A 115,343-nucleotide genomic window follows, 5' to 3' on the forward strand; every position below is an offset into this window, starting at 1 on the left:
GCCTCCTTAATCGCGGCACGAATGCTGTCGTCCACACCCCACATAACTTTGGTTGGGCCAAAAATTCCATAGCGTTCTAGATAAGGAAAGACCAGATTTTCTTTGCGGCTATAGTGCTTGTCGAGATCGAGCAGCAGACTTAAATCTTCCAGTAACTTGTAGATGATTTTGGGGCTGTCGTCCTTTTGAAATTGGTCCGCGTGCAATGACAACTTGAAGTTGACCAATTGTTCGATCTCCCGATTTTCCAGCTTGAAGGTATGAACAGGATGTCCCGGTTGTTCCTCTGGTCCTGAAGGACGGTGAATATCCTCAATGGAACCCTTGAATATCGATGTATGCACGGAACAAAGACGCTGCACTTCCGATACGGGAATCCCCTCCTCGGTCATCAATGCATGCTCCATAGCTGAAATTTCCGCTACGCTTACTCCGCCAACAGCCTCTGCGAAACGCGCTTTGACTTCCTCCACGCTTTTCCCGGCATGTAATTCTTTTATAATTTCCTTTAGCGTTTGTTGGCGTTCCGTTAATTCCTGTGCTGTATGTTCACGGTTGTTAATTAACTCGCTCATGATCGTTAGCTCCTTTATTTTTGAATGGTAAAACCATGTTGCAAAAACGTGCTTTCCACGGTTTCCATAGCTACTTTTTTCATTGCAATACCTTTGGACAGTGTCATAAAACGACCTGCGGTCTGTAACATGCCAGGCTTGGCGATATCGTGAAAACCCAGCTCTACCATAATGTCCTTCACTTCGGGGTAACGGTTAACAAGGTTAAATATCGGCTCATCCCAGTGCAGTATCTTATCCATTTGGTCATCCCCTTGATTGAGAACGTTTATCATTTACAGAGTAGCATAGGTTCTGACGAGCTTTTGTGATTGTACGCACAATTTACATTCAGGTGTTGACAGTTGTAATTCATGGTTTATATACTGTGTATAAAGATATATACAGTAATAACACTGATTACTGTAATAATAACTTCGTATGAAGAGAGAACAAGGTCGTCATTACAGGCAGTGCAGAAGGGATCAGGATATGAAAATGACAATCATCAAGCAGGCATGGAAGATTAACAGGCACGATTTTCGCAACAATCCATATGTCATGCTGTGGACATTGCTGTTTATTGCGTATTTGGGATTTACCATGAGTTTTGCTGTAAGTGTGCAATGGGGTGAACTTGGAAACTTGAGTCCAGTAGCCGATTTTATCATGCTGGTGTTGATTCCGTTTCTCGGATTCATTTATAACCGCCGTGCTTTTAAATATCTTCAGGAAGATTCCTATACGCATATGCTAGCCTTTTTCCGCACCTTGCCTATACCGATGAATGCGGTGATTATGAGTCGAATTCAACAGGCGCTTTTGGCGTTTGTTGTGAACAGTGTAATATTTTTCACTCTATTGTTTACGTTGTCAGCTACGTTTCGGGTATATGCCAGTACAGGTTTCTTTGTATCGTTTGCACTTACCTGGATAGGCTACGGCATGCTGATTCAAGCCATTTATATTCATTTGGAATTTCTTAAAAGAGGAAAATCCTACTTTTGGCTATCCATTGTCATCATGCTCATTTGTGGGATAGTTACGATTATAGTTCGAGTATGTGGAGCCAATCTGGTATCGTTAACGGCATTTTATAGCAAGGAATGGCAGCTGTTGTCTCCGGTGATGTGGGGAGCGCTGCTGGCAGGAGTTCTGGGTATGTGGGTGTCCTATAAGGTGACACAGCGTAGGCTTATGAAACGGGACTTAACTTAGGGGTATGTGTACAAAGATAGATAAAAAGGGGGGAGAAGCAGGTGAATATACCAGTGCAAATTGATGAGAATAGCGCGGAACCGCTGTATGCACAAATTGAAAAGCAACTTCGTTCACTCATCGTAACCGGACAGATTGCAGCGGGAACGCTGCTTCCCTCCATTCGGGAGTTTGCAGGGACGCTCCGCTGCAGCGTCATCACCGTCCGGCGGGTCTATCAGGATTTGGAGAATGAGGGCTTGCTTCGTACCCGGCAGGGGACGGGCACCTTCGTAGCTCTGGTCGAGGACGATAAGCGCTCAGGTTACCGCCTTAAAGCAGTGACCGAGGTGTTGGAAACGGCGATTGACACAGGCATTGCTGTGCAGATGACAGAACAGGAATTGTTGGAGCTTTTCGCAGAAATGGTGAAGAGAAGGTATGAAGTCCAAGTGAAGGAGTGACGCCCGTGAAGAACGAAGTAAATCATCATGTGGAAGTTCCTATGGGGATACAGATAAAAACACCCATTATTGAGATGAGCCAAGTCTATAAAACCCGAGGTAACCGGGAAATTGGACCGATTAATCTAACCATTGAACCGGGATATGTAGTCGCTTTGGCTGGACATAACGGATCGGGCAAAAGTACATTGATTCATCTGCTGACTCAGCTTATCCACCCGGATTCCGGTGAAATCCGTTGGTTCGGTCAAGCGTATCCAGACGGCATGCCGGCAGATACACGACAATGGGTTGGGTATATGTCAGAGCAGCCAAGCCGGGAGGAAGATCGAATCACGGCAGAAGAAGCAGCGGCTTTTCGAGCCTTGTGGTATCCCGGCTGGGATGAAACACGTTTTCAGCGTCTGATGGAACGATTTCAGGTCCCTCAGCATACGAAATTATCGCGCATGTCTAAGGGAGAGCGCCGCAAGTTTGAACTGGCTGCAGCCTTGGCGCCTCATCCCCGTTTGTTGCTGCTGGATGAGCCTTCGTCAGGTTTAGACCCTTTTGCCTGGAAAATCATGCTGGAGGAACTGCGGGATTGTATGGAGAACGGCAAAACGACGGTTATTATTGCTACTCATATTATAGACGAGATCAAGCGTTTGGCGGATTATATTGTCCTGATGCATGATGGCAGGCTGCTTGGCAAGCTGGAAAAAGACCATTTGCTCGAAAATAGCAAAGAAATGTGGTTTGAAGGCACGCCAGAGGAGGCATCGGAGCTTCCGGGAGTGGTAGAGACGGAGAGCGAAGGCGCATTGCAGCGAATTGTAACGTTGGCAGCCGGAGAGACCAGCGCCATATTGGAACAAGCGGGCATTCGCCCTATCCGTGTGCGGCGTTTGGAGCTGGATGATATTTTAATACATTGGTCTGCTGGACAACTATCAGAAGATGCGGAGATATACACGCAGAAAAAAGGAGCGGAGTAATCATGAGCATGCTGCAATTGAAAGAGGTCGTGAAGCAATATGGGAACCACACGGCGGTGAACGGAATTTCGCTGAATGTGAACGGCGGGGAGATTTACGGACTACTGGGAGGCAATGGAGCAGGCAAAACCACAACGATGCGCATGGTGCTCGGCCTGATTTACCCTGATGGAGGAAGCATTCAATATGAGGGAAAGCCCTACAGCAAGGAGCTTCAGCGGACGATGGGCTATTTGCCTGAGGAGCGTGGACTATACCCCAAGGTGAAGGTGAGCGAGCAAATTAACTATTTGGGCAGGCTGCGCGGCATGTCGGCCAAGGAGGCGGACAAAAGTCTACGCTACTGGCTGGAACGCTTTGGAGTGCCGGAATACTACGACAAGCGGATTGAGGAGCTATCCAAGGGGAATCAGCAGAAAATGGGCTTTATTGCCGCTGTTGTGCATCGCCCCACGCTGCTTATTTTGGATGAGGCCTTCAGTGGGCTTGATCCGGTGAACGTTGAATTGCTTAAGGATACGGTGAAAGAGCTGCGGGACGATGGGGCTGCGATTTTATTCTCGACCCACCGCATGGAGCATGTGGAGGAACTGTGCCGCCATATTACGATCTTGCATCGCTCCAATACAGTTGTGCAGGGAAGTGTGCAGGAGATTAAGGGCCGTTACCCACGTGAAAAAGTTCGTCTCATTACTACAGGTGAAGTGAATGGACTGGAGCAGCTGCCCGGCGTGCGCCGTGCAGAGCCTATGGATCGCGGCTGGATGCTGCATATTGAGCAGCCGGATGCGGCGAAGTTGATTTTACAAACGGCGTTGGAGCAAACGGATGTAGAGCATTTTGAGATCAAGGAACCTACGCTGAACGAGATTTTCATAAGAGAGGTGGGGGATTCCCATGAATAGACTGGGTACGGTGATCGGTTTTACGTTTCGTCAGAAGGCGAGAACCAAATCTTTTATCATTACAACGCTGGTACTGGCCTTGCTCATTACGATTGGTATGAATCTGCCGTATTTAATTTCTTTGTTTAAAGGAGAGGGGGCAGGAGGTTCGGGCACAACGGCAGCCGAGCATCATCGCTTGGGACTGATTGCCGGGAGCCGGATAGAAGTGGCGAATCAGCTGGAGCAATTCACCAAGGAGCAATCCAACCCGGCAGCCATCTGGGTGCGTTATGACAGCATACAAACGCCGGCCATGCAGCAAGCCTTGAAAAACGGGGAGCTGCAAGGTTACGTGCAGTTCACGGAGCCTGCCGCCAAGGGAGATGCGTTTCCTAAAGTGGAGTACGTCTCTGTAGAAAAAGAGCCATCTCCTGCTGTAATTACATTGTTGCAGACGGGACTTCAGGAAGCTAAGGTCAAAGCCATTATGGGCGGCAATGCATTGACCGGCGATCAAATTCGTGAAATTAGCACACCTGTATTGGTGGATAGCAGGGAAGTAGACGGTCCGTCTGAGGCAGGGGGAGCCGTGGGGACAGAGAAAAAAGAGACCTCTATGATTAACTATGGTTTGGTCTATGTACTGATGATTTTATTCTTCACCTCCTCTATGATGACGGGGAATATGATTGCTGCAGAGGTGACATCGGAAAAAAGCTCACGTATCATGGAGATTCTCATCACAAGCGTCTCACCGTTGACCCAGATGTTCGGAAAAATTATCGGCATTTTCCTGGTCGGCCTGCTGCAAATTGCTGTCTTTGCAGCCGTTGTGTGCGCTAACCTTATGCTGCCGCATAATAATGTCATTCTTAGCTCAGCTGGGCTGGATCTGTCGCAACTGAATATCGCGGTATTGGGCTATGGTCTGGTATTCTACATCCTCGGCTACTTTCTGTACGCAGTATTGTTCGCTGCGGTGGGCTCTATCGTTAGCCGTACCGAGGAGTTGGGACAGGCGATCATGCCGATTACCGTGCTGTCACTGGCAGCCTTTTATATCGGTATCTTCAATATCGCCGCACCGGATACGATTTTCGTAAAGGTGGCCGGGTATATCCCATTTTTCTCGCCGACTGTCATGCTGTTGCGGATTGGTCTGGAGCGGGCGAGCCTGCTGGAAATCTGGCTGTCACTTGGTATACTGGTCGCCTCCATTTTGTTGTTCGGTTGGCTGGCCGCCAAGATCTACCGTACGGGCGTCTTAATGTATGGCAAACGTCCTTCATTCAAAGAGTTAAGAAAAGCTATGAAGGCTTACAAGATTTAAATTTTTTAATTGCGGTGTGAGTGTGTGGTGTCATAATTAGTGAGAATATTTTCATAATTAATGAGAAAACTTTTTCATAATTAATGAGAAATGTATATTTATTCATAAATATGCATTTCTCTATTGGAATTAGCTTGTATGCATCTGAGGAGGAGAACACGATCTTTAAACTGACTAGAGAACATGGGCTTACGATTGGGAAAATCAAGAACAAAGAGAATGTTACTAAATCGGCGCTTGCTTCGTTGAGAATAGGAGTTAAGTCATATTTTAAAACATATCAAGTAGCCTCGGATAAGCGCGTAGTTAAGGATATGTACATTGAAAAAGACCATCCCTTTTATGAAGACTCAATGGAACGTATTGCTTTATTCTGTGAAAATACAGATTATCAGGAAGTGTATCTGCAATGTGTATTCCATTTCCATCATTTTTTTGAGCTATTATTGAAGGATATATTAGGAAGTGTTCATCCTAAGTTAGCCTATAAGGTAAACCTAAATGGGGACAACTCATCTACTATCCTTGATGTTCTCTTGAACAAAAGACCTTATGACTTAACAAGTGATAATACTGCTGAATTTATGACTTCGCTAAATCGAGTAATCAGCTTAATGAAACTTGAAGGTGACACCAGTAGTATACCTGTCATATCAAAAATTATTAGTGATAATAAGCAGACCTTAGTAGATCTAAACCAGTTAAGAAATCGTGTCTGGCATAAAGGCGTGTATGTACTACGTTTAAATGAGTTGGATCAGTTTATTTCTCAAAATGTATTTCCCTTAGTAAATAAGTGCTTAGAATTCAGTGATTATAATAAACTTGAATCCTATTGGAAATATAAAAAATCTACATTAGACCCGATAAATGAAATAATTAAATCCGGTCAAGAACAAATCGATTACGAGCGTATTGCTTTTTTCAAAGCATATGGGCTTGCATGTTACACTATTCCTATCTGGAAATTTGACCTGGATCAAATCGAAGAAAGAGCAAATGCTATCGTAAAGGCTATAGATGATATGGATGTTACTACTTGCTTCGTTTGCAATATGGAAACCCTTCTTGTCAGTACAGAAACCGACTTTGATACAGACGAAGAGGGAGCGCCTGTGAGTATATGGGTTAAATCTATTGGTGCTGAGTGTCTGAATTGCTCACTAAAAATTTCACCTGATATTGGAGAGCCACAATCTCATGGTGTTGATTGCGACATTTTATGGAGGTTTGAAGACGTTTTGATCGAAACATAATTAATTGTTTAAAATATGTGGCTAGATGTTATTGTCAGCTAGTCCCGGTTCTAATAGTAATGAAACAACGACCGTTTCTCAATATAGAAGAACGGTCGTTGTATTTTATGAATAAATCTAATAACACAAATTGTTAAAGCGAGTGGAGAGTATTAATTAGAGTTTTGAAATTTCGTAATGACATCAGGTGTAGAATTTCAGCTTCTAATCCATCAAAATAGTTTGGTGCGTTATCGCTCAAGTAAATGATTAGTTACAATATAGTAAGGATATTTAACTTGTTGATTTATTATAATCCCTTTCATAAATTTTAATGGACCAGTGTTCTCTCTAAGACCCAATACTTGGAATGATTCAAGAACCTAGGGTTGAATCTTTTTTGTTTCGTAATATGGCTAAGTTGGTTATCCGTCTTACTGGGAATTTGGCCTTCAGCAATTGCTATCAGATCAGATAAATAAATTTAAGATAATTAGGAAGGAATTTCTATATTCGTGTCGAATAAATAATACAAAATACCTAAAATATATGGAGGGATATAGTATGTTGGACACGGTTGATGAGATTGAAGAACTAATGAATAGCATTGTAGATACAACAAAGGACTATAAAAATGGAAAAGTTATGAGTAAAGATCACGTAGAAAAATGGATCGAACAGTTCAATGAATCGAGTCGTTTGACCATTTTGAAAGAAATAGATCATATTTTAAAGAAACATTATGTTTCAAAGGAACGTACTGCTGAATTCATGGAACTCCTTATAAACAAAAAAGAAATCGTAGGAGACTTTAAAACGAACTATCCCGCTGTAAGCTTTTTAGAAATTCAGAGAAAAGGAGAAAGTCAAAGAGAATTGTTAGAATTACTTGGCGATACAATGGAAGAGAAGTTTGATATTAAATTATCAGATTGTGGCAAACAGCCCAATACATATATTTACTTTGATGATTGTATGTTTTCTGGAAACACGGCATTTTGGGATATTAAGAAATGGGCTAATGAAAATGAAATACAAAATGTAACTCTACATTTAGTGTTTTTAGCAATGTACAACAGTAATTATAGCTATTTAACTAGGAACCTAAAAAGTCTATTTAAAGGAAAAAACGTAGAATTTAAATTTTGGAGAATTCATGAGTTTTCTAATAATGCATTTAATTCGAAAGAATATCTTTGTTTATGGCCGACTGAGCATAAGGGTGATGATGTTCATGTAACAAACTTCAGAAAAGCGATGGAAGAACAGCGGGAGCAAAAAGGGAATAGTAGATTCCCATTATTTCGCTCTGAAACTTACCCTACTAGTGAGACACTTTTTACTTCGAAGGAGGCTCGAGTTGTTGTTGAACAAGCATTTCTAACGCATGGAGCATACCTTTATACGTTTACTAATAACCCTAGTTTTAAACCCATGGGGTATTCATATTTTTCAGATTTGGGTTTTGGTTCATTATTCGTAACCTATCGAAATATTGCAAATAATAGCCCTTTAGTGCTATGGTGGGGTGACATTAATCAGAAACATCTCAATCAATGGTACCCTCTCTTTCCGAGAAGAGTTAATTAGAAGAAATGGAGGATTGATGGTGTCTAATCCAGAAAAAAAACTATACTCTAGGCAGAATTCAATAGTTTTCAAAAAAACCAAGGAGCCATATGGAGCAATGTCCAATATGGCTCCTGGTTTTCCAATCTCCATCAATGGAGTTAAAATTCTGACTTCTGAAGCATTGTATCAAGCTTGTCGATTTCCGCATCTGCCTAATGTACAAAAAGAAATAATTAGCCAAAATAGCCCAATGACTGCAAAAATGATAAGTAAACCATATCGTAACCAATCAAGGTCTGATTGGAATGAATCAAGAATTAAAATAATGCGATGGTGTCTTCGTGTAAAACTCTATCAAAACTGGTTGACATTTTCTGAAGAACTAAAACAAACAAGAGAATTACCTATTGTTGAAGAATCGCACAAAGATTCCTTTTGGGGAGCAATTCCTGATGATGATTCTAATTTGTTCGGTACAAATGCTCTAGGTAGATTACTAATGGAATTGAGAGAAGAAGCAAAACAAATAGATAATGAAGTAGTGCATATAAACACGCCTAAAATTGATGATTTCTTATTATATGGGAAACCTATATCAACGATACAGTGTAGACTAAGCCTTAAAAAATCTGAGAAAGACCATAGTAAAAAGCCGAACGTAAATGAAGTTACACAAACATTGTTGTTTGAAGAATAAAAAACTGACTTATACAACTATTGAACTAAATAAGGTGAGTTTCTCTTTATAGCCCTTCACTATCGTATAGTGATTGCCTTTTTTGAAACCGAATAGTATCAATAATCCTCTAAGTCTATGTTGATATCTAGGGTATGCCCATGTTTTCGAACTAAAGTTTTAAAATAATTTTTGTTTGCCTTAAGTATATCTAAAAACTTCAATTTCTGCTTCTGGGCATTCTGGAGCAGCGCATCATAGTTTCATCATGATTATGCCCTAAGCGCTGTTTTCCCCTGAGACAGATCATCCTCCTTCAAGAATGCTACAGGCTCTTTTGAATGATATGCCGTTAAAGTAATTGAATGATATCTTCATGTAAACACTTTGGACAATTAGTAGAACCCTTTTCATCAGATATTAATTTCCAGTACTTTTGGGGAGTTTTCACTCCTTTACATCTAGACTTTTATGTTTCTTATACTACGTTTTTTAACCAATTTAAACGTTTAAACGCTTCAATGATACATCTAAACAAATGGTTTAAAGACTTTCATCTCTTTTATATACTTACACTGTTAAAATAAAACACTAAATATTACAATAAATTGAGTAAACTCATATATAAATGTATTAGCTATAAAAATCTGTGCTTAGTGAACAAGGAAAATATAAAGCTATAGACTGATGTTGTTGATTCTACGTGGTTTTCAAATGCTAAAATCGTCTGCCTATCATAAATAAGTTTTAAAGTATTAGACTGGCTTCTTATTTTTTAAATATAATAAGCACAACAATATGTACTACAACATACACTGGGAAGGTGATGAGGATATGACAAAAGCAGATGACTTTAAAGCTCAAAATGACGGTGAAATAATTATTCAGGTAAGCCATGGTGAAGTGTGGGCTATTGATAATAGTGGCTCACCAGTTGTTATTGGAAAAATTGAGCGTATTGATTTATCTATCGAAGAACCAGAAGAAACACCAGGTGTATATCGTGTTGAGTATGTAATGATATACGATGATAATGATGAAAAATTGCATGATGACCAAGATGTGGTCGATAATACCGAATATCACGCTTACCATGAGTTGGTAGAGGCGCTTGCTACCAAGTATGGAGTTTCAAAGGATATAATAGATGTTGTATAATTCGCAATTTTAAAATTCAGTAGATGTCCACTGTTTTAGAGATCTACTCTCTAATGCAGTGGGCTTTTTTTAGAAAAGTATATATTGAAAGCACTGGTACTGAGATTTCGATTTTATATCTTTACTTTCTCATTCTACAACTTTATGCCGTATGGTATTATTTACTCACTTCGCAACTGTTAGAGGAAAAGAATCACTTTTAGTAAAATCAAAAGCCTGATGAACAAGTGTCATCAGGCTTTGTTAAAATTAGGACGGCTGCTTTGGTTTAAATAGAGAGCGATATTATGGTAAAGAAATAATAGAAAAGTTAAAGACAGGAGAACATAATTATAAGGATTTAACGTACATACTTTTAGAATTTTAATAATTATAAATTGAAATTATTGGATTTTAGTACACAACTTTATTGTATATCTCACAGGTAAAAATATATGTAATTGACTCGCTAGTACACAACTTTATTTGGTATTATTGAATCATATAATAAGCTGAAATCCTTGATACACCAAGGGTTACTAGTACACAACTTTATTGTCCGAAGAGAGTGTCATAATTAATGAGAATTTTTTTCATAATTAGCGAGGAATGAATATTTATGCATAAGTATACATTGGTGAAGTTATTGCATGGTGTCCGAATATAAGAAGATGGTGAAGAAATAAACTATTTGAGGGGAAGGATTTAAAATGACAAAAGAAAAGGATTAGTTCTGTGAAAATAAAGTAATAGACTGGAGTCGTTGACTTAACAACGTTTTCGAATTGAGAACCGTCAGCTTTTGAGAAATAAGTTTTAGACTGATCCATTAAATGAAACAGCGGCAGAACAAGACTTGATAAATAAAGTCTTAGACTGCCGCTGTTGTTGTTCAACTAACGTTTCCCGTTAGTTGAAAGCTGTAGCTCTTTTATAATATCTTTCCACTCGACAGTAAAATTGATTATTTCGTCGCTCCACTCTCAAGTGCTGGAATAAGCTTTTCAAGTACGCGTAGTCTGGCCGCTCGCTGAGCAAATACTTTGCCAGTTCCGCCCTCAACAACGCGGTTCCTCTTAGGCCATATCTTTTGCATTTATTCCCTACATTACGAACGGGAAAGCATATTATACCCGGGTAATATTGATTTATTATTTTTACCCGGGTATAATTGAGACGGCAGAAAGGAGGTCAACATGAGTAATGCCCTAACACGCTTTTACTGCACGGCATTTTTGGGTGTAGGAGTCGTCGCCAGTGGTTCCTTACAGCACGTTGTTACTACAGTGAAGGATGCTCTGAGTGACAGAGAACTCACACAGCTGCTTATATTTGACGATTCCACGGGGAAGCCAATAGATGTTGATTTTCGTGGGAAGACAGATGAGGTGCTTAAACGATTAGGAGAACAGTTTGGTGACTCATCCGGTACAGAAGTGAATCACCAGACTACACGCCGGGTCGGTCGACCCAAGCTGGGTGTTGTATCCGGTGAGGTTACGTTATTGCCTCGGCATTGGGAATGGCTCAAGAGTCAACCTGGAGGGGCGTCGGTAACATTACGAAAACTCATTGATGAAGCTCGCCGTGCTGGAGAACAACAGAGCACAATACGAGAGTCACAAGAAGCAACATATAACTTTATGACAGCTATGGCCGGGGACTTCAATCAATACGAAGAAGCTCTGCGGGCACTGTATGTCGGTGATTTGGATCGTTTTTACCACTTCATCGATGACTGGGTACCTGATATCAGAAACCATGTCAAGAGATTAGCCGCCAATGCATTCCCTGAAGAGAACTTATGAATGAAACAGATGAGGGCGTAAAGAATTAAAAAGGAATTGCGAAAGGAGTCACTATGACTGAGTTAGAATCTATTCGTTACATTGAACCAACGCAACGCGCTGGCATGAGGTTCATGCAACGAGGCATTGAGGGCAGCATCGTCATGTTGAACCTACTCCGTTTTCGCGATGTTGCTGATTACACAGCCAATCCTGAACTAACACCGGAGGTCCCTATTAGCGGTGCCGAAGCTTTCAACCGCTATATTGAGCACACCCTCCCATATCTCCGTGAAAGCGGAGGTGAAATCGTGTTTCTTGGCGATGGCGGAGAGTTTCTTATTGGACCCGGAGACGAGAAATGGGATCTTGTCATGCTGATCCGCCAGAGTAGCACGCAGTCATTTCTAGCTTTTTCAAGTCATCAAGACTACCTGGCCGGTATCGGTCACCGGACTGCAGCGATAGAAGATCCACGCCTTCTGCCTATGGCAGAACTTCCGAAACCGAATTAATTGAAGGAGAACATGACCATGAACATTCTAAAAGTTAACGGTGTTGAGTTGGCCTATGATAGTTTCGGTAACGAAAATGACGAGGCTATTATCCTAATCGCCGGACTTGGAACCCAGATGATCCGCTGGACGGTTCCGTTTTGTGAACTATTGGCAGCGCGGGGCTTTCGGGTGATCCGCTTTGACAATCGCGACGTAGGTCGCTCAACACACTTCAGCCATTATCGGACACTGGATTTTGGCGCATTAGCGACTGCTCTCATGTCGGGACAGCGACCGGACATTCCTTACACTCTCGATGACATGTCCAACGACGCTATCGGACTGCTCGACGCCCTTTCAATTGACCGGGCACATTTCGTTGGCAGGTCAATGGGCGGAATGATCGCCCAGATTGCAGCCAGTGAGTACCCTGAACGGGTTTTATCACTCACCTCCATCATGTCTAGTTCCGGTAATCCCACCCTTCCGCAAGCTTCCCCGGATGTCATGGGGATGATGACTAAACCGGCGCCGAACCCATTTGAGGATGAAGCAGGATTTTTGGCGCACAGCCTCTCTTTTGCCAAACGCATCGCCGGCGCTGGCTATCCGTTTGAAGAAGACGCTTATCGGGCACTCATTCTGGAGGAAGTCCAGCGAGCCTACGATCCAGGCAGTGTCGGACGACAAATTGCTGCGATCGCTGTCTCCGGTGACCGTCGTCCGCGGCTGGCGACCATAAAAGTACCAGCACTTGTCATTCATGGGATGGACGATCCCCTGTTCGTCCCGGCGTGTGGTGAGGACACGGCTTCTTCCATCCCGGGCGCCGAGCTAATGTTGGTTGACGGCATGGGACACGACCTGCCGCACCAACTGTACAAAGTAACCGCTGATGGCATAGAGCGAACGGCTCATCGCAATTGACACGCGCTTCCTGAATAGCAACCAGCCGGAGTCCCGCAGTGCCCAATGGGACGAGTAGGCCCAGGGACGCAGCGCTGATCAGTTTGCACCCTTGGGGGTGGAAGCGGCGGTGCTCTTGGAACGGTTGTTAAGCAGCTCTATTTAAACATATATATATGGAAACAATCGAATAAGCGCCAGTTCCATGATATCATCGCGAGCCGGCGCTTTTTTTTGTCTTCATAAGGCCACACGATTAATCGTCAGCTTTAACTATCCTGCCCGTTCGTATTATGAAGCATTGTCAGTCTAATACTTTATTTTTCAGTCTAGAACATTATTTTCTTTTGACAGCAATACAGCATCATCTATTGCAGCTAGGGCGTTTGCAACATTTTTTAGAAAATATCGATGTATAAATTGCCAAGTAGAAGTGGTGTAACGATGTTAAATGTAAAAAACAGCAGCTAAGTCGCGGCTGGAATGGCGTTGTATCTGCTTTGAATGTTGTATATGTTGGGTTCGCGCAGCTCTGTCATGGCAAAGCCCCGCCCGAAGTGATTCTTCTAAATTCATATTTTTTACAAGAAAGCAACTCTAAAACCATGATAACATTGTCCCGCTGAAAGTCGCTATTTTAAGTTGTAATTAAACATTGAAAAAGCTTGTCGCTGGTAAGCTTTTTTTGATGTCTTTTGAGCTAATAAAGATAATATGAAATATATACAAGTGGATGTATACTTATGCATTACAGTAATGAGGATATTCTCATTAATTATGATTTTTATGGCTTACATGAGTTGGATAGCGATAATTTTCAGATTAAATGAGAAAAAAATTTTATAATTAATGAGAAATGAATATCTATGCATTGTTATACATTAATGGAGTTGTTGTATGGTGTCCGAATATAAGAAGGTGGCGAAGAAATAAACTATTTGAGGGGAAGGCTTTAAAATGACAAAAGAAAAGAATTAAAATACGCTGATGTTGTTGAGTGCTGTGGTACTACTGATTCTTTGGGATGGCCATGAGCACAACAGGTTCAATGTCAGGGAGGAATGATGTGCTTGGGATCCTTACATGGGACTGTGGTCGTTCGATAAAAGAAAATAATAATATTTAATTCCTTCGAATGGGTGGGTTCAAATGCGAACCTACCTTTTTTCATTGAACACAGCTATGGTTCTTTCTGTAAACAAAATCATTAATTTGTCCGATACATATATAAAGATGATTTACTGTTAAATATACCCTTGAAAAATATCATTTCACATATCATTTATATTAGACCTCGGTTTAAGATAACAACTATTTTAATACGCACAGCATTATATAAATGCAGCAACCAGAAAGGAAATGGAACGTGAATCGTCAGGAAGTTCTTCAACATTTTACAAAAGAGGTCTACGAACCGCTTAAGCACCAAATGTTATTCGCATTGGAAGTCTATTTCCAAAATCATAAGCATGCCTTGGCTAAGGCATTTTGCAATTCACTGGAGCAGATATTTGAGAAAGTCAAGTTGATGCAGCAAGAAGGTAATAAACAGGCCTTGGGATATATATCTTATTCCATGCTTCGTACCGAATTAGCAAACGGAAGGGCGACCTATTTAGTGGAGGCGATGGATAAAAGATGGTTTATGGATCTCCATACTTGTCGAGATACCTATAATGCAGATTGGGCATTTCACTACTTGCACGAGTGGGAGACGGAATTAAGTAAGCACGCTAAGAAATACGGTGGAAGAATCGGATTAGATGATATTGAAAGGATGAAATTGCGCGCGGCAATACATATTCATCAATATATCATTGCTCTGGCGCGTTTTAGTATCACAGAAGCGTGGCTGGATGAAATCCAGTTTGCTCATGAAATTCAGTTAGAAGATGTGTTTGAGATGAGGGTCGGGGAATATTGGGACCAAAGTGAAGTCGTTTTTAAACGGGATGTGCGTGTCAAAGATTCCAATGTGATTAAAAACTGGCTAGAGGAAAAAAAGCCCTACGACTACATACATGAAGTTTTCCGCAAGATCGACGGGTCTCAAGGAAATTATGAGGGAATACGTCTACAATATGCCGATTTGAATGAAAGTTCCTTTATAAATAGTGTTTTTACGAAAGGGAATTTGATTGGTTCCCGTTGGAATAAAGCATGTTTAATAGAAGCTGACTTTAGCGGTTGTTTGATACAAGAAGCACGTTTTGAAAAAGCCAACTTAAGAGAAGCCTCTTTTCGAGATGCAGTAGCTGTACCTGGAATATACCAGTCTGAACGATGGGAAAGACCTGGTTTTCAACCCGTAAGTTTTGCAGGAGCAGATCTTACAGGAGCCACATTTCAGGGCGCTTACTTACAGGATGCAGATTTCACAGGGGCTATATTGCAGGGGGCCAACTTCATTGGTGCAGCTATAGAGGGGGCCTGTTTCAAAGGGGCGGTGCTGGATAGAACCGGATTTAGTTTAGGAATGCATCCAGTTGCCCGGGATCTAACTTCATTTGGATGAAATCATGTGGGACAGACGCAATGGAAGGGACGTGGCATAGTGGAGTATTTTCTTTGTCAACATGATGATCGGATGTTGTATTCTGCTGTTCCCATATGGGACGAAGAGGCCAATGCAGAGATGGTAAATATTAATAATTGGACGGAATGGCCCTCTTCTTATGCTGCACAGTTTAAGGTCAAGGGTCACGATTACACGGTTTACCCTGATATTCTGATGGGTTCGAGGATGATGGTATCTGATTCTGTACATGAGTTGTTACAGGTCTATACGCCGAGCCTCTTCAGTCGTATGGCTTTGTTTCGGGATATGGAACGTTCTCAACAAAAGTTGTACTGGATGATTCAGCCCCCTTTAGTGAACTGTGTAGGTGAGCTAAGTACATTTCATCCCGGAGGAACATTGATGAAGTTGGTAGTAGATCGAGAGCGCACCGAGGGAAGGCCCTTATTGCAAGTTCAAGGTTTGCGTGAAACCTGTACATTAGTAAATTTGGCATTAGCAGAAAGTCTGTTGCGGAGGGGAACGAGTGGTATCTCCTTTCAGGAAGTCGATATGCAGTAACGAAATGGGAGGAGATATTTGTGGAACATCTGGATAAGAAAATTGTTTCTTTGCTACATACGGTAACATCAGAAAATGCCGAAAATAATCCATCCTCAACTGAGGATGAAGCTTTGAGTCACGCACACGAGAAAGAACCGTTTGGGCAGCCTTTACAAACATTCATGCAACTTGATGGAGAAAGTCTGATTTTTGCTCAGCGGTATTTAGTGGATGAACGCATCAGTATAACAATGCCAAAGAGCTTTCGGGATATGCCAATTGACGAGCAACTATTAAAATATCCTTCTCATCATCGCCCAGATTTTATTTTCACTAATGAGGCAGGCACGATTAACTTAACCTTCAAGCATACCGAAAGCCCGTTGCAAACAGAAGAGTTGGAGGACTTTACGGATGAGATGGCTCTGGTGGTAAAACAAACCCAGAAGTTGACCGAATGGTTTGGCCATGAAGTGTTGGAGATAGGAGAGAATCGAATAGGATACTGCGAATTCATGACGCCTGTCTGGAATAGCCGCATGTATAATTTATCCTTTTTCACAGTATTGGAAGGACGGGCGCTAATGTGCGCGTTTAACTGTACGGAAGAAGAAATGGTGACCTGGAAGCCCGTTGCCCGCAGTATGCTGCTAACGTTGAAAATCGAGTCTGATCGAAAGGAAAATAAACCCTTATGACATTAACTAACATTACATATGATCGGCTGCAAATTACGCCATTTGAATTGGTGAGTATTCAGGAATTGCGTATGACCAAGCGGTTGAATGAGCACACCCGGCTCTCTTTTACAGCTATTTTACCTGAAGAATTACAGGACAGTTATGTTCAATTGATCGAAGCCGATTCCCCGGTTTGTGTATCACAATTGGATGAGGCAGGAACACCAACACCGCTATTTAACGGAACGATACTTCATATGGAAGTCAAAGCTGTCCGAGATGTGTATTACTTGGAGGTCGAGGCTATATCACACACGTATAAACTGGATATTCGCAAAAAAGACAGGTCCTTTCAGGATAAAAATATGAAGGTAGAGGAATTGCTGCGGGCTGTAGGTAGGGATTATCCCGGTTTTGACATTATTGATTCGGCTACAGGGGGAGCAGCTTTAGGTCGCATAGCGGTCCAATATCGTGAAACAGATTGGGAGTTCCTCAAGCGGATCGCTTCGCGTTATCATACTTCACTCACGCCTGCCTCGGTGTTTGAAGTGCCGAAGTGTTATTTTGGTGTTGAGGAGACCCAGTCAGGACTTGATTTAACGAATTATCATTACACCGTCAGTAAACGAGTCGCGGATTATCGTTATTTTAACGGCAATGATACAGCACATGTAAACGAGCATGATTTTATTGATTATCTGGTTGAGGCGGAGCAAGTTTTGGAGTTAGGCAGCACCGTTACTTTTAAAGGTAAAAGCTTGTACGTGTACAAGGTAGATACTCACATGCAAAAGGGTGTGCTACAGCACGTGTATACCTTAACTTCTCACAAGGGGTTGAGGCACAAGGAAGTCTTTAACGAACAGCTTATTGGTCTGTCTTTACCAGGTAAAGTCATTCAGGTAGAGCGAGATCGTATCAAATTACATTTGAATATAGATGCCGTTCAAGACCCTACGAAAGCCCACTGGTTCACGTATGTTTCTCCTTATACTGCGGAAGGACATAGCGGATGGTACGTGATGCCTGAGTTGGGAGATACCGTGCTACTCTATTTCCCGGCCCATCGGGAAGAAGAAGGCATGGCAAGTACATCTTTGCGCCAAAAGAATCAGAGTATAGAGCAGCATGCGCTTGCTAATCCCGACATCAAATTATTTCGTACGGCCCACGGTAAGGAAATCAAATTAACTCCCGATGAAATTGTAATCACCAGTAAGGAGGGAGCTGTGTATATACAGTTAAATGAGAAAGATGGTATTCATATTGTAAGCGACAAACAGATTCATTTCTCAGCAGGAGGAAATATCTCCATTCATTCCGGCAGTAAAGTGAAAATCACGGCAGGGGATGAAATTCAAATGACGAGCAAAGGCAGCACCGTATCGCTGGGCGGAATGACAAATGTTCTGGGCAGTGAAGTGAAGACGAACTAAGAAAGGAATGAAAGGGGAAATAGAAGAATGGCAAATAAGTCTCATTCCGATAAGGAACCTATTCAAGCTGGACGGGGAAGTAAACAAGGATATGTTGTTGCTGGGGCGATCTTAAGCTGTAGCTTTGGTACGCAACCGACACGTCTCAAACGTCCGTTCAGTCACGGAGTATACGTAAAAGATAAAGCGCAAATGAACGTTGGAGATTACTTGCCAGGAACCAATATCAGCAATTTCGGTCGTTGCTCCTGTCCAGCTAATCCAGCAGTCAAAAGCAGTGACATGGTGGATATCTACGGGGTGAAAAAAGCGAACTGTGTTCCGGTCATCACCGGACCCTGGATCGGCGGCAAAAGTGATGTGCTAGTGGAAGGAGAACCAGCCTTGCTGGATCAATGTTCGAATGCGTGCCTATACGGGGGAATGATTCGGATTACAGACGATGGTCAGACGCTGGAGTAAGGAGGTACAAGTTGAATCACACACAAACGATGTTAACGTATACGGAGTTGGAATGTACAGGTCCATATCCTCTTCAAACGATAAACGAACTGCGTATTGAACGAAAATTAAATGATCATGCCCGGTTAAAGATCAGTGGATGGTTAGATGAAGAGCAGAGAGATCATTACATAGAACAGGATCAGGATAACGAACCGGTCATTATCCGTACCAAATCAGAAAATGGTCAGCCTGAACGCATTTTGTTCCATGGTTTACTGGTCCATGCAGAAACACGGATGGTGCGTGGCATCTATTATGTGGAGCTTGAGGCGGTATCTCATACGATTCAGTTGGATATCACACCTGTAACGCGTTCTTATCAGGATACCTTAATGCCCTACGGAAATTTGATCAAGCAAATCGTTCAAAATTACAATCAGGCCGATGTTATTGATAACATAACAGATAGTACTATCTTGCATGAATTTACTTTACAATATCGAGAGACGGATTGGGCCTTTCTCAAACGGATGGCTTCCCGGTTTGGAACGGTGTTGATCCCTGAGATCTCATTGAATGGACCTAAATTCTGGTTTGGTATGCCTGAGGGGCAGTACGTTGAGATGAAGCATCCGGTTTACCGTACTCGACGTAGTTTTGATCCGAAAAGGACAGCGGAATTCAGCTATATGATGGAGAGTGAAACGCTTGCCCGGCCCGGAGACCTCACGAATTGGAATGGTGAGCAATGGATGGTGGCAGAAGTCACTTCTGAATTGCGGAAAGGGTTGCTATTACACGAATATGAACTGGTTCACGAACAGGGAATTCAGCAAACAGAGATTTTGTGCCCCCACCTCACAGGAGCTTCACTCGAAGGACGTGTAATTGAAGCTGAATCAGGCCGAATCCGTGTTCATCTTACAGTGGATGAAAAACAAGATCGGGATAAGGCGTGGTGGTTTCCATATGCCAGTAGTTATACCGCCGAAGGACATAGCGGGTGGTACGTCATGCCGGAACGAGGAGATACAGTATCTGTCCGCTTCCCTACAGAGCAGGAGGCGGATGGATATGCGGCAAGTTCCATACGACAAGGGCGAAGCTCGTCACCCAAGCTCACTGATCCAGCTACCAAGTATTGGGGGACTCCTTATGGCAAGGACATCAAGCTGAGTACCAGTGAATTGAAGGTGACGGCTAAATCGGAACAGGTTCACATTTCAATGAATGGTTCAGGTATTCAGGTCGTCAGTGAACATGAATTGTCATTGTCGGCAGGCAAGACGCTCTCCTTGCATGCGGACGGGGAACTGAATATTCAAGCTACCGATGCTATTTATTTCAAAGCGGGCAGCAGCAGCTTGGTGTTGGATGGAGAAACGGATATACGGTCTGCTAAAGTACAGCTGGAAGGCACGGTTAAAAGACCGGTTTTTGTTGCTGATTTAGCACCGATTTGGGAGCCCCCATTAATGTCTGTGAAAGCTTATGCGGAGGCGCAAGCGGCGAAAAGTGCAGCAAACAGCAGTACAGGGGGAAGCTCCAATTCAAGCGTTACATCGAAAGATAAGGGAGCCGTTAAGTCAGCCGTAAACACTCCGAATTCACCGAAGGCTAGTCTACTCGATGGCGTATTGGGACTAGCCCAGAAAGTATGTGATGTGGCTGCGTCTATTCCTGTATTGGGTGCCATACCGAAAGCAGCAAGTCAAAAAATAGCTTCGATTCGTTCCGAAGTGGCTTCCTCAGGACCGTCATCCATAGTTAAATATGCGGCAGCAGGATTGTCCATGATTGCCAGCGTACCTTCCCATGGTTGGGGAGTGGTGTTGGGGAAGACCGCCAAGGTTGCTGCCCAAACCTTACATGCGCACGCGGAGGAACAGAGGGCTCGTGAACGGCATGCGACGATGAATTTTCTTGGTAAGGTATGGACGAGTGCCAGAGGGTATGGAGAAGTACAATCCATACATGACTTCATCAACTATGTAAAGGGAGTCAATCAGGCTTCCGTCCAAGCCTATAGCGAAGTACCTTCTGATATACGGGAACGATGGTATCAAAGAAATGTGGATCAACAGTTTGAGGATGCGCTGAATGCCTACCATAAAGATCCAGAACGTATGAATGATCTTATGGTTTTTATAAGACATCAAAACGAGAACAGACACCCTATTCCCTATTCTGGAGTGGAGTTTATCTCGCCGGAAGAGTATATTGAACCGGGTGAAGAGTTGGATCTTACAACTGAGCAGAAGAAATTTTTGGTGGACTATTTTAATTCCATTAAAGAGTATAGAAAAAAATATGGAACCGCTATCTATAAGGATAGTATATTTGATGAAGAATCACGTATTGAATCAATGCGAGAAAGTAATGAATCATTAGTAGCAGTAGGAGGAGCAATAAAGGACTCTGCTTATGAGAGTGCAGAGGCCATGGTAGAAAGGTTTCGAAATTTCCCTAATATAAATATCCCTCAAATGTGGGATGATTATGTAAACACATGGACAGGTTTAGGGAATGATATTGCCAAGACAGCATCTGACCCAGATGCTGCCTATGAAGAAATGAAAAACAACTCCAAAGAGGAAAATGCTCATTTGCTAGTAGGTACAGCATTTGCATTGGCCGTTGGAAGGAAAGGAAAAAATCATTCTAAAGATGACGGTGCTCCACCAGGAGGATCGCATAAGAAGGATGATCATTCTTCTGAGGGGACGGGTGAAAATAGATTACCTAATCGGACAATAGATAGCTTATATGAGAAAACTCAAAATGTTAGAGGCGATATTAACAGAAAAATAGAAAAAATAAGAAATTCCGACGAATACAAAAATCTATCAAAAACACAGAGAGATAAACTTGATAGAAAACTAAGAAAGTTAAGTAGTGGAAATGTCGCAGTGGCAGATGTAAGCATTCCTGGTATTAATAAAGAATTTCAAGCACACAGCCAGATTCATTCCTCTGATAGCGTTGGTAGTAATGTTGGAGATTTCAGTTATTCTAAAGTTGATAAGTCATTGGAAACCTATGTTGATGATGAATTTCCAAGATTTAATGACACGGAGGCAAAGATTCTTGAAGATATTGCTTCTCAAATAAAAGACCCTAATGTTAAAGGGCGAATAGATTTGTTTACAGAACTAGATGCATGTCAAAGTTGTTCAAATTTAATTATGGAATTTAGACGTAAGTTCCCAAATATTCAGTTAAATGTATATTCTAAAAATATGAGATAAGGACTGTTGATATGGACATGACAAGTTATGAATCAATAAAATCATCTATAGTGTTAGACTTTGAGGAATATATTGAAGAAGAAGGTTTAAATGTGGCGCAGGTTTCAGCAAAAACTTTAGAAGAAGATTGGAGAATAGTAAACGATAGTTTGTTTACTAAAACATTATATTTTGTTTCTATTGCAATAGAGAGTTTGAAATATAAAGAACTTGCTGATTTTATATATTCTAAACTGGATGGTTATTTGGAAAACACTAAATTTGAAGAGCACATAGATAAAAATGACATTGAAAAGCTGTTGCAAGACATTCAAATCTGTAAAAAATTAATTCATAATAAAGATGAATACAAAATCAGGGAAACAAGCGATTCTACTAAATCAAGAGTAGAATACATCTTAGGTTTGAAAGTTGATTAATTTTAGTGTTGTATAGGTGGTTGCAACGAACATCAATCATGTGGGGGCTACCCAGTGCCGAATGAATCCATCATTCAACTAATAACACAAATAACCCATGTAATACCCGTATAAAGATTTCTTCATTCGGTTGTACGCACATCAAATGCTTTAATTTTATAACCTAAATAACGCTATTTCGTTACATTGAACAGGTCGATTATGGTCAGATACCACCATAATCGACCTGTTTTTTGTTATGTTCGCTTTCTCACCGATTTTTCAAAACCATTCACAACTGTAAATTGCGTTTCCTGATGGATGTAGTGCTAGAAACATTGCACCTAAATTGCAGGATAGTTCGACCACTATATTGCGAGGCTGTATCTGAACCATTTTTACAAGGAAGCATGCAACGAATTTGACAGTAGTTACGATCTTTATTGTGTAAGGATAATCTGGTGACGACCAGTTGACATACAACAGGCAGGGTAACGTTTAAAGGCTAGCCACCAGCCCTCTAATTAAGCCCGAAATTCATGAAAAATTCGGGAGGGGGTGGCATATGAAAGGGGTAACGATATCCATAGACCGTATTGTCATTGACTTTACAGACGTGTACTGGGACTTCTTCAATGAGTTCCATAAACGAATCTGTCACTATTACGGGGTCAGGATGACGGTGGGGGATAGAGGATTTCAATACCGTATCAGAATCAACACAGGGGAACACTTCCTGCACATCTCCTATAAGTTGGTTTATGCTCCGAAAACTCCAAAGAACACGTTAAGAATTGAGGTCTACCCGAAGTCGCTTGTCTACTTCCGTCATTGGCTTGAACAAATCCGAGACTATGCCAACGAAATCTTGTTTGTACGTTGTGACGTTGCTTTCGACATCCCTGTTCCAATAAATGACCTGTTTACAATGTCAACGAAGGGTCGCAGGTTACGACCGTTCAAAGGAACTCGTTATTACAACGGCAAGCATCAGCGACAGGAAGATGGCTATTGTCGGGTATATGACAAGAAACGTCAGTTGTTGGAGACAGGGCGGCAGGAAATCAAAGGGGAGAGAACGAGGATAGAGATTGTATATGCACCGAAGGGAAAGATACAGCTTGCTTCGCTCGTTCAGTATCCGCCGCAGTTTAACAGTAAATATCTATGTGCTGTGCTGACGGACTTATCCAAGTTTGCCCCGAAGGTGGGGCGGCTTGTTCAGGAAATTCAGCAAGGAGAACTTCTACCGCAGAATACAACTCCTTATTACCGTAAACAAATTCAAGAACAGATGAGAACGCAGGATATACTAGACCTGAATGATCTGGCGGCGGAGCAATGGCAGGAGGCAATAACGCTCCCTTGTGCCATTCTATCCGGCAAGATTAGTCATCTTCCAGTACAAGAAGTTCGTTCAGGCTAATGTCAAGCGTCCGACAAATTTGTTCCAGTGTATCGAAGTATGCCGCATTGACCTTATCGGAGCATAGATGACTGATTGTATTAGGGCGAACATTCATTAGCCGAGCCAATTCCCTTTGAGACATTCCTTTTTCCTCAAGGATTGCTTTTAATCTAAGTCGTATCGGCATAAGATACTTGCTCCCTACCGTTTTTATCTATAACTATAAACCGTTACAGAGGTAAATTCAAAGAAAATAATTGAATGTATCTGTATTCCGATATATAATTTGAATAATATCGGAATAGCGTTACAAAAATCTCAATTAGCGTAACGGTGGGGGAGGAAACGAGATGAATGTCATCGGATATGTCCGAGTATCGACACAAGGACAAGCCAAAGACGGATACAGCTTATCGTATCAGCAGGACGAAATCCGTTCCTATTGTCAACGAACAGGGATGGAACTTACTTCACATCTTCACTGACGAAGGAATCAGTGGGGCGAAGATTGACGAAGAAGCCCTTGAGGTGGACAGAGTTGGCTTTCAGAGCCTGCTGACGGCTATTGCCGCCCAAAATGTGGATGCAGTTGTCGTACTCAATACAAGCCGTCTCTGGCAGTCTGACATCGTGAAAGTCCTCGTTCATCGAGAGTTCAAAAAGCATGGCGTGGATGTTCGTAGCATTGAACAACCGACTTACAGCATCTACAAGAAAGACCCATCCGATTTCTTAATCAATGGGCTTATGGAACTGCTTGACGCATACCAACGTCTTGAAATCTCGATGAAGTTAAGTCGAGGACGCAACAAGAAAGCACAGCAAGGTGGCTACGCAGGAGGTCGGGCGGCGTTCGGCTACAAAGCGAAGAAAGGTCAGAAGGCAATCGAAATAAATCTCGATGAAGCTACCGCTGTACAGCGATTGTTTGAACTCAAGGAGTTATTTCCTGACTGGTCATTATCTCAATTAGCGTATCAAATGAATGATGACGGCTTTACGACACAACAGGGCAAGAAGTTTACAAAGGTACAGATTAAACGTATCCTTGACCGCCGACCCTTGTACGAAGGTACTTATCTCTACGGTGGTATTGAAGCTAATGGGCTTCATCAAGCCATTATATAGGCGGTGGCGACATGGAGAAGATGGAGACCTACAATTGTTACGTCGAACAAGAAGACAGCTATTACAAGAAACTCGAAACGTTGGAACAATGCCAACATGCGCTATTTGACCATATCTACCGATATGGCGAAATTTTTGACAAGCTGATGGTAGAAGAAGTATTGTTAGCCATCCACCAACTGGAAGACAAGGAACTCTTACATTTGAAATTGGAAAAAGTATTTTTGGCTTTTGAAATGAAATAACTTGTGACTTTCAAGGCAAGGAATAGAGAGGCTTGCGTCCCATTGCGAACCGAACGGTTAACGCTTGAACTGAGGTTGCCCCTATTCTTTACCCATGTCACGACAGAATCCGTAATCAGAGGTGAAGTCTTTTGAGTCATTACAAGCAGTATCACATCTATGTCGGCTTAGACTTACATAAAGCCCATCATACCGCCGTTATCATCAATTGTTGGAATGAGCGGCTTGGCGAAATCCAGATTGAGAATAAACCGTCTGCATTCGATGACCTGATAAAGTTCGTCAAGAAGCATACAGCAAAAGGCTTGACCCCTGTTTATGGGTTGGAAGATACAGGTGGCAACGGCAGAACGTTAGCCGTCCACCTTGTCGAGAAGAAGCAAATCGTTAAGGAAGTCAATTCCGCCTTGTCTTACAGCGAACGAATGAGCCATGCGACTACGCAAAAGAGCGACAGTTGGGATGCTTTCTGTATCGCCAAGGTACTCCTTGCAAGGCTCGATGAACTGCCGAATGCGAATCCGCAAGACTTGTACTGGACATTAGGTCAATTGGTAGCAAGACGGAACGCTATCGTCAAACATGCCAGTAGCTTGAAGAATCAAATGCACCAACAATTAAGCTATCATTATCCGTCCTATAAGAAGTTCTTTTGTGACATCGACGGTAAAGCCGCCCTTGCTTTTTGGGAGAAGTATCCTGCACCACATCAGGCATTAATGGTGGGGCTAGATGAACTGGCGGAATATCTACGCCAAGCGAGTCATAACACCTGCTCGACCCGTAAGGCAGAAGAGATACTGGAATTGGTGAAGCAGGATGGTGAGACGAAGCGGAACTTCCAAGAACATAGAGACTTCCTCATCGTAACATGGTCAAGGACATGAGGAGAAGCCGAGAACTCATCAAGCAAATCGAGGAACAGCTTCGGCAGGTATTGGCACAGACCGATTACAAGCTAGAGACGATGGATGGAATCAGCACCGTTACAGCGGCGGAACTGATTGCCGAAATCGGAGACATCCGCCGCTTCTCTAATGCTGATAAGCTAGCCCGTTTTGCCGGAATCGCTCCTGTCCGCTTTAGTTCGGGCGGCAAGGGCAAAGACCAAGCCAGTGGACAAGGTAATCGTGTACTGAATGCCATCTTCCATAACCTAGCCGTTCAACAAATCCAAGTGGCTAAAGGGAAGAACAAGAGACAGCGTAATCCCTTGTTCTACGAGTTCTATCAACGGAAGCTAGCAGAAGGCAAGACCAAGAAGCAAGCCCTGATATGCATCATGAGAAGGCTCGTAAACATCATCTACAGCATGATGAAGAACAAGACAGAGTATCGGGCGGCAACTCTAACCGAGCGCCAAGCAAGCTGATATAATGGTGGTAATTGGAAATATCAATTGCCACCTTCTTTATTCCCCAGTTTAAGATTACAACTTAGGGGACGGGAAAAATTGGAACTGAACTCACAGAACCGTCTTTGCCGAAGGGGAGTAAACCTGAAGGAGATTATGGAGTAGGAGATTCTCATGGAATAAAGAAACAAAATGAAACAGCCGATTTCTTAGCTGATAAAGGCTATGATATTAAGATGCTGGATGAAATTGATGGTGGGAATGGTTATGGGAAAATAGAAGGCTCCAATCCAGATTTTCTAATTGAAGGGAACGTATTTGACTGTTATGCACCAAAAGCAGATGGAAAGGTACAGAGTATAATAAAAGAAGTAGCAGGAAAAACAAAGAAACAGTCAGGAAGAATTGTCCTAAACCTAGACGACTTTCCTGATGAAAAAGTTGCCGAAATCACTGAAACTATTTTAAGAAAAGCAAATCCGAATGGTGATTTAAAAAGACTGGAAGAATTGCTTATAGTGCAGGATGGCTCAATTACAAGATTATTTGGGGGGGAGAAGTGAAATGGACTGTGCACTATTTTTAGTTTCCAATTTGGATTATGAGGTATTAAAGAGAACAATTTATAAGATAGTGGGCGAGACAGTTACAGAAAACGTAACTTACTACGAAAATTATTCTCGCCTTAGTTGTAAATACTTCACAATGGATATTGAGACAGAAGATATTACTAGCATCGATTTTCTAAGAGAAGAGTATCAAATGGAAATTGACACGGAGATCGGAATTCAATTGTTCGGGAAAACATTTGAGGAAGGATTAGAAGTTTTGTTCCAAATTTTCAGTGGAATTTTGATTGCTTTTAATCCTGATATGGTGTTTGTCGAAAATGGTACAGATCAATTATTTAGAAAAGAAAATGATACTGTTATCATAAATACCGAACTAGATCAGCACCAGAAAAAGTATCTTTCAAGCACGTTAATTAATTTGTTAAGATTGCCATACCTTTATAAGGAGCTGTAAATCTGAAATAGGTTGTATAATACGGGTCTGTAAAGTTAGTAGCGGGGTCAGTTAATAATTTTGTCTAAACCAATTTACAACTCAACAACAAGATCGTACAATACAACCAACCAACAAACCAAACACTAAACAATTCAAACACTTGATAAACTTTCAAAAGCTCTTTCCCACTTGAACCATGAGTAGGAATCAGCTTTTTTTGCATGCCCAAAATCAAAGGAGGACGAAACGAATGGCAAAACGGGAACAGGTAGCAGAAGAACAGATGTATGAACAACAACCAGCACAGGAAGTAGAAAAGGAAATGCGGTCTATTGCACAAGCTCGCGCAGCATACGAACAACTTATGAATGAAATTCATAGTTACTGTCAGCAAGCAAGGGAATTACGAGAGCAGGCGGCAGAGTTGCGGCAATCAGGACGAACAGATTTTCAGGTTAGAGAAGAGATTCAGAAGTTGTTAGACCATGCGGAACATTTGAACGTGCTAGCAGATCAGATGGACGGACTACCACAGCAGCAAGCAGTTTAACTCATAGACAGGTTAGAGCGCGAATCCTGCTGAACAAGCTGGACATATTACCCGACGCAAACCCGCAGGACGTGTACTGGACGATTGGTCAACTGGTGACGAGAAGGAATGGCTTCATTAAGGCATTGATCTCCCTTAAAACCCAATTGCACATGCAGCTCAGTTACCACTATCCGAGTTAAAAGAAGTTCTTTAGCGAGCTGGACGGCAAATGTGCGCTTGCATTCTGGCACAAATACCCTTCCCCCTATTTGCTTAAAGGTGAAACGGTAGATTCACTGGTTCATTTTCTGAGGCAGACCAGCAATAATGCCTGTTCAACACGGAAAGCAGAGCAATTGTTAGCGTGGGTTCAGGCAGATGGCGACACAACCCGAACGTATCAGGAGCAGCGTGACTTCCTCATTCGTAGCCATGTCCGTGACATGCGGTTCAATAAGAAGGAAATCGACCGTGTGGAAGGCGAATTACATAGCATGATGCGACTACTTGATCTTCAACTGGAGACGATGCCGGGGATAGATTTGGTAACATCTTCGGCATTGGTGGCAGAAATAGGCGACATACACCGTTTCGCTAGTGCAGATAAGCTGGCACGCTTTGCTGGAATCGCCCCTGTGAAAATGGGTTCCGGCGGCAAGCACGTCAACCTGAAAAGCAGACAAGGTAATCGTGTACTGCACGGATTGTTTTACAATTTGGCAGTCCAGTAGGTACCAGTTTCAAAAGGGAGCAAAAAGCCACGCAATCCGCTCTTTTACGAATACTTCAACCGCAAGAAGGAAGAAGGCAAAACGCCAACGCAAGCCTTGGTATGTGTGATGCGGAGGTTAGTCAACATTATTTACGGCATGATGAAGAACAAAACAGCATTCCGTCTGCCTGAAAAAGTAGAAAAGCAAGCAAGCTAAAACTGGTGGTATTGCTAGTATTTCTAGCAACCACCGTTCCTTTTCAATAGTTTAGCTTTACAACATAGGGGAGGGGTAACGATGGCCCGAAACCTAGTGGGCTGAGCCGAATTTTAGCCCGAATTTCGATAAAAAATTAAAAAACTTGCTCAAGATATCTATGAAACTTCAAGGGATTTAGGTGTTCCAGTTAAAAAAGGGGATGAAGAAGGGATGAAAGAGTTTGTTTCCTCAATTGTAAATGACTCAAAAAATCTCGCTAATTCGAAACCTTTTGAATGGAATACAATCGAGTCTGTAGATGCTTTTGTTAAGGGCGATGCAGTTGTTTTAGTTAATCGACAAACAAACGAAATATTGACTTTCTTAAATAAAAAAGGAGATCGTTTATCAAGTAAGTTAAATCTGAATTAGATTTGATTGGAGAGTGAGGACGACTATGAATAACTATATAATATCTTTTACAAAAAAGTTTGATTATTTTTTCGAGCAAAAAGAAATCTCAAATATTATTTATTTACATGATGAGGATGATAATGAGAGATTAGACCATGTCCTTTTCCTTGAGAAAGATGATGGTAATGTTATAGGCTTATATATAAGAGGCATGAATCCGTTAATCTCAGTGAATAGAATTTACGATTTGGATGATTTTAATTTATTTGCAAGTTATGAAGGATTGGTTGAATCTAAGGAAAATATTAAACTCAGAATAGAGTATATATGTTTGTTTTTTAGCTCTGAATATAACGAACTATTAGGTTTTTATTTATCGAATAACGATGTATCCAGTTCCCTATTTATATTATTTTTACAAGATGAGATTGATGTGAAAAAGAATTATAGTAAGTCAGACGCTAGTAAGGTACTTAAAAATAAGTATTCGACTGAAGGTTATATAACTTACGAAAAAAAGAGTGAGAGTGACTGGAGAGAAATGAAAATAGAATGTCAACAGTAAACTAAACAAAGTTTTCAAATGTACTAGTCTCGATTTTTTTGGGTGGCTACATCAAACAGATTGATTATGGTCAGATACCACCATAATTGACCTATCTTCGCTTTCCCACATTATATAAGCTTAATTGCAGCAATGTATGTACATAGGACGATAGTTTAGGTGGACTACTGTTAATAAGTGGACGCTCTGAAACGAGAATCATTATGCTACATTTGCATACTGGTTCGGTGGTGACGGATTGTAATATTTAAAATATTGTATGGATTTTGACCATTCCATTTAAGCTTGATACAATAGGTTAAACTAAGTGGAGATACTTCAATATAGAATGGTGTGGTCTAAACTTGCAACATGAAAACGAACTTTTGGATGTATGGTTGTCTTTGTCTCACATCCATTCCACTTTAAATGATAAGTTAGAACAAGCTCTACTACAAAATTATGATTTATCCTTGAAGGAGTTTTATGTTTTGGGTTTTATATCCCATTCCGAGGAAAAAAAATTACGACTGCAGCAACTTCAAGAATTGGTGGGATTAAGTCAAAGTGCGACATCGAGACTCGTAGTGAGAATGGAAGCCAAAAACTGCGGGGCTTTACAAAGACATACATGCGAGGATGATCGCCGAGGTGTGTATACTCGGATTACGGAATTTGGTGAAAATAAATTCCAGCGTGCACTTCAAACCTTTAATCAGGTGTTACAATCAGAACTTCAGAAAGATGGAGTGAAGTCACAATTTCAAAATCTTACGCAAAAGCTGTTTTAGACTTGGATAGAAATGTTATAATTGGAAAGTAATCATTTACATGATTGCGCATGCATGTTTTCATCAGGCTTCCAACCATGTACGTATAGAAACGCCCTTCCAAAACTCCTCCTCATAAGGAGGAGTTTTATCATCTGGAACCGCCGCTACTCCTTTAATTAAGAAACAGAGGCCGTATTGCGCTTTTCCTTGGCATTGCCGCGGTCGCGACGACTCAGCAGAAATCCGACCAGAGATGCCGTGGATTGCTGGAAAATCATCCCGAGCACAACAGGCAGTGCTACCGGGGCCGGGAAATAGGTGATGGCAAGCACGGCTCCTGCGCTAATATTGCGCATGCCGCCGTTAAAGACAAGCGCCGTACGGTCTGCATTATTCCACCGCATCAGTCCTGATATCAGATAGCCGATTGCATATCCAGTGGAAGCAAGGACGACTATGGATAGGCATACTCCGACAAGCTTGAGATTGAAATCGACCAGATAAGGCGCGATGACAGATCCGTTAATCATTACGACAAGAGCCATAGCCAGCTTGGAGAACGGGCCCAGTCGAGGTCCCCATACCTGCTTGATCTTCCCTTTAGTCCATTCGTTCAACACCATGCCGATTAGCGAAGGAACGACAATCATCCAGAATAGGCTCTGCATCATCGCCCAGGTATCGAGCTGCACATCCGCTCCGATCAGCAGGGACATGATGCCCGGAACGGCAAATGGGGCCAAAATCGTATCAATTAAAATGATCGCCAATGTCAGCGCCGTATTGCCTTTATAGATGTTGACCCATACGAAGCTGGAAATGCCCGTAGGGATAGCCGCACCAAGAATAAGTCCAGTGATCGTATAAGGATCATTACTGAATGCCAGATGCCCCAGCATCATGGCAAGAAGCGGCATAGCCAGGTGAAGAATAAACAGACAGGCGATCAGCGGACCAGGATGCTTTATCACATGGACAAAATCCTTAAACCCCATACTGATGCTGCCCGCGAAGGTCATGAATGCAAACAGCCAGGGAGAGAGTTCAGTATATTGTGACAACGGCGTACCGATTAGGACGCCAATTAGAATGCTGATTGGTGTAATTAGCGGCATAGCTGCATTTAGTCTACGATTCAACGTGAGGAGCATACAAAACTTCCTTTTTTAACCTTAAGTATAGACCTTGCACCCCCGATTCGTAAATGATCTGTGACCTTGCGGCAGCCCGATAGAGGCAAATTTGAACGCTCCTGATGAACATAGATCAACCCTTCAAATTATTTCGGTATTCCAAAGGAGAGCAGCCCATTATTTTTTTGAATAGTCTGGAGAAGTAGTAAGGGTCCCTAAAACCGAGTTGTATGCTAATTTCTTTAATAGAAGCATTCGTCAAATCTAAAAGCTGACTGGCCCTCTGTATCTTCATTCTTAAATAGTAATCGACAGGAGAGTAGCCGGTGGATTGCTTGAATATCAAGTTCAGATGCTGCTTGGATACCTGAACATGCCGACTAAGCTCCTCAAGCGAAACGGTGGATTCCAATTGTTCACTCATATAGCGTGTTGCTTTATCCACATGACTCTGGTACGTACTGTCTTCCTTGCGAAATGCAACGGATACAACAAAACTCAGCAGATAACGGACAGTTTGCGATACTTGAACTAAATGTATGATGGAGTATGGTTTATTCAGTAAAAGGTCGTAACACTGATGAAATAGCTCCAGTAGTTTGACTTCATCACTGGCGGCCATGGAAATATACGTTTTAAAAGGCTCAAATAATGCCATAAAGTCATCAACTTGGTCCCCTTTAAGATGAAACCAGTAAATCGTCCAAGGATCTCCATCGTCAGCCCCATAAGCATGCGGCATGTCCCTAGGAATGTACGCAAAGCTTCGCTCCGCCATGTCAATGGTTAGGCCATCCTTTGTTCGTATCCAACCTTTTCCACTGGCACAGTAGATGAATATATGAGAGTCACATCCGTGCATTCTTTCACGAAAATGATGGCGGGCATGGCTGAAGCAGCCTATATCCGTAATATATAGATTTTTTGTAAGCGGATTCAAATTTAATTTATCCAGCATATAGGGTGGAAGGACATATAACTTTTCACCCTCAAATCCATCAGCTTTCTTATTCATAATCTATCCATCTCCTAGCCTTAGGCGGCTCTAATGATGAAATACGTATATAATCCATCATAAACAGTGGATTGTCAATTGTCTGTAATGTCGCTTACTTGTAAGCTCTGAATATAAGCGCGACTATGAGGGAGTGATGGAATTGAGCATTTTCGACGCTAAGGCACGCGTGTGGGAGGAAACTGTGCAGATCCCCACGTATGGAATTGGCAAACCCGACAAAAATCCAATGTTTCTGGAGAAACGTGTCTATCAGGGAAGCTCCGGTCGAGTGTATCCGCATCCGGTAATTGATAAAATTGAGGATGAGAAGAAACTTGAAAATTACCAAATGGTTTTTCTGGAAAATAAATATTTGCGCATTGAGATCATGCCAGAGCTGGGAGGCCGCATTTATCGTGCGGTCGACAAGACCAACGGTTACGATTTTGTATATTATAACAGGGTCATCAAACCAGCGCTTGTGGGCTTATTGGGGCCGTGGATATCTGGAGGGATTGAGTTCAACTGGCCGCAGCATCACCGTCCCAACACTTATGGGCCTGTTGAATACAAGTTGGAAGAACATGACGACGGAAGCGCAACGGTATGGATGAGCGAAATTGATCGTATGTTCGGTACGAAAGTAACAGCGGGTTTTACACTACAACCGGATAAAGCATACCTTAAAGTTGAGGCCCAGCTATACAATCGGACTGCCGAGCCTCAAACGTTTCTATGGTGGGCCAATCCAGCCGTAGCGGTACATGATCACACACAATCCGTTTTTCCTCCAGACGTATCAGCCGTGTTCGACCATGGAAGGCGAGATGTATCCCGTTTCCCGATCGCTACAGGCACTTATTATAAAATGGATTATTCTGAAGGTGTAGATATCTCCCGATATAAAAATATTCCTGTCCCCACTTCATATATGGCTTATAAATCGGATTACAATTTCATAGGTGGCTATGACCATATGAAACAAGCCGGGCTTTTGCATGTGGCCAACCATCACATCTCTCCTGGAAAAAAGCAATGGACATGGGGAAATGGCGAATTCGGCCAGGCATGGGACCGGAATCTAACAGACGAAGATGGTCCCTACATCGAGTTGATGACGGGGGTATATACCGATAACCAACCAGATTTCACTTGGCTTCAGCCGTATGAAGAAAAATCGTTCTCGCAGTATTTTATGCCTTACAAACATATTGGTATGGTCAAAAACGCTTCAATTGACGCAGCCGTTAATCTGGAATTAAATCGCAGCGAAGGGACAGCACAGATTGGAGTCTATGTAACTTCCTCATTTCGTGAGGCTGTTGTGGAATTAAGTAGTCAGCGGAAAGTTTATATTAAAGAAACCTTAGATCTGACACCTAATAAGGCCTTTATACAGAAGACAGTTATTTTGGCTGAGGATGGGGATTATGGACTATGCTTAACCGTCAAAGACGCGACCGGAAGGGAGCTGATTAGCTACCAGCCGAAAAAAAAGGACGTTGAACAGATGCCGGCTGCTGCCGCCCCCCTGCCAGAACCGGAGGAATTAAGAACGAACGAAGAATTGTATTTAGCAGGACAACATTTGGAGCAATACCGTCATGCTACCTTTGAACCCGAGGCGTACTATCTTGAGGGCCTGAAAAGAGATAAAAATGACAGCCGCATAAATGTGGCATATGGTACGCTGCTTCTTCGTAGAGGGTTGTATTCAGAAAGTGAAGAGTGCTTTCGTAAAGCCATCTCGCGGGTAACCTGGCGTAACTCTAATCCCTATGACGGTGAGGCCTACTACCAGCTTGGTTTGTCGCTAAAACACCAAGAGCGGTTGGATGAGGCGTTCGCTGCATTTTATAAATCAGTATGGAGTGCGGCATGGCAAGACAGCGGGTATTTTTCACTGGCACAGATTACGACAGAACAAGGGAACTATGAAGATGCATTGGAGCTCGTGGAGCGTTCAATCATCCGCAATGCTCACAATTACAAAGCATGCAACCTGAAGTCGGCTATTCTTCGTAAGCTCGGCAGCTACGAAGCGGCAATAGCCTTCTCCAAGGAAACGATGAAGCTCGATATCGCCGATTTTGGAGCTTACCGTGAGCAAGCATTATCATTAGAGGCTCTCGGGTTACGAGATGATGCTAAAACGGTCCTCGAAGAGCTGGAAAAATGGATGCGTGGAGATGTGCATAATTATATAGCGGTAGCATCGGACTATGCGGCGGCGGGACTTTATGAGGATGCAGCATGTGTGCTGGAAGAAGCTCCAGAGCAGGCGAAAACATACCCTATGCTGTATTACGTTCAGGCCTTCTGCTATGCTAAAATCGGCAAGCATGAGCAGATGAACAATGCTCTCGCTCAGGCCGCAGATGCAGTACCCGACTACTGCTTTCCTAGCAGTCTGTTTGAGTTGGATGTGTTACAATTTGCAATTCGAACGAGACCGGGGGATGGAAAGGCGCATTATTACTTAGGTAATTTACTCTATGATAAGAAACGGCATCTGGATGCCATTTCCAGCTGGGAAACGTCTCGTTCCATTGACGATACTTACCCCGTTGTTCACCGTAATCTTGCTCTTGGATATTTTAACAAACAAGGCCAAGTGGAGAAGGCTCGCCATTCGTTAGAGCAGGCCTTTGCGTGCAATACTTCAGACGCGCGTGTTCTTTATGAGCTTGACCAGCTGTATAAGAAGCTGAACATCAGGCCCAACGACAGATTGAATCTAATGGAGAGTTATCCGGGAATCATAAAGCTTCGGGATGATCTGTTTTTGGAATATGTAACCGTTCACAATACGATGAAGCAACATAAGGTAGCGTTGTCCTTGCTGACAGGGAGAATATTTCATCCATGGGAAGGCGGAGAGGGGAAGGTAACTGGACAGTATAGGCTTGCCAAGGTAGAGCTTGCCAAGTCCGACCTGAGGTCTGGACGGATTGAACAGGCTGTAAAAGGGCTGCAGGAGGCTTTAGTGTATCCAGAGAATCTTGGCGAAGGTAAGCTAGAGGGTTCCCAAGATAACGATATTTACTATTATTTGGGCTGCGCGTATGAGCTATCGAAATTAACAGATGAGGCAAGGCAGGCTTTTTCCACGGCTTCTCAAGGACTGGGGGAACCCATTAACGCCATGTATTATAACGATCAGCAGCCGGATATGATATTTTACCAAGGATTGGCCTGGCAGAAACTTGGCTATGCGAAGGAAGGCGTGCGTCGATTCAACAAGCTCATTGATTACGCCGAAAGACACTTATTTGAATCCGTGAAAATGGATTATTTCGCGGTCTCGTTACCCGACTTTCTCATCTTTGAAGATGACCTGAATATTCGTAATCAGGTTCATTGTACTTATATGAAGGCACTTGGTTTACTTGGATTAGGGCGACAGGACGAAGCTATCTTGCATTTTAAATCCGTGCTCAAGCTGGAAGCTAACCACCAAGGAGCATTGAACCATATGGATTGGGACTGGGAGGGGGAGGGGAAATCAAATGAATAATCGCATGAGGAAGTTACCGCGCAAATTGACGATCACCATGTGGGACTTCTCCTGGTATACAATGACACAGGAAGGTGAGCCCTACAGCGATCTTGAAGCCCGTTTTAAAGAAGCGGTCGAAAGAGGGTACAATACGATCCGAATATGTGCTATGCCATACATGTTGTTTACTGCGGATGGCAAACGTCCCGGTCCCTTGGAGTTTGCTAACCTTGGGGAAGTAGGCCAGCGTACACGTTGGTATAACTGTCGTGGCGGCGCAGTGCTGGACGGGCATGCTCATTTACTTGAACTGTTTAAACAAGCTAAGGCTCATAACTGTTACATTATGTTATCCTCTTGGGAATATCAGCAGAGTCCCAGCTTTCTGGCTCATGCTGGGCTTAGAGATGAATTAGCTGCAATTCCTCCTAAGGAGAGATTCATGGCCATTGCAAAATCAATGGATCAGTTGATCCGTTTCGTCACAGCAGAAGGCTATAGGAACCAGATTATCTATACAGAGCTGCATAACGAAGTGGAATTTGGGCAGTTAAACGCCGTCGGAACGTCTGAAGGCATAGCCGAAACGAATGTACCAGCGCTTATTGAAGCCATGCAGCCCTACGTAGAAGAAGCAGTTGGATATCTCCGCCAATGTCATCCTGATATCATGATGACGGCCAGCTATACGTTAAATGAAGCCTACCCTAAAACTTACGTCGCGAGCAATATGCAGGTTGCCCATTTTCATCTTTATATTAAAGGGGTACTCAATGAGCTTATGGAAGCGGCAGCGCTTGATGATGAGTTGGCGCCGTTCCCCAATCCATTCGTGCAATCCCTATTAAGAGAAGACGCTCCTCCATTTGCAGAGTGGACCCTGCCTCCGGAGCAGAATTGGCGGATGGAAGGCAATCCAGTCGGCATGAGGCTTATTTATTTGCACGACTGGGTAGATCCCGATCAATGGGATTTATTTTTGTACGATCGGTATGGAGACCATAAAATTGCCATGTTGCAGAAGGCCGACTCCCGATTGGAAGAGATTCATGAATGGACTCGTCATTCCGGCATTCCAATTGTCATAGGAGAAGGTTATGTAGGCTATACGCCGCTGTATGCCCAATTTGAAGAAGGCCCAATCGGTAAATTTATAGCTGAATATGTGTTGCGAAAAGGAATGGCACTTGGGTTCTGGGGAATGACCCTCTGCTCTAACTGTGCTCCCCATCATCCATTCTGGAATGATATCGCTTGGCAGCGCAAGTGGAATCAATTTATCCTGAATTCAGATTAACGAGTGAGGGGAGTGAACTCCATGAGAAACTATCGAGTTACAGTCAAAGACGATCAAAAGCGAATTGTTAAGGGACATATCAAACTTGGCGGCACCAATCCAAAAGGAGAGGAAATCGGATTCACCAACTATTTTATGGAGAAGGACGGAGAGCCCTTTTTCGGTATTTGTGGTGAATTCCATTATGCCCGTTATGATGAACGCTATTGGGAAGACGAAATTATTAAAATAAAAATGGGCGGCGTAAACATCATTGCCACTTATATTTTTTGGAACCTACATGAAGAAGTTGAAGGTATCTTTAATTGGAGTGGGAACAAGAATCTTCGTCGTTTCATCGAGTTGTGCGGCAAACATCAGGTATACTCCATTATTCGGATCGGACCCTTCAATCACGGGGAAATTCGAAACGGCGGTATGCCGGATTGGTTATTTGGTCGACCATTTGAGATTCGTTCTAATGATGAGGGGTATCTGTTCTATACGAGAAGATTATATAACGAGATCGGTGCCCAGGTTAAAGGGCTGCTATATAAGGAAGGGGGGCCGATTATCGGCACCCAAATCGAAAACGAACATCATCATTCATCTGCCCAGTGGGCGTTGACTGTAGGAATTAATGATATGTGGTTAAACAGCGGAAGTGACGGTAACTCGCATATGTTAAAACTTAAAGAAATAGCTCTGGAAGCGGGGATTGATACTCCGATCTATACGTGCACAGGATGGGGAGGAGCCACAACTCCTGTCCCTGATATGCTGCCATTATGGGGCGGGTATGCCTATTGGCCATGGATCTACTACGAAGAGGGACGATTGGAAGGGATGGAAGAGCATCCTGCGACACCGGAATACATTTTCCGAGACAAGCATAATAACAAGATTCCAAAGAGCTACAATTTTGAGCCTCAATATGCCCCTGAAGACTATCCGTACGCTTGCTGTGAAATGGGTGGCGGCATGGTTCAGTTTTATAAATATCGGTTCGCCTTTCCCTACCGTAGTGTTCCAGCGATGACTGTCATGAAGGTTGCAGAAGGCTGTAACCTGATCGGATACTACATGTATCATGGGGGTTCCAATCCTCGAGGTCAGGTTAACCCATATACAAATGATCTAGCTACACCCAAAATATCCTATGATTTCAACGCCATGATCGGCGAATTCGGTCAAGTAAGGGAGTCATACCAAAGAACAAAGCTGCAACATTACTTTTTTTCAACGTTCCAAAAGCAATTCTCTCTAACAAAGACTATTCTGCCAGGGGATACGTCCCAGATGGACCCTTATGATGTGGAAACGTTACGATATGCAGTGCGATCCAGTGCCGGATCGGGGTACCTATTTCTAAATAATTTCCAAGACCATGTCGAAAATGACGACCTGTGCGATTTTAATGTGAGCATTGAGCTGCCTGAGGAAACGATTGTAATTCCTAGTCAAGGTGAACTGACGTTAGGACGTGATAGCTTCGCCATATTGCCATTTAACTTTAATTTAGATGGAATAATGCTTAAATATGCTACGGCACAGCTGATAACAAGGATAGAAGAAGATGGAGAAGTATATTATTTTTTCTTTGTACCAGAGGGCATGAAAGGAACGTATGCAATGGAGTCACAAGATATCATCAGTGCCACAATCGACAAAGGTTCGATAGAGCAATTCGATGGGAACACGATCATTAAGGTTGCTGAACAGGAGGATAGTTTCATTCACCTGGTATCTGAAAGCGGCAAAAAAGTTAAGATCTACACGATGACTGATGAGCAAAGTCTTACATTTTGGAAGGTAAACATGCAAGACCGAAATAGAGTCATTTTGACAAATGCCAATCTACTTGTATCTGAGGGCGTTCTAAGGCTGGAATCAACGGGCCAAGAAATGGTAACTCTGAGTGTATTCCCGGATTTTGACGCCTCATTCACATCTATTTCCGGTGGAGAGCTGCTTGAAATAACAGAAAGTGAATTATTCAAAACGTATCGTTTAAAGGCTCCTAAGAAAGAAATCCATTTCAATTTGAAAAGGGTAAATAACGATAAATTTACTATTGATTTTGAAACAGATGCGTTTCATGGAATCAAGGAAGCTCTGCTGCGTATCGATTATACTGGAGATATCGGCTATGCTTTTATGGATGGCGAACTGATCAATGATAATTTCTGCAACCATACGACCTGGGAAATAGGTTTGAAAGCATTGGAACATCGGCTCATCGAGCAAGGGTTGTACGTATATGTTTCCCCCATTCGAAAGGGTAAGGTTCTCAACAACAATACGACTATGGCGGGCTGGAAAGAGACGACAAAGGAACGTATCGTAGATATCGGTTCGGTTAGCCTTGTGCCTGTATATGAAATCAAAATCACCATATAACCCAGAAGGTTATATGGTGATTCTTTTCCAGAATAATCTACATAAAGTAATCAGCCAGTGAATACATGAGTCTTTTTTATTTTCTTAATGTGTTTTTAGTAGATACCGGCTTTTTTCGATGTTTGTTTGATCCCGTTGCTTCCGTTAACTACAGTTTTTCCCCAATCCGTCAGATTGCCATTAGGTCCTGTTACAAGATCAAGGTAGGAAAGGTTGGAACTATTACCATACCAGGACCAGGCTAACCAGCCTATCCCTTTGGATTGTCCGTATCTCATGATTTCTGTCTCGTCGACATCTGCTCCTTGATGGTAACCGCCAAATTCACCAATAATCAGCGGAAGTCCTTGATTCAGAACGTTATCAATATTGGTTCGAACAGTTTGAGCATCTTTACCCGCGAACTCATACATATGGATGGAGAATACCGTATTTTTCAAAGAATCAGCTGCAAATACAGATTTACCAAAGTCATTGATAGACTGAGGATATTGTCCCCATCCGGCACAATCGACGATGAGCGTATTTTTGATACCTGCGTTTCTCAACTTGGGAATCGCTTGCTTGTATCCATCAGCCCAACCACTTCCATTCCAAGAACCATACCATTCGTTCGCAATGTTTACGATAACCCGATCTTCCTTGCCGATCAGAGCATCTTTTATGCTAATCCAGTAGTTCACAGCTGCATCCAAAGACGCGTAGTCGTCTTTGCCCGTAGCGTCATGAACTTCAAGCACAGCAATCATTTTGTAACTCGTGACGAGAGAGATCATATTTTTCACGGAATTAATGTCATCCTTGGTGTACTGGTTTCCGTTAGAAAGGACAATTCGGACGGTATTAGCACCTGTCTGGGCAATTGCCGGGATAGCTGTATAAAGATCGTTTTTGTACCAACTGTGAGCATGATTGACGCCTCTCATAACAAACGGCTTGCCTGTAGAATCATACAATTTGGTACCGCTTACATAAAATCCTGAAGCAGCTTGTGCCTTGGAGAAGAATCCCCCCAAACCAATCATGATAAGCACACCGACGAGTCCAGACAATAATGCTTTTCTTAACAATACCTTCATTTTTATTCCTCCCTAAATATATTATTCAACTTCCTGCTATATAGAGATGAAGTAGGTATGTAAGTATGTATACAGCAGTAAGCTAAACACAATATAAAACGCTTTCATTTTTGGTAATAGTTATTTTTTTTGTTATTCTATCATTTGTGTTTTTGTTATGCAATTGATTTTTTTAGCTATTTTTTTGCTTTTGAAATGCAGACACATAGATTACTTATTTATGTGTGATTTTTCTATGATTTTATTGTACTTATTGCTTCTATTAAGATGTATTCCTTCGATATTTATTTGTAATTTAGTTTTTTTTAAGATAAAAATAACCTAACTAGTTTTGCTTTATTATGCCTAGTTTATGTAGATAAACCTAACGTTCTACTTGACTGATTATCTTGAACAAAGGTGAGATCTATCGGAAGCAATACCTAAGCTTCACCACGATATTAAATTATAGTATGATATTCTTATGAAAAATTTTACCAGAGTGAATAGGGGCAAGCTGATGAGAAAACCAATCATTGCAGTCGATATGGACGATACCATCTGTCATCTCGTCAAACGAGCCATATACCATAACAATAGTGAATTTCCCACTCATCCGCTTCGGTATGAAGAAATGTTAGATTGGAACACCGATCATCTACGTCATCCAAAGAGCACGCTTGATGTATTTTATGGACGACCGGGTTTGTTTGAGGAACTTGAACTATTTGACGAGTATGTTGTAGAAGAAATGGAAAAGCTTTGCAATGCTTTTGATGTCATTATTGTGACAGCGGCAGAACCCAAGACCGTCGTAGAGAAATGGAACTGGCTTCAAAGACATATGCCATTCATTCCGATTGAGAACTTTTTCCCATGTAAACGAAAAAACCTGATTAACTATGATCTCCTGATTGATGATGGTCCTCATAATTTAGTGCCTGCGCTAGAGGAGGGGAAAAAGGTGCTTTGCATTCCTCATCCATGGAATCTGAGAGCAAGAGAGCAATATGAGTTCCCCGTCATGACATCCTGGCAAGGGGCAAAAGAACGAATCGACTCCATTTTAGGGGTTCTGTATAAATAATAGAACCATTCGTAAAACAGCTGGCTCCTTTGGAACTGGCTGTTTTGCTAGAAAGAATAGCACCTATGATTGAAATAAAATGGTAAAATTGATATACCTTATTCATGAGGAGGGAACGTGTATGACCATGACTATGGGTCAGATTGTGAATCATCTGACCAAGGGAATAAGCATACCCAACACCACTGTAGATCTGCTGGAACCAGGATTTATAGATACTGAGGCACACGGAATTGTAACCGCTTTCTCCGCTTCGCAGTATGTGATAGAACAAGCTATTTCTCTAGGTGCAAATTTTATCATTACGCATGAAGGCATCTTTTATAGTCATCAGAGGATGCATGAATGTTTACTACATGATCCTGTTTTTTTGCAAAAATCTCGCCTCATTGCCGATGCAGGTATAGGCATTTATCGGTTTCATGACGCCATACATCGTTATCAACCGGATGGAGTGATGGTTGGGCTTCTTCAGGCGCTTGGCTGGCACAACTACATTGTGAAGCAGCAGCCGACGGCCGCCATTTTGACTATTCCGGTTATGGAGGTTAAGGAGATCGCTGAATATATCAAAGCTAAACTACATATTCGTTATGTACGGGTGGCTGGTGAGGTTTCCATGCCATGTGAACGAGTGGGAATCTCAGTAGGATACAGGGGAGGTGGTGATCTAGCCATTCCATTATTTCTAAATGAAAATGTGGATTTAGTCATTGCCGGTGAAGGCCCAGAATGGGAAACACCAGAATATGTTAAAGATGCTGTCTATCAAGGTCAAAGTAAAGCACTTATCATGCTGGGACATGCTGAAAGTGAAGCACCTGGGATGAAGTATCTCGCAGATGTACTTTCCGCTCAATTTCCAATGCTCCCGCTACACTTTATTGAAGATCGCCCGGTGTTTCAAATATTGTAATGAGAACACGTCTTTTGTGATGGTCATCCAGCACTGCTGTTATATCCGTTCATCCACTTTATGAAATGGAGGCAAGATGATGGGAAGCAGAGTGATTATGCCGTTCAAAACGGACTGGAAGTTTATAGAGGGTAATTACGCAGGTGCTGAGAAAATGGACTACAACGATGAGCATTGGCGACTCCTTCAGGTTCCACATGATTGGAGCATTGAGAAGTCCTTTGATCCACATATGCTGTATGGTGGCAATCAAGCTTATTTGCCGAGATGGTCTGTCGGATGGTACAGAAGGCACTTTAATGTGAAGCCCTCCTCTCCAAAACAGCGCGTATACATACAATTTGATGGCATTCACAGTAGCAGTGAGGTTTGGATCAATGGACATTTTGTGGGCAAGCGGCCCTATGGATATGTTAGCTTTCAATATGATTTGACTCCATATATTCGGTGGGATGAGGAGAATGTGATTGCCGTCAAAGTGGACAATACGATTCTTTCACCTGACAGATGGTATTCGGGGGCCGGTATTTATCGTAATGTCTGGCTGATTTGTACGGATTATATTCATATAACCGAATGGGGGACTTACATTACCACACCTGAAATTTCGCCAGATGAAGCCAAGGTGACTACCAGAATCCAGGTCACTAATCATCACGCGCATGCCGTAGAGTGTACGATTATGACTGAAATGCTGGACCCACAGGGACAGATCAAAGGAAAAGTTGAAAACCGAGTCACTCTTTCGAGCTGTGAAACGGGGGAAATAGAGCAAAAGACGCGAGTTTTAGAGCCAGAACTATGGTCACCGGACAACCCAGTGCTCTACGAAGCCCAAACGACAATTTATTGTGACAATACAGAGGTGGATCGTTATTGTACCCCTTTTGGCATAAGAGAAGTGAAGCTGGACACTCAAAAAGGTTTATTTCTGAATGGGCACAGCTTAAAGCTAAAGGGAGTGTGCATTCACCATGATTTAGGCTGTCTGGGGGCTGCTTACCATGATACAGCCATGAAAAGAAGGCTTCAAAAGCTGAAGGAAATGGGCTGCAACTCGATCCGTTTTGCTCATAACCCGATGGCGCCCGAATTATTAGATTTATGTGATCAGATGGGGTTCTTGGTGGTTGATGAGGCTTTTGACAAATGGAAATCTCTTTTCTATGAGCATTTATATGAGGAGTGGTGGGAAAAAGATCTGGAAGCAATGTTGCTCAGGGACAGGAACCATCCCAGTGTTTTCATGTGGAGCGTTGGGAATGAAGTGGAGAATCAAGGTCAGCCATCCATGCTAAAAATGTTGGAGCAGCTCGTGGGTTTCTGCCATGAAAAAGACCCAACCCGACCAGTTACATGTGCGCTTGAGCCGCATAATACACCGATCAGCTTGCGTGAGGGTTCGATTGAGGCCAAAGTGGAGCATACCAAACAGCTGGCACAACGAGTGGATGTTCTAGGGTTAAACTATCAGGAGCAGTGGTATGAGCACTATAGGGCGGCCATGCCGGATACGCTAATCCTGGGAACAGAAACATTCCCATACTATCGGGGTAAGGATAACCGGGTTAAAGGTTATTTGCCTATGAATCCCTGGTTTGATGTCGCTAATCATGATTATGTGATCGGTCAATTTGTTTGGAGTGGAATTGACTATTTGGGAGAAACGAGCTATCCCTCCAAAGGGTGGTCTTCGGGCCTGATTGATACTTGCGGATTCCGCAAACCAGTATCTTATCTCCAACAAAGTTTATGGTCTAATCAGCCTGTTGTGCACATAGCCGTATTTAACGAACATATGAAATCGGAATTTAATCCGACATGGACGATGCACTGGAGATCTCCGGCCATGGAAGATCACTGGACATTTCCTGAATACGCTGGAAAATTAATACGGTTGGTTACCTTCACCAATTGTGAGAGCGTGGAATTGATCGTGAATGATGAATCATACGGTGAGAGGAAGTTAGTGGATTATTCTAATCATTTGATCGTATGGGATCTTCCCTATACACCGGGCGAAATCCGGGCTGTGGGTCGTAATGGAAACAATAAGGTTTGTGAGCATGAATTAACCACTGCCGGACTTCCTTATGCTCTAAAGTTGGAGGCTGATCGGGTAATCCTACCTGCTGATGGGCATGAGATATCTCATGTAGAAGTAACCGTCATAGACCAAAACGGGATCATTGTACCTAACCAGAATTTTGATGTAACCTTTAAACTACAGGGTGATGGTCGTATCCTTGGAATAGACAATGGTGATCTCACCAGCGATGAATCCTTCAAGGGGAATGAGAGACGAACACACAGAGGAAGGTGTTTCGTTGTTGTACAGTCCGGTTATGTGGCTGGTGAGTTGTTGCTTCAAGCGTCAGCAGATGGAGGGTTGCTGGGAGAAACCAGACTGAAAATAGAACAAGAACGCAAATGATAATTCAAGGTTGATTCAGTATAAAGCTCGTATAGTTTAATTAAAAGGTCTGAATAGGTGATGAGTGCTCATGCTTTACCTGCTCAGGCCTTTTTATATGTTTACAACTGACGGTCAATAACGATCTATGACTATAATTCTCTTTTGACAAATAGTTTGGATACGAATAAAATGACTAATTATAATATAACTTATTAAAAGATTAATAAAAAGTGGTGATAAGGAGATAAGTAAATGCCAGTAGAACCATCCATGAATCCTCGGGTAATTCGTAATATTTTGTTTTTATTATTCGCTTTACCAGGTGTAGCTTTTGCTTCCTGGGTGTCTCGAACGCCCATTATACGGGATATTTTGCATGTCTCGACTGCCGAAATGGGAATCATTATTTTTGGATTAGCTGCAGGTTCTTTAGTGGGACTACTCAGTGCAGGCAATATGATTTCTCGTGTAGGTGGACGGGCGGTCATTCTGGGAAGTGCGATTTTGATTGTAAGCGGTTTTGTCATTGTAGGGTTGGGAACTGCATTTTCGCTCACGAGCATCGTGTTTGCTGGTTTATTCATCTTTGGAGGTGGTTATGGGACAGCAGAAGTAGCTCTGAATGTCGAAGGTTCTGCGGTAGAAAATCAATTGCAAAAAACGCTTTTGCCGGCTTTTCACGGTTCATTTAGTATGGGGACACTTGTAGGTGCAGTCATCGGTTCTGGAGCAGCGGCACTACACATACCTGTTGTGGTCCATCTTGGAGCGATGGCTGCCATGATTGCAGTGATAACTTTCTATTTTTATCGTTTTCTGCCTCACGATACAGGTATAGAGAAAGAAGTTCCTACTCAAAAGGTTGGATCTAATCTCAAGGCGCAGCTTGCTGTATGGAAAGAAAGACGAATTTTATTGATCGGTATCATCGTGTTAGGTATGGCGTTTGCAGAAGGGTCTGCGAATGACTGGCTACCGCTAACGATGGTGGATGGTTATGGCGTGGATTCTTTAACAGGTTCCTATATGTATGGACTATTTGTGGCAGCGATGACCATTGGACGTTTTACCGGAGGATTCATACTGGATAAATACGGCCGTGTCCCTGTATTGAAAGGAAGTGCTGTCCTGGCTGCTATCGGTATCATTCTAGTGATCTGGGGACAGCATTACCTCATAGCCGGATTAGGCGTCGTATTATGGGGGCTTGGAGCCTCACTTGGTTTTCCTGTGGGCTTATCTGCTGCCGGAGATGACCCTCGTGGTGCAGCTATCCGGGTTGGAGCCGTAGCCACGATCGGTTACATTGCCTTTTTAGTAGGTCCCCCAGGCTTAGGATTTTTAGGTGAACATGTTGGACTTCTGCATGCCTTGATCGTAGTGCTCATTGGCGTTATTGTTGCTGGTTGGATATCCGGTGCAGCCCAACCTATTGGGGGGAAAGAAAAGAAATCAGATTAAAATATAAAGGGGATTGTCGCATGACTATGAAAACGGAAAAACAAAAGATGATGGATGGGGAACTGTATGTAGCTGCTGATCCTCAATTAACGCAAGAAAGAGAGTATGCGAGAAGATGTGTACGTCTCTTTAATCAGACGGCAGAGACGGATCGTGAGTACCGTGAAAAGTTACTTAAGGAGCTTTTCGGATCAACTGGTGAAAATATAGGTATGGAACCCAACATACGCTGTGACTACGGATACAATATCCATGTTGGGGAAAATTTCTACGCCAACTTTGACTGTACCATTTTGGATGTTTGCGAAGTGCGTATTGGAGATAATTGTTTCCTGGCTCCAGGAGTTCATATTTACACAGCGACTCATCCCATAGATCCGTTTGAACGAATCGCTGGCCCAGAGTATGGGAAACCTGTAACGATTGGCAACAATGTATGGATTGGCGGTCGAGCAGTTATTAATCCCGGTGTTACAATAGGTAATAATGTCGTCGTGGCATCAGGAGCAGTAGTAACCAAGGATGTTCCAGACAATACGGTTGTAGCTGGAAATCCAGCACGAGTGATTAAGCAAATTAAAATATCCTAAACAGCATACAAGTAAATCGTTTAATATTTTGTACCGATGATCCTATTAAAAGGGCTTCTTATTTTAATAGGATCATTTGAATTTAAAGACTTGAACACTTATAGTCTTCAAGATTGAACTACTATACAGAGTAATAAATAATCATATTCATCCGAACCAGTGTTTCTCCTAGATTATAGTAAATGTGTGGGCGGTCTGCTTTAAAGCGGATCGAATCCCCAGCTTTAACCGTGTACATTTCTTCGCTGATTTTTACCACCATCTCACCCTCAAATACCGTAATAAATTCTTCTGTACCTTCACGGTGCGGCGCTGAACTCAGTTCTCCGCCTGCTTCAATCTCTACGGTGTAAACCTCAAAATTTCTACTTCCTTCATAGGGGAAAAACGGATACAACCGATAGTGATTATTTTCTTCAAGCACTTGTACTTTGCTTTTAGGAACGACTACTGCATCTGCAGGTGGTTCATTAATCAGAGCAGTGAAAGAGATTTTCAAGCCGTTCGCAATTTTCCATACGGTTGTAATGGAGGGATTAGATTCTCCCCGCTCAATCTGACCGAGCATCGTTTTACTGATCCCCGTCAGATCAGCTAATTTATCTAGACTTAATTTTCTTGCATTTCTTAGATACTTCAAATTTTTACTTAAAATTAGATTAATATTCTCCATAATTCTTCGCTCCTATTGTGCTTTATAAAGAACATATTGTACAATCATAAAGTACAAATGTGCGCTTAAACGTACATTTCATTCAATTATAACATATGGGAGTTGATTGTTGCATGCCGTTTATTCCGTTCCTTTCTTATGTACTTGTTACCAGCTTTACGCCAGGTCCCAACAATATTATGTCTTTAGACAGTGCCAGACGGTTGGGTTTGAAAAAAGCATTCCCATTCTTGCTGGGAGTAACAGCAGGCTGTTTCGCTATTATGCTGTTAGCCTGCTATTTTAATCTTGCATTGTATCATTTTTTGCCACGAGTTAAGATCTGGATGAATGTCCTCGGCAGCCTGTACATGCTCTATCTGGCGGTGAAAATTGCAAAGAGCAAATCCTCTACGGACGATAATGATCACAATGAGGGATATTCCTTCAAATCAGGACTGCTGCTGCAATTTATCAATTTAAAAATCATTTTGTATGGTATTACGGTCATTTCAACGTTTGTAATGCCTTATGATGTATCGTATATAGAGCTTATTACGATTTCATTACTCCTGACCTGTATTGGTTTTGTAGCTGTAGTGAGCTGGGCGATTTTTGGCGCTGTGTTTCAACGTTTCTTGAATAAGCATGAGCGTTCCTTCAATATTATAATGTCCTTATTGCTCCTTTATAGTGCACTATCGATATGGATGTAAATGAGCACCTTATTCATCATAGAAAAGAAGGGTTCCTGACTATAGGCAGGAGCCTTTTTTTCGTGTGAATTGAGCTTATTCTACGAGTCATAACATACAATCGAACAGAATGGATGAGTCTCCTGATCATTTAGCTGCAAAACGGGTATTACCTTAATAGATAAAGCTGTTGACAACTTGTATATACATGACTTAAACTTGTATATACAAGATGTTGAAAGCGTTATATTATTTTTACGCTACTTCATTTCGCAAGAAAGGAATGAGCATGAATGGAAGCAATGAACAAGACTTTAATTCCTCAAGATAAAGACTGGTGGCGTAAATCAGTAGTCTATCAGGTTTATCCCAAAAGTTTTAACGATACGACGGGCAAAGGAACCGGTGATATAAGAGGACTGACGCAAAAGCTGGATTATTTAAAAAAACTGGGTGTTGATATTGTCTGGTTGCAGCCTGTATATGTCTCACCACAACGTGATAACGGGTATGATGTAGCCGATTATTGCCAGATTAATCCCGATTATGGAACCATGCAGGATTTTGAAGAATTGAGCGAGGGAATCCGGGCGCGTGGGATGTACTTAATGATCGACATCGTGGTTAACCATTCTTCCACAGAACATGCCTGGTTTCAGGAGGCACGGCTTTCTAAGGATAGTGAGTATAGGGACTACTATATCTGGCGTGATCCAGCACCCGATGGTGGACCACCAAACAATTGGGTTTCCAAATTTGGTGGACCTGCTTGGCAATATGACGAGGCAACAGGCCAATATTTCCTGACACTATTTGATAAGACTCAGGCGGATCTAAACTGGGAAAATCCCAAAGTCCGTCAGGAAGTTGTCAATCTGCTGGAATTTTGGGCTGAGAAGGGAGTCAGTGGTTTCCGGCTCGATGTCATTAATTTGATCTCCAAAGATCAACAATTCTCGAATGATGATGGGAGCACGGTTCCTGGCGACGGACGTAAATATTATACGGACGGCCCACATGTGCATGAATACATTCATGAGTTACATGAGAAAGTATTTGCCAAACAGAATAGCGTCACTGTGGGTGAGATGTCCTCTACCTCCCTAGAGCACTGCATTCGTTATTCCAATCCAGAGAGAAAAGAATTGTCCATGACCTTTAATTTTCATCATTTAAAGGTGGATTACCCAAATGGACAGAAGTGGGAACTCATGCCATATGATTTTGAAATGCTGAAAAAGCTATTTTCGGATTGGCAAACGGGCATGCAACAGGGTGGCGGCTGGAGTGCATTGTTTTTTAATAATCATGATCAGCCAAGGGCAATCTCTCGCTTTTTGGATGATGCCCAATACCATGCGGAAAGCGCCAAGCTGCTGGCAACCACGCTACATGGTCTTCAAGGTACACCTTATATATTTCAAGGTGAAGAAATTGGGATGGCCAACCCGCAGTGGGCAGACATTGAAGAGTTTCGGGATGTTGAATCTCTGAATATGTATCGTATTTTACAGGAGCAAGGCAAAAGTGCAGAAGAAGCATTGAATATCATTCGAGAGCGGTCTCGTGATAATTCGAGAACACCGATGCAGTGGGATGGCACTCGCAATGCGGGCTTCACTACAGGCACTCCTTGGATTAAAGTAGATGAACGATATCCACAGATTAATGTTCAGGCTCAGTTAGAGGACCCGAACTCTATCTATCACCATTATCGTAGGCTAATTCATCTGCGTAAGACGGTGCAAGTCATTACCGATGGGAATTATCAACGCTTGGACGAAGCTCATCCTCAGGTCTACGCCTATCAACGCAGCAATGAAGAGGAGACTTTGATCGTCATCTCTAATTTTAGCGGACAGGATGCGCAATTCTGTATACCGGATTCATTTTATTCACGATTAATAAATCAAGCGTTGGATGCGGCTGAGCTCTTAATTGGTAATACCCAGCACGCCCCAGAGCTAAAACAAATGATCTCTTTAACCCCATATGCTTCATATATGTGGATTGTTCGTAGACTTAGTGAATAGTATGGAGACATCTAGTAGCACCCTGGGCATGTTATTTTGATAACCGGGGTTGCTACTTTAAAATGAGCAAACGTTAAGGGAGTGGGCTAAATGGCGATTGAAAGATCACAGGTAGAAGACATTATAAAAGCCGTTGGTGGCAAAGACAACATAGAGGCCTCTACGCATTGCGTAACTCGTCTGCGATTTGCCCTTTATGATGATAAGCTGGTTGATAAAGATGCACTTGAACAAAATGATCTGGTCAAAGGCCAATTTTCTTCACAAGGACAATATCAAGTCGTGATTGGCCCAGGTCTGGTGGATAAGGTATATGACGAAATGATCTCCATTACAGGAGGTAGTCGGGCTTCTAAAGACGATGTCAAAAATGCGGCAAGCAAAAAACAAAATCCAATTCAGCGTGCCATCAAGACGCTGGCAGATATTTTTATCCCCATCTTGCCGGCAATCGTGACTGCAGGCTTATTGCTTGGAATAAATAATATTTTGACTGGCAAGGGAATCTTCTTCGAAGGTATGGCTCTGGTTCAGGTCTATCCTCAATGGACCGACTTTGCTGCTATCATTAACACCATTGCCAGCACCGCCTTTACATTTCTACCTGCCTTAATTGGATGGTCGGCTGTTGTCCGGTTTGGCGGCAGTCCTTTACTCGGGATCGTACTGGGTTTGATTCTGGTTCATCCGGATCTGCTAAGTGCATACGGTTATGCAGATGCTGTTACCAAAGGAACCGTCCCGGTTTGGAATTTGTTTGGGTGGGAAGTGAACAAGATTGGTTATCAAGGACAGGTTTTACCCGTTTTAGTATCCGCTTACGTGCTCGCGCACATTGAGAAATTCCTAAATAAGAAGATAGCAGATTCATTTAAACTGTTACTTGTAGCACCGATTACATTATTAATAACGGGATTTCTGGCATTTACAGTGATCGGTCCGGTTACTTTTATGATTGGTAATGCTATTACGTCTGGTCTTGTATACGTTTTCGATTTGGCTCCTGCGCTGGGAGGCCTGATTTATGGAGGCTTGTACTCCTTGCTCGTGATTACGGGAATGCACCATACTTTCCTGGCGGTGGACGTGCAATTAATTGGTACGCAGGGTGGAACATTCCTTTGGCCGATGCTGGCGCTGTCCAATATCGCTCAGGGTGCCGGAGCACTGGCAATGATGCTGGTATTGAAGGAGCAAAAGGGAAAAGGATTGGCTCTTACCTCTTCAGTGTCTGCATTTCTGGGTGTAACCGAGCCTGCCATATTCGGGGTGAATATCCGATATAAATATCCGTTTGTATTCGCAATGATCGGTTCCGGTATTGCAGGTATACTGCTCACCGTAAATCATGTGATGGCTTCTTCCATTGGTGTGGGCGGGATTCCAGGCTTCTTGTCTATTTTCCCAAACAACTGGGGTGTATTCTTCATCGGGATGGCGATCGTGTTAATTGTGCCGTTTGCTTTAACTTTTATGTATGGGAAACTGCTAAATAAGCGCCGTCAGGCTGCACCAGCCAATGATTCCGTACAAAAAGACTCGCTTCCGCAAAATACTGCAATAGATGTGCTTGAAGTGAGGACTCCCGTACGAGGACGTGTTGTACCGCTGGAACAAGTTCCTGACCCGGCTTTTGCCGAACGGCAGATGGGGCAAGGTATTGCAGTGGAACCGAAGGATGGCAAGATTCTTGCCCCATTCAGGGGAAAAGTTATTCATATCATGATGAAAAGCAAGCATGCCTTGATTTTGGAGCATTCGACAGGTGTACAGATTCTGGTACATGTGGGGATCAATACGGTGTCACTGAAGGGTGAGGGATTCACCATGCATGTGGAGACCAATCAAACCGTGGAGCAAGGACAACTACTGATGGAATTTGACCGTGATCTGATTCAAAGATCCGGATATCCCGTCATTACACCAGTCATTGTCCCGGATGGTCAGAGTATGATTGAATCGGTTGAGGAACTGCCAGGTGAGGCAGACGATTTGCAGTATACCTTAATGAGAATTCATTTGAATTCTTTATCAGGTCATAGGAATTAAATTCAGATTCAATTCGCACAGTCTATTATAGTGAACAGGGAAGTGAAAGAATGCTACAATGAATGTGGTGATGAAAATTGACAAAGAATATATTTTTGCAAATTTATCAGGATTATTCGGGACAGATCCAGACAGGCGAATTGGCTCCAGGCACGAAAATGCCATCTGAAAATGAACTGGCCCGAGAGTATAACACTTCTCGTGAAACCGTACGTAAAGCACTTCACTTGCTTGCACAAAATGGGTATATCCATAAAATAAAAGCTAAAGGATCTTTTGTTCTGGATATTGGACGGATGGATTTTCCTATAGGAGGACTGGTCAGTTTCAAGGAAATGTCTGAACGAATTGGGCGTACATCACGAACCATTGTACATGAAAATCAGCTAATTCCAGTTCCAGATGACATAGCCAATCATCTTGAGATTGACAAAGACAAGTATTTGGTCTGGAAAGTTATTCGTGCGCGTGAGATTGAAGGTGAATGCGTCATACTGGATAAAGATTACTTTCGATCAGACATTGTACCTGTGCTTACCGAGGAAATTAGTCGTGGGTCCATCTACGAATATTTGGAGGGAGAGCTCCATCTTCAAATTAGTTATGCCAAAAAAGTGGTTTCTGTAGAAAATGCAGATGAAGAAGATCATAGGCTGATGGACCTTCAGAACTACACTCATGTGGTCGTAGTACGTAACTATGTTTATCTGGAAGACACCACGTTGTTCCAGTATACCGAGTCAAGGCATCGGCTAGACAAATTCCAATTTATCGACTTTGCCAGACGTTCCCACGGTGAAGACAAGAGAGCAGATTTTTTAAAATAACGATCATAAAATAGTTAAGAAACCCCGTCTTTTAAGACGAGGGTTTCTTTTTTACCTTGGATGCAACTGCTGAGCAGCTTGTATACTGGCATTTGAGGGATTTGAATTTGCGTTTTATCCAAAAGCTGTTTATAGAATATTAAAAGGTTATATACTGTTTAGAATACAATTCCATGATCAATGCCAATGGGAACGAGGTGTATGTTATTTATGTATAGAGTGGCTATCTGCGATGATGAGCACAAGCAGAGAGAACTTGTTAAAAATATGCTGATTACTTTGTCGATAAAGACCAGTATAGAATTTAAAGTTGAATTATTCGACTCCGGAGAACAGCTGGTATCTCATTATCAAAACCATGAGTCTCCATTCCATATCTTAATATTGGATGTTGAAATGAATGACATGAACGGAATTCAAACCGCCCAAAAAATAAGGAGTTTAAATCACCTGGATGAACAGATTGTTTTTTTAACGAGCTACCCTGAATATATGGTGGAAAGTTTTGACGTAGTCACATTTCAGTATTTAATAAAACCGATTGCTCCCCATATCTTTGAGGAAAAAATGATAAAGCTGTGTCAATATTTTCAATCTCTCGATAAAAAATTTGTTATCATCAAGTCAGCTTATGAGGAAGTGCTTTTAAAATATGATGATATCATTAGTATTGAAGTGGTCAAAAGCTTAACCATAAAAAACAAACTGCATTTTGTAACCTCTACTCAAACCTATGATAGCAAAGGGATTCTTTCGGACTATGCTTCAGCATTAAAAGAACATAATTTTCTACAAATTCATCGTTCGATTATTATAAACTTAATTCATGTGAAAAAATTTGCTGGCGGTGATGTTTTGATGTCAAATGATGTGAAGTTACCTATTGGGCGTTCTAAAATAAAAGAAGTTAAAGATCTATATACCAAATTTATGATCATGAAGATGCATTAATATGATGGAATATAATTCCCTGCTTCTTAATCTTTGCGTTGTCCTTGTTATGTGCTTTCAAGTGAATTTTTACTTTAACTCGGTTTTTGATAAGTCCAATCGAAAGCCGAACAGATTCGTGTACTTCATTGTTTTTGGGTTGCTGGATTCCTTATATTTAAGTGTTTATTTGACTCCTACGGTATCTTCGATTTTAGCATTACTTGTCATATTTAGTTTAGCGCAATCGTATACAGTGGAAATAAAGACAAAGATCATTTTTTCTATTCTTTATGCTGTATTGATAACCATCGTTAATTTTATATCTCTTTATATTTTATATGCTGTAGGCTCCGTTAAAATTAGCAACTTTAGCCATTTGAGTGGACAAGATCACTTGATATTCTCTAAGGTTATGTTACTCAGCTGCATTATCATGTTTGCTGTCATTCAGATTATACGGCTATTTGCCAAACGCAGAACCTTCCCTTTGCAGCATCGTTACTATATTTTATTTCTAATCGTTCCCATCATAAGTTTATACCAGGTCAATGTTTTATCTGTTTATAGTGAAAAGAATATGTATTATTTTGGTTCTATAATTGGCTTTATTTCCTTAAATGTTTTTATCATATATATTTTTGATAATGTCATTGAAAAATTTCAATTAATGCATGAAAATGCTCAATTACAACATCAGATGGACTACCAAGATGCCAACTACGAAAAAACGGTTCACAGCTTCAAAAATATAAAAAGAATCATTCATGATACACACCAACAGTTTTTGTATATTGAAGAATGTATCAAGAGAAATGAATTGGCAGAGGCGAGTGAACATATTAAGGTTACCTTAAATAAAATCGAAGGAGCATATCAAAGGGTTAATACCGGTAATCTGGTTATAGATGCCCTTGTCACGAATAGTCTTAATATTGGGCAAGCCAATGGCATAAAGATAGATACCCAACTTAACTTATATTCACAGAAAGTAAATATTGAACGATATGATTTATGTGTAGTTCTAGGGAACATGCTGGATAATGCCATAGAAGCATCCAAAAAGGTCAAGATTGCCGATGACAGGTACATTCTTATTAAAATACATTCCAATGAGTCTGCGCTTTTCATTCACATCCTTAATCATGTGGAAAATGAAGTGGCTCATTTGCATAGTCAAAAATCAAATCCGGATGTTCATGGCATTGGCTTAACCAATATATCTAGAATATGTGACAAATATGGTGGGAATATGACCATTGAAACGAAAAATAAAGTATTCAATAATATGGTTTTATTGCCATTTTATAAGGACATTCCTTAGACATTATGTTGTTTAGGGATTGTTTTTTACATTTAAGGGTGTTTTTTTATATAGAATCCTCGTTCATTGTATGATCAGGTCAGTAATAAAGCCTGGTGATGCTATAAGAGGAGGAAATATGGAATGAAGAAAATAATAGCTGTGTTCGTTTCTGCTATGCTTTTTGTACTGCCGATGACGAATACTTTTGCTCAAGGCACTGCTGAACCCATCAAGGAAAAGGCTCGCAGTCTAGCCTCGGAGCTGGTATCCAAATACGGTGCTAGCGGTGTGCAGTATGCCATTATGGACCAAGGAAACATTGTATTATCGGATAGCGTGGGTGTAAAGAATAAAGCAACCACCGAGCCGATCACCAAAGATACGATGTTCGGTATAGGCTCTACAAGCAAAATGTATGTATCTGCTGCAACGATGATGCTGGTCGATGCCCACAAGGTAGATATTGATCAGCCGCTAACAACATACATTAAGGATTTTAAAATGTCTGATGAAAGATACAAACAAATTACACCCCGTATGCTGTTAAATCATTCGTCAGGTCTTTACGGTGCTCACTATAAAAATAGTATGTTATTTAATGACAATGATACAGAAAATCATGATGAGCTCTTGCTAAGGTTGCAATCAGAAACTTTAAAATCAAACCCTGGCGAATATTCCGTATATACCAATGATGGATTTCAATTGCTTGAAATATTGGTTGAGCGGGTGAGCGGTCTAAGTTACACCGATTTCCTGGCAAAGCATATTAGTACCCCTTTAGGTTTGAAATCTACCAAAACACCTCTCGATCAATTTGATAGACAAAAGCTGTCCAAAACTTATTTTCCTGCGGTTGAGGGGGCTTTACCGGTTGAAAATGCCAATGTCATCGGGACAGGGGGCTTATACTCCACCGCAGAAGAGGTGGCTATGTTTTCAGAAGTATTAACGGGGAACAGACCCGATATTCTATCTGCACAATCGGCGAAGTCCATGAAAAGTCATGAATATCGAAATGGAATATGGGTACCTGAAGAGACAAACAGCTTTAATTATGGACTTGGTTGGGATGCGGTTCAGTTGGCACCGTTTAGTGATTACGGAATAACTGCGTTATCCAAGGGTGGGGATACTGTTTTGTATCACTCTACTCTGATCACCATACCAGAGCATCATATTTCTATGGCTGTGCTTTCATCTGGAGGGTCTTCCATCTTAGATAGTATTTTTGCTTCTAACATTTTATTGGAAGTTTTAAAAGATAAGGGCATCATTAAAGACATCATACCGGAGAAAACATTTGAGCCTCCTGTAAAAGTGGAAATGCCATCTGATTTACTTTCTTATTCGGGATTATACGGTTCTGTGGGTACAACCATCAATGTAGAGATTAAAAACGGTGAGTTTGACTTACCTGCTTTCTTGGATGGATTCGTCCCGGCGCAAAAATATGTGTATACAGGCAATGGACAATTCAAAAGCAATGATGGCAGTGTAGCCATAAGCTTTGACAAACAAAAAAACGGGAAAACGTATATTAAGGCTAACCTATATTTAAACATTTCGGGATTAGGTCAAATGGTTATGGTGACTTATGAATATCAAAAGCTAGATGCCAATCCTGTAAATCTCATAGTTAAAAAGGCATGGGAAAACAGAAACGGGAAAAATTATTATGCTTTGGATGAAAAGATATCTTCCATATTCTATCTGGCCCCCTCATTTATAACGAAAAAAATATCCTTTGATCATGATGGATACGCAAGTGGTACTAAAATTGTGGATGAGAATAAAGCAGTAAATGCCGTTGAGATTCCTGTTATGAGTGGAAGAGATGCATTTGATCTGAATTTTTATACCAAGGATGGTTCGGAGTATTTAACCATAGATGGACAATCCTATATCAGTGAAGATGCTGTTAAACCTATCTTGGGAGGAAAGTCAGTGTACACCATACCATCTAATGGCCAAGCCACATGGTATAAAATAGATAAAAACTCAGCCAATAAAACGATGACCGTTGATTTTTCAACAAGCGGAGGGTTCGCTGTCTATGATGAAAACGGAGCGGTTGTACAATTTTCAACTGCTAGCAATAACAATTCGATTGTACTGCCCAAAGGCGGCTTGATCGTTTTGGGCGGCAATGCAGGGGATGTATTTAAAATCAATTTGAATTAAGCATGTAGCCGCTTCTGGAAATTCAGGAACGACCGTTGCAGCGTTGAAAGGTTAAGAGATAACCGCGAATCTTAAGTCGAATTGGCCTTTATATAAGACCAATTCGACTTTTTCATTCCGCAGATGAGCCTAAATCCGTAATGGATAATTTTATATCGAAGGTTACGGGTATTTTGCTGAATTTGTAATCCCAATCATCCTTTACTTTTTTCCACACCTGAGGTTTCTCGATATGCAAATGATCACCAAAGCCGGCAACATCGACTTTATATTCTGACTGTAATTTGTGCATAACAGACTTAATCCTGCGAGTCACTTGTTCTTCAAATTCTTTCTCTGCCTCTTTCATGTTTCGTGTCTCAGTCGGGTCCGCTTTATCATCCCAGTTTTCGATTAGACGTCCTTTAGATTCAATTTTTACGTGGAACGAGATATCGTTGCCCTCGGTCACCTTGGTTGTTATTTTGCTTTTTACCGATTTGATTTCGTAAGTTATGGCTTCATTCCGCTTGTCATACGTTTTGACAGCCCCACCTTTAACATCACCGGTAATCCATCCAATACTCTCCACGTCTTGTTGTCCCAAAGTACCTATCCAGTGACCGGTATCTCCTTTAATAATCCCGGCACCTGAAAATTCTAATTCTCCATCTGATTCAGTGATGTTCTGTAATATATAGCTTTTTTTGGAGTGCATCAACCCATCCAATTCAGACAAATTGACTCCCCTCATTACCTTGCTGGTTCTGAAATGGTTACGAAGCATATACAAAATATGAATGGATGGGACCTCGTCTTCATATTTGGTAACTAAAGTGCTAGCTGCTCGATCCTTGCTTAAGAAGACCAAACAACTCGGGCGAATATCATTATCACGTAGCACAAAATCCATTAATTGCTGCATCGTCTGTTCTTTCGCCAAATCGGTGGCAACCACCATGACCTTTAGATGGTGACCAATAACCGGGCGATCCAAACGGAGAGAGAGTTGTCGAAAGATTTCAAGCAGAGAATCCCCGGTGGCTGCTATATTGACATAATTTGGTCCTTGTCCGCCACCGCCTTGCTGCTCTGTGCTTCCGGATGATTTTTTGGGGACGATTTGTAAACTGGCGGTAATTTTATTTTTCTTGAAGTAACGACTGCCTTTCTTTTCCAGATTCTGCTCTAAAGGAGTAAGCTCCCCCTTATCCAGAGCCAGTCCTGTATATATGCTGAGCTCTTCTACTTCTTTGCTGCTCCAGCAACCGATTTGAGTTATAAGTAGAATGAAAGCAAGCAGCAAGGATAGCATAGGGCGTCTACACATTTTGCTTCATTCCCTTCTTCCTGATTATGAACACGATGGAGAGAAGTACCGGAACCAGAACAAATATAACGATTCCCATGTATCCGATCGCATCGCCTAGACTAAACACTTCCATCATACGAACAGGAGTCATTGTAGAGATAAAAATAATTGGGATTAAGCCAAAAATCGCATAACGATATTTAAGACCGAACACCTGTGAGACCCCTAGGGAAGCATTGAAGAAGAAACTGCAGAAATTACAAAACATTTGCATCATCCAGATCACTAGCAGAGGAAACTCAAGCCGCTCAAAAAGAAAACCGGGGATTTCAAAACTGCGCATCAAATTGATGGTAGGCCAAGTACTTGTCACAGTGGAGTCCATCGATAACCCGCCGATCACCATAACTACGGTCAAAAAGTACAAAATTAATGGGATACTGATCCCCACTACCATGGCCTTTAATGCTTTCTCAGGGTATTGTAAAAAAGCGACCAGTGTCATGACGACTTCACATCCAGAAAAAACAAGAATAGTCGATTTCAGACCCTTGATGACAGGTAAAATCCCCTCACTCAGTACAGGACGAAGATGATCAATCTCAAAAATCCTTAAGCTAAAGACAAAACAGAGCAGCAGAAAAAAAAGACTAATTGGAAGTACAATCTGGTATAGCCGAGCGATGGGATTAATGCCGCCAAAAACCAAATAGCTTCCTACCCAGATGAATGGAATCACAATCGCCCAGATCGGAGTGCCTTCCAGCAGAAAAAACATGGTCACTTCAGCTAAAACCCGAATCTCAAAGCCGGCGATGATTAAAAAATATATAATCAATAACACACTTAAAAATCCACCCGGAATTGTGCCCACGATTCTTCTGGAATATTGATACACGGTGTTTTCAGGAAACTGTTGACTTAATTTCACCATGAGCCAGACGACCAATATGACAATACATCCACCGAGAAGGACAGAAAGCCATGCATCAGGAGTCTGTACCTTTTCAGTTACACCTCTCGGCAGTGTCAAAATCCCCGCGCCCAATACGGTATTGGTCAGGAACACAGCCGCCTGCTTGGTTGTGATCTTATCATCAGAGCGTCTAAACACCATAGCTCCTCCTTCGTCTTGGCATCATGGCCTACGTTTGGTTTGCTGAGTTTTCATCATAAGAGGTCTTCTTTTCATCATAGATATAGGAGCTCGAATATACATATCCTTCCAATCGCTTAGGCGCATAGGGGAAAAGGGCGTTACATACGGTACGCCAAAGCTTTTTAATTTCGTCAGATGGATACAAATTAACAGAAAGAACAATATGGTTCCTAACATGCCCAGGATGGCTGCAAAGAGCATGCCGACGAAACGCAAAAGACGCAAGGTAATACCCGCACTGTATGTCGGTATTGAAAACGAAGAAATGGCAGTAACCGCAACCACAATTACCAGGAAGGGGCTAACGATGCCTGCATTTACAGCAGCGTCGCCGATGACCAAGCCTCCCACAATGCCCATCGCAGGACCAATGGGTTTGGGCAAGCGAATGCCGGCTTCCCGTAGGATTTCGATAGAGATTTCTAAAATCATAACCTCAATGACGGATGGGAAGGGGACGCCTTGACGGGTTTCGATGATGCTAATGACCAGCTTGGTCGGAATCAAACCGGGATGAAACGATATAAAAGAGATGTACAAAGCAGGCCCCATAAGCGCTATAAAAGCCCCGCTAAAACGCAACAGCCGTAAAAGTGTTCCTGGAATCCAGCGCTCATAATAGTCTTCAGGTGATTGAAGCAGCATACTGAAGGTCACCGGAACAATAAGTGCAAAGGGAGTCCCATCCAGCAAAATAGCTATTCTTCCTTCCAACAAAGCATTAATGACACGGTCGGGACGCTCTGTGTTGTGAGCCTGCTGGAACGGACTTAAATAATTGTCTTCAATAAGTTGTTCCACATAACCGGATTCAGCCAAAAAATCCATGTCTATCTTTGAAATTCTGCGGGTTACTTCTTCGAGGAGATCTGGATTCACAATATCCTTTATATACGCGACAACCAGATCTTTTTTGATTCGGCTTCCCACTTGAAATTTCTTCATTTCCAGACTTTTGTTTAAGCCTTGGCGTCGAAGCATCGAAGTATTTTCACTTAATACCTCCGTAAAACCAATGCGGGGACCCCGAAGTAATGCTTCAGAGGTTGGTTCATTGACGGAGCGAATGGCGCCATTGGGCGAGCCCACCAGCAGTGCTCCCTTCATTCCATCAATTAATAAGGCAGTATGGCCTAAAAGTATAGACTCCTGCAGGTCCTCCATATCAGCAACTTCACTAATTTGCGTAAGTGGCATCAAGTTATCTTTTATAAAGGAGTTACTTATACTTTCCTGCTGTTCCTGTGGGCGCTGTGGGTCCTGCTGGCCCTCGAACATCAAGACCTCCAATACCTGCTTGCTCATAAGCTTTTCATCCTGCATACCTTCTATGAAGATTAACACGGACCGAGCATGATATTTCTTTACTACAAACTCACGAAAATGCACATCACTATTTTCGCCTATAGCCTCTCGAATCGACTTGAAGTCGGAATCATAATTCCCTGTAATTTTGGAGCTTGGTTCATGCTGTTGATCAGCGTGGCCTTCGTTATGTTCGTCGGAAAGCGGACGATCAGAAGAATGTTTGGATTTTGCCCCCTTACTGCCGACAAACGAATAAATCGATGTGTTTATATAATAAATTCCTAAAGGAATAATCAACGCGAGGCCTGCTTGAAAGAGTGTAATCCAGCTTGGAATATAAGAAATTATTTTATACCACATGATGATCACCTCCATACGATTCAATTCATGTTTCCTTAAGATACAAGTTGTTCCTAAAGTATTCCTTATAAAGGTTGTAATTACACATGAAATGGAAAGATTCGTTCGATGAATTGGGCAAGTGATGTATTTAATATTCCTGAAATTTGATTTCAGCTTCTTACCTTTATCCCTTGAAACGGAATAGGGAAATCCCTAAATATTCTTAATTTGAACTACATTGTGATTCTAGTCACATATAGCTCTATCTGCTGTATTAGAATAGAAGCATAAGCAATATTCATAGGAACGTAGGAGATGTCGTCGGATAGGGAGTATCGTCGAATGAATGGAGGAACCGGTATATGATAAACAGTAAACAGAAACTTGTGGTTATAGGGAACGGGATGGCTGGTATCAATACGGTCGAACAAATTTTGAAATTAACGGATAAGTATGAAATTACGGTCTTGGGAAATGAGCCGCATCCGAACTATAACAGGATCATGCTCTCTTATGTACTAGAAGGCAGTAAAACGATTGATGATATCATACTGAACGATTTGCAATGGTATGCGGATCAAGGGATTACTTTGTATACAGGAAAAATGGTGAAAAGCATCGACGGTGAGAACAAGAAGATTCACACCGAAGACGGACTGGAAATTGATTACGATGTAGCTTTGGTAGCTACTGGCTCACAATCATTTATTCTGCCTATTCCGGGTAAAGAATTACCGGGTGTCATCGGTTTCCGAGATATCGCCGATTGCTCGGCAATGCTTGAGGCAGCGAAGACCTTTAAAAAGGCAGCGGTCATTGGTGGAGGTCTGTTAGGGCTGGAAGCAGCTAAAGGCTTGGTCAACCTGGGAATGGATGTTACGGTCGTTCATTTAATGGAGGATTTGATGGAACGCCAGCTGGATCGGGAAGCCTCTGCGATGCTGAAAGCAGAACTAGAACGCCAGGGAATCAAGTTTGCTATGCAAATGCAAACTGCGGAGGTGTATGGTCAAGATCGGGTACAAGGGCTGCGGTTTTCAGACGGAAGCGAGCTAGAAGCGGATTTGGTCGTTATGGCCGTCGGGATCAAGCCTAATATTCAGGTGGCTGTGCAAAGTGGTATGGAAACGAACCGTGGTATCGTAGTCGATGATTTGATGAGAACCTCCGTACCGGATGTATACGCCGTAGGGGAATGTGTCGAACACCGTGGAACCTGTTACGGTTTGGTAGCTCCGCTGTTTGAGCAGGGAAGTGTCATTGCCAAACATTTGGCAGGCGCGGAAACTGAAGGTTATATGGGATCGGTAGTTTCTACCAAGCTCAAAATTTCAGGGGTGGATGTTTTCTCAGCTGGCGAATTCATAACCCAGCCTGAACATACGGTGATTGTTGCAAAGGATGAGTGGAAGCGCACATACAAAAAAGTGCTGCTTCATGAAAATAAAATTGTTGGAACTGTACTGTTTGGCGATGTAAGCGAATCTGCTAGTCTTCAAAAATATGTGCGTCAGCAAACATTGATGACAGATGAGATTTATGGACAGATCATGGGTACTGGATGTAGTAATCACGGGGCGAAAACATTATCCGCTGAAACGATGGCGGATGATGAAATTGTCTGCGGCTGTAACGGTGTGACTAAAAAGGTGATTGTGGATGCAATTAATGATAATGGACTGACCACAGTCGATGAAATTAAGGCATGCACCGGAGCAACACGTTCCTGTGGAGGATGTAAGCCTGTCGTTGAGCAAATTTTACAATATGTTCTTGGAGACAGCTTCAAGACGTCAGCCAAGCAAGGAATATGTGGTTGCACAACATTGAGTCGGGACGAGATTGTGGAAGCGATCAAAACCAAAGGGCTGACAACAACGCGTGAAGTTATGAATGTACTGGGTTGGCATAATGATGAAGGATGCTCCAAATGCCGTCCGGCGCTGAATTACTATTTGGGAATGATTAACCCGGATACCTATGAAAATGAGGGAGATTCCCGTTTTGTAAATGAGCGATTGCACGCAAACATTCAAAAGGATGGAACGTTTACAGTTGTTCCTAGAATGTACGGCGGTGTAACGACCCCAGAAGATTTGAAGAAGATAGCAGATGTTTCTCTTAAATACAACGTTAAGGTCGTTAAAGTAACAGGAGGACAGCGGCTGGATTTGATCGGTGTTCGTAAAGAGGATCTGCCTAAAGTATGGGAAGAACTCGATATGCCGTCGGGATATGCCTACGCGAAGTCACTTCGTACGGTTAAAACCTGTGTTGGATCGCAATTTTGCCGGTTTGGCACACAGGACTCGATGGGAATGGGAGAAGTGTTGGAACGAAAATTCGAACGACTGGATTTCCCAGCAAAATTCAAATTAGCAGTTAATGGATGTCCACGCAACTGTGCGGAATCTTGTACCAAAGATATCGGGATCGTAGGCAACGATGGGGGCTGGGAGATCTTTATCGGTGGTAATGGCGGTATTAAAGCGCGGTTGGCTGATTCACTCTGTAAAGTAAAAACCGACGCTGAACTGATTGATATTGTAGGAGCCGTGATGCAATTCTACCGGGAAACAGGGCAATACCTGGAACGTACTTCGGAGTGGGTGGAACGGATCGGTCTGGAAGAGATTCAGAAGGCTGTCGTTCAGGATACAGATCATCGACAAGCTTTAGTAGAACGCATCGAATTTGCACTACAACAGGTGGAAGACCCGTGGAAAAAGATCATCAATGATGAGGATACACGCAAAAATCTATTTGAGGTTGTCACTCCGTCTATTGTGTAATTGTATCTAAAATGCCTGAGGAAGGGAGCGATCAAGCAAATGATCAAAAATGCCGAATGGCTTGTCGTCGGTCACAGTAAGGATTTTCCGATTAGAATAGGGCGTACCATCTATATCAAAGGTGCTGAAATTGCTGTTTTCCGCACTTCGGAGAATGAGCTTTATGCCGTTGAAAATATCAATCCTCATCCCAAAAGAGGTCCTCTTACAGAGGCGATAGTATCTGGTCATTATATCTATGACCCTTTATATGACTGGAAAATTGATCTGAAGACAGGCCTCGTTCAGGAGCCTGATCACGGACAAGTTAAAACATTCGCCGTTTGTGAAGAGGGAGAAGAAGTTAAAGTATCACTCGAAACGGTTTAGTCCGTCTGATGGAATACAAATAAAAAAGGGCTCGACAGGAACAATCCTGTAGGGCCCTTTTTTCGTCTCGGATCAGGTAATGGTAACGCCTGCACTTGCATAACCTACGATAGTGTTTACGAGGGAAAGTCCCGTAGCTGTTGCAGAGAAGACAAGGAGCAGACGAGTCTGTGCGGTTACCGGTATAGCCAACCCGGTAGTAATACCGCTAGAGATCGTTCCCAAAGCAATAATGCCATCCAGTGGAGGGGCCAATGTAACGATAGCTCCGGGAACTGCTGTGAAGGTATTATTAGGTGTTGTGGAACTAAACAACTGGGCAGTAATCGTCGCAGTTGAACCCACGAGAGTTAACGCAGCTGTTGTACTGAAGTAACCAGCAATAGATGTAATTACGCCATCCCGTGGTACGGAAAAAGCAAAGTTGATCAGAGGTCCTACAAGTGTACCTGTGAGGTCAATGGTATCGCCTACGAGGCTAATCCCTGTTGCTGAGCTTCCAAAGCCGATCAAACTGGTGGTTCCTACCACCCCGCCAAGAACGGTTGTCAGGATAGCAGGTCCGCCCGAAGCAAACGGAATGATGGCTCCCGAACCGGTCGCTCCAGTAACACCAGCTGTGCCCGTGGCTCCGGTAGCGCCAACCGCGCCTGGCAGCCCATCAGCCCCGGTCGGTCCTGTGGCTCCCGCAGGCCCGATCAATCCATCCGCGCCCGTAGCGCCCGTGGCACCTGTCACACCCCCGGCAGGGCCCGCAGCACCCGTAGCGCCGACAGGTCCGGCAGGGCCTTCCGGTCCAGCGGCCCCGATAGGCCCTGCGGCGCCAATAGGTCCAGCTGCTCCAACTGGTCCGGCAGGCCCCACAGGCCCGGCAGGGCCGACTGGTCCAGCCGCACCGATAGGTCCAGCGGCGCCGATAGGTCCGGGAGGCCCGGGAGGCCCTTGTGTGCCTGGTCCACCTACTGGTCCAGGCACACCGCCGGGTCCCGCAGGTCCAGGAGGTCCTTGTGCACCGGGCTCCCCTGACAAGTATGTTTCACCTAATACGTTGCTAACCGTCTTTCCAGCGATTCTGATCGCGCTGATTAAGCTGTCTTTAAGAGCAGGATCGAGGGATTCTTGTAAAACGATGGACAATAGGGCATCCAGCAATTGTTGCAGTGCAGTACCTACGCCGATCGGAGAGAAGGGTGTAGCTTCTAACGCAACAATAGCAAGCTCCAGCGCTGCCAGTAAGTCTGCCTTAACCCCGCCTCTAAGTCTTAAGCTTTTCGCCAGAGACAACAAACGTCTTAAAATCTGTTGCAAGGAAGATACATTAGTCGCAGAGGGGTTTGCGAATACGATGGGGATGATCGCGGTCAATTCATTAATCAGTCTGAGAAGATCTTCGATACTTCTATTTACTCTTGTTGGTTTACAGTCTTCGTCTTTTTTTGAAGCACCACTGAACCTGAACGGTTTTTTATGTTTCATGCTCAAATATCTCCTCCTCATTCTTCCTACTGTAGAGGTGACAGGTGGTTCATCGCCCCGCTTCGCAGATATTCATAATATATTTACTGAAGCGAAAAGGGTGAATAAACAAGCAAAAATGATTGTTAAAGGCTTGTACATAAAATATACATAAAAAAATACGGCCCCCAAAAAGCATGGAGGCCGCGTTGTATGTGCGTATACTCATCTGATCTATGAAGCTTAAAACGTCTTATTTAAGAATACGTACCAGCAGTTCAGCCATCTCACCTCTGCTGATAGCCGCTTTTGGCTTGAGTGTTCCATCTGGATAACCGCTGATCCAACCGGAGGATACTGCATTCTGGAATGCTGCGGAGGCCCATGCTGCAATCTGCTGCTCATCCTTGTAGGATTGCAGTGCAGCAGTGCTGGAAATGGATGTCTGATTCTGCATCGCGTGTGACAGGATCACCATCGCCTGTTCACGGGTAAGACTCTCATCAGGTCCGAAAGTTTGAGCGGTTAGCCCTTGAATCCATCCCTGGCGATGAGCAAAATCCACGGCTGATCCAGCCCAGTGTCCCTGCATATCTGTAAATGAGGTAGAAGGGCTCTCATCTCCAGCAGTTCCCAATGCTCTGGTCAGTATGGCTACAAATTCTGCACGGCTTACAGCGCGATCAGGGCGTATGTTTCCGTCTTTATAGCCTTGTATCCAGCCTTTGTCTGCAAGAGATTGCAGGGACTTCGCTGCCCAATGGCCTTGTACATCCGGCCATACCTGAGCTAGCACTTGTGGATCTGACGAATTGCTTGGGTCATTTTGCACACTGGCATTATTGGTTTGAGTCTTGGCGTCTGTGGCGACGGCAAAGGTACCTAACCCGGTCGTATTCAGACTCACACCCGACAACATCCCTTTTGAATCCATTACAGCAGTCCCTTTTAGAATCTCACGCTCACCATTCTCATGAATAACAACAATGGAGAACTGGGGCTCTGTATTGTGTAACTCACCTAAGGATTCGTTATCCAGCGGTAGAATGATCGACGAGGTCCCAGTCACATTGGCTTTGATGTCTGTAATCGGACCCATCAGCGTCAGGCTGGATTGTTGCTCGGCCCAATCACGGATCTGCTGTGCACGTTGTACATCTGCCTGCTGGAATGACAATGTAACGTCCTGCTGGCCTGAGGCCATGCTGGCTAAGGTGTCACTGGATATCAACAGTGTTCCATATCGGGATATTACCGATGCACCAATCTTATCCCATTTATTCAGTAAAGAATGAGAAAGGATAACACGACTTAGTTGCTTCTCCTGCTCCAAACGAATGTCTGCGTATGCTTTGCCTTCGCGAAGTGCTTGCTGTATCTGCTCATCCAGGAATGCCGGCGAAGGAACAAAGAGGGAAAACTCTTTCCCTTGTTCGGAAAATCCGATCTGTGGTACGAAAGCAGATACATCCTCATTCTTATCTTTGTTAGATTTGCCTGTGTTCGCAATTACCTTGGCAGGGACGGTGACTTCTATGGCTTGCGTCAAAGCATGAGAACCATCGCTTACCCTCATAACATCCAGCATGATAGTTACAACGGAAGGAGTATCTGCTTGAATAATAGTTCCGTCTGTACGCACGATGTCTGGCTGGCTACTGCTGCTGATGGTCACACGGAAACCATCAGGTACAACAGGCAACCTGAGCAGTGTATCACTTGTTGTAGGAGCTGCTACGCTTGTGATGGAATCCGCAACGCGCTGCGCGGTTAACCCTTGCGGATACACTAGCCCTGACGGAGCACTCTTCATGCCATTTACGTTCTGCAGCACATAGTAGCTGGCTCCTTCAGGAACAGGTGTAAATGTATATCTTCCCTCTCCCGAAGCAATCCCTTCCGCTATAAGCTCCTGCTGGGCATTGTACAGCTCAAGCCGTGCGCTCGGCAACGCGCCTGTAACGATCACTGAGGCTATATCCTCAGTGCCTGCTGCGGCTGTAACAGCACGAGGCAGCACGTTTATACGGCGTTCTGCCGGTTCTGCCGTCCAGCCCCCATTGTCGCTATAAGCATAGTTCAATACGTATACGCCAGGTACATTTGTATCGACATTCCCGCTACCTGAAAGCTCAGGGATCAGGATATTGCCGTATACGCTGTCCAGTACACTGGCTCCTGGATCAGTGAAGCTATCGCCGGTTTCCAGAACAATTGGATTACTACCGTTTAGTCGTACGTAAGGTGTATTCGGTAATGCCTTTAGCACGGTGATCGTGAATGTTCTTTGTACAGAAGCTGCACCTTTAGAAATAATGGCCATTAATTGTACATTCACATCACCATCTGTATATTTAGGCCGATTCACCTGACCGCTGTTGCTGAGGATATCTGGTTGATCCGAAGACCAGTCGATCTGGGTGTCAAATGCTCCTGTACGAGGCAGAGCGATGGAATCCTTAATCCCTTGCGGATAATCCAGATTCAGTGTATTTGCTGCCAAATTTACGGCTTCATCAGCGCTTACAGGCAGTGCGGGCACGAGCAGGCTAAATGTTTTTCGTAGCTCAACCGCGCCTCGTGATACAACTGCTTCGAGCGTGATGGTCTGATCGCCCTGTACATAGCTTGGGAAGGTTACATGCCCAGTATGATCCAAGAACTGGGGTTGATTCGATGACCATGACACCTGAACACCATTCAGAGCATCTTTTGGCAAATATACGTCTCCCGTTACTGTCGTTATCGGCAGTTCAAGTGCTCTGTATGCTGCGTCTACGGCTTCAGTGTCGCTCATCGGCAGACGGAGTACGTGTGCAGTAAAATCCTTTGTTTTCGTTAAGCCTGCAAGTTGCAGGGTAGCCGTTAGGGTAACATCCGTATCTCCACTGTTATAGGAGGGTCTGGTGAGTGTTCCATCTGCTGCAATGACAAGAGGTTTGGACGAGGACCATTCGATCTGCGCTCCGGCATAACCGGATAAAGGAAGAGAAATATTTTCTGTTAGCGCAGACAAATCGCCAAGCGAGAGAGTGTCTGCTGCTTGATTTAATGTATCTTGAGCAGTGATCTTCGCTACGGTAACCTCAAAAGTTTGGGTATCTGAGGCGCTTCCCTTCGCAATCATTGCTGTCAGTTTTACTTTTCGGTCACCCAGATCATACTGTGGGCGTGTGACAGCCCCCTCGTTCGTAATGATGTCAGGAGTATCCGAACTCCAGCTCACCGTCGTATCATTCAACCCAGCGAGTGGCAGCGTCAGCTTTTGGGATACGGAATCAGCTGTATCTCCAGGTGCGAAGCCTAATGCAAGAGCAGCTTTTGCCTGTGCAACTCTCTCGGCATCGGAAAGTATGTTCACTTTAACCTCTGAGGGAGTGCTCTCCCCCTTAGCATTCACGGCCTGAACCGTGTAAATTGCTTCACCTGGCGGCAATGCTGAAGTATCTATGAATTGAGTTAAGTTACCTGAATAAAGCGTTACACTATCTCGTATGACTTTGTATGAAGTTGCATAAGGAACAGCATCCCAGCTTAACTCCACTGTATTTCCATTTTTGGTTCCTGTAAAATGACCCGGAGCCTGCGGAACGGGCAATCGCTCGCCATAAGCTGCGAATTCCATGATGGAAGCCCATTGATTGTTTCTCGCATTTCCTTGATCAATATATACTCGCAAGTATCGTGTAGTTACAGGAGTAATGCTCTTTTCAACATTAGAGCTCCCATTATTCTGGACGGTATCCACAGTCACCCAATTACTTCCGTTGCTGCTTGTTTGCAATCGGAAACTGTATGGATCACGTTGATCATGCCATCCATAATGGACACCCATACCTGTAACAACGTATCGATCTACGATATACCAGTCTCTCAGATCTACCTGAATCCATTTCTCACCGTTGCTGGCTTGATACCAGCGGCTTGTCGGTCCGATTGACCCATCCACAGCTCTGGAGGGATCATAGGGCTGGCTATAGCCACTGGTTGTGGCTGGTTTGTTAAGTACCACATTTTCCCAACCGGCAGCGTGAACCTCATTCGTCCCTATGAGCAGGAACGTACCGCCGATAAATGGCAGCAATGGAACCAGCAAGCGATAAGGTTTAAAATTGTTGCGTGTGAAGTTATTGCCTTCGAGCACGCCATCACCTCTTCTTCATTAAGTAGCACACCATTGAACATTTCATTATGGACGGGACGGGAATCCTCCTACGGTTGCAATGTAGTAATCTACATTCGGCATTGGAGAGGCTCCACGCAAATCAGGCAATGCAAATGTGGTTGTTCCATTCCCCCCAAAATTATTACCCAATAGACTGAACAGTGCTGTATTTTGCGAAATAGATAAGAGCTGACCTTCACACTTTAGCCATCCATTGGGAGCGAACGTGTAAGGATACATCGTAATTTCCCCAAGATAAGGTTCGGTCGATGCTTGAGCCTGCTTGGGACTGATCGCCGTTCCCCCTAACAAAATGACCGCTAACAAACTCAACACAGCGGCTTTCTTCCCAAAATGATTCTTCATACCTACAACTCCTTTTTAGATTCGAATAATGGCCCACGAATTCAACAAATTTGTGACATTAGTCATAGAATGAATAGATATTATCATGGAATTCCACTTTTGGCACTACAGTTCATCTATCAAATTCGCCTTTTTATTCCTTTTGTGAGTAAAGAAATTTATTCCATTGTCCATGCATCTTTTTTCTAATCCAGGTAAATCTATATACAAATCATCTGGAAGTGAAGGAGGAAAGAGTGTGTGGCAGGTCATCGGAACTCATATGCCTAAATGGAACGTGTGGATGGAAGCCTTCTTTTTATCCATCGTACCTTTGATTATTTTTCTGACGGTACGACAAATCAGAGCGATGGATGGTCGAGAGAGCAGACGTATGGAACGTTTAAAGCTTTTAGAAGAAGAAGACCGTTCGCAGCATGCAGATCATAATCCGTCTGTAAGTGAGGCTGAGAAGGAAAAGGGAACCTTTACCGAAGATTATGAAGCCAATGTAGCAAAAATCAGACAAGCCGTCACGGATATGTCGGACGTGAACGAACGATCCATTTTTCTGGAAAAATTGAACGCTGTAGGCACACTTTTTTTTGTGGATGGATTAACAGACAAGGTTGGCATGGATCAGAACATACTAAAGCCGCTGATGGATTGGGGCAGCTCCGGACAAGGCGGGGAGGATCTCCCGAGAGGGGAAGAGCTTCGGGATATGTTTATTCGTCAGGTCATGCTGGTATCGGAGACTCAGTACACGTTAGAGGTGCAGTTCTCCTTGCAAAAGGTGCTATTCGGTTCAGTCATACTCATGATTCAGGGTATACCGGGTGCTTTTGTGCTGGGCACACCCAAAGGGAGTACACGAGGGGTGGAAGACCCCATATCGGAATCGGTGCTGCGAGGACCGCGAGTTGGTTTTACCGAGACCCTCAGCGACAATACGGCAATGCTGCGCAGACATGGAGAAAGTACAGAACTGGCCATGTCGTCCTTCAAAGTGGGCAAAAGAGTGGAAAAGCAGCTGATGGTGGTGTATTTCAGAGACATTGCCGATCCGGAGCTTGTGGACGAGGTGAAACGGCGGGTTCAAACTATTGATATGGATGAGGTATTGGAGTCGGGCTATGTGGAGCAGCTTATTGAGGATAATTTTCTTAGTCCCTTTCTGCAAATCCAAAATACGGAGAGACCGGATCGGGTCATGGCTGCATTGCTGGAGGGACGTGTGGCGATTCTGCTGGATGGTACACCTTTTGCGCTCCTTATGCCTGTGACGTACGGGATGATGCTTCAGTCTCCCGAAGATTACTATGAACGATGGATACCGGGGTCGCTTATTCGATTTCTTCGTTTTATGGCAACTACGATATCTCTGTTCGCCCCGGCGCTCTATATCTCCTTTATCTCGTTTCATCCCGGACTGATTCCAACCAAGCTGGTCATTTCCATTATCAGTGCGAGACAGGGGGTTCCGTTTTCGACGCTGATTGAGGCCCTGATTATGGAGATTTCCATCGAAATTTTACGCGAGGCGGGACTACGGCTGCCCAAACCCATCGGTCCAGCGATGGGCATCGTCGGCGGTCTGATCATTGGACAGGCCGCTGTTGACGCCGGGATTGTAAGTCCGATTCTCGTTATTGTGGTAGCAGTCACAGCGATTTCTTCCTTTGCCTCCCCTGTATACAGTGCAGGGATCTCTATGCGTATTCTTCGTTTTGGGGCCATGTTCACGGCGTCTATCTTTGGTTTGTATGGAGTGATCATGTTTTTCCTGCTGCTGAGCATTCATATGGCTAAATTACACAGCTTCGGCGTGCCATATCTTAGTTTAACGGTCCCCCGTTCATTGAAGGACTGGAAAGATTACTTCTTGCGAGCACCGCTACAATTTATGAAAAACAGACCCATTCTATTGAAGCATAAAGACCCTAAGCGACAAGGATGAGTTCAACAACACAGGAGGGAGCAAGATGGCCCGTGGGAAAAAAATGGATAAAATTACAACGCTACAGACGACGGCAATTGTGCTTTGCTTTATGCTGGCAGCCGGGCTGCTTACTCTTCCCAGAGTAGCCGTTGAAACTGCAAAAACACCGGATGTATGGATGTCTGTCATTTTAGCAGGGGCTGCCACTTTCCTGTTCGGATGGATTATAGTCAAACTAAGTTCACGGTTTCCAGAAAGCACCTTTTACCAGTATGTTCAGCGGATAACCGGCAAAGCCATCGGCAAGGTGGTGGGCATGTTGTTCGTCATCTATTTTATTTGTATAGCTGCATATGAAATCCGATCTGTGGAGGAAGTAACGTCGTTCTTTTTGCTTGAAGGAACTCCAGCGTGGGCTATTTCAGCACCCTTTATGTGGATCTCTCTGTATCTTTGCTTGGGGGGGATAGGCACGTTGGGGAAAATATGCCAATTTATATTCCCGATTACGGCGTCTATCTTTTTGTTAATATGCTTGCTAAGTTTGAATATTTTCGAATTGAATAATTTGCGTCCTGTTTTGTCCGAGGGTGTGATGCCAGTGCTTAAAGCTCTCAAGACTACAACCCTAACCTTAACGGGGACAGAATGCTTGCTGTTTATTCTTTGTCGGATGGAAAAACCAAAGAGAGCAACCAAGGCAATCGGACTGGCGATCGGGATCTCGACCGTTTTTTATATAGCTACGCTGACCTTATGCATTGGTGCCTTTTCGGTGGAAGGGGTTATGAGCAGAACCTGGCCTTTTTTAGATTTGGCCCGCAGTTTTGAAGTGGAGTATCTGTTATTGGAACGGTTCGAATCCTTATTGTTGACCATTTGGATCATGCAAATTTTTGCTACATTCAGCATAGCTTTTTATTGCGCCTCGCTCGGAGTTTCTCAAATTTTGAATAGCTCTTATTCCAAGGTGTTGTTTATTTTGCTCCCGATCATCTACGTCCTGTCCCAAATACCCAAAAATTTGAATGAGTTATTTTCTTTTGGAACGATCATCGGGAATGCAGCATTCGTTTTATTTGCTCTACTTCCACTGCCACTCCTGCTTATTTCTCGCTGGAGGGGTGTGGGGTCATGATGAAGTTCCGTTCAGGAATACTCGGAATAGCGGTTCTTCTAATATGCAGTACACTTTCAGGTTGCTGGAGCAGCTCTCCCGTGGAGGATCTAAATCTGGAGACAGGCATTGCTATGGATATAGCGACAGAATCTTCACAAGAAGAGCAAATTAATCAAAAAGGAGGAGATTATCCGAAAAAAGAGTTAATTACGGGAACCTTTCAATTTATCATCCCAGAGGAAAGCGGCGGTTCCAATAGCTCCTCACCGCAAGCTAAAAAATTTTTTAATATTACAGAAACAGGGGATTCCGTTTTTGAGATGTTAAGAGAAATTTCATTGCGAACCAACCGACCGCCCATTGGGCAACATTTGAAAACGATTATTATCAGCTCCAGTCTGCTTCGCAAGATCCCGTTGTACGAGCTGCTGGACTTTTTCTTGGGGGATAATGACATTCGGCTCAGCGTCCAGCTACTGATTAGTACAGACAAGGCGAGCAATGCGCTTCAGGAAAAAACTCCTGGTCAAATTCCTGCCTATATCTTAAAGGATATTTTCCAAAATCGTAAACGGAACGCACGGTTGATAAAACCCGTGGCTTTGGTTAAAGTGGTCGGGCCCATGAAGAGTAAGGGAAGTTTTATATTACCCAATGTCATTTCGACGGAGAATGAAATCAAGGTCGCAGGTGCGGGGATCATCAAAGGAAAGACGCAAACATACGGTGGTTTTCTGAATGAATCAGAGGTCGAGGGTCTTATGTGGATCAAGGGCCAATTGGTTGGAGGCGTGTTGAAAGGTAACGATCCTCAAACCGGTAAAAATATAGCCTATGAGATCAAAGCAGTGAAAAGCAGGATCAAGGCCATCGTTCAGGGGGACGACATTTCCTTCCAAGTAAAAATGACCTCAGAGGGGCGCGTTTCCGAGGTTTTTAACAAGAAAGAAAATTTGCGCAGCAACGCTGTGCTCGGACAAGAAGAAAGTATCTTTCAGGAGAAAGTGAATTCATTAGCTGAACAAACTGTAGCCAAAATGCAAAAGCTGCAGGCTGATGTCGGAGGTTTCGGAGAAGCCTTGAGGATTCAGCATCCTAAAGCTTGGCGTAAGGTCAAAGAGGATTGGGATACCACTTTTAGTACCATTCCCGTACGTTTTAGCACAGATATCCATATTGAAGATTACGGCTCTTCGATTACGACGGCAGACTAGTTTGTATGTATTTTAGAAAAACCTTCAATACCACGAATCTACGTGGCGTTGAAGGTTTTTTAGGCTATTCAAACAGGGATAGTGTATCTTCCAGCCATGTAATATAGCTTTCTTCCCGATTAATGGCACGGCTCAGCACCAGATAATGCCCGAATTGATTAGAACCGGGGGCTTGAAGGTTCTCGTCCAGCCGTTGGAGGGATTTTTTACTTTCGTACAGATACTCCAGCTTCTCTTTACGTTTGGTTATCTGGTCCTCGAACAATCGCTTGTTCTCTTCCTTGGGGATAGCCGCTGAAAAATACAGCATGAGCATAAACTCATCCTTTTCCGTTTCTGGTAACTCTTTGGGACTCAGAAGCCATTCGGTCAGTTCTTGGGTTCCTTTGGGGGTAATGCAGTACAGCTTCTTTTCCAGCTTGGCTCCTGTAATGGAGGTGCGATATTCAATAAGCTCCTCTTCGGTCAGCCTTTTTAACTCGGGATAAATCTGACTGTGTTTGGCGCTCCAAAATTGTCCAATTTCCTGCTTGAATTGACTCGTAATATCGTAGCCGCTCATTTCCTCTTTATGAACCAGGCCCAAAATGGCGTATTTTAATGTGCGTTTCAACGTAGCTCTCCTCGTAAAACGGTATTTGACACTAGTATACCACAGTGCTACAATTTATATGTATTTAAAAACATGTTTATATTTACATGTTATAAGTTGATTATTTATTTACTTTGTTCTCTTATTTAATTCATGAAAACTTAAAATTTAGGAAAGAAGGATGCAAGATGGACAAGTTTATCGGTAGCCACATGATCTACACCTATGAGAATGGTTGGGAGTACGAAATTTATATTAAAAATGAAGATACGATTGATTATCGCATTCATAGTGGAATGGTAGGCGGACGCTGGGTACGTGATCAGAAGGTCAATCTGGTGAAGCTGGTGGAAAATGTGTATAAAGTATCGTGGACCGAACCGACAGGCACTGACGTTTCTCTGAACTTTATGCCTGAGGAAAAACGTATGCATGGCATTATTTTCTTTCCTAAATGGGTTCATGAGCATCCAGAAATCACTGTGCGCTATCAAAACGATTTTATTCCGCTGATGGAGGAATCGCGTGAAAAGTATGAAACGTATCCGAAGTATGTGGTTCCTGAATTTGCAGATATTACATTCATCGAAAATGCGGGTGTGAACAACGAACAATTAATTTCCCAAGCACCTTACGCAGGAATGACAGACGATATTCGTACAGGTAAACTGCAAGTGTAATCAACTCTGTGCTGAAAGTGTAAAAGCCTGGCCTGTGATAAACAGTCTCAGGCTTTTTTACGTGAACTGGAGATGGTTTGAAGTGATGGTCTTTATATCATAAAAAAACAACCCCAGATCTCCCCAGGGTCGTCTCTACTAAAAATATAGCTCAGCATTTCGCAAAATGCTTGTTTTGCTGATCACACGGGTGTGACGTCCTGAATCTCTTCTTCTTCTTTCCAGATCACGTTCTCGCGATAGTTTGATCCCCAATCGTACATTGCTCTCAGTACCGGAATCAGGCTTTCGCCATGCTCTGTCAGTGAATATTCCACATGTGGAGGAACGACAGGATAGACTTTACGCAGAATGAGTTTATCTTCTTCCAGCTCACGCAATTGGTTGGTCAGCATTTTTTGCGTAATGTGGGGGATTAGCTTCTTCAATTCACCAAACCGCTTGGTGCCTTCCATACCGAGATGCCACAAAATAATCAGCTTCCATTTTCCACCGATGACCGCGAGAGTCAATTCCTTATCACAATTAATCAGCTTCAAATCTATCCGGTCTTTTACAGTAGTGATATTCATCGACCTCCTGTCCGTAGTTATTCCAAGTATACTATCTATAGCTACTATACGCAAAAGGATATACATCCATTTTGGAAACTATGCATATGCTTGGGCACTTATAGACTGGACAGGGGTACCTAATGATGTGTGCAAGACTGGAAGAGTCCAGAAATCTGCGGTGTTAAGAAGGGATCACAATAGTATTAAAGGACTCCGGCTCCATCTCCAAGCGGTGTGTTGTTTCTCCGAGAGACAGATTCAGCACACGCGATTCCTTGAACGGATTGGCGATGACTACCACCCTTTGCCCGTCTGTATTTTGAAAAGCAACTGCATTTCCAGTCCATGAGCCACGAAGTCCTATGCGTCGGGCACCCGGTAATACAAAATGAGAAAAGTGCTTCATGACGTAATATTCCGGGTTCAAGACAGGTTTTCGATCCGCCGGATCAACGGTGATCATCGAATTTTGCTCCCAGCCCCATGTACTCTTGCCTTTCGGTTCCAAAACCATATTCCAGTAAATATAAGCATTTACGCCATTGGTGAAGTAGTGCTGGTACAGATTATATACATATTTGGCGTAGTCCCATGAGTTTTCTCCGTTCCCGCATTCATTTTCTGTTTGCATGTAACGAAGCTCAGGATAACTGGCAACGGTGCGCTGAATGGCATTTTTGCCTGCCCACTGGTAGCCTACGCCTTTAATATATTTGTAGGCCTCGGGGTCACTCAACACGGTATGGGCATACTCATCGAATCCGGTCGAAGTCTTTTTCATTAATTCCTCCCACGGATCGGGTGCGTTAATGGTGCCCAGCCAAATTTCCGTATCCAGTCCGTGTTCCTCAAAAGCAGGACCCAAATAATCGCGAATAAATTCACACAGCTGCTCTCCGGTCCATACACAGGAAGGGAACTTCTGATCGGCAATGACTTCATTTTGCACATGAATCTGATGAATTGTAATACCTGCCTCGCGATAAGCCTGAACAAATTTGACAAAGTATAATGCATACGCTTTCAAAATATCCTTTTCCCAGCGCAGCGTGCCGTAATTGTAGGCTTTCGGTGATTTCATCCATGTCGGCGGGCTCCAGGGTGAAGCGAACAACTTCAAGTCCGGATTGAGTTGTAACGCTTCCCGAATAAAAGGAATGAGATATTGCTGATCACGCTCAATGGAAAAGTGCTTCATCTCCACGTCACCGTCTGTTTCATTGTGGCTGTACCACTCCAGCGCGTAGTCACTCGCTCCAATAGGAAGTCGGCAAATCGCAAATTTGTGCTCGCCCGCTGGATGAAAGAGAGAATGAAGCACCCGATCTCGTTCGTCTTTTTCCAAATGGTTCAGGGCCACATAACCTAATTCATTAAAACAGCCACCAAATCCTTCGACAAGCTGATGTGTTTCTCCCGTAAAGATTAGATTGGCACTCTCTTGAGTATCGGTCAAATGATGAGCTTGGGATTGCCAAGTTTTAGCTTTGGAAGTGGAAAACCACTGAATGGTTTGATTACTCATGTATTACCCTCCTGTTCAAGCTTTTTGTATCTCTTCTTATTATAGGGTAGGATCATAGGAGATGAGATGGTCTGAGCCAAGACAAATTTGCCCTAATCCAAGGTTGAATTTGCGGATGAGAACTTCTGCTGATAAGAAGTGTCAAGAACACATAAAGTACACATGTCTTTGATATGATGGTGTCCTAGAATGACTGAAAGAGGGAAGTCGATTGAAGAAAAGAGTTCTTCTCGTGGAGGATGAAATACGTATTCGTGAAGTGATTGCTGACTATTTTAAACAGAATAATTGGGAAGTCTATGAAGCAGGCAATGGAAAAGATGCACTGATCTGGTTTGATTCGGTGCAGCCGGACCTGATTATACTCGATATTATGATGCCGGAACTGGATGGTTGGGAGGTGTGCCGCCAGGTGCGTAGCCGCTCAGGTGTGCCGATCATTTTGTTGACAGCCAAATCCGGTGATGATGATAAAATATTAGGCTTTGAACTGGGAGCCGATGATTACGTGACCAAACCTTTCAGCCCTAAGGTGCTGATCGCTCGCGCCAACGCGCTGATGAAACGGGTGGAGGGACATGTACAGCCGGAGTCGCATATTTTGCGGTTCGGTAGTGCCATTCTCAACACGATGGCTCATCGGCTTGAGGTGGATCAGGCGGAAGTCGAGCTGACGCCCAAGGAGTATGAGCTGCTGCGGCTGCTTATACATAATAAAGGCATAGTTATTTCACGGGATGCGATACTGAACCGGGTGTGGGGCATTGACTTTGAAGGAGATACACGAGTTGTCGATACGCATATCAAAAAGCTGAGAAGTAAGCTAGGCCGTGAATCACGCCATATCCGTACGGTTTTTGGTACAGGTTATAGGTTTGAGGAGGAAGAATGAACAAACGGGGAGTTACCTTTAAGTTGTTCATTATGACGGTTGTGTTTTTCCTATGTTTTTACGGTATGGTGATTTTAAGTCAATTGCTGTTTTTTGAAAATTTTTATCAGGAACAGAAGATTGGTCGTGTGGAAAGCCGCTTGCAAAGCTTCGGTCAAAGTTATGTCCAGGAGGCTTGGGGATCGGGCAGGGTTTCCCGTGAGGCAGCTCGCTTTATGCTTCAGAATAAAAACCAGCTGGCGATTGTAACGCTGGACGGCAAAGTAAAGCTGGATGATGCGTTTCATATCAATCTAAGAAAAGCGGATGGTAAAATCGTTAAAATATCGCTGTCTCTGTTTATGAGCGAGTACGGAGATGAACTGAGAGCTGCTCGGATTCAGCCCGGTGATACGGTAACGGTTGAAGGTGAGGGATTGGGAACGGACGGCATCTCTACCGCCAATTTAATTTATCCAACCGGCATACAGAAGCTTGGTTTCAAAAATATAGGATCGACTTCGGAAGAGGCAAGCACAGCTGGCAGTGTAAGGTTTTCCGGTACGGTGACAGAGATTGTACTGCCGGATCTGAAAACATGGAGTCAGCGACAAGGCTTACTGTTTAGTGCGCTGGAGGAATGGTTCCCTTTATCGCAGGCGCATCTGGAGAAACTTAAGAATTTCGAAGTGTTGGAAGAAGAGTGGACGGAACCTTGGACAGGGGTACGCAATGCAGTCATAGTCCATCCTGTTCGTCAGGACACAGGCGAGATCGACCTCCTGTTCACAGTGACATCGTTGCAGGAAATTAGTGAGACGAATGAAGCTCTGCGCTGGTTTTATCTGTACCTAGGGATCGGGGGATTTGCACTCATTCTGATTTTGTCCCTGTTCTATTCCCGGATGGTGACCCGTCCGCTCATTGCTTTGAATAATACCGCCAAGCGGATGGCTAAGCTCGATTTTACAGCCCATACACCAATCCGGCAGAATGATGAACTGGGCAGCCTGTCCTACAGCATGTATACCCTGTCCCAGAACCTGGACACAGCTTTGCGCGAGCTTCAGGAGGCCAATCAGCAATTAGTGGAGGACATGGAACAGAAGCAGAGAATGGAGGCTGTGCAACAAGACTTTTTTGCGAACGCTTCTCATGAGCTGAAAACTCCGCTGAGTATCATTAAAGGCTTCGCAGAAGGATTACAAGATGGGGTTAGCGCCGGGAAGCAGGATCATTATATGAAAGTCATTGTAGAGGAAGCGGACAAAATGGAGCGATTGGTCAAAGATATGCTGGACCTCGCCAAATTGGAATCGGGTACTCTCAAGCTTCGCAAGACGACCTTCATCTTGAGTGAGCTGGTGGAGGAGGTCGTGGACAAGTTATTCCATTTGTTGAAGGAGAAAAAGCTGGAAGTGGTCATTATCCCCGCCAATGAGATGCCGATCCATGCCGATGTAGGATGGCTGGAACAGGTGATTATCAACTTTGTTGTCAATGCCATACGACATGCTGAGGAAGGGAGCTCGATCACGATTCGTATCGAAGGTGCTGGGGAAATCAGTTTTTTTTCCATTGAAAATAAAGGTGAGACCATTCCTGACGATCAACTGGAGCAGATATGGGATCGCTTTTACCGGGCCGAGCTGTCCCGAAGCCGTCAGACAGGTGGGACAGGACTGGGGCTATCGATCGTCAAACGAATTTTGGATTTGCACGAATTCCGCTATAAGGTGGAGAATACCAAGGACGGCGTCCGTTTTGTTGTTATATTCGGAGGCTAAGCTATGGCAAAGGAGTTGAGAGTATGAAATGGAATTGGTTGCCCTCACTATGCACGATTGCAAACCTGGGGGCAGGGGTCTTATCCCTGTATTTCACGATTCATGAGCAATACATGACCGCTTTTATTCTCGTGGTGGTGGCTGCTTTATGGGATGTATTAGACGGTTTGCTGGCAAGGCTGTTGCATTGTTCCAGTGATTTTGGCAAACAGCTCGATTCGCTGGCGGATGTTGTCTCATTTGGGGTTGCCCCTGCTTTCTTGATCTTGTTATACAAGCTGGGAGATACCCATTGGATAGGACCGCTTGTGGCTGTTTTGTTTGTCATATGCGGTGCGGTAAGATTGGCAAGATTCAACCTAATGGCTTTTAGCAAAGGATTTGTAGGTATGCCGATTACGGCGGCGGGTGTGGTTTTGTCCTTTATGTTTTTATGGAGTGAGCATTTGAAGCCGGAGTTGTTGCTTGCATTAATGGTAGTGCTGTCGTTCCTGATGGTTAGCCGTATTCCCTTTCCGTCCTTCAAAAAATAATCGGTCAGGAGGTGGCTCCCCTATGGAATGGGTCATCAGCATGATTACACAATACGGATATATCGCTATTTTTGCTCTTCTTGCTCTTGGGATTATCGGCCTACCGGTTCCAGATGAAATTATTATGGTGTTTGTCGGCTATTTATCTTCTATTATGGTACTGAATTATTCGGTGTCTATATTAGTCAGCTTCATTGGTGCAATGACAGGGATGATGATCAGCTACACGCTAGGCAAAAAGCTGGGTCAGCCCTTGGTGGATAAGCACGGCAAGTGGGTTGGATTGACACCGAAGCGATTTGCAAGAGTTAAGGGGTGGTTTGCACGCTTTGGGTTGTGGACCATTTTGTTCGGTTATTTTATCCCAGGAGTCAGACATGCGACAAGCTATTTGTCGGGCATTAGTGCGATGCCTGTCCGAAAATATATGCTGGTGGCAAGCGCAGGTTCTCTGATATGGACGCTTATCTTTATCTCCATTGGTTATATTGCAGGGGCGAATATAAACTTTCATTAAGGTGACCTCAAAAGTAATGTAGCATTTTTCACGTATACCACCGATAATATAAATAAAGATACTGTACAACCAGTGAGGGGATCTGTATTGAATGTACTAATGAAGTATATTGAGAAGTTACCGAGTTTTCTGCAAATGATCTTGAATATCTCGCTGTTTCTGGTCGGGCTGATTTTAAGCTTCTTACTGCTAAAAGAAACATGGTCCATTTTTTCTTATGTTTTTTTGTACGCAGAGACCGACAAAAATTACTATGAATTCACGGAAGAGTTGCTTGTGTTTTTCTTGTACTTTGAATTCATAGCATTAATAGTTAAGTACTTTAAAACCAATTTTCATTTTCCATTACGTTATTTTATCTATATTGGGATCACGGCTGTCATCAGGCTCATTATTGTAGATCATGATGATGCTAAAAATACATTCTGGTGGTCTATTGCTATCCTAGTCATGGTAGGTTCTCTATTGATCGCTAACAGTAAATTGTTAAAAAGAGAAAGTTGATGCTCAGGAAGATTGCAAAGTTGACAGTCAAGTGGGAGAGAGGGAATAAAGACGAATGGTAAGAAACTGGATGAATCATGCGGGCGTCAGGCGGGTAGCCGTCCTTGCGATAATCGTTTTGCTGTTGTTTATGTTAAGAAGCATGATGAATATTATGTTGTTAACACTGCTGCTTACGATCTTGATTGGCAGTATATATAACGGAGTGAATAAGCTGGTCAAGCGGTTCGTCAATGTGCCGTCAATGATCGTGCTACTCCTGGTGTATGGTTTGCTAATTCTGATTATGGTGTGGGGCGTTTACCGAATGGTGCCGCTAATCGTTGTACAGGTCAAGCAGGTGTATCTCATGATTCAGCAAGCGTATATGTATCCTGATCGCAATCAATGGAACGAAACGATTATCGAATTTATGGATACGCTGAATGCTCAGCGGCTATTTGAGCCTGGCCTGAGTGCAGTGATGAAGGTCAGTCAATTAGGAACACAGCTTCTGGTGTCGATTATTTTGAGCTTGTTCTTCCTGATGGAAAAATCCTATATTACACGTTTTACAGCTACGTTTGTAGATAGCAAGCTGGGTTGGTTTTTCAAGGAAGTGGGTCATTTTGGCCGTATGTTTCTGGGTACGTTCGGGAAGGTATTGGAGGCTCAACTGCTGATTTCACTTATTAATTGTATATTGACCACGATTGCGCTCTGGATTATGGGCTTCCCTAATCTGCTCGGTCTTGCGCTCATCATTTTCGTACTGGGATTGGTTCCGGTGGCAGGTGTGTTTATCTCACTGGCACCGCTCGGCCTGATCGCTTTCAGTGTCGGCGGCATTCAATATGTGGTTTATCTGGTTATTCTGATCGTGGTGATTCATGCGATTGAGGCCTATTTCTTAAATCCGAAGCTGATGTCATCCAAAACGAATTTACCGATATTCTTTACCTTTGTCGTACTTATTTTCTCTGAGCATCTGATTGGAATTTGGGGCTTGATTGTAGGTATTCCGTTGTTTGTTTTCTTCCTGGATCTGATTGGGATAAAACGCAAGCAAGAGAAGGATACTTGATTCAGCACTACAGATTCCACCCTAGTATAGTGACTATTGATTCATTACCAATGCCTGCGAAGCCGCAGGCATTTTTTTATTGCCCGTTTGTTCATAGGAAGAATCGCTGACGCTCATCCACTTTTTAATTCTCTTGTTAGCTATAGTACACTAAATATGCAAGATTAGATCAAGATAAAAGAAATGAGATGATCGGATGGAACAGAAAATTAAGGTATTGGCTATATCGGGTAGCCTTCGTCAAAAATCCTCCAATACAGCGCTTATGAAGGCTGCTATGGGACTGGCTTCTGAAAATATGATGTTCACAGTCTATGATGGATTGGGGGATCTTCCGCATTTTAACCCTGACTTGGATGTAGAGGAGGGGTCAGCTTCCGTAAGAGAGCTACGGGAACAATTGAAACAAGTGGATGGAGTGCTGATCTGTACACCGGAATATGGGAATGGTGTGCCGGGTGCTTTGAAAAATGCCTTGGATTGGCTCGTATCTTCAGGTGAATTTGTAAATAAACCTACAGCGGTCATCAGCGCGTCACCGTCTCCTATGGGCGGCCATCTGGCGCATGCCTCGCTGCTGCTCACATTGCAAATGATCAATGCAGAGATTGTGGAGAATGGAAAGGTCATTATTCCGCATATCACCTTGAAGCTAAACCAGGAAGGTGAAATTACAAACGCTGAAACTAGGCAGGAGCTAGAAGCATTACTTCAAGGGCTTGAGCAAGCTTGCTTAAGCACAGGAACTCTTTAGATTTTTGAAGTTTAATAAAGGAAAAGCAGCGGCAGTCTAAGATTATATCTCACCTTCGAAGCTGCCGCTTCTTCATATAATTGACTTTACAGTAAAACATATTGAAAGGATTGACCCTCCCGATAGAAACGCAGGTCATATACGCCCAGACGCTGTCCGTCGTCTGCAACAACCACGAAGGGCGATCATTGCATAAGCGTTTGTGCCTTCGGATTGCCAGCAAACAGCGAATATAAATTGGCCTCATCCTTGGATGGCAGCTTCGTCACCGTGTGAAATCTTACGGGACTATTGTAAGTGGAGAGCGTGATATAATAGGGCACAAATCGTTTCATAGATGATGACTCAAGCAAAGGAGTGAAGGCTGGTGTATGAACAAATTGTAGCGTATGGTCTGAGCCAAAAAGAGGCCGTTAAGGATTATCCATTTGGTGCTGAAATACTGGTACTGAAAGTTGGGGGCAAAATGTTTGCTCTATTATCTGAAAAAGGCGGCATTAGCTACCTATCCTTGAAATGTGATCCGATCATTGCGGTAAATCTGCGTGAACAAAACAAAGCGATTAAGCCAGGCTATCATTTGAATAAAAAGCATTGGAATACGATTGAGGTTGATGCTACCTTCCCAATGGAGGATTTATACAGCATGATCGACCATTCGTATGAGCTGGTCTTCAAGAGCTTAACCAAAGCGCAACGCGAAGCGATTACGATGAGAATACGGGCAACGGATCTGTAAAGGGCTGCTGGTATAAGCCCTTAGGTTGTATCTCAACATACTTATTAACATTATTATAGTTTTACTTGACAGAAATCACGAATGGATATATTCTTAATTTAAAGATAATTCATTTGAAAATAATATCAAGGAGTGGAACTTAACATGAGCGAACTGGTGAATATTATTCAAGAGAGAAGATCAGCTTCTAAATTTATTCCTGATGTTACTATAGATGCAAAAGAACTAGAAGAAATATTTCAGCTGGTGAAGTTTGCTCCATCGGCTTTCAATTTACAGCATGCGCGTTATATCGTAGTGCAGGATGCTGATACCAAACAAAGACTGCATGATGAGGCAAGTAAGCAGTATAAAATATTAACGGCTTCGGCGACCATTGTAGTGTTGGGGGATACAGAGGCTTATACCAAGGTAGCCGACCTCAACGAAGGATTCCTGAATTTGGGCGTTCTGAGCAAGCAGGAATATGATAGTACAGTGGAATCGGTAACTCAGTTTTATCGCGAACGGGGACCTGTCTTCCAGAGAGAAGAAGCGATACGTAATGCCAGCCTGTCGGCTATGCAATTGATGCTGATTGCCAAGGACAAAGGCTGGGATACTTGCCCGATGATCGGTTTTGATCCGGCGAAGGTGCAGGAAGTACTAAATATTCCAGAGCAATTTGTACCGGTAATGATGATTACCTTGGGTAAAGAGGACGAATCGGGTCAGCGGGCACGGGGATACCGCAAGCCGGTTGGACAATTTGTCAGCTACAATGGATTTTGAAATTTGTAAATCATTTGTGTAAATAAATCAACATGTTAATGAAGGAGTGATAAAGATGTCATTGAAAACCGCTGGAATTCACCATATCACGTCCTTTGCAGGCGACCCGCAGGGCAACGTTGATTTTTACGCAGGCGTACTTGGTCTGCGATTGATTAAAAAGACGATCAACTTTGATGCTCCAGAAGTATACCATTTGTACTTTGGTAATGAAGAGGGCAGCCCGGGCACGATCATTACTTTTTTTCCAGCTCCGGGTACACGCAAGGGTAAGATTGGAGGCGGACAGGTCGGGATTACGACGTATGTCGTGTCGTCCGGTGCTTTGGAATACTGGGAAAACCGTCTGCACAGCTTGAAAGTATCTTTCACGAAGGCCACTCGTTTTGGCGAGTCATTCATCCAGTTCCGAGACAACGAGGGTTTGCATCTGGAGTTGGTGGAGCGGGAAGATGGCCCGTTGAACACGTGGACAGCCGGGGGTGTGCCTACGGATAAAGCTATCAAGGGCTTTGGCGGGGCGGTACTGTACAGTGCGGATTCCAAGCATACGCAAGGGGTGTTGGAGAACGTCCTGGGGATGACTCTCATCGGAGAAGACGCAAATGCAGGCTACATCCGCTATCAGACGACAGGTGATTTGGGCAACCTGATCGACATTCCGGTCAAAGATGTCCCGTGGGGGAATGGCGGCGCCGGTACGGTTCACCATATTGCCTGGCGCGCGCAGGATGATACGGAGCATCAGGCGTGGAACGAATGGGTTCATCAGCATGGTTTTGGGACCAGTGGTATTGTAGATCGCCAATACTTTAATGCCGTATACTTCCGCGAGCGGGGCGGTATTTTATTCGAGATCGCAACCGATCCACCCGGATTTACCGTGGATGAGGAATTGAATGAGTTGGGACATAAGCTGATGCTGCCTGAATGGTATGAGCCTCAGCGTACCCAGATTGAGTCTAACCTGGTTCCCATTGAACCTAGAGTATTAAAACAGGATTAATCTGCTCGATCAAAACAATCATATTAGAACGAAAAAGGTCCAATGCGGGAAAACTTCTACCGTCAATTGGACCTTTTTTGCATGTGGAATTGTCATACTAACGTAAAAATAAGCGTGGAGAGTTGGCTAGATCATGAGCAGTTCACGAATCTCCAGCTCGGTCAGTGCCGAAAGGGTTTCTTGCCCCGGCTGAATGACCTGGTCGATCATGTTTTTCTTTTTTTGTTGCAGCTCATACATTTTGTCCTCTACCGTACCTTGGGCGACGAGACGAATAACCTGCACGACTTTTTTCTGGCCCATTCGGTGTGCTCGGTTGGTAGCCTGCTCCTCTACAGCGGGATTCCACCACAGGTCATACAAAATGACTGTATCTGCACCAGTGAGGTTCAGGCCAGTGCCTCCTGCTTTTAGGGAAATCAGGAACAGCTCGCGTTCTCCTTCGTTGAAGCGACTGCACAACTCGACTCGTTCCAGAGCAGGAGTCTGCCCATCCAGGTAAAAGTAGGACACCCCTTCTCGAGTAAGCTCGCGTCCGATCATTTGAAGCATTGTGGTGAACTGTGAAAAAATGAGCATCCGTTTCCCGGAGCTGAGACATTCCGTAATGATCTCCAACAGCTGTTCAAATTTAGCAGAGCTTCCCGTATATCCTTCGATGAACAAGCCCGGATGACAACAGAGCTGACGAAGTCGAGTCAGACCGGCGAGAATTTTGATCCGATTTTTCTGAAATCCTTCCTCGTTGAGATGCTTCAACGTTTCATGCTGAAGCTTGGCCAGATAGGCGGTGTACAGCTTTTTTTGATCTGGCAGAAGCCGGGATACCTGCACGGATTCGATTTTCTCCGGCAGCTCCTTGAGGACATCACTCTTAAGACGGCGCAGCAAAAACGGACGAACCCGCTTGGCGATCACATTTCGAGGCAGGTTGTGAAACGCTCTTTTCCCGCCGGGAAATAGCGCAGGAAATACAACGTCAAAGATGGACCACAGCTCTTCCAACGTATTTTCTACGGGCGTTCCTGTCAGGGCAAAACGGTAACGAGCTTTTACATCCTTAACAGCCTGTGCCGTCTGGGTGGCATGGTTCTTGAAAGCCTGCGCCTCGTCCAGAATGAGCGTATGAAACGATGGCTTGCTGTACACATCTGCATCGCGCCGTAGCAGCGGATAGGACGTAATGACGACGTCATAACTGGCGGCATCCCGTATGATTCGGCCGCGTTCTTCCGGGCTGCCATCTGCGATAGTGACGCGGACGTGTGGAGCAAATTTCTCCAGCTCATTCCGCCAGTTGTACACCAGTGATGCAGGGGACACGATCATGGCTGGAAGCTGCTGGCTGCGGATCTCCGGCAATACTGAGACGAGAAAGGCGATACTTTGCAGCGTTTTACCCAGCCCCATATCATCTGCCAAAATGCCCCCAAAACGGTAATGCGCCAATGTCTTAAGCCATTGAAAGCCGTAAACCTGATAATCTCTCAAGATTGGGGCAAGCATGTCTGGAACTGGAAAGTCGAGATGGTCAGGGTTACGTATATTTTCCAACAGCTGGCGAAAGGTTTTACCCAAAGTCAGGTTTTTCCCATGATCGTGAGGATCAATTAAGTACAGTCCTTGCGTGACGGGAACACGAATTTGCGCTGCATCCAGATCGCTTTTGCGGATACCTGTTTCATTCATGAACCGAATCAATTCCTTGTACTCCTCTGTTTCGAGCGGCAGCAAGGCACCATTTGGAAGACGGTGATATTTCTGTTTTTCCTCTAACGATTTGAGCAGTTTGCGAATTTCCGGTTCCGGTATGCCCTCCATATCAAATTTAAATTCAAGCCAATCTGTACGTTCATCCCACTCCGCGCGTATCCTTGGGGTAGGCAGAGTATTGTTTATTTTTGCTTTGACTGCACCTGTGGCATAGACGTCCAGCAGCTTTTCCAGTTGCGGAACAGTATGATACAAAAAATCATACTCTGCATCTTCATCTTCCATAAAATATCCGCTATCTGTTCTGGCAAAGGAGCTATGCTCCATCAGCTCCAAAATCCGCTGCTCCTGTTCCCCATCACGTATCAGAATTCGGTCGATACCAGGCGTTCGTGCATCTGTTTCCAGCGGGTTGATGATGATATCCCCATATTGGAACTCCAGCCCTGCCAGCAGCTTGTCTCTTACCCGGTCCAGATATAGCTTTGCCTTCAATGGCTGCTGTGTGACCCGATCTGAGACGGACCGAGTCATGTGGACACGTCCGAGCTTCATTAACCCGGGTACAACCTTGTCCATAAAAGATTCCATCTGCTCTGGCGCAATCTGAACTTTTCGCCTGTGGTGTACTTCTACCATCCGTTTTAGCTCGGACAAACGCCGTAAGGGATCGGCTTTCTGTTTGACAAGCTTGCCATCGGCAATGACGACACCATAGTCTTCCATGATGGTCAAGTCATCTAATCCTTGAATGCTTAGCTGGTAGCCTTCGATTTCGGCCTCATCAAATTCAAATTGCAGCGGAAGCATCAGGTCGGACTGGGGAATACCGTCGCTCATGTTTCCGTGAATTTCAAAGTAGACGCCCTGTGCTGCTGTCAGCAAGGGGAGCAGCTTTTCCCAAGCCGCAGGCGGGATGAGGAGCATTCGCTCGCCGCTCATATGACTACTGGAAGATGAATACGTGCCTGAGGTTTCCCGAATCATACGCTCATGGTGGCACACCTGGGATAATTGCTGGAGAATAGCGTCATGTTCAGGACGGAAGCGGTACAACTCAGGCTCGTACGAGAAGCTTTTTGTGAACATGTAGCTATCCCCACGGTCAATACTATCCAGAAACGGACGAATTTTCTGCACGATATATAATCGTTTGGGACCAGCCTTCATTTCTACACCAAACATATATTTTTGGTAACCATAGGCAAAAGGCCGGATGACGAACTGAAAATCCAAGACCGCGCGAGTATCCAGCAGGGTTGGTGTGCTGCGAAGCGGTCGCTTGCGGTCAAATAGTTTTAACATACTGTCGGTCAGCTGGAGATCGCCTCGTGTGATGTCAGAGGATCGTTCCGTTCTAGCAGTGTGATCATATGGAGCATCTGTAGATGTGTACATCCCGTCTGAATCCATGCTCCCTGCTGTATCTGGGGCAGTACCGGGATGAAGCCTGGAGGCATAGGAGCGCACAGACAGACTTTTTCCACGGCGTATATCATGGGCGTTAAGGAGAACAGCTGCGATATGTTTACAATATCGTCCGGTGTTCTGAAATGTGCTACAGGTGCATTCTGCTCGGATACTTCCATTGGATCGGATCATCGCCGCAACAGCATAAAAGCTGCTTCCTTTGACCGTAGCTTCGTACACACCTTCATCATGATCTATTTGTGTAAAGGCCACTCTTTTGGCCCGGTAATAGGCATCCCCGTCGTCATAAGCGGCTTGACTGCATAGTTGTCTGATGGCTCGCCGGGTAAGTTCAAAACTCATGATTCGTAATCCTTTCCTGGGTTATTCCGTTTTCTTACATGATAACAGAACAGATAGGAGGATGGACACTTGGGTGCTTATCTGTGGGTTAGAGAAGTTTTTACAAGCTGCACATAGCAGGATACAATGGAAGTGTTAAAGAAAGGAGACGGATACCTTTGCAAAATGAAGAGAAAAAGACCGATTCCAAATCCGGCTCATCCAAATGGTACCTTGGTAGTGCAGCAGCATTGCTTCTTCTGAAAGGTAAGTCGTTACTTGCCCTTTTAAAATTCAGTAAATTTGGCGGTGCGCTGATATCTATGGCGATAACGATTAGCACATATGCGATCATTTACCCGTGGGGATTTGCGGTCGGATTCGTGTTGCTGTTGTTTGTGCATGAGCTGGGACATGTATGGGCTGCCAAGCGCAAGGGGCTTCCCGTGTCAGCACCGTTATTTATTCCTTTTCTCGGTGCGCTGATCACAATGAAACGGCAACCTTTGGATGCGCAGACAGAGGCTTATGTAGCCATGGGCGGCCCGTTACTGGGGACGGTTGGGGCTATGGCGGTATACGCAGGAGCCTATGCAACAGACAGTCCCCTGTTGTATGCGCTCTCGTATGTCGGCTTTTTCCTGAACCTGATCAACCTGCTGCCGATTCATCCACTCGACGGAGGACGAATTTCCACGGCAGTGACGCGTTGGCTGTGGCTGGTGGGCTTATTGGGTGGAATTGTAGTCGTAGTATATTTAAAATCCTTTTTATTTTTCTTCATATGGGCGTTCTTTGCCTACGATTTGTACAAAAAATATGTTAAACGCAATAAAGGAGAGGTCAAGATCCAATCTTTTTTGCAAAAGCCGCTGGTGAATGTACAGCATCTGTATGAGCAAGGATATCCACTGCCCGGACCGGAGCATACACGCAGATTATCCTTTAATACCTACTCGGATTTGGAGGGGCAGCAATATGTGACGGTGTATATGGAAAGTTTGGATGTGGAGCAGACACTTAAGCTGCCGCAGCAGTGTCTTGTCCAGCATGTATGGCTGAACGGTGTGGAACATATACCGACGCCGGATGCGTACCAGCTCAGATTGCTGTGTGGGATTGATTACATTCCGTTTGAAAATGATAAATATTACGAAGTGCCCGCATCATCACGCTGGAAATTTGGCATCAGTTACTTAGCTTTGGCCGTATTCCTGATGGGGATGATGTATGTGGTGCACCAGCATATAGGGGATATTAGGCTGTGATCTGAATAATGAGTGCTTGGTCAAGATTTTAGATCATTAAGGCAACGGTACAGCTTATAGGAAATAGAGACAAAAGAGCGCGACAACCGCGATATTCGGTGTCACGCTCTTTTTTTGGTTGAATAACACGGTGGAGCTTTTGCTATCCGTCCTTATATCTTAATCCTTTGTTCATCAGTAATCGGTTTTAACGTCTGGCGGTATTTAAGTGGGCTGGTGCCTGTCCAGCGCTTGAACTGTCTGCTGAAATGAGCCAGACTGGAGTATCCGAGCAGGGAAGCTACCTTGTTGAGTGGCAGATTGGGCTGCTGGATCAGCACCTTAGCTTCATGCAGCTTGGTCTCCGATAGATAGTGACGTGGAGAATAACCGTATACCTTGCGGAACACTTCCTGGGCATAGCCGGGACTAATCCCAAGGGAAGCCGCCACATCTTCAAGACGGAACGCTTGCTCGCCAGATTCATCTTCCCGATAAGGCTTAAACCTTGATTGAATGGCTTCCATGATGGCCTTGGCATATTGAACGGATGAAGGCGCAATTCTGGGCTCCAAACCGGTAGATATCACTTGCGAGAATATCCCGAATAGCTCAAATAAGGCAATTTGCATACGAAAACGGTCTGCTGTCGTATATTCTCCGCTTTCCTGCACCATGCCAATCCAGCTATGGACGACCTTTTGCAGCTTGGTATTCGTTTCAGTACCCGCTGGAAAAAAGAGCTGATTGCTCTTAATCATTTCCTGACGGAACAATGGTTCATCGACATTAAAATGAGAGCTAAAATAGTACATGCCGTTTGGGGAAACACATTGACTCACATGTTTGAAACCCGGCGGAATAATTAAAATATCACCTTCCCCAACCGAATAAACGTTATTTTCCATAATCGTTTCCTGACGACCTTCTAAAATGAGTGCAATTTCGAAACCGATATGAGACTCCTCCGGCATGCACCAATCCGCTTGGACCCGGTGAATATGGGCGCCAAAAAATTTCACATTCCAGTCAATAATGGGCAGCCATTGGCAATCATGAAATAGGGCCGGATCAACATCAGGATTTAATATCATCAGATCACCTTCGATTAGGGCAAATTTTACACCGCTTAGACAATCTCATTGTATCTAACATTTAACTATAATAAAAGAGCGTTTACAAATGCTATAGTATAAGCTTTTATATATAAAAGAAAGCGCTTGCTCTGCTATTTATACGGATTATGTTGGCATATCTGTTTCTATTATCGGTACTTTATTCGCACTAGCCCGTATATGGGATGCACTTAGCGCTCCGATCTTCGGCGTGATCATTGACCGTGCCAATCTAAAGGGCGGCTTGGTTCGTCTATATCTTGCACTTCGAAGCGACTGGAATCGAATTTTGCAAAATCCTAACGAACCTAATTGGAGGACGACTTGATGAAAAAGCTACTGTACGGTGTTGCCTATTATGATGAGTATATGCCTTATGACCGTTTGGACCAAGATATTCAAATGATGAAGGATGCGGGCATCAATGTGGTGCGGATTGCCGAATCCACTTGGAGTACGCATGAACCGCAAAACGGCGTGTTTGATTTTACCTCTGTGGATCGGGTGCTGGACGCCATGCATAAGGCGGGCATTGAAGTCATTGTGGGGACGCCCACCTATGCCGTACCCACATGGCTGGTGAAAGAGCATCCTGATGTATTGGCGACAACGCCTCAAGGTCCGGGCAAATATGGAGCTCGCCAGATTATGGACATTACGAACCCGGTGTACCTGTTCCATGCCGAGCGAATCATACGCAAGCTGATTGGGCGGGTGAGTCAGCATCCGGCGGTTATTGGCTTTCAGACGGATAACGAGACGAAGCATTACAACACAAGCGGGCCCAATGTGCAATTGCAATTTGTAAAGTATCTGCGGGAGCGGTTCGAATCGCTGGAGGAGCTTAACCGCAAATTCGGTCTGGATTACTGGAGTAATCGCATCAATAGCTGGGAGGACTTTCCTTCGGTGGTCGGAACGATTAATGGAAGTTTGGGCGCAGCCTTTTCCCAATTTCAGCGCAAGCTGGTGACGGACTTTCTGGCATGGCAGGTCGCGCTGGTGAAGGAATATAAGCGGGAGGACCAATTTGTTACGCAAAACTTTGATTTTGCGTGGAGAGGTCATTCCTTTGGTGTTCAGCCAGACGTGGATCACTTTGCGGCATCGCAAGCCTTTGATGTGACTGGGGTGGATATTTACCATCCATCACAGGATGACCTGACTGGCATTGAAATTTCCTTCGGTGGCGATGTGGCACGTTCGACGAAAAATAACAACTATCTAGTGCTGGAAACGGAAGCGCAGGCTTTTACCCACTGGGTTCCCTATCCGGGGCAATTGCGTCTGCAAGCGTTCAGCCATCTGGCTTCCGGGGCCAATATGGTGGCATACTGGCATTGGCATTCCATCCATAATTCCTTCGAAACCTACTGGAAGGGTCTGCTGAGCCATGATTTTGAGCCGAATCCTGTGTATGAAGAAGCACAGACCATAGGGAAGGATTTTGCAAGATTGTCTCCGCATCTGGTCAACCTGAAAAAGAAAAATAAAACGGCGATTCTGGTCAGCAACGAAGCATTGACGTCGATTGACTGGTTTAAATTTAATATGAGTAGCCCGTTAAATTACAATGACATCGTACGTCGTTTGTATGACGAGTTGTATAAACTGAATATCGGGACAGATATCGTTCATCCAGGTACAGAATCGTTTGAAGACTATGATCTTTTGATCGTCCCAGTTCTCTATTCTGCCCCAGATGCACTACTGGAGAAGCTGAACCGATATGTGGAGAAAGGTGGTCATGTAGTATACACATTCCGAAGCGGATTTACCGACGAGCATGTGCAGGTAAGAACGTCCCGGCAGCCGGGCGTGATTAGCGAAGCCTGCGGCATTCATTACAGCTTGTTCGTGCAGCCGAAGAAGGTGACGCTTAAGAATAATCCTTTTGAGGTGGCACCAGAGGACAATCAGGTAGATACGTGGATGGAGCTGATTACCCCGACGACTGCTGAAGTATTGGCCTATTACGATCACCCGCATTGGGGAAAATATGCCGCAATTACGCAAAACTGCTATGGTCAGGGAACAGCGACCTATATCGGCTGTGTCGTCAGTCCGGCGGTCATCCGTGAACTATTCAGCTCTGTAGCCAAAAAGGCAGGAGTATGGGGACTGGATCAGGAAGCGTCTTATCCGATCATTGTTAAATCCGGCACGAATGAGCTGGGACGGACAATCCGGTACTATTTTAACTATTCCGAACAAGCAGGCTCGGTGGTATATCCTCATGGAGACGGCAAGGAGCTGATTGGGGAGCATGCGGTTACCCAAGAGCAAACGCTTACATTAGAGCCTTGGGGTGTTATAATTATCGAAGAAGCGTAAATGATGAATAGTGAGCCACAACCGACTCACGAATAATATCATATAGGTATTCCCCGGGAGTATCCGGTACATGAAGCGCCCCTGCGAATTGCGGGGCGTTTTCGCATATGGCTGAATAGAGGAGTGCATCGCTATGACAACCCGAGCAGTCCGCTGGTTCCGGGCGCTGACAGCCCCGTATCGACGCAGCATTCAGCTCAAGCTGATCTTGACGATGATTGTTCTATCTGTGCTGCCGGTCATTGCTGTCACGGTGCTGGCTGCGGAAAAAAGTAGAGCTTCCATGGAAGCTGAAGTAGTAGAGACGAACATGTCCAATATGAAATGGACGGGGATCTATATCAGCGACCAGCTAGATCGTCTGAATCATCTGATTTACAGCATTCAGATCAGCCCTGATCTGAGCGATTATTTGAATGAGCGCGAGCCTGACAATCTTTCAAGCCAATTTAATGCCCAGCGAAAAATGCTGAATACGATGGCGAATGTGTATTATTCGGCCGGAAGTCATGTGATCGGCATCCAGCTTTATTTGAAGCAATCGCAAACCTTGTTTACCTTTAATAGTATGCAAAATGAAATTACGACAGTGAGCGGTATTCCCCCACAGTATGCCGAGATGTGGCAAGCGAATAAGGATTATTCGATTCGTCCAAGCTCCTCTGACCCCGAACGCTTTATTTTGACGCGCAGTATTCGGCGTTTTGAAGACCAGAAGCAGACGGGGGCTATTTCTTTGGATGTATTGTGGTCGCAATTCGATCAGACGCTGGGCCTGCTGGGACGAGGGGATCAGCATCAGGTGCTTATTACAGATGCAGATGGCGGGGTTATGTATCCAGCACAGGCTCGGCAGTCGCCTCCTCCTGCAGGTGTGCTGTCAGCTCTTCATGACGTTAAGCCGGGCCCCGGGATGATTCAAACTGCTGAACATTATGTGTTCTATAATGATCTGGATGTAGTTGGGCTCAAGCTGGTCAAAATCGTGCCCACTTCCTCCATTAACCACAGCGCTTTTTCAACGATGCTGTATGGTATTATCGTCGGCGTGATTTCAATCCTGGTTTCCATCTGCATTGCCGTGTTCATCGCATGGCGGACTGCACGTCCGATTGTTCATTTGGCGCGTTCCGTACAGGAGTTGGATATGATCAAAGGACCGATTGGACAGCCAAGTACACGCCCGGATGAGATTGGGCTGCTGGAAAGAAGTCTGCATGGGATGGCAGGCCGAATTCGCGAGCATATTCAGGCGGAATACAGTATAAATTTGCAAAAAAAGACGGCTGAATTGAAAGCGCTCCAAGCGCAGATTCATCCACATTTTCTGCAAAATACGCTGCAAATGATCGGAAGTATGGTGTTTTCGCAAAAGCCAGAGGACACCTATGAAGTCATTCGGTCGCTGAGTGAGATGTTCCGTTACGTGGTACGGGAACCTCAGGATTTGGCCTCTTTACGCGCAGAGCTCGGCCATGTGGGACACTATATGCGCATCCAGCAACGGCGATTTCCACAAAGATTGGTGTTTCAGGTGGAGATGGAAGAACAGGCGATGGATATTCGATTGCCTAAGCTATCGCTTCAGCCATTGTTGGAAAACGCGTTTCAGCACGGTCTTGATCGAAAGGCGGGGGCATGGAGAATGGGGATTCGGGTGGAGATTATGAAAGAAGATGTGTGTATTACGGTTTGCGATAATGGAAACGGCATGGCCCCGGACAAGCTGGAAAAAGTACGGGCAAAGCTGGAAAACGCGTCGGAGGAACCGATCTGGGCGCAGGGTAGTCATATCGGATTGAGCAATGTGTCTTCACGCATACGGATGAATTTTGGAGTGCGCTACGGAGTGACGATAGATAGTGAGCAGGGAGTCGGTACAAGTGTCACTATCCGCATTCCATTTACCTCAGCAGAGGAGGGAAAAGATGATTAGAGTATTAATTGTGGACGATGAGCCATGGAACCGCGATATTCTAAGGACATTTGGCACATGGGAAAAACTTGGAATGTTGGTAGTGGGTGAGGCTGAAGACGGAGACGAGGCGTTCAGGCTGGTCGGGGAGTTAGCTCCCCATATTGTGATTACTGATATGCACATGCCGGGTGCGGACGGAGTGGAGCTGCTGCAAGCGCTAAATAACCATTGTCCTGATGTAAAAATCATTGTCGTGAGCGGATATGATGACTTTGCGTATGCCAAACATGCCATCCGTTACAAGGCCGTCGATTATTTGTTAAAGCCAGTCAATCCTGCAGAGCTGAATGCAGTGTTGCTCAAATGCAAAAACGATCTGGAGGTCAAGGCTGCTGAACAGCAGCAAGAAGCGACGGAGCTGGATTATGAGTTTTTTCACAAGCTGACCCGGTATAAGCAACTGCTGCGTCTTTATTTTAATGAGTTGAACCGTGACGGGGTGAACATAACTTGTAGGCAGGTTATGCAGGAGCTGGAGAGTTATGGAGCACCGAGTCCACATATGCTGGGCAGGCTGGTGCAGGAGCTTCTTTCCCTACTAAAAGAGCTCACAGCGGATAACGGGCTGGATACTTCTACGGCAAAGGCAGGATTTCCACTGTCGCAGGATGCCGTATCCTCTGTAGAACATGCGCTGGAATTCGTATCGTCGTGCTATGTTCAGGAACTGGATCAGCTCATTCGGCAGCGGAAATACAAAAACAAACTGAATTTAGAAGAAGTACGGCGATATATCGACAGTCACTTTGCTGGGCCGATTACACTGGAGCAGTTGGCAAAAAACTTTTTTGTGAGCAAAGAGTATATGAGCAAGGTATTTAAGCAGGAGTATGGTCAAAATGTAACGGACTACATCGTAGAGCGAAGAATGGAAAAGGCGCGGGAATGGCTGGTCAATAAACAGATTTCAATCAAAGCAGTCGCGGAGATGGCAGGATATGAGGATGTGTCTTATTTCTATCGGGTATTTAAAAAGCATTTTGGCATGGCACCCGGTGAAATGAGAAAGGAAGTTTAAAAAAGTCCAATCCAATAAGCTAAGGGTGTCCAATGGCAGAAGTGACCTCTCATTCTATAATGAAAGCGTATACAAAATGAGCAATACAAAGGAATTTGGCCTTTATGAAGTTCGCACAGAGCTGAATAGAGGTTGAAGACCGGCGGCATAGCTGCTTTGAATAACAACTGATTTGCCGATGGGCAACGGTTATTTTCAAAATAGGGGAGGTCATTTTTCATGAAAATGTGGAAATGTGTATTGAGCACGATGCTGGTTGGCACGTTATTGGCCGGGTGTGGAGCGAATTCTTCAGGCAGTGACAGCAACGGTTCCGGTGGAGACGGCAAAACGGTGAATCTCAAAATGTTTATTGCTCAGCCCCGTTTGAAGGAGCACTACGATAAATACATTAATGCTTTCGTAGCGAAAGAGAAGAAAGATAAAAATATCGACGTTACGGTGCAACTGGAGATGCCGCCTGCTGACAACGCCGCACAAATTTTGAAGACAAGACTTGCATCCAACGATGCGCCGGACGTATTTGCATTGCACGCGGTGAATGAAATTCCTCCGTTTTATAAAGCGGGCTATTTGGAGGATTTGTCCGGTCAGCCTTTTGTTAACAAATTGATGGATAGTGTGAAGCCTTCGGTGACAACCAAAGACGGAAAGGTCGTAGCGGTTCCTTTAGAAACGATCTCGTGGGGCTACTTGTACAATAAAAAGATATTTAAGGATTTGGATTTGCAGCCGCCGGGAACGTTGACCGAAATGAAGGCTGTGGTGGAGAAGCTGAAAGCGAATAATGTAAAACCGTTCCTGTTGTCTTACAAGGAATCCTGGATTCCACAGCTGTTCGTGCCTCTGACAGCAGGTGCGATGATGAACACACAGAATAAAGATTTTATCGAACGGATGAATCAGGACCAAGGCTCCTTTTTCGAAATGAAGAGCATGTTCGATATTATTGATCTGGTGAATAGCAACGGTACTGACAAGGCGCTTGAAATCGGCGGGGATGATGGATCGGCTGCGTTTGCTTCGGGTAAAGCGGCGATGTGGATTCAGGGACCGTGGTTTGCGGAAACGATTTTAAAATCTGATCCGAAGATGGATTTTGGGGTAGCAGCGCTGCCGATCAATGACGATCCCAATGCGACATTGATCAATTTGTCCACTTCGACTTCGCTGGCTGTATCCTCCACAAGCAAGAACAAGGAGGTTGCGCTCGATTTTGTTAACTATGTGCTGGATGACAAGGATTCTAGCGCGTTCTATGAAGCATTGAAATTTAATCCGATCTCCAAAGTGCATACGTTTAAAAGCTATCCTTGGGTTAATGACGCTACCGAATACGTAAAAGCAGGCAAGTCGTACCAAGATCCATCTATCCCGCAAGCGGTTAAGGACGAGGCAGGGAAATCGCTACAATCCTATTATGCTGGTCAGCTCTCGCAGGATGACGTCATTAAGGCACTGGATAAGGCATGGAAATCGTATAACAAAGTGAACAAGTAACGGTAACCTATAGAATTACACCAGGAGGGAGAGACTCCATGCCTTTTAAAATCTATAAAAAATACGTCATGCTACTGGCGTTTACGGCTCCGGCGCTGATCTTTTATGCTATCTTCCTGCTCATTCCAACGATCAGCGGCATGTACTACAGCTTTACAGACTGGAACGGATTGAATCCCAATTACAGCTTTATCGGCTTGGGGAACTTTGTGGAATCGTTGAAGGAAGACCCCGATTTTCTCAATTCCCTTTGGTTTACCCTTAAATACGTATTGGTCATGATTGTGCTGCAAAATGTACTGGCACTGGCTCTGGCAGTGTTGATTGAGTCGCGTACACGTACCAAAGGATTTTTCCGGACGATATTTTTCATGCCCAATATGATCAGTACCATTATTAGCGCATTTATGTGGACCTTCGTTTTTTCTTCCGTGCTGCCACAGATCGCCGAAAAGACGGCTATCGCCTTTTTGGGCCAATCGTGGCTGGGCGATCCGAAGGTATCTTTCTTCTCTATCATTATCGTGTCGCTCTGGAATGGTGTCGGCTATATGATGATCATCTATCTGGCTGCGCTTCAAGGTGTACCACAAAGCTTGAAGGAGGCTGCTATTATTGACGGGGCGAACGCATTTCAGACATTGCGAAGCGTAACGATGCCGATGATTACTCATGCGATTACGATCTGTTTCTTCCTGACGCTGAATGGTGCCTTCAAGGTGTATGAGGTCGTATACGGACTGACTGGCGGAGGGCCAGGGCGCAGTACACAGGTGATTACGATGAACATTTATGAGGAGGCGTTCTCCAACAACTTCCGTTATGGGTATGCGAGCGCCAAATCTGTTATTTTGTTCGCGATTGTTCTTATTTTCACCCTGATTCAGCTGCGTGTCATGAAGAAGAGGGAGGTGGAGGCATGAGGCTGAAGAAAGCCAATTCCTTGCTGATTACGCTGATTCTGTGCGTGGGCGCTGTCGTGTCCTTCTTCCCAATCTACATGGCGGTAATTAACTCGTTTAAAACACAGGGTGAGATGTTTGCATCCTTTACGGCGCTGCCGACGAAGCTTCACTTTGAAAATTACAGTCAGGCTTTTCATCAGACTCATTTGCTGAACAGCGCTCTTAATTCCACGATTATTTCTTTTATCGGCATTGGTGGCATTGTGATCTGTTCGGCACTGGCAGGCTACAAGCTGTCTCGTACACAGGGGAAACTGAGCAGTGCGATTTTCTTCCTGTTTGTCGCATCGATGCTGGTGCCGTTCCACTCTATTATGATACCGCTTACACGAATGGCAAAAGATTTGTCCGTTCAAGGCAGTACGTACGGCTTGGCCCTGATCTATATCGGCTTGGGTGTGAATATGGCGATCTTTTTGTATCATGGATTCGTCAAATCCATCCCGCGTGAGCTGGAAGAATCCGCACAAATGGACGGCTGTAATGAGTTTCAAACGTTCTTTCGCATTATATTTCCTTTGCTGCTGCCGATCACAGTTACCATCGCGATTTTGGATTTTCTGTGGATTTGGAACGACTTTTTGCTTCCATTGTTAATGCTGACGGATGTGAACCATTACACTCTAATTCTCTCGACCAATACGCTGTTTGGAGAGTACAACAAGGATTGGTCGCTTATTCTGGCCGCACTTGTACTGACCTCCATCCCGGTTATCCTGATCTATGCCTTCTTCCAGAAATTCATCATGGAGGGTATCGCAGAGGGAGCGGTTAAGGGATAAGGTGGAAAGCCTTCCTATCAACAAGGAAGGCTTTTTCTCTGATTCAGCTTTTTTCGCGCCAACGTTTCAATAAAAAGATAGGAAGGGTTACAAACAAAATTGCAAAGGCTGCAATGATCCACCACTGAGGGTCAATGATATACAACACGACTCCGATCAGCAGAACTGTTGTTATTAAGGAAATTCTCACTTTCAACATTGTTCTCTTACTCACCCTAGCTTCTAATTTTGGCAACGTTATGAGGGTGATTGCAGTTAACGCAGCAAAAAATATGGAGGTAAATGAATTATAAATAATACCAACTCCTTGATCTAATTACTCACCCCGGATTGTTTGGATTTAATGTGATAAAACAGAAACCCTCCGCTGAGGAAGGCTTTTGTTTTGGAACGACGCACATCCAACGTTACTTCGAGAAAATACTTATAATAAAAAATAAAAGCGAAATGATGATCAAAGTTAGATATATACTAGAAATCCGTTTTCCGATTGTAGCTCCAAACTCTTTAGGATTTTTATATCCAATGATTAAACTGGGAATAAAAAAAATACTGGATAGATAAATGGTGTAGTGAAACCTAGTATTATCGACAGGATTGGACCATGCGGACAATCCAAAAAAGGAAAGCAACTGGTCTCCCAATATGTAATCGCCAAATTCAAAAGAAACAGCTATGCCAAGAAGAGATAACAGCAGTGAAAGTGATCCCCAGCCTACTTTTTTTCTGTTTTTTCTCAACAATTCAAAGATAATTAGTAAAATTGCAATTGCTTGTATGCTGTATGTCAACATGATTGAAAACATAAAGTACCTCCTTGAACATTAAGATCCAATGATAAGATGTCAATTTCGAAAATGAACATACCATTTTTTGGAATGTTTTCATATGCCTTTCAATACAGCGATCGTAAGATCAAATGGAACGTGAAGCGTCTCTAGCCATACAATATTTCATCTGAATGTAAAAGGAGATGATTATGTTGGCTACCTTCTCGGCCGCGCTTCAAGTGAAAAAGCGGATGGCCAAGCGAGTCTTAAAAATGTCCGGTGTCCACGGCATTGGCGTAGGATACAGGGACCCTGCCCATCCCAAAAAGGGAGCCGCTGTCATTGTGTATACGGACCGTCTAGCGTCGGCCTCTACTGGACTCCTGTCAGCCACCGCCTTAGGAAAGAAAACGAACGTTCCAGTCCGAATTGTAAAAACTGGAAAGATCAGAGCCAATGCCACGGACTACAAAGTGCGCATACGCCCGGTCATCGCCGGCTACAGTGTCGGGACGATTGAAGGCTCCGGTTCAACCGGACTCATCGTTGCCCCAACTGGAGCGCCGGCGACGCGTTATCTTTTTAGCAATAACCATGTCCTCAATCCCTCCAATACAGACAATCGGGAGGCTACAATACAGCCAGGCGGAGCCGATGGGGGGACGGTTACTCAGGATCGTATAGGAAGGCTGTATCGTTACGTACGCTTGAATCCCACCGGTACAAACCTGATTGATGCGGCGCTTTCGCTTCCGACCCGTAACAACCTACTCAATCCGCGTTACGCTACGGTAGGAGCGATTCCAGGTCATGTTACCGCATATCGCATAGGAGAAAGATTGAAGAAGGTTGGGCGTACGACCGGACGGGTCAATGGCACGGTAGAGTCCGTCTATACGGACCTGCAAATCAATTATGGCGGAGAGTTGGGCCTGCTGACCTTCGAAGATCAGACGGTTATTAGAGGTACGACTCCCGTATCACTACCTGGGGATTCTGGCTCTGTATGGCTCAGACAGTCAGATAATTATGCAGCTGCGGTCAACTATGCAGGCACGGCAGATGGTCGCTTATCTATAGCCTTTCCGGTGCAGTGGGCGATGCAGGTATTCAACACACGGGTAGCCCGCCCCAATGGGGCAGGCAGGGTGCTCAGGGTAGATACAGGTTCTTCCCCTCGCTCCTATACTAGGCAGCTCACCAGTGAGGAACTGGTTCGCTTAAGACCAAGAACGACACGCATTAGACGGAGCTAAACGCCCTACAGATGGAAAAGCTGCCGCTGATCGTCCCAATAAAGCGGTCGCTTTAAAAGCTTTCCGAAGGACTGCTTGCTTCGGAAGCATCATCTCCCCGGATTTCTCCCCTGATTATAGACTTAACTTAAGTAATCCGGGGGTGGAGCTAATATAGGAAGAATCATTCACGATACCAATCATTTACGACGATAATGATTCACGACGCAAATCATTCACGGTACAAATCATTCATAATCTAAAACGTTAACGGCATGAATGAATACATTCTAATCTGCTCCTTCAGCATATGAATGGGCTCCCACATCATGGGCTGTAATGGTGCTGCTTGCCGAGGCCAAGCCCCGGATTTCCTGAGCGGTTAGGGCTCTGTTGTAAATAATCAGTTCATCCACTGCACCGTTCAGGTAGGGATCATCAAACTGGGATTTCCCAATGTAGTTCCGGTCTGTTAGTCCAAGGCTGGAAGGCTTGAGTGTCATGTTCGTGTTACGCGTCGCCTCTACACCGTCCAGATACATCATTCCAGTATTGCCTGACAAAGTCACGGCGACATGCTTCCAAACCCCTGTTGCCAGCTCTGGCGCATTCAACTGTTGTTCCTCTCCGTTCCCCGAGACGGTGATAGCAAAGCGCATACCGGTTCCCTCGGCTTTGGGTGTCAAAAACATATACCGATTCGTGCCTGCTCCAAAATCAAACAGGCGTGCCCAGCCGTTATGCGTGTTCACCCGTACCCACGCGGCAATCGTAAAGTCATTTAGGCTGCTAACGATACCACCGGGCAGGCTAGCATAGGCGTCTGTACCGTTAAAGTGCAGGGCATTGCCTTTCCGTCCGGCTCCCCACGCACCTCCATTTACACTGGCCTGCTGTCCATAACCTGACGAATCGGCTGCGGTAGATCCGGCCGTTTCGTCAAATTCATAACGGGCTACAATGTCTCCGGCGGGAGACGGGTTGTCTGTACTCGACTGGATACGGATATCATAGTTGGCTGCCGTACCGATATTCAGTCTGACCGTGGTCGTAGAGCTGTTAGCAGCCGTGACTGATCCGTTTTTTGTGCCGTCTACGAGCACGTCATACGTACCTGCCGCAAGTCCGGTCAAGCTCATAATGGTGGTGTGAGTCGTGCCTGGAGTCGTGTTTTTCAGCGTCAGGCGGATGCTGTTCTTGGACTTAGACACGATGGCCAAGCTATATTGGTCCCGATTCAGCTCCAAACTCAGCTTTTGGGTGATCAGATGCAGTCGCTGGAATACACCGTCCTTTGGAGTGATCGCGTAGCTGTTACTGCTTTCTGTAACGTCACAGCCATAGCCGAACAAGCCGAATATTGGATCTACAGCAACATCCGAGCTTAGGATTTTAATGGCTCCAAATAGCCCCAGGTCGGCTTCCCCGGACATCCCGCGCCATCCGTTAAAGAGGGGGCCGCCGTCCAGACCGAGTGCGCCATAATTGCCCTTGCCCGCCTGATATGTCCACGATACCGCCCCGATATTGGCAGGATCAGGGCTGATCTGTCCCGAGTTAATCGCCCCGATGTTCGCCAGCTTGGCGGCATAGGACAGACGCTGATCCACTTCGGGCTTGGACGAATGCCGACGTGTCCAGTCATCCATCGCATAGCCGGCCAGTGAAGTGGTGTACTGGAAGTACCACCAATTCTCTCCGGTGATGGTGACCGGATCGGCGTAATAGTACCAGACAGGCATATGACCGCGTGCAGCACGCGTTTTGGCGTTGATTTTGCTCATCATGGTCGTGTTGTTGTTCATTTTGGCGAGTGTATATACGGCTTCTTCACCTGTGTTGTCATAGTTATACTCAGAGCCATAAGGATAGGTGGTGTTTTTGAAATTGTTGTACTTGGTAGCCATTTTGGCAATCAGGTCGTTAGCCTCGGTAGTCAAGCCTTCTTCCTGAAGCGCTTTAATCATATCAGGTGTAGTTAGCTCACCCATAAGTCCCGTGTTCCAATTATAAGCAACAGGGCCTTCATACAACGCTTTAAAAATACGATAAGCACGTAGCAAATATGTGTTTTTGCTATTGCGATAGCTGATCAGGTTGGGATACAGCTTGGCAAGTTTATACATGCTAAAAAATGTATTATAAATGTGCGGATAGGCATAGCCCCGGTACGTTGGTGTCGTATTAGGCTGCGGCATCAGAAAATCAGGAACCAGATAATCGGTATGATGGCCTTCCATCAAATTCGTCCAGATGGCCACCTCCAAATAATCATCGACTGCCTTGATTTCAGATGCTACGGGCTTCTGAACGTTTTTCTCCGCCAGAAACTGGCCGTGAGTTAGTCCCCAATCATCACCCCAGCCCCAGTAGCCAGCAAAGCTGTTGCGTTTGGCCTTGTATTGCATCATCCAGTCATCAAAGACCTTGTCCCTCAGGTCGCCCGGCACGTTCCATTGGGTGCTGTTGACCATGAAGGTAGAGTGACGCTGAAGTGCAGCTTCGACTGGCTCTATGGCATAGAACTGGAGAACGTTTTTTTCGCCGTTACCATAGTTTACAGTAATATTGTTATGTCCCAGTCGTCCCAGGGTAAGTTCATATATTTTATGGTTTGTAGGGGCTGTTTCCAGATAGCTGATGGTCGTTTCGGACGGATATTGCGCTGTGACAGAGGTAATGGATTTGCTGGTATGCAGATCGAATTTGGCCTTGAGATTGGTCGGGAAAATCATACCCGGGACCACGGTCACATCCACATGTCCCTCACTGTACAGCCTGTCCTTTACAGCCTGCTCGTCCGCTACTTTATAAAATTTAAAGGCATACGTTTTGCTTTCACCAGGAGCCAGCGACAGACTGGTGCTTCCGAGATAACCACGGTTGGTGCTCTTGATGACATTGGAGTGGATATAGAACACATTCAGTCCTTCGGACCAGCCACCTTGCTCCATAGCCCAAGTGCTGCCGGGATGCTCCTCAGTTCTCCAATGGTCCTGATATTCGAGACCAGCACCCGTTGAGGCATCAGGGATTAGCAGTACATACGGTCCGATGCCGCTAGGTCGTCCGGCGGTAATAAAGGAGCTATTATGGCCTACAAAGGAGTGTGAGAGTACTCTGGTTTCATAAATTTGTTCATTATTGCCACCGGACCAGTACTCGTTAAACGGAAGCGGCAGTCCCCAATCTCCGATCTCCAGCGTTTGATTAGAGGTGTTTGTTACTTTCATTTGCCAATGCAAATAATCGTTAACCAACGAATAAGTTTCATGTAAAATGAAATTACGTATTCCCTGATTGTTTGATGAATTCTGATAGGCTACCTGGACACTGTTTCCAGAAGAGGTGATCTGGCGCGCATCAGCAGAATTACTTGTCCATGCCCGAGTCCACGCTCCGTTGCCGAGACGATAGGTGAACATGAGTTCACCCAGCCACTGATGATCCGACGTATTCTGTTTAGGTGCGTTGGAGCTGTTCATGACATAGTTGGTATTAAAAGTGTCCCCTACCAGCCGTAAGGAAGAGAGATCGCCGTAATCTCCGACAGAGATGGAGAACACTTGATTAGATAGTTGTACTGCCATGCTATCAACCTCCTAACAAAGGTTCGTGAGCGTGCTCACTACGTTAATATATGTGTGAGAAATACTTTTGCTACCCTATGTATGAGAATTGATAGAAAATAGATTCATATAAATGTCCTAGAGGGCGCTCAATCGTGGAGGTAGAGGTATTATGAAAATTAAAATGGAGTTGCCAAAGATTCCTGTCGACTTGCCCGTATTAAATGAAGAAATGTATTCCTTACGATCCAAAGGCGAATATCGTATGGGGTCTGTAGAGGATATGATTTTGGATAATGTGGAAGCGGTTAAGGTTTCATTAGAGAAGATGACTTTTAAAAATGTAACGATCATGGAATCGTCATTGCCGGAAAGTGAATGGACAGACGTCATTTTTGATAAATGCGATCTGTCTAATGTTCATTTTTCCGGTTCCTTTATCCATCGGGTAGAGTTCAGGAACTGCAAATTGCTTGGAACAGACTTTTCCAGAAGCAGGCTCCAAAACGTTCGTTTTTCGGATTGCTTAGGGGATTATTCGATGTTCCGTTTTGCTAATTTTAAGCAAGTTGGTTTTGAAGATTGTTCTTTAATAAGTGCCGATCTGTATCATTTAACACTACAAAAAACCTTTTTTAACCGTTGCAATCTGGATCAAGCGATGCTATCCGGGTCCAAGCTCAAAGGGATTGATCTGAGCGATTGCGAATTTGATGGGCTACAGGTGGATATAGAAGATTTGAATGGCTGCATCATTTCACCGCATCAGGCTTCATCATTTGTGGGCCTTTTGGGGCTAGTGATTAAATAAGGGATTCCTTACTGATTTTTATTACGGTCCCATGCCTGGCGAAGACGATTAAACCCTTCAATAATTTGTTGCTCCGTTAAATGGGCAAAGATAAAGCAGGCAGATGGAGGTCCCGGTGTCAGTTGGTAATCGGCGGCATCACGCCATGTGACTCCGAAAAATCGTGCTGTCTGCATCAAATGATGATACTGGACAGACTCATGCTTCCAGATGGCATAGGCATGTAGTCCGCAATCGTTCTGATGCCAGTGAAACAGTTCACTTAACTGCTGTATTTCACGCTGAAACACGTCGTAGCGTGATCTGTATATTCGAGTCATCCGACGCACATGGCGTACATAGTCGCCGCGCATCATAAAACGTGCCAGTGCGCGCTGTTCCAAGCGGGCAGGCGGCAGGGGATCATATAGTCGTTTGGCAGCTGTCAGCGCTTGGGCCAATTCAACGGGCAGAATCGCAAATCCGAGTCGAAGGCTGCTGAACATGCTTTTGGAAAAGGAACCGACATAGATGACACATTCCGCGCGATCCAGTGCTTTTAATGGTTCAATGGGTCGTCCTGCCCAGCGGAATTCACTGTCATAATCATCCTCAATGATCCACGCACCTTTGGATACTGCCCATTGCAAAATGTGTTGACGGCGTGCTAATGGTAACACAGCACCCGTTGGAAACTGACGTCCCGGCGTAACAAACAGCAATTTGGAATCCCAATCCTGTGGGACAATTCCATGTTGATCCATTTCAGCAGCATGTATCTGTCCGCCTGAGGCAGTAACTGCACGATAGATGCCGGAATAACAGGGATTTTCCAATACAATTCGATCTTGTTCATGAATAAGCAACTGACTTAATAACGTGATCACTTCCATGGAACCACTGCATAATACGACTTGATCCGGGGTAGCCGTTATTCCGCGTGTTCTGCCAACATGATGGCAAATCGCTTCGCGCAGCCATTCATCACCGTTCACGGGTGCAGTCGTCGTATCAGCCGAGGGCCTTTGCAGATCTTTTCCAGCGGCAGTCATTGCGCTTTTCCATGCGATCTGTGAATTGCCCTCCAATACAACTTCTCCTGCCTGGAAAGAAATCAAAGGCGGTTGCGCACTGTCTCTATCTGTAGCAGAAACAGGAGACGACTGTAAGTTTCGTTCCCTTTCGATCTGCATGATTCGTTGTCCCCATGCTGATAGAGCAGGGGCTTTTTGTTTTGCGACAGGTGAATTTTGGTTCTGCTGGTTGATTAGAAATTTGTCGGGCAGCGTCGCTGTCTGTTGCATAACAAAGGTTCCTCTGCCTACTGCCGAGTCTACATATCCTTCTGCCAACAGCATATCGTATGCCTCTTTAACGCTCCCTCGCGAAATTCCATACATCACAGCCAGATCACGAGTGGAAGGCAGACGCGTACCACTGGCTAGGGAACCATTGAGGATTCCCTCACGAAGAGCATGATACAATGCCAAATATTTTAAATGATACTTTTGAAGCGCACGCTGATAAGCAATCGTAATATCCATACTCTTCTCCTTCGATTGGACCACTCATTTTCGTTCATATTGGATCTTTTTATGAATCCATTTTCAACATAATCTGAAATGTATCATTGGTCAATAGATGGAAGGAGAGTTCAATGTGAGAAGAAAAGAATTTACGGTGGCAGAACAAGAGGAAATAGAGCAGTTTCTGAGCGAGGTCAGTTTCGGATTTTTAGGCATGAACAGCGAGGATGGTTTTCCGCGTGTGGTTCCCTTGAATTTCGCTTATGGAAACGGCGTTTTTTATATTCATGGCAGCCGTGCTGGAGAAAAGATGGAACGGATGAAAGAGGATAATCGGGTTACTTTTTCAGCTGCCAAAGAATATGCGCTCATTCCGTCTTATTTTACGGATGAACATATGGCATGTCCTGCGACATCATTTTTTAAAAGTATTACCGTGCGTGGTCATGCGGAGCATGTAGTGGATTTGGAAGAAAAAGCATCGGCCTTTTCCATTTTTATGAGTAAGCTGCAACCGGAAGGCGGGTATGATACGATTGATGCCAGCGATTCTCGGTATGCTTCACGCTTGAAAGGGGTCGCTCTGATCAAAATTGTACCAGAGGAATGGACTGCCAAGTTTAAATTCGGTCAAAATGTCAAAGGTCAGGAACGTCAGCAGATTATCGACGGCTTGCAACAACGGGGGCTGGATGATGATCTGACAACGATTGAGATGATGCGCAAATATTGTCCTCATCACTGAGCGTAATAAATTCCTGCTCGCTCACCATCAGATTGGTTAATTATACCTTGTAGGCAGATGCCCTTCCAAAACTTTCAGTCCTTCTGTATTAGGACTTTTGAAGGACAGGTATATATCATCCTCAAGCCCATTGTTCTTACTGCAAAGGAACTTTATAATACGATAGATTTGTGGCGTAAGGGGGCAAGACCGTGATGAGAGCAGGAGTCAGAAGTCGGGAAAGTCGAAGGTTGTTACTGGAAGCGGGGGCTGAAGAGTTCGCTCAGACGGGGTTTTATCAGACTAAGGTAAGTTCGATCGCGGCACGTGCAGGATTGACGCAGCCGGATTTTTATATTCATTTTGAAAGCAAGGAACAAATGTATGAGGAGCTTGTGGAGAGCTTTCGTACTTTGGTGAATGATACGGTACAAAGCATGAAGATTGGCCCAGACCAAAGCGAGGCTGAAATTTTGAGACGGGGACAAGTGTTTCTGGAAGCTATTTTTCGCGTGTTGTCTAACAATCCAGCGATCACTCGTGTCGGATTTTACCAGGCGGCAGACTCGGTGCGCATTAAGGCGGAAATGGCCGAGCATATTAAAAAGCATCTGTTGGCGGCGCAACGTTGGGGCTCCTGCCGTGAGGAACTGGACCCTGAACTGACAGCAGAATGCGTGATCGGCTTGATTGAACGGCTGACGTTAACTAAATTGCTACCTGGACGTGAAAGTCCGTCTGTGCTTGCCAAGCAGGCACGAAACCTCCTGTATCACGGCATGCTCGGGTCCGAAGAATAACAGGACTATACAATCCCAACCTAGATTTGGGCGGCAGGCGCGGCATTTGTCCCTATCATGAATGATGGCATAAGCATAAGATGCTTTTGTAAACCATGAAGGGAGGAATCACCATGTCTGGAGTAGGTGCTGGTTATGGAGCTTTTACATCTACAGGAGCGATTCTGGTACTTTTCATTCTGCTCGTTATTATTTCCAAAGCATTCGTCATCTAATTCGTAGCTCATGAATCTGATTTCGGGCGATTTGTTGTAATCGACAGAGGGAGGAGGAACTTAAGATGGGTGAAGTAGAAAGAGGTTGCGGTGGCGGTGGCTACAACATGTTTACTTCCACTGGTGTTATTCTGGTACTCTTCATTTTGTTGGTTATCATCACACGTACCATTTTCATCTAAAGCGATATTCATGGGCTTGAGCACCGATGCTCGGGTCTATGACCGTGCAAGCCAAACTAGGAACCGTCTCCAATAGAGGCGGTTTCTTTTTTATATAAAAGTTTACGTTGACGTTAACGTTATAGAGTCGTAGTATTTATATATAATCTTTTTCATAAGGTGGGTGTCATGGTTACGTATAAAATTGATGAGGTCGCCAAGCAAAGTGGTCTGACGAAGCGAACCATTCGTTATTATGAGGAAATCGGCTTATTGCCCTCTCCGCAGCGCAGTGAAGGGAATATGCGCCTGTATTCGCAGGAGGATGTGGATTTACTAAAAAAAATAGTGAGTGCCAAGGAAGTACTTGGATTCTCCTTGCAAGAGCTTCAGCGTTACATGTCCGCAGCGGAAATGCTTAAGGGTCAGCGGGAGGAATATCGCGAGCGAACAGAGCATTTGCAACCGAACGAGCGACGGGCCATGTTGGAGGATATGGAAAGTACATTGAACGAACAGTTGGAATTAATGGAGGGAAAAATCAACAGCATCCGTATGCTCCAGACTGAGCTGGAGGAGTTACGGGTTAGGGTGCGTGAACGCAAGGTTCTTCTGGATGAAGAACTTGATCACGACCCATCATAACAAGAACATTTACATTCAGATGTGGAGGTAACATCATAATATGAGTTCACAACATGCATTACCTGAAGAGTTAAAAGAACGCTCAGGCTTGCTGTCTCAACCGAAAGCGGTATGGGCAGTCGCCTTTGCTTGTGTTATTTCATTTATGGGTCTAGGATTGGTCGATCCGATTCTTCCGGCCATTGCCGATCAGCTTCATGCTACGAAAAGCCAAGTGTCATTGCTGTTCACCAGCTATAATCTGGTAACAGGCGTTGCGATGCTGATTACGGGCGTTGTATCTAGTCGATTGGGTGTCAAATGGACACTACTAACCGGGATTTTGTTTATTATTGTGTTTGCCGGACTGGGCGGCACAGCCAATACAGTTGGCGGAATTGTGGGCTACCGGGCAGGCTGGGGTTTGGGGAATGCTTTGTTTATCGCAACAGCGTTGTCTGCGATTGTAGGTCTGTCCACTTCTGGAACAGCTAAAGCAATTATTTTGTATGAAGCGGCATTGGGCCTTGGGATTTCAGTGGGTCCGTTACTGGGCGGTGAGTTAGGTTCCATTTCCTGGCGCGGTCCGTTTTTCGGTGTAGCCGGACTGATGGTGGTGGGATTTTTGTTCATTACGTTTATGCTACCTTCGATTCCAAAGCCCAAAAAACGCGGTTCCATTACCGATCCCTTCAAAGCGCTCAGTTATCCGGCTTTGCTCACGCTCGGTATTGTAGCGTTATTATATAACTTTGGATTTTTTACGTTGATGGCGTATTCTCCATATGTTATGAATCTGGACGAGCATGGTTTAGGTTATGTGTTTTTTGGTTGGGGAATTATGCTGGCCTTTACCTCGGTGTTTGTAGCACCGAAGATTCAAGCACGCTTGAGCGTGGTATCTTCCATTAGTATCATGCTGACGCTGTTTGCCATTGATTTAGGTGTTATGGCGATTGGGACGATAGCTGGTTCGCCAACGACTGTCATTGTCGCCGTCATTGTAGCTGGTATTTTTCTGGGAATTAACAATACATTGATTACGACTGCTGTTATGCAGGCTGCTCCAGTGGAGCGCTCGACAGCATCTGCGGCCTACAGCTTCATGCGGTTTTTGGGCGGGGCAATTTCGCCGTGGCTTGCAGGGAAGCTGTCAGAGTGGTACTCAGCAGAAACCCCGTTTTATTTTGGAGCATTGATGGTACTGATTGGTGTAGCTGTGCTGATCGTACGTCGTCGACATATGCAGGATATTCAAGTGGATGCACACTAAAATTGGACTTCTGAGGAGGAACAGAGTATGAGCGAGTACAAACATATTCTAGTTGCGATTGACGGTTCGGAACACGCGATGAAGGCGTTGGAGACAGCCAAAACGTTGTCTAAGCAGCTTCAGGGGAATCCGCATCTGACTGTATTGCATGTAAACCCGGCTTTATCCATGAATGAGCCGCCGATTGGGGTTGATGTGGATGAGCGGATTGAAGAGGAAGGTCGTCATATCTTAGAACCTGCATCCGACTATTTGAAGGACCAGGGTATATCTTACCGTATGCTGGCGGGTCACGGTGATCCGGCCAGTGTCATTTGCGAAAGTGCAAAGCAGGAAAAGACGGATTTGATCATTATAGGGACGCGGGGCAAAGGACTTGTTTCCGAAATGATACTGGGTAGCGTGAGCCATCAGGTGATTCAGCATGCACCTTGTCCGGTGTTGACGGTAAAATAGATGGTAAGAGAACGTTGATATCCAGAGAAGGAGGAAAAAGCATGCAGCAGCATTTATTTATTGGTGGAGAATGGAAAGCTGCTTCATCGTACACGACGTTGAAATCACCGTATTCCGGGGAAATCATTGCTGAGGTGGCAGAGGCCACGTCAGAGGATGCCAAGACTGCTATTCAAGCGGCCTCTGATGCACGCTCGGAGATGCGGGCCATGCCAGCGCACCAGCGGTCAGCCATTTTGGAGAAGCTGGCTAACCTGCTGGAAGAGCGGCGTGAGGATGCAGCGCGCATCATTGCACGTGAAGCCTCAAAACCATGGAAGGCTGCGCTGACGGAGGTTGATCGGACGGTGCAAACCTACAAGTTCGCAGCTGAAGAAGCCAAACGGATTCACGGGGAAACCATTCCGCTGGATGCTGCACCGGGCGGCGAGGGCCGTATGGCCTACACGCTCAAAGAACCAGTAGGGGTAGTCGGAGCTATTACACCATTTAACTTCCCGATGAATCTGGTCGCTCATAAAGTGGGTCCCGCGCTGGCAGCAGGCAATACGGTCGTATTAAAGCCTGCGGAGCAGACGCCGTTGTCGGCTTACTTGATTGCGGAGCTGCTGGAGCAGGCTGGGTTGCCTGCGGGCGCTCTTAACGTGATCAGCGGCGATGGTAAAACCATTGGCGACGTACTTGTCACTGATCCGCGCGTCAGCTATATCACTTTTACCGGTAGCCCAGCGGTCGGTACAGAAATTCGCTCCAAGGCTGGCTTGAAGCGGGTCACGCTGGAGCTGGGTTCCAACGCGGCCGTTATTATCGACCGTGATACGGATGTGGACGCGGTCATCGACCGTTGTGTGAGTGGAGCCTTTGCCAATCAGGGACAGGTGTGCATATCGGTTCAGCGTATTTACGTTGTTGATGAACTGTATGATACCTTTGTATCCCGTTTTATAGAAGCAACTCAACGTTTAAAAATTGGAGATCCGCTAGAGCCGGACACAGATGTATCCGCGCTTATTTCAGCCAAGGATGTCGAACGTGTCCGTGAGTGGCTGGAAGAAGCGGTTCAAGCAGGCGCAAGGATCGCTC

Annotated in this window: 96 protein-coding genes and 3 pseudogenes (2 of these 99 only partly in view); 78 read left to right on the top strand and 21 right to left on the bottom strand. The window is 44.2% G+C overall.

What is annotated here, in order from left to right:
* Both NLX74_RS13235 and NLX74_RS13240 read right to left on the bottom strand, forming a co-directional pair.
* Positions 1-575, bottom strand: the 5' end (the start) of a protein-coding gene (locus NLX74_RS13235) for a DUF438 domain-containing protein (protein ID WP_235307133.1). Its footprint begins 685 nt before the window's first position; only the first 575 of its 1,260 coding nucleotides appear in the window; it begins with the start codon at positions 573-575; the stop codon falls past the left edge of the window.
* Between the two features lie 14 nt (positions 576-589).
* Complete coding sequence (locus tag NLX74_RS13240) at positions 590-817, bottom strand: DUF1858 domain-containing protein (protein WP_069291011.1); 228 nt, start codon at positions 815-817, stop codon at positions 590-592.
* A 235-nt stretch (positions 818-1,052) separates the two neighbouring features.
* On the opposite strand from NLX74_RS13240, the gene NLX74_RS13245 reads away from it, so the two are divergent.
* From NLX74_RS13245 to NLX74_RS13340, 20 genes are all read left to right on the top strand, one after another.
* A complete protein-coding gene (locus NLX74_RS13245; protein WP_061831091.1) occupies positions 1,053-1,772 on the top strand; it encodes a hypothetical protein in 720 nt (239 codons plus the stop codon).
* A gap of 41 nt (positions 1,773-1,813) precedes the next feature.
* A complete protein-coding gene (locus NLX74_RS13250) occupies positions 1,814-2,215 on the top strand; it encodes a GntR family transcriptional regulator (RefSeq protein ID WP_254329005.1) in 402 nt (133 codons plus the stop codon).
* Between the two features lie 41 nt (positions 2,216-2,256).
* Positions 2,257-3,192, top strand: a complete 936-nt coding sequence (locus tag NLX74_RS13255) for an ABC transporter ATP-binding protein (RefSeq protein WP_254329111.1) — start codon at positions 2,257-2,259, stop codon at positions 3,190-3,192.
* Between the two features lie 2 nt (positions 3,193-3,194).
* Entirely contained in the window at positions 3,195-4,097 is a 903-nt protein-coding gene (locus NLX74_RS13260) for an ABC transporter ATP-binding protein (protein ID WP_069291013.1), read from the top strand.
* On the top strand, positions 4,090-5,409 hold the full coding sequence (locus NLX74_RS13265; RefSeq protein ID WP_254329006.1) for an ABC transporter permease: 1,320 nt from the start codon (positions 4,090-4,092) through the stop codon (positions 5,407-5,409). The genes NLX74_RS13260 and NLX74_RS13265 overlap by 8 nt, the downstream gene beginning before the upstream one ends.
* Positions 5,410-5,543: 134 nt before the next feature.
* Positions 5,544-6,665: a hypothetical protein gene (locus tag NLX74_RS13270; protein WP_254329007.1), complete on the top strand. Its 1,122-nt coding sequence runs from the start codon at positions 5,544-5,546 to the stop codon at positions 6,663-6,665.
* A gap of 543 nt (positions 6,666-7,208) precedes the next feature.
* Positions 7,209-8,234, top strand: a complete 1,026-nt coding sequence (locus tag NLX74_RS13275; RefSeq protein ID WP_254329008.1) for a phosphoribosyltransferase-like anti-phage protein — start codon at positions 7,209-7,211, stop codon at positions 8,232-8,234.
* Positions 8,235-8,253: 19 nt separating this feature from the next.
* A complete protein-coding gene (locus tag NLX74_RS13280) occupies positions 8,254-8,913 on the top strand; it encodes an NADAR family anti-phage protein (RefSeq protein WP_254329009.1) in 660 nt (219 codons plus the stop codon).
* Between the two features lie 813 nt (positions 8,914-9,726).
* The gene (locus tag NLX74_RS13285; RefSeq protein WP_254329010.1) at positions 9,727-10,050 is read left to right on the top strand and encodes a hypothetical protein; all 324 of its coding nucleotides are present in this window, start codon (positions 9,727-9,729) and stop codon (positions 10,048-10,050) included.
* 1,175 nt (positions 10,051-11,225) lie between these two features.
* Entirely contained in the window at positions 11,226-11,837 is a 612-nt protein-coding gene (locus tag NLX74_RS13290) for a DUF2239 family protein (RefSeq protein WP_254329011.1), read from the top strand.
* A gap of 53 nt (positions 11,838-11,890) precedes the next feature.
* Positions 11,891-12,331 carry a DUF1330 domain-containing protein gene (locus NLX74_RS13295; RefSeq protein WP_254329012.1) on the top strand — a complete coding sequence of 147 codons (441 nt, stop codon included), beginning with the start codon at positions 11,891-11,893 and terminating at the stop codon, positions 12,329-12,331.
* 18 nt (positions 12,332-12,349) lie between these two features.
* Entirely contained in the window at positions 12,350-13,240 is an 891-nt protein-coding gene (locus NLX74_RS13300) for an alpha/beta fold hydrolase (RefSeq protein WP_254329013.1), read from the top strand.
* 1,345 nt (positions 13,241-14,585) lie between these two features.
* Positions 14,586-15,734, top strand: coding sequence for a pentapeptide repeat-containing protein (locus NLX74_RS25850; RefSeq protein ID WP_254329014.1), 1,149 nt, complete (start codon positions 14,586-14,588; stop codon positions 15,732-15,734).
* Between the two features lie 6 nt (positions 15,735-15,740).
* Positions 15,741-16,298, top strand: coding sequence for a hypothetical protein (locus tag NLX74_RS13310; protein ID WP_254329015.1), 558 nt, complete (start codon positions 15,741-15,743; stop codon positions 16,296-16,298).
* A gap of 20 nt (positions 16,299-16,318) precedes the next feature.
* Complete coding sequence (locus NLX74_RS13315) at positions 16,319-16,978, top strand: hypothetical protein (protein WP_165178904.1); 660 nt, start codon at positions 16,319-16,321, stop codon at positions 16,976-16,978.
* Positions 16,975-18,399: a phage baseplate assembly protein V gene (locus tag NLX74_RS13320; RefSeq protein WP_254329016.1), complete on the top strand. Its 1,425-nt coding sequence runs from the start codon at positions 16,975-16,977 to the stop codon at positions 18,397-18,399. The genes NLX74_RS13315 and NLX74_RS13320 overlap by 4 nt, the downstream gene beginning before the upstream one ends.
* A 27-nt stretch (positions 18,400-18,426) precedes the next feature.
* Positions 18,427-18,861 carry a DUF4280 domain-containing protein gene (locus NLX74_RS13325; protein ID WP_254329017.1) on the top strand — a complete coding sequence of 145 codons (435 nt, stop codon included), beginning with the start codon at positions 18,427-18,429 and terminating at the stop codon, positions 18,859-18,861.
* 11 nt (positions 18,862-18,872) lie between these two features.
* On the top strand, positions 18,873-22,091 hold the full coding sequence (locus tag NLX74_RS13330; RefSeq protein WP_254329018.1) for a deaminase domain-containing protein: 3,219 nt from the start codon (positions 18,873-18,875) through the stop codon (positions 22,089-22,091).
* An 11-nt stretch (positions 22,092-22,102) separates the two neighbouring features.
* A complete protein-coding gene (locus NLX74_RS13335) occupies positions 22,103-22,510 on the top strand; it encodes a hypothetical protein (protein ID WP_254329019.1) in 408 nt (135 codons plus the stop codon).
* Positions 22,511-23,054: 544 nt separating this feature from the next.
* Entirely contained in the window at positions 23,055-23,915 is an 861-nt protein-coding gene (locus tag NLX74_RS13340) for a replication initiation factor family protein (RefSeq protein ID WP_254329020.1), read from the top strand.
* On the opposite strand, the gene NLX74_RS13345 is transcribed toward NLX74_RS13340, so the two are convergent.
* Positions 23,878-24,084, bottom strand: coding sequence for a helix-turn-helix domain-containing protein (locus tag NLX74_RS13345; protein WP_082067121.1), 207 nt, complete (start codon positions 24,082-24,084; stop codon positions 23,878-23,880). The two genes, NLX74_RS13340 and NLX74_RS13345, sit on opposite strands and share 38 nt — an antisense overlap.
* A 163-nt stretch (positions 24,085-24,247) precedes the next feature.
* Here NLX74_RS13345 and NLX74_RS13350 point away from each other — a divergent pair.
* The 10 genes and pseudogenes from NLX74_RS13350 (at position 24,248) to NLX74_RS13395 (ending at position 30,824) form a co-directional block, all read left to right on the top strand.
* A pseudogene (locus tag NLX74_RS13350) lies at positions 24,248-25,025 on the top strand (recombinase family protein).
* Positions 25,026-25,036: 11 nt separating this feature from the next.
* Complete coding sequence (locus tag NLX74_RS13355) at positions 25,037-25,270, top strand: hypothetical protein (protein ID WP_254329021.1); 234 nt, start codon at positions 25,037-25,039, stop codon at positions 25,268-25,270.
* A gap of 131 nt (positions 25,271-25,401) precedes the next feature.
* Positions 25,402-26,642: pseudogene (locus NLX74_RS13360) on the top strand (IS110 family RNA-guided transposase).
* Positions 26,643-26,749: 107 nt separating this feature from the next.
* Positions 26,750-27,187, top strand: coding sequence for a CdiA C-terminal domain-containing protein (locus NLX74_RS13365; RefSeq protein WP_254329022.1), 438 nt, complete (start codon positions 26,750-26,752; stop codon positions 27,185-27,187).
* A gap of 1 nt (position 27,188) precedes the next feature.
* The gene (locus NLX74_RS13370; RefSeq protein WP_254329023.1) at positions 27,189-27,650 is read left to right on the top strand and encodes a hypothetical protein; all 462 of its coding nucleotides are present in this window, start codon (positions 27,189-27,191) and stop codon (positions 27,648-27,650) included.
* A gap of 232 nt (positions 27,651-27,882) precedes the next feature.
* Complete coding sequence (locus NLX74_RS13375; protein ID WP_254329024.1) at positions 27,883-28,182, top strand: hypothetical protein; 300 nt, start codon at positions 27,883-27,885, stop codon at positions 28,180-28,182.
* Between the two features lie 17 nt (positions 28,183-28,199).
* Positions 28,200-29,093: pseudogene (locus NLX74_RS13380) on the top strand (transposase); the annotation flags it as partial.
* A gap of 213 nt (positions 29,094-29,306) precedes the next feature.
* Complete coding sequence (locus NLX74_RS13385) at positions 29,307-29,507, top strand: hypothetical protein (RefSeq protein WP_254329025.1); 201 nt, start codon at positions 29,307-29,309, stop codon at positions 29,505-29,507.
* Between the two features lie 25 nt (positions 29,508-29,532).
* On the top strand, positions 29,533-30,054 hold the full coding sequence (locus tag NLX74_RS13390) for a hypothetical protein (protein ID WP_254329026.1): 522 nt from the start codon (positions 29,533-29,535) through the stop codon (positions 30,052-30,054).
* 344 nt (positions 30,055-30,398) lie between these two features.
* Complete coding sequence (locus tag NLX74_RS13395) at positions 30,399-30,824, top strand: MarR family winged helix-turn-helix transcriptional regulator (protein WP_061831105.1); 426 nt, start codon at positions 30,399-30,401, stop codon at positions 30,822-30,824.
* Positions 30,825-30,982: 158 nt separating this feature from the next.
* On the opposite strand, the gene NLX74_RS13400 is transcribed toward NLX74_RS13395, so the two are convergent.
* Together NLX74_RS13400 and NLX74_RS13405 are read right to left on the bottom strand one after the other, a co-directional pair.
* Complete coding sequence (locus NLX74_RS13400; RefSeq protein ID WP_025719954.1) at positions 30,983-31,957, bottom strand: bile acid:sodium symporter family protein; 975 nt, start codon at positions 31,955-31,957, stop codon at positions 30,983-30,985.
* A gap of 115 nt (positions 31,958-32,072) precedes the next feature.
* Positions 32,073-32,954 (bottom strand): AraC family transcriptional regulator, encoded by an 882-nt coding sequence (locus tag NLX74_RS13405; protein WP_254329027.1) that lies wholly within the window; start codon positions 32,952-32,954, stop codon positions 32,073-32,075.
* A 136-nt stretch (positions 32,955-33,090) separates the two neighbouring features.
* On the opposite strand from NLX74_RS13405, the gene NLX74_RS13410 reads away from it, so the two are divergent.
* From NLX74_RS13410 to NLX74_RS13420, 3 genes are read left to right on the top strand one after another with little or no spacing between them, the layout of a single operon-like run.
* A complete protein-coding gene (locus tag NLX74_RS13410) occupies positions 33,091-36,453 on the top strand; it encodes a DUF5107 domain-containing protein (RefSeq protein ID WP_254329028.1) in 3,363 nt (1,120 codons plus the stop codon).
* Entirely contained in the window at positions 36,446-37,732 is a 1,287-nt protein-coding gene (locus NLX74_RS13415) for a cellulase-like family protein (RefSeq protein WP_254329029.1), read from the top strand. The genes NLX74_RS13410 and NLX74_RS13415 overlap by 8 nt, the downstream gene beginning before the upstream one ends.
* A gap of 21 nt (positions 37,733-37,753) precedes the next feature.
* Positions 37,754-40,111 carry a beta-galactosidase gene (locus NLX74_RS13420; RefSeq protein ID WP_254329030.1) on the top strand — a complete coding sequence of 786 codons (2,358 nt, stop codon included), beginning with the start codon at positions 37,754-37,756 and terminating at the stop codon, positions 40,109-40,111.
* A gap of 95 nt (positions 40,112-40,206) precedes the next feature.
* On the opposite strand, the gene NLX74_RS13425 is transcribed toward NLX74_RS13420, so the two are convergent.
* A complete protein-coding gene (locus tag NLX74_RS13425; RefSeq protein WP_250259500.1) occupies positions 40,207-41,190 on the bottom strand; it encodes a glycoside hydrolase family 5 protein in 984 nt (327 codons plus the stop codon).
* Positions 41,191-41,689: 499 nt separating this feature from the next.
* Here NLX74_RS13425 and NLX74_RS13430 point away from each other — a divergent pair, with 499 nt between their 5' ends.
* From NLX74_RS13430 to NLX74_RS13450, 5 genes are all read left to right on the top strand, one after another.
* Positions 41,690-42,256: a 5' nucleotidase, NT5C type gene (locus NLX74_RS13430; RefSeq protein WP_103046900.1), complete on the top strand. Its 567-nt coding sequence runs from the start codon at positions 41,690-41,692 to the stop codon at positions 42,254-42,256.
* A 121-nt stretch (positions 42,257-42,377) separates the two neighbouring features.
* Positions 42,378-43,172 (top strand): Nif3-like dinuclear metal center hexameric protein, encoded by a 795-nt coding sequence (locus tag NLX74_RS13435; RefSeq protein ID WP_254329031.1) that lies wholly within the window; start codon positions 42,378-42,380, stop codon positions 43,170-43,172.
* A 79-nt stretch (positions 43,173-43,251) separates the two neighbouring features.
* Positions 43,252-45,606 carry a glycoside hydrolase family 2 TIM barrel-domain containing protein gene (locus NLX74_RS13440; RefSeq protein ID WP_254329032.1) on the top strand — a complete coding sequence of 785 codons (2,355 nt, stop codon included), beginning with the start codon at positions 43,252-43,254 and terminating at the stop codon, positions 45,604-45,606.
* 234 nt (positions 45,607-45,840) lie between these two features.
* The gene (locus NLX74_RS13445) at positions 45,841-47,049 is read left to right on the top strand and encodes an MFS transporter (protein ID WP_483311651.1); all 1,209 of its coding nucleotides are present in this window, start codon (positions 45,841-45,843) and stop codon (positions 47,047-47,049) included.
* Between the two features lie 20 nt (positions 47,050-47,069).
* Positions 47,070-47,639 carry a sugar O-acetyltransferase gene (locus NLX74_RS13450; protein WP_302058586.1) on the top strand — a complete coding sequence of 190 codons (570 nt, stop codon included), beginning with the start codon at positions 47,070-47,072 and terminating at the stop codon, positions 47,637-47,639.
* 121 nt (positions 47,640-47,760) lie between these two features.
* On the opposite strand, the gene NLX74_RS13455 is transcribed toward NLX74_RS13450, so the two are convergent.
* Entirely contained in the window at positions 47,761-48,312 is a 552-nt protein-coding gene (locus NLX74_RS13455; RefSeq protein WP_254329033.1) for a helix-turn-helix domain-containing protein, read from the bottom strand.
* Positions 48,313-48,425: 113 nt separating this feature from the next.
* Here NLX74_RS13455 and NLX74_RS13460 point away from each other — a divergent pair, with 113 nt between their 5' ends.
* The 7 genes from NLX74_RS13460 to NLX74_RS13490 all read left to right on the top strand — a co-directional run bounded on the left by NLX74_RS13460 (position 48,426) and on the right by NLX74_RS13490 (position 58,315).
* A complete protein-coding gene (locus NLX74_RS13460; protein WP_254329034.1) occupies positions 48,426-49,007 on the top strand; it encodes a LysE family transporter in 582 nt (193 codons plus the stop codon).
* Between the two features lie 272 nt (positions 49,008-49,279).
* The gene (gene treC / locus NLX74_RS13465; protein ID WP_254329035.1) at positions 49,280-51,019 is read left to right on the top strand and encodes an alpha,alpha-phosphotrehalase; all 1,740 of its coding nucleotides are present in this window, start codon (positions 49,280-49,282) and stop codon (positions 51,017-51,019) included.
* A gap of 90 nt (positions 51,020-51,109) precedes the next feature.
* Positions 51,110-53,068 (top strand): PTS system trehalose-specific EIIBC component, encoded by a 1,959-nt coding sequence (treP, locus tag NLX74_RS13470; protein WP_254329036.1) that lies wholly within the window; start codon positions 51,110-51,112, stop codon positions 53,066-53,068.
* Positions 53,069-53,145: 77 nt separating this feature from the next.
* Complete coding sequence (treR, locus tag NLX74_RS13475) at positions 53,146-53,895, top strand: trehalose operon repressor (RefSeq protein ID WP_165178918.1); 750 nt, start codon at positions 53,146-53,148, stop codon at positions 53,893-53,895.
* Between the two features lie 210 nt (positions 53,896-54,105).
* On the top strand, positions 54,106-54,846 hold the full coding sequence (locus NLX74_RS13480; protein ID WP_254329037.1) for a LytR/AlgR family response regulator transcription factor: 741 nt from the start codon (positions 54,106-54,108) through the stop codon (positions 54,844-54,846).
* Between the two features lies 1 nt (position 54,847).
* A complete protein-coding gene (locus NLX74_RS13485; RefSeq protein ID WP_254329038.1) occupies positions 54,848-56,149 on the top strand; it encodes an ATP-binding protein in 1,302 nt (433 codons plus the stop codon).
* 123 nt (positions 56,150-56,272) lie between these two features.
* The gene (locus NLX74_RS13490) at positions 56,273-58,315 is read left to right on the top strand and encodes a serine hydrolase domain-containing protein (protein WP_254329039.1); all 2,043 of its coding nucleotides are present in this window, start codon (positions 56,273-56,275) and stop codon (positions 58,313-58,315) included.
* Positions 58,316-58,427: 112 nt separating this feature from the next.
* Here the strand turns inward: NLX74_RS13490 and NLX74_RS13495 are convergent, their stop codons facing one another.
* Genes NLX74_RS13495 through NLX74_RS13505 form a run of 3 tightly spaced genes read right to left on the bottom strand, consistent with a single transcriptional unit; the run spans position 58,428 to position 62,433 of the window.
* Positions 58,428-59,624, bottom strand: a complete 1,197-nt coding sequence (locus tag NLX74_RS13495) for a Ger(x)C family spore germination protein (RefSeq protein WP_235307161.1) — start codon at positions 59,622-59,624, stop codon at positions 58,428-58,430.
* A complete protein-coding gene (locus NLX74_RS13500) occupies positions 59,617-60,720 on the bottom strand; it encodes a GerAB/ArcD/ProY family transporter (protein ID WP_069292060.1) in 1,104 nt (367 codons plus the stop codon). Before NLX74_RS13500 ends, NLX74_RS13495 begins: the two co-directional genes overlap by 8 nt.
* 24 nt (positions 60,721-60,744) lie before the next feature.
* The gene (locus NLX74_RS13505) at positions 60,745-62,433 is read right to left on the bottom strand and encodes a spore germination protein (RefSeq protein WP_235307162.1); all 1,689 of its coding nucleotides are present in this window, start codon (positions 62,431-62,433) and stop codon (positions 60,745-60,747) included.
* Positions 62,434-62,777: 344 nt separating this feature from the next.
* Between NLX74_RS13505 and nirB the strand changes: the two genes are divergently transcribed.
* Positions 62,778-65,207, top strand: coding sequence for a nitrite reductase large subunit NirB (nirB, locus tag NLX74_RS13510; RefSeq protein WP_254329040.1), 2,430 nt, complete (start codon positions 62,778-62,780; stop codon positions 65,205-65,207).
* A gap of 39 nt (positions 65,208-65,246) precedes the next feature.
* Positions 65,247-65,576: a nitrite reductase small subunit NirD gene (gene nirD / locus NLX74_RS13515; protein ID WP_254329041.1), complete on the top strand. Its 330-nt coding sequence runs from the start codon at positions 65,247-65,249 to the stop codon at positions 65,574-65,576.
* 72 nt (positions 65,577-65,648) lie between these two features.
* On the opposite strand, the gene NLX74_RS13520 is transcribed toward nirD, so the two are convergent.
* From NLX74_RS13520 to NLX74_RS13530, 3 genes are all read right to left on the bottom strand, one after another.
* Positions 65,649-67,052 carry an exosporium glycoprotein BclB-related protein gene (locus NLX74_RS13520; protein ID WP_254329042.1) on the bottom strand — a complete coding sequence of 468 codons (1,404 nt, stop codon included), beginning with the start codon at positions 67,050-67,052 and terminating at the stop codon, positions 65,649-65,651.
* 232 nt (positions 67,053-67,284) lie between these two features.
* A complete protein-coding gene (locus NLX74_RS13525) occupies positions 67,285-71,175 on the bottom strand; it encodes an immunoglobulin-like domain-containing protein (RefSeq protein ID WP_254329043.1) in 3,891 nt (1,296 codons plus the stop codon).
* 45 nt (positions 71,176-71,220) lie between these two features.
* Positions 71,221-71,562, bottom strand: a complete 342-nt coding sequence (locus tag NLX74_RS13530) for a phage tail protein (protein ID WP_235307173.1) — start codon at positions 71,560-71,562, stop codon at positions 71,221-71,223.
* A gap of 238 nt (positions 71,563-71,800) precedes the next feature.
* Between NLX74_RS13530 and NLX74_RS13535 the strand changes: the two genes are divergently transcribed.
* From NLX74_RS13535 to NLX74_RS13545, 3 genes are read left to right on the top strand one after another with little or no spacing between them, the layout of a single operon-like run.
* On the top strand, positions 71,801-73,501 hold the full coding sequence (locus tag NLX74_RS13535; protein ID WP_254329044.1) for a spore germination protein: 1,701 nt from the start codon (positions 71,801-71,803) through the stop codon (positions 73,499-73,501).
* Between the two features lie 25 nt (positions 73,502-73,526).
* On the top strand, positions 73,527-74,621 hold the full coding sequence (locus tag NLX74_RS13540) for a GerAB/ArcD/ProY family transporter (RefSeq protein ID WP_235307174.1): 1,095 nt from the start codon (positions 73,527-73,529) through the stop codon (positions 74,619-74,621).
* Entirely contained in the window at positions 74,618-75,817 is a 1,200-nt protein-coding gene (locus NLX74_RS13545; protein ID WP_061831256.1) for a Ger(x)C family spore germination protein, read from the top strand. Before NLX74_RS13540 ends, NLX74_RS13545 begins: the two co-directional genes overlap by 4 nt.
* A gap of 64 nt (positions 75,818-75,881) precedes the next feature.
* Here the strand turns inward: NLX74_RS13545 and NLX74_RS13550 are convergent, their stop codons facing one another.
* A complete protein-coding gene (locus NLX74_RS13550) occupies positions 75,882-76,430 on the bottom strand; it encodes a PadR family transcriptional regulator (protein WP_302058587.1) in 549 nt (182 codons plus the stop codon).
* Positions 76,431-76,597: 167 nt separating this feature from the next.
* Between NLX74_RS13550 and NLX74_RS13555 the strand changes: the two genes are divergently transcribed.
* A complete protein-coding gene (locus NLX74_RS13555) occupies positions 76,598-77,089 on the top strand; it encodes a phenolic acid decarboxylase (protein WP_254329045.1) in 492 nt (163 codons plus the stop codon).
* A 182-nt stretch (positions 77,090-77,271) separates the two neighbouring features.
* Here the strand turns inward: NLX74_RS13555 and NLX74_RS13560 are convergent, their stop codons facing one another.
* Together NLX74_RS13560 and NLX74_RS13565 are read right to left on the bottom strand one after the other, a co-directional pair.
* Positions 77,272-77,661, bottom strand: a complete 390-nt coding sequence (locus tag NLX74_RS13560; RefSeq protein WP_061831260.1) for a winged helix-turn-helix transcriptional regulator — start codon at positions 77,659-77,661, stop codon at positions 77,272-77,274.
* Positions 77,662-77,824: 163 nt separating this feature from the next.
* The gene (locus NLX74_RS13565) at positions 77,825-79,168 is read right to left on the bottom strand and encodes a glycoside hydrolase family 30 protein (protein WP_235307176.1); all 1,344 of its coding nucleotides are present in this window, start codon (positions 79,166-79,168) and stop codon (positions 77,825-77,827) included.
* 211 nt (positions 79,169-79,379) lie between these two features.
* Here NLX74_RS13565 and NLX74_RS13570 point away from each other — a divergent pair, with 211 nt between their 5' ends.
* The 10 genes from NLX74_RS13570 (at position 79,380) to NLX74_RS13615 (ending at position 87,713) form a co-directional block, all read left to right on the top strand.
* Positions 79,380-80,060: a response regulator transcription factor gene (locus NLX74_RS13570; RefSeq protein WP_061831262.1), complete on the top strand. Its 681-nt coding sequence runs from the start codon at positions 79,380-79,382 to the stop codon at positions 80,058-80,060.
* A complete protein-coding gene (locus tag NLX74_RS13575) occupies positions 80,057-81,826 on the top strand; it encodes a sensor histidine kinase (RefSeq protein WP_254329046.1) in 1,770 nt (589 codons plus the stop codon). Before NLX74_RS13570 ends, NLX74_RS13575 begins: the two co-directional genes overlap by 4 nt.
* A gap of 23 nt (positions 81,827-81,849) precedes the next feature.
* A complete protein-coding gene (pssA, locus tag NLX74_RS13580) occupies positions 81,850-82,359 on the top strand; it encodes a CDP-diacylglycerol--serine O-phosphatidyltransferase (RefSeq protein ID WP_254329047.1) in 510 nt (169 codons plus the stop codon).
* A 22-nt stretch (positions 82,360-82,381) separates the two neighbouring features.
* Entirely contained in the window at positions 82,382-82,876 is a 495-nt protein-coding gene (locus NLX74_RS13585; protein ID WP_013308662.1) for a DedA family protein, read from the top strand.
* An 87-nt stretch (positions 82,877-82,963) separates the two neighbouring features.
* Positions 82,964-83,380, top strand: a complete 417-nt coding sequence (gene psiE / locus NLX74_RS13590; RefSeq protein ID WP_081330719.1) for a phosphate-starvation-inducible protein PsiE — start codon at positions 82,964-82,966, stop codon at positions 83,378-83,380.
* 55 nt (positions 83,381-83,435) lie between these two features.
* The gene (locus NLX74_RS13595) at positions 83,436-84,443 is read left to right on the top strand and encodes an AI-2E family transporter (RefSeq protein WP_254329048.1); all 1,008 of its coding nucleotides are present in this window, start codon (positions 83,436-83,438) and stop codon (positions 84,441-84,443) included.
* A gap of 196 nt (positions 84,444-84,639) precedes the next feature.
* On the top strand, positions 84,640-85,197 hold the full coding sequence (locus NLX74_RS13600; protein WP_254329049.1) for an NADPH-dependent FMN reductase: 558 nt from the start codon (positions 84,640-84,642) through the stop codon (positions 85,195-85,197).
* A gap of 367 nt (positions 85,198-85,564) precedes the next feature.
* Positions 85,565-85,936 carry an MmcQ/YjbR family DNA-binding protein gene (locus NLX74_RS13605; RefSeq protein WP_254329050.1) on the top strand — a complete coding sequence of 124 codons (372 nt, stop codon included), beginning with the start codon at positions 85,565-85,567 and terminating at the stop codon, positions 85,934-85,936.
* Between the two features lie 144 nt (positions 85,937-86,080).
* On the top strand, positions 86,081-86,707 hold the full coding sequence (locus NLX74_RS13610; protein WP_039270528.1) for a nitroreductase family protein: 627 nt from the start codon (positions 86,081-86,083) through the stop codon (positions 86,705-86,707).
* Between the two features lie 55 nt (positions 86,708-86,762).
* Positions 86,763-87,713, top strand: coding sequence for a ring-cleaving dioxygenase (locus NLX74_RS13615; RefSeq protein WP_254329051.1), 951 nt, complete (start codon positions 86,763-86,765; stop codon positions 87,711-87,713).
* Positions 87,714-87,839: 126 nt separating this feature from the next.
* On the opposite strand, the gene NLX74_RS13620 is transcribed toward NLX74_RS13615, so the two are convergent.
* Positions 87,840-91,199: a DEAD/DEAH box helicase gene (locus NLX74_RS13620; protein WP_254329052.1), complete on the bottom strand. Its 3,360-nt coding sequence runs from the start codon at positions 91,197-91,199 to the stop codon at positions 87,840-87,842.
* Positions 91,200-91,357: 158 nt separating this feature from the next.
* On the opposite strand from NLX74_RS13620, the gene NLX74_RS13625 reads away from it, so the two are divergent.
* Complete coding sequence (locus tag NLX74_RS13625; RefSeq protein ID WP_235307180.1) at positions 91,358-92,446, top strand: site-2 protease family protein; 1,089 nt, start codon at positions 91,358-91,360, stop codon at positions 92,444-92,446.
* Positions 92,447-92,598: 152 nt separating this feature from the next.
* Here NLX74_RS13625 and NLX74_RS13630 read toward each other — a convergent pair whose 3' ends face one another.
* Positions 92,599-93,519 carry an AraC family transcriptional regulator gene (locus NLX74_RS13630; RefSeq protein WP_254329053.1) on the bottom strand — a complete coding sequence of 307 codons (921 nt, stop codon included), beginning with the start codon at positions 93,517-93,519 and terminating at the stop codon, positions 92,599-92,601.
* Positions 93,520-93,655: 136 nt separating this feature from the next.
* Here NLX74_RS13630 and NLX74_RS13635 point away from each other — a divergent pair, with 136 nt between their 5' ends.
* From NLX74_RS13635 to NLX74_RS13665, 7 genes are all read left to right on the top strand, one after another.
* Positions 93,656-93,868, top strand: coding sequence for an MFS transporter (locus NLX74_RS13635; protein WP_367997044.1), 213 nt, complete (start codon positions 93,656-93,658; stop codon positions 93,866-93,868).
* Positions 93,868-95,874 carry a beta-galactosidase gene (locus tag NLX74_RS13640; RefSeq protein ID WP_254329054.1) on the top strand — a complete coding sequence of 669 codons (2,007 nt, stop codon included), beginning with the start codon at positions 93,868-93,870 and terminating at the stop codon, positions 95,872-95,874. Before NLX74_RS13635 ends, NLX74_RS13640 begins: the two co-directional genes overlap by 1 nt.
* A 133-nt stretch (positions 95,875-96,007) precedes the next feature.
* The gene (locus NLX74_RS13645; protein WP_254329055.1) at positions 96,008-97,810 is read left to right on the top strand and encodes a sensor histidine kinase; all 1,803 of its coding nucleotides are present in this window, start codon (positions 96,008-96,010) and stop codon (positions 97,808-97,810) included.
* Complete coding sequence (locus NLX74_RS13650; protein WP_235307184.1) at positions 97,803-98,870, top strand: response regulator transcription factor; 1,068 nt, start codon at positions 97,803-97,805, stop codon at positions 98,868-98,870. The genes NLX74_RS13645 and NLX74_RS13650 overlap by 8 nt, the downstream gene beginning before the upstream one ends.
* Before the next feature lie 219 nt (positions 98,871-99,089).
* Entirely contained in the window at positions 99,090-100,370 is a 1,281-nt protein-coding gene (locus tag NLX74_RS13655) for an ABC transporter substrate-binding protein (protein WP_254329056.1), read from the top strand.
* Positions 100,371-100,408: 38 nt separating this feature from the next.
* On the top strand, positions 100,409-101,293 hold the full coding sequence (locus tag NLX74_RS13660; RefSeq protein WP_023986930.1) for a carbohydrate ABC transporter permease: 885 nt from the start codon (positions 100,409-100,411) through the stop codon (positions 101,291-101,293).
* Complete coding sequence (locus tag NLX74_RS13665) at positions 101,290-102,117, top strand: carbohydrate ABC transporter permease (RefSeq protein ID WP_235307186.1); 828 nt, start codon at positions 101,290-101,292, stop codon at positions 102,115-102,117. Before NLX74_RS13660 ends, NLX74_RS13665 begins: the two co-directional genes overlap by 4 nt.
* A gap of 407 nt (positions 102,118-102,524) precedes the next feature.
* Here NLX74_RS13665 and NLX74_RS13670 read toward each other — a convergent pair whose 3' ends face one another.
* Entirely contained in the window at positions 102,525-102,923 is a 399-nt protein-coding gene (locus tag NLX74_RS13670; RefSeq protein ID WP_254329057.1) for a hypothetical protein, read from the bottom strand.
* 173 nt (positions 102,924-103,096) lie between these two features.
* Between NLX74_RS13670 and NLX74_RS13675 the strand changes: the two genes are divergently transcribed.
* Positions 103,097-104,143: a hypothetical protein gene (locus tag NLX74_RS13675; protein ID WP_134904622.1), complete on the top strand. Its 1,047-nt coding sequence runs from the start codon at positions 103,097-103,099 to the stop codon at positions 104,141-104,143.
* 269 nt (positions 104,144-104,412) lie between these two features.
* Here the strand turns inward: NLX74_RS13675 and NLX74_RS13680 are convergent, their stop codons facing one another.
* Positions 104,413-107,712, bottom strand: a complete 3,300-nt coding sequence (locus NLX74_RS13680) for a DUF5695 domain-containing protein (RefSeq protein WP_254329058.1) — start codon at positions 107,710-107,712, stop codon at positions 104,413-104,415.
* 151 nt (positions 107,713-107,863) lie between these two features.
* Between NLX74_RS13680 and NLX74_RS13685 the strand changes: the two genes are divergently transcribed.
* Entirely contained in the window at positions 107,864-108,502 is a 639-nt protein-coding gene (locus NLX74_RS13685) for a pentapeptide repeat-containing protein (RefSeq protein WP_235307190.1), read from the top strand.
* A gap of 8 nt (positions 108,503-108,510) precedes the next feature.
* Here NLX74_RS13685 and pdxR read toward each other — a convergent pair whose 3' ends face one another.
* Positions 108,511-110,025 (bottom strand): MocR-like pyridoxine biosynthesis transcription factor PdxR, encoded by a 1,515-nt coding sequence (pdxR, locus tag NLX74_RS13690; RefSeq protein WP_235307191.1) that lies wholly within the window; start codon positions 110,023-110,025, stop codon positions 108,511-108,513.
* A gap of 115 nt (positions 110,026-110,140) precedes the next feature.
* Here pdxR and NLX74_RS13695 point away from each other — a divergent pair, with 115 nt between their 5' ends.
* From NLX74_RS13695 to NLX74_RS13725, 7 genes are all read left to right on the top strand, one after another.
* Positions 110,141-110,752 carry a pyridoxamine 5'-phosphate oxidase family protein gene (locus NLX74_RS13695; RefSeq protein ID WP_235307192.1) on the top strand — a complete coding sequence of 204 codons (612 nt, stop codon included), beginning with the start codon at positions 110,141-110,143 and terminating at the stop codon, positions 110,750-110,752.
* 194 nt (positions 110,753-110,946) lie between these two features.
* Complete coding sequence (locus NLX74_RS13700; protein ID WP_061831285.1) at positions 110,947-111,531, top strand: TetR/AcrR family transcriptional regulator; 585 nt, start codon at positions 110,947-110,949, stop codon at positions 111,529-111,531.
* A 113-nt stretch (positions 111,532-111,644) separates the two neighbouring features.
* Positions 111,645-111,746 carry a hypothetical protein gene (locus NLX74_RS13705; protein WP_014599460.1) on the top strand — a complete coding sequence of 34 codons (102 nt, stop codon included), beginning with the start codon at positions 111,645-111,647 and terminating at the stop codon, positions 111,744-111,746.
* A 350-nt stretch (positions 111,747-112,096) separates the two neighbouring features.
* Positions 112,097-112,552, top strand: coding sequence for a MerR family transcriptional regulator (locus NLX74_RS13710; RefSeq protein ID WP_235307193.1), 456 nt, complete (start codon positions 112,097-112,099; stop codon positions 112,550-112,552).
* Positions 112,553-112,592: 40 nt separating this feature from the next.
* The gene (locus NLX74_RS13715) at positions 112,593-113,804 is read left to right on the top strand and encodes an MFS transporter (protein WP_235307194.1); all 1,212 of its coding nucleotides are present in this window, start codon (positions 112,593-112,595) and stop codon (positions 113,802-113,804) included.
* Positions 113,805-113,831: 27 nt separating this feature from the next.
* A complete protein-coding gene (locus NLX74_RS13720; RefSeq protein ID WP_254329059.1) occupies positions 113,832-114,260 on the top strand; it encodes a universal stress protein in 429 nt (142 codons plus the stop codon).
* Positions 114,261-114,301: 41 nt separating this feature from the next.
* Positions 114,302-115,343, top strand: partial view of an aldehyde dehydrogenase family protein gene (locus NLX74_RS13725; protein WP_254329060.1) — the 5' portion only. 377 nt of this gene lie beyond the right edge of the window; 1,042 of the gene's 1,419 nt are visible here — the first part of the coding sequence; it begins with the start codon at positions 114,302-114,304; its stop codon lies beyond the right edge, outside the window.

The organism is Paenibacillus sp. MZ03-122A (assembly GCF_024213325.1).
Classification (GTDB): Bacteria; Bacillota; Bacilli; order Paenibacillales; family Paenibacillaceae; genus Paenibacillus; species Paenibacillus polymyxa_B.

What these genes read in the sequence shown, in the direction of transcription:
- NLX74_RS13420 (WP_254329030.1), top strand. Translation starts at nt 37,754, where the DNA reads ATGAGAAACTATCGAGTTACAGTCAAAGACGATCAAAAGCGAATTGTT.
- NLX74_RS13405 (WP_254329027.1), bottom strand. Translation starts at nt 32,954, where the DNA reads ATGAATAAGAAAGCTGATGGATTTGAGGGTGAAAAGTTATATGTCCTT.
- NLX74_RS13705 (WP_014599460.1), top strand. Translation starts at nt 111,645, where the DNA reads ATGTCTGGAGTAGGTGCTGGTTATGGAGCTTTTACATCTACAGGAGCG.
- NLX74_RS13595 (WP_254329048.1), top strand. Translation starts at nt 83,436, where the DNA reads ATGGTAAGAAACTGGATGAATCATGCGGGCGTCAGGCGGGTAGCCGTC.
- NLX74_RS13425 (WP_250259500.1), bottom strand. Translation starts at nt 41,190, where the DNA reads ATGAAGGTATTGTTAAGAAAAGCATTATTGTCTGGACTCGTCGGTGTG.
- NLX74_RS13720 (WP_254329059.1), top strand. Translation starts at nt 113,832, where the DNA reads ATGAGCGAGTACAAACATATTCTAGTTGCGATTGACGGTTCGGAACAC.
- NLX74_RS13630 (WP_254329053.1), bottom strand. Translation starts at nt 93,519, where the DNA reads ATGATATTAAATCCTGATGTTGATCCGGCCCTATTTCATGATTGCCAA.
- NLX74_RS13345 (WP_082067121.1), bottom strand. Translation starts at nt 24,084, where the DNA reads ATGCCGATACGACTTAGATTAAAAGCAATCCTTGAGGAAAAAGGAATG.
- NLX74_RS13620 (WP_254329052.1), bottom strand. Translation starts at nt 91,199, where the DNA reads ATGAGTTTTGAACTTACCCGGCGAGCCATCAGACAACTATGCAGTCAA.
- pdxR (WP_235307191.1), bottom strand. Translation starts at nt 110,025, where the DNA reads ATGGATATTACGATTGCTTATCAGCGTGCGCTTCAAAAGTATCATTTA.
- NLX74_RS13370 (WP_254329023.1), top strand. Translation starts at nt 27,189, where the DNA reads ATGGACTGTGCACTATTTTTAGTTTCCAATTTGGATTATGAGGTATTA.
- NLX74_RS13290 (WP_254329011.1), top strand. Translation starts at nt 11,226, where the DNA reads ATGAGTAATGCCCTAACACGCTTTTACTGCACGGCATTTTTGGGTGTA.
- NLX74_RS13560 (WP_061831260.1), bottom strand. Translation starts at nt 77,661, where the DNA reads ATGAATATCACTACTGTAAAAGACCGGATAGATTTGAAGCTGATTAAT.
- NLX74_RS13260 (WP_069291013.1), top strand. Translation starts at nt 3,195, where the DNA reads ATGAGCATGCTGCAATTGAAAGAGGTCGTGAAGCAATATGGGAACCAC.
- NLX74_RS13585 (WP_013308662.1), top strand. Translation starts at nt 82,382, where the DNA reads ATGGAATGGGTCATCAGCATGATTACACAATACGGATATATCGCTATT.
- NLX74_RS13710 (WP_235307193.1), top strand. Translation starts at nt 112,097, where the DNA reads ATGGTTACGTATAAAATTGATGAGGTCGCCAAGCAAAGTGGTCTGACG.
- NLX74_RS13415 (WP_254329029.1), top strand. Translation starts at nt 36,446, where the DNA reads ATGAATAATCGCATGAGGAAGTTACCGCGCAAATTGACGATCACCATG.
- NLX74_RS13675 (WP_134904622.1), top strand. Translation starts at nt 103,097, where the DNA reads ATGTTGGCTACCTTCTCGGCCGCGCTTCAAGTGAAAAAGCGGATGGCC.
- treC (WP_254329035.1), top strand. Translation starts at nt 49,280, where the DNA reads ATGGAAGCAATGAACAAGACTTTAATTCCTCAAGATAAAGACTGGTGG.
- NLX74_RS13555 (WP_254329045.1), top strand. Translation starts at nt 76,598, where the DNA reads ATGGACAAGTTTATCGGTAGCCACATGATCTACACCTATGAGAATGGT.
- NLX74_RS13340 (WP_254329020.1), top strand. Translation starts at nt 23,055, where the DNA reads ATGAAAGGGGTAACGATATCCATAGACCGTATTGTCATTGACTTTACA.
- NLX74_RS13610 (WP_039270528.1), top strand. Translation starts at nt 86,081, where the DNA reads ATGAGCGAACTGGTGAATATTATTCAAGAGAGAAGATCAGCTTCTAAA.
- NLX74_RS13275 (WP_254329008.1), top strand. Translation starts at nt 7,209, where the DNA reads ATGTTGGACACGGTTGATGAGATTGAAGAACTAATGAATAGCATTGTA.
- NLX74_RS13480 (WP_254329037.1), top strand. Translation starts at nt 54,106, where the DNA reads ATGTATAGAGTGGCTATCTGCGATGATGAGCACAAGCAGAGAGAACTT.
- NLX74_RS13520 (WP_254329042.1), bottom strand. Translation starts at nt 67,052, where the DNA reads ATGAAACATAAAAAACCGTTCAGGTTCAGTGGTGCTTCAAAAAAAGAC.
- NLX74_RS13320 (WP_254329016.1), top strand. Translation starts at nt 16,975, where the DNA reads ATGACATTAACTAACATTACATATGATCGGCTGCAAATTACGCCATTT.
- NLX74_RS13640 (WP_254329054.1), top strand. Translation starts at nt 93,868, where the DNA reads ATGAAAAAGCTACTGTACGGTGTTGCCTATTATGATGAGTATATGCCT.
- NLX74_RS13660 (WP_023986930.1), top strand. Translation starts at nt 100,409, where the DNA reads ATGCCTTTTAAAATCTATAAAAAATACGTCATGCTACTGGCGTTTACG.
- NLX74_RS13455 (WP_254329033.1), bottom strand. Translation starts at nt 48,312, where the DNA reads ATGGAGAATATTAATCTAATTTTAAGTAAAAATTTGAAGTATCTAAGA.
- NLX74_RS13435 (WP_254329031.1), top strand. Translation starts at nt 42,378, where the DNA reads ATGACCATGACTATGGGTCAGATTGTGAATCATCTGACCAAGGGAATA.
- NLX74_RS13245 (WP_061831091.1), top strand. Translation starts at nt 1,053, where the DNA reads ATGACAATCATCAAGCAGGCATGGAAGATTAACAGGCACGATTTTCGC.
- NLX74_RS13295 (WP_254329012.1), top strand. Translation starts at nt 11,891, where the DNA reads ATGACTGAGTTAGAATCTATTCGTTACATTGAACCAACGCAACGCGCT.
- NLX74_RS13530 (WP_235307173.1), bottom strand. Translation starts at nt 71,562, where the DNA reads ATGAAGAATCATTTTGGGAAGAAAGCCGCTGTGTTGAGTTTGTTAGCG.
- NLX74_RS13715 (WP_235307194.1), top strand. Translation starts at nt 112,593, where the DNA reads ATGAGTTCACAACATGCATTACCTGAAGAGTTAAAAGAACGCTCAGGC.
- NLX74_RS13565 (WP_235307176.1), bottom strand. Translation starts at nt 79,168, where the DNA reads ATGAGTAATCAAACCATTCAGTGGTTTTCCACTTCCAAAGCTAAAACT.
- NLX74_RS13485 (WP_254329038.1), top strand. Translation starts at nt 54,848, where the DNA reads ATGATGGAATATAATTCCCTGCTTCTTAATCTTTGCGTTGTCCTTGTT.
- NLX74_RS13540 (WP_235307174.1), top strand. Translation starts at nt 73,527, where the DNA reads ATGGCCCGTGGGAAAAAAATGGATAAAATTACAACGCTACAGACGACG.
- NLX74_RS13665 (WP_235307186.1), top strand. Translation starts at nt 101,290, where the DNA reads ATGAGGCTGAAGAAAGCCAATTCCTTGCTGATTACGCTGATTCTGTGC.
- NLX74_RS13685 (WP_235307190.1), top strand. Translation starts at nt 107,864, where the DNA reads ATGAAAATTAAAATGGAGTTGCCAAAGATTCCTGTCGACTTGCCCGTA.
- nirD (WP_254329041.1), top strand. Translation starts at nt 65,247, where the DNA reads ATGATCAAAAATGCCGAATGGCTTGTCGTCGGTCACAGTAAGGATTTT.
- NLX74_RS13545 (WP_061831256.1), top strand. Translation starts at nt 74,618, where the DNA reads ATGATGAAGTTCCGTTCAGGAATACTCGGAATAGCGGTTCTTCTAATA.
- NLX74_RS13450 (WP_302058586.1), top strand. Translation starts at nt 47,070, where the DNA reads ATGACTATGAAAACGGAAAAACAAAAGATGATGGATGGGGAACTGTAT.
- treP (WP_254329036.1), top strand. Translation starts at nt 51,110, where the DNA reads ATGGCGATTGAAAGATCACAGGTAGAAGACATTATAAAAGCCGTTGGT.
- NLX74_RS13505 (WP_235307162.1), bottom strand. Translation starts at nt 62,433, where the DNA reads ATGTGGTATAAAATAATTTCTTATATTCCAAGCTGGATTACACTCTTT.
- NLX74_RS13460 (WP_254329034.1), top strand. Translation starts at nt 48,426, where the DNA reads ATGCCGTTTATTCCGTTCCTTTCTTATGTACTTGTTACCAGCTTTACG.
- NLX74_RS13490 (WP_254329039.1), top strand. Translation starts at nt 56,273, where the DNA reads ATGAAGAAAATAATAGCTGTGTTCGTTTCTGCTATGCTTTTTGTACTG.
- NLX74_RS13445 (WP_483311651.1), top strand. Translation starts at nt 45,841, where the DNA reads ATGCCAGTAGAACCATCCATGAATCCTCGGGTAATTCGTAATATTTTG.
- NLX74_RS13440 (WP_254329032.1), top strand. Translation starts at nt 43,252, where the DNA reads ATGGGAAGCAGAGTGATTATGCCGTTCAAAACGGACTGGAAGTTTATA.
- NLX74_RS13300 (WP_254329013.1), top strand. Translation starts at nt 12,350, where the DNA reads ATGAACATTCTAAAAGTTAACGGTGTTGAGTTGGCCTATGATAGTTTC.
- NLX74_RS13355 (WP_254329021.1), top strand. Translation starts at nt 25,037, where the DNA reads ATGGAGAAGATGGAGACCTACAATTGTTACGTCGAACAAGAAGACAGC.
- NLX74_RS13255 (WP_254329111.1), top strand. Translation starts at nt 2,257, where the DNA reads ATGGGGATACAGATAAAAACACCCATTATTGAGATGAGCCAAGTCTAT.
- NLX74_RS13285 (WP_254329010.1), top strand. Translation starts at nt 9,727, where the DNA reads ATGACAAAAGCAGATGACTTTAAAGCTCAAAATGACGGTGAAATAATT.
- NLX74_RS13325 (WP_254329017.1), top strand. Translation starts at nt 18,427, where the DNA reads ATGGCAAATAAGTCTCATTCCGATAAGGAACCTATTCAAGCTGGACGG.
- NLX74_RS13265 (WP_254329006.1), top strand. Translation starts at nt 4,090, where the DNA reads ATGAATAGACTGGGTACGGTGATCGGTTTTACGTTTCGTCAGAAGGCG.
- NLX74_RS13700 (WP_061831285.1), top strand. Translation starts at nt 110,947, where the DNA reads ATGAGAGCAGGAGTCAGAAGTCGGGAAAGTCGAAGGTTGTTACTGGAA.
- NLX74_RS13615 (WP_254329051.1), top strand. Translation starts at nt 86,763, where the DNA reads ATGTCATTGAAAACCGCTGGAATTCACCATATCACGTCCTTTGCAGGC.
- NLX74_RS13655 (WP_254329056.1), top strand. Translation starts at nt 99,090, where the DNA reads ATGAAAATGTGGAAATGTGTATTGAGCACGATGCTGGTTGGCACGTTA.
- NLX74_RS13495 (WP_235307161.1), bottom strand. Translation starts at nt 59,624, where the DNA reads ATGTGTAGACGCCCTATGCTATCCTTGCTGCTTGCTTTCATTCTACTT.
- NLX74_RS13385 (WP_254329025.1), top strand. Translation starts at nt 29,307, where the DNA reads ATGAAAGAGTTTGTTTCCTCAATTGTAAATGACTCAAAAAATCTCGCT.
- NLX74_RS13390 (WP_254329026.1), top strand. Translation starts at nt 29,533, where the DNA reads ATGAATAACTATATAATATCTTTTACAAAAAAGTTTGATTATTTTTTC.
- NLX74_RS13650 (WP_235307184.1), top strand. Translation starts at nt 97,803, where the DNA reads ATGATTAGAGTATTAATTGTGGACGATGAGCCATGGAACCGCGATATT.
- NLX74_RS13645 (WP_254329055.1), top strand. Translation starts at nt 96,008, where the DNA reads ATGACAACCCGAGCAGTCCGCTGGTTCCGGGCGCTGACAGCCCCGTAT.
- NLX74_RS13335 (WP_254329019.1), top strand. Translation starts at nt 22,103, where the DNA reads ATGGACATGACAAGTTATGAATCAATAAAATCATCTATAGTGTTAGAC.
- pssA (WP_254329047.1), top strand. Translation starts at nt 81,850, where the DNA reads ATGAAATGGAATTGGTTGCCCTCACTATGCACGATTGCAAACCTGGGG.
- NLX74_RS13600 (WP_254329049.1), top strand. Translation starts at nt 84,640, where the DNA reads ATGGAACAGAAAATTAAGGTATTGGCTATATCGGGTAGCCTTCGTCAA.
- NLX74_RS13375 (WP_254329024.1), top strand. Translation starts at nt 27,883, where the DNA reads ATGGCAAAACGGGAACAGGTAGCAGAAGAACAGATGTATGAACAACAA.
- NLX74_RS13430 (WP_103046900.1), top strand. Translation starts at nt 41,690, where the DNA reads ATGAGAAAACCAATCATTGCAGTCGATATGGACGATACCATCTGTCAT.
- NLX74_RS13680 (WP_254329058.1), bottom strand. Translation starts at nt 107,712, where the DNA reads ATGGCAGTACAACTATCTAATCAAGTGTTCTCCATCTCTGTCGGAGAT.
- NLX74_RS13400 (WP_025719954.1), bottom strand. Translation starts at nt 31,957, where the DNA reads ATGCTCCTCACGTTGAATCGTAGACTAAATGCAGCTATGCCGCTAATT.
- NLX74_RS13240 (WP_069291011.1), bottom strand. Translation starts at nt 817, where the DNA reads ATGGATAAGATACTGCACTGGGATGAGCCGATATTTAACCTTGTTAAC.
- NLX74_RS13410 (WP_254329028.1), top strand. Translation starts at nt 33,091, where the DNA reads ATGGAATTGAGCATTTTCGACGCTAAGGCACGCGTGTGGGAGGAAACT.
- nirB (WP_254329040.1), top strand. Translation starts at nt 62,778, where the DNA reads ATGATAAACAGTAAACAGAAACTTGTGGTTATAGGGAACGGGATGGCT.
- NLX74_RS13575 (WP_254329046.1), top strand. Translation starts at nt 80,057, where the DNA reads ATGAACAAACGGGGAGTTACCTTTAAGTTGTTCATTATGACGGTTGTG.
- NLX74_RS13670 (WP_254329057.1), bottom strand. Translation starts at nt 102,923, where the DNA reads ATGTTTTCAATCATGTTGACATACAGCATACAAGCAATTGCAATTTTA.